Genomic DNA, 115,343 nt, shown 5'->3' with positions numbered 1-115,343 from the left:
ATCCGCCGCACCCCGCGCTGGGCCGGTCTGCCCATCGTCGCCCTCACCGCCAAGGCGATGCCCGGCGACCGCGAGAAGTCCATCGTCCGCGGCGCCAACGACTACGTACCGAAGCCCGTGGACGTCGACCAACTGCTCACGGTCGTCTGCGCGGTCCTGGACCCGGAGGGCACGAAGAGCCCGGCGGACGGGGCGGACCCGGCGGATTCGGCACCCGAGAAACGCTCCGACGAGAACGAGGCACCTTCACCATGACCACTCAGGACCGGACCGAGGGACGCGCGGGCATCCTCCTCGTCGACGACATGGAGGACAACCTGATCGCCCTGGAGGCCGTCCTGGCATCCCTCAACGAGCCGCTGGTACGCGCCCGTTCGGGCGAGGAGGCCATGAAGGCCCTCCTCCGGCAACGCTTCGCCGTCGTCCTCCTCGACATCCGCATGCCCGGCATGGACGGCTTCGAGACCGCCGCCAACATCAAGCGCCTCGACCAGACCAAGGACGTCCCGATCATCTTCCTCACCGGCACCGACGCGGACGCGGGCTACACCTTCCGCGGCTACGCCACAGGCGCGGCGGACTACCTGACCAAGCCCTTCGACCCCTGGGTGCTACGAGCGAAGGTGCGCGTCTTCCTGGACCTGCACCGCAAGACACAGCAGTTGGAGAGCGTGCTGGCGGGTCAACGGGAGCTCGCGGAACAGGTCGACTCGAAACTGGCCGCCCTGCAGAAACAACTGTCCGAATCCACTCCGGACCTGCCGGAGGTCCGAATACAGCTACAGGACCTCCGAGCCCTGGTGACAAAGGACCACGGCAGCTGCCCCTGAGGGGCGCGGGGCTGCATCGACACGCGGCTCCGACGCTTGCGCGCGACAAGCCACGACAAGCCACGACGATCCCGCAGCCGCCAAGCAGTCCCCGCCCCTCACAGAAGGCGCTACGCCTCCCGGGCACCCGCGTACATGTCATCGATGAGGTGCTGGTACTCCTTCTCCACCACCGGCCGCTTCAGCTTCAGGCTCGGCGTCAGCTCACCGTGCTCGACGTCGAGATCCCGCGGCAGCAACCGGAACTTCTTGATCGTCTGCCACTTCTGCAGGCCCTCGTTGAGCTGCCTGATGTACCCCTCGACCATCTCGACCGTCGCCGGCGCCGCGATGATCTCCTCGTACGACTTGCCCTCCAGCCCGTTCTCCGCGGCCCAGCCCCGGAGGGACAGCTCGTCGAGGGCGATGAGGGTGGTGCAGAAGTTGCGGTCGGCGCCGATCACCATGACGTTGGACGTGAACGGGCACAGCGACTTGAGCTGCCCCTCGATCTCGGTCGGCGCGATGTACTTGCCACCGGACGTCTTGAACAGGTCCTTCTTGCGGTCGGTGATCCGCAGGTACCCGTCGGGCGACAGCTCCCCGATGTCACCGGTGTGGAACCACCCGTCGGCCTCCAGGACCTCCGCGGTCTTCTCCGGCAGGTTGTGGTAGCCCTCCATGATGCCGGGGCCGCGCAGCAGGATCTCGCCGTCGTCCGCGATGCGCACCTCCGTGCCGGGCAGCGGCTTGCCCACCGTGCCCGTGCGGTAGGCCTCGCCCGGGTTGAGGAAGGAGGCGGCGGAGGACTCGGTGAGGCCGTAGCCCTCCAGGATGGGGATGCCCGCGCCGGCGAAGAAGAAGCCGATCTCGGGCGCCAGCGCGACCGAGCCGGAGACACAGGCGCGCAGCCGGCCACCGAACGCCTCGCGCAGCTTCTTGTAGACCAGCGCGTCGGCGACCTTGTGCTTGGCCTCCAGCCCGAACGGGACGGACGCGGTACCGGTGCGCCGGAAGTTGTCCTGGCTGACCTTGGCGTACTCGCGGGCGACCCCCGCCGCCCACTGGAAGATCTTGTACTTGGCCGGACCGCCCGCGCGCGCCTTGCCGACGACGCCGTTGTAGACCTTCTCGAAGATGCGCGGCACGGCGGCCATGTACGTCGGCTGCACGACCGGCAGATTCTCGATGATCTTGTCGACCCGGCCGTCGACGGCCGTGATGTGCCCGACCTCGATGTGTCCCGCGAGGAGCACCTTGCCCATGACGTGCGCGAGCGGCAGCCACAGGTACTGCACGTCCTCCGGTACGAGCAGACCGGTCGCGCCGATGGCCTTCGCCATGTACGCCCAGTTGTCGTGCGGCAGGCGGACACCCTTGGGGCGGCCCGTGGTACCCGAGGTGTAGATGAGGGTCGCGAGCTGGTCCTTGGTGATCGCGCCGACCTTCTCCTTGATCAGGTCGGGCTTCTTCTCCAGGTACGCGGCGCCACGCTTCTCCAGCTCGGCGAGGGAGAGCACCCAGTCCTCCGAGAGGTCCGCGCCCTCGGGGTCGATGACGATGACATGCGTCAGCTCGGGCAGCTCGGCCTTCTTCTCACGGGCCTTGGCGAGCTGCGCGGCGTCCTCGGCGATGAGGATCCGGCTGCCGGAGTCGGACAGGATGTACGCGGACTCCTCGGCGTTCGTCTGCGGGTAGACCGTGGTGTTGGCCGCGCCCGCGCACATGATGCCGAGGTCGCAGAGGATCCACTCGATCCTGGTGGCGGAGGACAGGGCGATGCGCTGCTCCGGCTGTACACCCAGTTCGACGAGTCCGGCCGCGATGGCGTTGACCCGTTCGGCCGCCTGCGTCCAGTTCAGCGACTTCCAGGCCGAGGGGCCCTGACCGGAGGCGGGCGGCACGGGGTAGCGGAATGCCTCGGCGTCCGGGGTGGCCGCCACGCGCTCCAGGAAGAGGGCCGCCATGGACGGCGGACGGTTCTCGATCAGGGTCTGTGTGTCGCTCACGACATCCTCCGGGGCACGCGACAGTGCGGCTGGCTCATGGACTGTGCGGCTGGCTCAAAGCGGCTGTTGTTTAACTCGCGAGTAACCAACGAGTGGTGATCAGAGTAGAGCGCGGGTGGCTGGTTCGTAAGGGGCGGCGGGCGGTCACTTTCCACCGGGAACGACCGTACGAGCACGCACCGGTATCTCCCGGAAGACCTGCGGGCCCGCCGCGCCGAAACGCGACGGGCCCGCATCATGCCCGAGTTTCCGGAGGTAACAGCGGCTGCCCCCAGGGTCGGCGACGATCGCCGCCGGTGGCTACTTCTTGCCCTTGCCGCCACCGGCGCTGTCGTCGCTGGACAGAACGGCGATGAAGGCCTCCTGCGGAACCTCCACGGAGCCCACCATCTTCATCCGCTTCTTGCCTTCCTTCTGCTTCTCCAGCAGCTTCCGCTTACGGGAGATGTCACCGCCGTAGCACTTGGCGAGGACGTCCTTGCGGATGGCGCGGATGGTCTCGCGGGCGATGACACGCGACCCGATGGCGGCCTGGATGGGCACCTCGAAGGCCTGCCGCGGGATCAGCTCGCGCAGCTTGGCGACGAGCCGCACCCCGTACGCGTACGCGGCGTCCTTGTGGGTGACCGCCGAGAAGGCGTCCACCTTGTCGCCGTGCAGCAGGATGTCGACCTTGACCAGGCTGGAGCTCTGCTCACCGGTGGGCTCGTAGTCCAGGGAGGCGTAGCCGCGCGTCTTCGACTTCAGCTGGTCGAAGAAGTCGAAGACGATCTCCGCGAGCGGGAGGGTGTAACGGATCTCGATCCGGTCCTCGGAGAGGTAGTCCATGCCGAGCAGGGTGCCGCGCCGGGTCTGGCACAGCTCCATGATCGACCCGATGAACTCGGAGGGCGCGAGGATCGTGGCGCGTACGACAGGCTCGTACACGGCGTCGATCTTCCCCTCGGGGAACTCGCTCGGGTTGGTGACCGTGTGCTCGGCGCCGTCCTCCATGACCACGCGGTAGACCACGTTGGGCGCGGTGGCGATCAGATCGAGCCCGAACTCGCGCTCCAGCCGCTCGCGGATCACGTCGAGGTGCAGCAGGCCCAGGAAGCCGACGCGGAAACCGAAGCCGAGGGCGGCGGAGGTCTCCGGCTCGTACACCAGCGCGGCGTCGTTGAGCTGAAGCTTGTCGAGGGCGTCACGCAGCTCGGGGTAGTCGGAGCCGTCCAGCGGATACAGACCCGAGAAGACCATCGGCTTCGGGTCCTTGTAACCGCCGAGCGCCTCGGTGGCCCCCTTGTGCAGGGTGGTGATCGTGTCACCGACCTTGGACTGGCGGACGTCCTTCACACCGGTGATCAGATAGCCGACCTCACCGACACCGAGGCCGTCGGCCGCCTTCATCTCGGGAGCCGAGACGCCGATCTCCAGCAGCTCGTGGGTCGCGCCGGTGGACATCATGCGGATCCGCTCGCGCTTGTTGAGCTGACCGTCGATGACACGCACATACGTCACGACACCGCGGTAGGAGTCGTACACCGAGTCGAAGATCATGGCGCGCGCGGGAGCGTCCTGGACACCGACCGGGGCGGGGACCTCGGCGACGACCCGGTCCAGCAGCGCCTCGACGCCCAGACCGGTCTTGGCGGAGACCCTGAGCACGTCGGCGGGGTCGCAGCCGATGAGGTTGGCGAGCTCCTCGCCGAACTTCTCCGGCTGGGCGGCCGGCAGGTCGATCTTGTTCAGTACGGGGATGATCTTGAGGTCGTTCTCCATCGCCAGGTAGAGGTTGGCGAGGGTCTGGGCCTCGATGCCCTGGGCCGCGTCGACGAGGAGGACGGTCCCCTCACAGGCCGCCAGCGACCGGGACACCTCGTACGTGAAGTCCACGTGCCCAGGGGTGTCGATCATGTTGAGGATGTGGGTTTTGCCCGGTTCCTCGGTCGGGGCCCAGGGCAGTCGGACCGCCTGGGACTTGATCGTGATGCCGCGCTCGCGCTCGATGTCCATGCGGTCGAGGTACTGAGCACGCATCTGCCGCTGATCGACCACTCCGGTCAGCTGGAGCATGCGATCGGCGAGCGTGGACTTGCCGTGGTCGATGTGCGCGATGATGCAGAAGTTGCGGATCAGAGCCGGGTCGGTTCGGCTCGGCTCGGGCACATGGCTTGGGATCGCGGGCACGCAGGGTCCTGATTCTTGAGGTGTCCGCAGCCGTCTGCGGTCTCGGGTCGGATCTAGCGGGTCTTGAAGGTAGGCACCATGGTCCCACGGGCGGAGAACTGCGACCGGTTTGGGCCGACCCGTGGGCTGCTGGTAGCGTGGGCGGCTGTGTCTCATGCCCTCTCAGCAGGAGGCACATCCAAGAAAATCAAACGGTGTCCGAGCCATGCGCGGCGTGTCCTGCATGACCTCCATGTCCTTGTACACCTGTAGCTGAAAAGGCTCATTCGTGGCGAACATCAAGTCCCAGATCAAGCGGAACAAGACCAACGAGAAGGCGCGCCTTCGCAACAAGGCCGTCAAGTCGTCGCTCAAGACCGCGATCCGCAAGGCCCGCGAGGCCGCTGCCGCGGGTGACACCGAGAAGGCCACCGAGTACCAGCGCGCTGCCGCGCGTCAGCTCGACAAGGCCGTCTCGAAGGGCGTCATCCACAAGAACCAGGCCGCCAACAAGAAGTCGGCGCTTGCTTCCAAGGTCTCTTCCCTCAAGGGCTGAGCTTCACCTTTGATCTGACAGCCGGCTGGACCCGAGCGGGCCCTCTCTCTCCGCTCCCACCCGGCACCCCGGACCCGTACGCGGCCTGCGTTCGCCACGCGGGTACAGGTCCACTCTCTTGAACCGAGGCCCCGTCCTCCGTCCCTTCCCCAGGGACGGAAGGGCGGGGCCTTCGGCGTCCGCCCTGTCCTGGGGGCAAGGAGAACCGCGGGGTTCTTGCGAGCGGGGTTCTTGGGAGGGGGTTCTTGGGAGGGGGGTTCTCCGGAGCGAGGTTCTTGGGAGCGGGGGCTTCTTCGCAGCGCGGGGAGCCGCAGCGCTTCTAGGGGCGCGGGGAACGGCGCGACAAGCCCCAACACTCCCGCACGTGCCCACGCACCACCGCCCCCTCCCCTCCCCCACCGGGACTCCTCCGGGGTCGAAGGGGCAGCGCCCCTGGGGATGGGACGGGTAGGGGCGGCGGGGGCGAAGAACTCAGCCCCGACGAGACCGAGCCGCCCGCGCGATCACCACAACCGCCTTCTCCAACGCGTACTCGGGATCATCCCCCCCGCCCTTCACTCCCGCATCCGCCTCAGCCACCGCCCGCAACGCGACGGCCACCCCGTCCGGCGTCCACCCCCGCATCTGCTGCCGCACCCGATCGATCTTCCACGGCGGCATCCCCAGCTCCCGCGCAAGATCTCCCGGCCGCCCACCCCGCGCCGACGACAGCTTCCCGATCGCCCGCACCCCCTGAGCCAACGCACTGGTGATCAACACCGGCGCCACCCCCGTCGCCAACGACCACCTCAGCGCCTCCAACGCCTCCGCCGCCCGCCCCTCGACGGCCCGATCGGCCACCTCGAAGCTCGACGCCTCGGCCCGCCCGGTGTAGTACCGCCCGACCACGGCCTCGTCGATCGTCCCCTCGGCATCCGCGGTCAGCTGCGACGCCGCCGCCGCCAGCTCCCGCAGATCACTCCCGATCGCGTCGACCAGCGCCTGACACGCCTCCGGCGTGGCGGCCCGCCCGAGCGTCCGGAACTCCCCCCGCACGAACGCCAGCCGATCCCCCGGCTTCGTCATCTTGGGGCACGCCACCTCCCGCGCCCCCACCTTGCGCGCCGCGTCCAGCAGCGCCTTCCCCTTGGCGCCGCCCGCGTGCAGCAGCACCAGGGTGATCTCCTCGGCGGGAGCCCCCAGATACGCCTTCACGTCCTTGACCGTGTCGGCCGACAGATCCTGCGCGTTGCGCACGACCACGACCTTCCGCTCCGCGAACAGCGACGGACTCGTCAGCTCGGCGAGCGTGCCGGGCTGCAACTGGTCCGAGGCCAGATCCCGCACGTCCGTGTCGGCATCGGAGGCCCGCGCCGCGGCCACCACCACCTGCACGGCACGGTCGAGCAGCAACTCCTCCTGCCCCACGGCGAGCGTCACGGGGGCGAGAGGATCATCATTCGCAGTCTTCTTGGCCATCCCGGACAGCATCCCACGACCCACTGACAACCCGTCCCGCGCTGCAGCCGTGCCCGCAAAGAGTCGCGGGGAACTGCGCGAGCACCCCTCGTCGCCCCTCATCACCTCTCAGCCGACGGACGAACCGGCGCCGCCGCCTCGTGGCCGACGCACGAACCGGCACCGCCCCGCAGTCACCCGGCGCTCACCAGCGGAGCGTCACGGCTCCTCCCGCCACCCCTCCCACTCCCCCGCGAACTCGTCCAACGCCACCGGATCGAGCCGCCCCCGCTCGTCCCGCAACACCAACAACCACTGCGCGTCCTCGGCGTCGTCCTCCCCGGCCAGCGCGTCCCTCACCAGCTGAGGCTCCTCGTCCAGCCCGAACCGCTCCCCCAGCGCCTCCGCCGCCTGCTCGGCAGCGTCACGGTCGGGCAGCACCAGCACATGTCTCACATCACTCACGCCCCCATTTTCCGCCACGCACACCCCACCGCCGTCCCACTTGATCCATCCCCCTCGCTCTCTTCTTCACCTCCCTTGCGGGGGCCCCTCCCCTCCCCCGCCCCACCCCGCCCCGCCCCTCCTAACGCCCCCCGCTCCCCTCCCCCATCTCCGGCACCCGCCCCAACTCCATCCCGAACCTCTCCCGATACACCGCCAGCACCTCCCCGTCCGTCGCCAGTTCCGTCACCTCCCGGTCGCCGTCCGCCGAGGTGACCGTGAGCGTGCGGCCGCTGAGGGTGATGCGGCCGCCGCCCTCGGCGACCCGGGAGCAGACCAGGGACTGGGTGAAGTGGGAGGCCGGTGACGTGCTGTGCCACCAGGAGCCGGCCACGAAGTCCCCGAGCGCTCTCGGCCGCACCTCCATCCGGTACTGCGGCTTGCCGTCCCGGAACACGTCCAGGTCCCCGAACTCCCGGCCGCCGCTCTCCCGGCCCACCTCGGCCACCCGGAACGTGCCACCCGGATCCGTCTGCTCCCCCCGCTCCCCGAACTCCAACGGATAGTGACTGTTCGCCCCGAACCCGACATCGGCCAGCCAGTCGCCCCCGTCCACCGTCCGCACCCGCAGCGCGAGATGGTCGTACGGGATGCCGAGACTCTCCTCGTCGCCGTACACCCGCGCCGCGAGCAGCGTCACATCGAACCCGAGTGCCACGAGCAACGCTCCGAACAACCCGTTCAGTTCGAAGCAGAAGCCGCCTCTGCACTCCCCGACCACCTTGGCCAGCAGCCGCTTCTCCTCCAGGACGATCTCCTCTCCGAGGTGGATCGACAGGTTCTCGAACGGCACCGTCCGCAGATGGCGCAGGTGCAGTTCACGCAGCACGTCGGCGGTGGGCCGGGCCGGCTGCTCGGCTCCGAGACGGCGAAGGTAGGCGTCAAGCTCTGCGGTGTCCATGACGTCAGTCTCTCGCCACGAGCAACTCCTTCGCCGTACCCGCGACGGCGATCGCGCCGTCCTCGTCCGTACGCAGCACCGTCGCACCCCCGGCCCGCAGCGCCGCGACCGTACTGGGGGCCGGGTGACCGTACGGGTTGTCCGCGCCCACCGAGATGAGGGCCAGCCGTGGGGCCATCGCCCGTATCAGGCCCGGATCCTGGTATGCCGAACCATGGTGGGCGACCTTCACCACGTCCACGGCTCCCAGTGCCGCGGCCTCCGGGGACCTCGCCAGTTCCCGCTGGCCGGGTGGTTCCAGGTCGCCCAGGAGCAGCAGGGTCAGTCCGGCCGAGCGGACGAGCATGGTCACGCTGGCGTCGTTCGGCCCCTCCGGTGCGGCGGCGTCGCCCGGCGGCCACAGCACCCGCCAGGTGAGGCTTCCCGTGCGCCGTTCCTCCCCGGCCACGGCCCGCGTCAGCGGGATCCGCCGGGCCGCCGCCTCCCTGCGCACGAACGCGGCCTGGTCCGCGGGCTCCTCGAACCCCGTCGCCGCGATCGCCCCCACCGAACGTCCCCGCAGCACTCCCGGTAGCCCCACCACATGGTCGGCGTGGAAGTGGGTGAGCACGACCAGCGGGATCCTGGTGATGCCGAGTGCCGTCAGACAGCGGTCGACCAGCACCGGATCGGGACCGGCGTCCACGACCACCCCGGCAGCGTCGCCCGCCGCGAGGACGGTCGCATCCCCTTGTCCCACATCGCACATCACCAGGCGCCAGCCCGGCGGCGGCCAGCCCGTGATCACCCTGGTCAGCGGCGGCGGCTGCACCACGACCAGCAGAAACGCCACCAGGCAGGCCCCCACCAGCCATGGATGGCTGACGAGCCGCCGCACGACGAGGACGACGACCACGGTGACCAGGACGAGCAGCAGCGCGCCGGTCCAGCTGCCCGGCCAGTCCACCCCCGCGCCGGGCAGCGCCGCCCCGGTGCGGGCGATGTCCGCGATCCAGCCGGCGGGCCAGCTCGCGCACCAGGCAAGGCACTCGGCCACGGGCATCGCCACCGGGGCCGTCGCCAGCGTGGCGAACCCCAGCACCGTGGCCGGGGCCACCGCGAACTCCGCCAGCAGGTTGCACGGCACCGCCACCAGGCTCACCTTGGCCGACAGCACGGCGACGACCGGCGCGCACACCGCCTGTGCGGCTCCCGCGGCCGCCAGCGCCTCGGCCGGACGCGGTGGCACCCGGCGCCGCTGGAGCGCGGCGCTCCAGCGCGGGGCGAGGGTGAGCAGGGCGCCGGTCGCCAGAACGGACAGCAGGAAGCCGTAACTGCGGGCCAGCCACGGGTCGTACAGCACCAGCAGCAGGACCGCCGTCGCCAGTGCGGGGATGAGGGACCGGCGACGGCCCGTCGCGATGGCCAGCAGCGCGATCGAACCGCAGGCCGCGGCCCGCACCACACTCGGGTCCGGCCGACACACGATCACGAAGCCGAGCGTCAGCACACCGCCGGCCAGTGCGGTCGCCCGCAGCGGAATACCGAGCCGGGGCGCGATCCCCCGTCGTTCGGCCCGCTGCGCCAGCCCCGGCGGCCCGATGAACAGGGCCAACAGGATCGTGAAGTTGGCACCACTGACGGCGAGCAGGTGAGTGAGGTCGGTCGCCTTGAACGCCTCGTCCAACTCGGCCGGGACCCGCGAGGTGTCCCCGACGACGAACCCCGGCAGCAACGCCCGCGCGTCCGCGTCCAGCCCGTCGGTCGCCTCCCGCAGCCCCGCACGCAAGCGCCCCGCGAACCGCTGCACCGCGCTCGCCTCCGCCACCACCACCGGTGTCCCACCGCCTCGTACCCGCAGCACGGCCGCCACCCGGTCTCCCCCGACCATGGCCGGCACGGCCTGCGCCACCACCCGCACCCGCGTGGACGGCAGAAGCGAAACCCAGGACGCCCGACCGGACCGCTCGTCCGCGTCGACCATGACCAACACCGGTGTCCGCGTGTCCACGACCGTTCCGTCCGGGCTCTGCACGCGCCGTACCTCGGCCTGCAGGAGCACGGCGGTCGGAGCCGCGTGGTTGCCGTTGATCCGGGGGCGGGTGAGCCGTGGGTCGGACGTCAGCTCGACATCCGCGGTCACACGGGCGTACTCCTCGGCCAGGGCGGGGACGGGCCCCCGCCTCAGATCTGCCCCGTGCAGCCCGGCGGAAGCGGCAGCCGCTCCGGCACACAGCAACACAGCGGCGACGGACACCTTCGTCCAAGCCCCGACCCCAAGCCGCACCCGCCGATCCCCAACCCCAGCCCGAACCCCAGCCCCACCCCTAGGCCTCTGCCAGGGGACCAGCAGGGCCAAGCCCACCGTCAGACAGGCCACGACGACCACCGTGACCCACCCGGGCGAGGCGTGCACCATCAGCGCTGCCGTCCCCCAGGCGGCCAGCGCCGGTGGCACGAGCCGCAGATCCGTCGGCCCCTCCTGCCTGGGGTGGGCGTCGCCGAGCCGGGTACCGGAGGCCGCGTGCACGGCGGGCCGCTGCTGAGCGGCTTGCGCACCGGCCGCCGCCGACACCTCCTCTTCCGTCGCCCTCATGGCCGTACGAGGTTCCGCAGGTCGGCGAAGCGGCGGTCGCCGATTCCGTTCACCTCGCGCAGTTCGTCGACCGAGCGGAAGCCGCCGTGCCGGGTGCGGTAGTCGATGATGTGCTGGGCGAGGACGGGGCCGACGCCAGGCAGTGTGTCCAGTTGGTCGGCGGTGGCCGTGTTGAGGGAGACGGGGGTTGCGGGCGCAGCCCCGGTCACGGTTCCCCCGGTCGAGGCCGCGCCACCTCCGCTCGTCCCTGCCCCGGGCACCGAGCCCGGCCCGGAGACCGGCGCCGGACTTCCGACCAGGACCTGTTCGCCGTCCACGAGGAGTCGGGCGCGGTTGAGCCCGTCGGTGTTCGCACCGCGCCGGACACCGCCCGCCGCCCGCAGCGCGTCGGCGACCCGGGAACCCGTCGGCAACCGTTGGATCCCTGGTCTGCGCACCTTCCCGCTGACGTCCACCACGATGGAGGGCCCGGCCGTCGAAGCGACCGCCCCGGCCGAGTCGCCCGACACCGCCGGCGCCCGGCCGTGCCCGGGCCCACCGAACGGGGCGGCAGGTCCCCCGGAAGCCCCCGAAGCCCCTGGGGCGCCCGCCCGCACCATCTCGGGCGCGCTCACCGGCTGGGTCCGGCCCGCCCAGAAGTGCTGTGCCGCGAACACCGCCGCGACGACCAGCACCACGCTCAGCGCGACCACGCTCTTCCGCTCGATGCCGCACCGCATCTGCAACCACAACGGCAACCGCTCCCGCACAGCCGGCCCCACCCGCTCGCGCACAGTCGGCCCTACTCGCTCGCGCGACGAACCGCTCGCCTCACGGCCGGCAGAGCTGTCGTCGGCACCGCCCCCGCCGAGATCTCGCGCACCCGCGACGCCCCCGCCCGGGACAGCACCGTCGGCGCGCCCCCCGAGCTCGTCCACCTCACCGTCCACGGCTGAAGCACGGGAGCCCACAGCCCTCTCCGCAGCGAGCGCCCGGGAACCACGGGAACCAACGGCGCCCTCCTGAACAAAGGCCCCCGGCCCCGCGGCCCCCTCCGCGCGGGCCACGCCGTCCCCGCCCTCCGGCCTCCCCCTGGGTACCCCCGGCGGCCCGTGCCCCAACTCCCTGGGTTCCCTGGCCTTTTCGGGGAACAGTGCCTCCGCGCGCAGGCGAAGTGTCTCCGCCGATGCCCGGCGGCGGCCGGCCCTGCCCCTCGGCTGTCGAGGGCGGTGTCGGGCGCGCCCGTCGGAGGACGGGCCCCGGCCCGGACCGCTGGTGACCGTCGCCGTACGTGAACGTGATCGAAGTGCCATGCGACGAGGATCGGGCAACCTCACCCACTCGCGATGATCATGCTCGATTCCCGTGGATTACTACCCAGTTGTGGATAACTCCGTCACCCGCGCGAGCGACAGAACTCGCATGAACCGGCTCACCGAGGCGAGACGACAACCCCCAACAACCCAGGCCCGGTGTGGGCCCCGATCACCGCCCCGACCTCGCTCACATGCAGATCTGCCAGCCCGGGCACCCGGTCCCGCAACCGGTCCGCGAGCGCCGAGGCCCGCTCGGGCGCGGCGAGGTGATGGACGGCGATGTCGACCGGCGCGGCGCCCGCCCGCTCGGCGACGATCTCCTCCAGGCGGGCGATCGCCCTGGACGCCGTACGGACCTTCTCCAGCATCTCGATACGGCCGCCGTCCAGTTGCAGCAGCGGCTTGACGGCCAGCGCGGAACCGAACAGCGCCTGTGCCGCCCCGATCCGTCCGCCCCGGCGGAGATAGTCCAGGGTGTCGACGTAGAAGAAGGCGGACGTGCCGGCGGCCCGCTTCTCGGCGGCCGTGACGGCCTCGTCCACGGTGCCGCCCGCCTCCGCGGACTCGGCGGCTGCCAGGGCGCAGAACCCGAGGGCCATCGCGACCATCCCGGTGTCCACCACGCGCACCGGCACGGGTGCCTCGCGCGCCGCGAGCACGGCCGCGTCGTACGTGCCCGAGAACTCGGCGGAGAGGTGGAGGGAGACGATGCCCGTGGCGCCCGACTCCGCGACCCTGCGGTAGGTCTCCGCGAACAGTTCGGGGCTGGGGCGGGAGGTGGTGACGGACCGTCGCTTCTGCAGCGCCTGGGCCAGGGACCGCGCCGAGATCTCGGTGCCCTCGTCGAGCGCCTGGTCGCCGAGGACCACGGTCAGGGGCACCGCGATGATGCTGTGCCGCTCCATCGTCGGCGGCGGCAGGTAGGCCGTTGAATCGGTGACGATCGCGACATGGCGGGACATGAGCTGGAGATTACCCGCCAAGCCCTGCAGACGGCAGCCCGGCCCCTGTCACCTGCGACCGTACAGAGCGAGCCGACCGACCCGACCGCATCAAGTGGTGCTCTCCGGGCGGGGCTTCTTCTGCCACGGGTACGTCGGCCGCGCGCTCGGCGGGGCGATCGCGGGCTTGGGCGGCTCCTCACCACCACGGGACTCGCCACCACGGGACTCAGCGGTGTGCGACTCGGCGGGGCGGGACTCGGGAGTCTCCTGCCAGGTCTGCCCCGTGGAGGCGGTGGCCTCGGGCTTCGGCGCTTCGGGCCACACCGAGGCGGGTTCCGTCGTCCAGTGCCGCAGCGCGCCCGCCTCGACGTCTATCTGCGCGCTGAGCGTGTCCAGGTCGTCCTCCGCGAACTTGCGGGCCCGGTCGTGCGCGGCCCAGCGCAGTGAGTCGGCGGACTTGATGACCCGCTCCGCACGCTCGCGCAGCGCGGGCAGCCGCTGGGCCAGCTTGCCGCGGTCCGGCTCGGGCTCCAGGCGCCGCAGCTCGTCGTCCAGCTCCCGGCCGTGCTTGCTGAGCTGCTCGAAGAGGGCCAGGGACTCCTTCAGGGACTCGTCCTCGCCCACCCCCGCCTGCAGCGCTTCCTGGGTGGCCCGCATGGACGTGCGCAACTTCAGCCGCAGATCGGCCAGTTGCCCAGCCGGGCCCGGCTGGGCCAGGCTTCTGGCGCGCAGGGTGGTGTCCTCGACGGTCCGCTTGGCCTGCGTGATCGTACGGTCCACGCCGCGCTTGGCCGCGCCGACCGCCTTCACCGTGGCGTACGCGCCCAGCACCACGAACAGCACGAAGAACAAGGCGACGACTGCGATGACGGCATCCACGACGCGCTCCTCCTCCGACCGCCACGGCATGTGCGGCGGCGCTCTTCAACGGTAAACGCAACAGGCAGGTCCCGAGTTCCATCCGAACCCGGAACCTGCCCGTAGGGGATGCCCCCGAACCGCTGACCACCGACCGACTACCGCCGACCGCCGACCGCCGATCGCCCGACCGACTACCGCCGGTTACCACAAGCCACCACACGGCGAAGCGCCTGGCACCACGCGGCGAACCGCCCGGGAGCACCCGGCCCCGCTCCCCTCACGTGACGATGTTCACCAGCTTCGGCGCCCGCACGATCACCTTCCGGATCGGTGCCCCGGCCAGCGCCGCGACCACCTTCTCGTCGCCCAGGGCCACCTTCTCCAGCTCCTCCTCGGAGATGGCCGGTGACACCTCCAGGCGGGCCTTGACCTTGCCCTTGATCTGGACGACGCAGGTGACGGCCTCGTCGACGACGTACGCGGGGTCGGCGACGGGGAAGTCTTGGTGCACCACCGAATCCGCGTGCCCCAGCTTGCGCCACAGCTCCTCGGCGATGTGCGGGGCCAGCGGCGCGATCAGCAGGACCAGGGCCTCTGCGACGGAGCGGGACACCGGGCCTCCCACCTTGGTCAGGTGGTTGTTCAGCTCGGTGACCTTGGCGATCGCGGTGTTGAACCGCAGGCCGCCCAGGTCCTGCCGGACACCGTCGATGGCCTTGTGCAGCGCGCGCAGGCTGTCCTCGCCGGGCTCGGTGTCCACCACGGTCACCTCGCCGGTGGCCTCGTCGACGACGTTGCGCCACAGCCGCTGCAGCAGCCGGAACTGGCCCACCACCGCGCGCGTGTCCCACGGCCGGGAGACGTCCAGCGGGCCCATCGCCATCTCGTACAGTCGCAGCGTGTCCGCGCCGTACTCCACGCAGATCGACTCCGGGGTGACGGCGTTCTTCAGGGACTTGCCCATCTTGCCCAGCACGCGGCTGACCTTCTCGCCCTCGTGGAAGAAGGCGCCGTCGCGCTCCTCCACCTCGGCGGCCGGCACCGCGAAGCCACGGCTGTCGCGGTAGACGAAGGCCTGGATCATGCCCTGGTTGAACAGCCTGTGGAACGGCTCGGCCGAGGAGACGTGGCCCAGGTCGAACAGGACCTTGGACCAGAAGCGCGCGTACAGCAGGTGCAGCACCGCGTGCTCGGCGCCGCCGACGTACAGGTCGACACCACCGTGCGGCTGCCCCTCGCGCGGGCCCATCCAGTAGCGCTCGATCTCCGGGTCGACCAGCTTCTCGGAGTTGTGCGGGTCCAGGTAGCGCAGCTCGTACCAGCAGGAACCGGCCCAGTTGGGCATGGTGTTGGTCTCGCGGCGGTACGGGCGCGGGCCGCGGCCGTCGCCCAGGTCCAGCGTGACGTCGACCCAGTCCGCGTTGCGCGACAGCGGAGTCTCGGGCCGGGTGTCGGCGTCGTCGGGCTCGAAGGTGCGCGGCGAGTAGTCCTCGACCTCGGGCAGTTCCAGCGGCAGCATCGACTCGGGCAGCGGGTGGGCGACGCCGTCCTCGTCGTAGACGATCGGGAAGGGCTCGCCCCAGTAGCGCTGGCGGCTGAACAGCCAGTCGCGCAGACGGAAGTTGACGGTGCCCCGACCGATACCGGACCGCGCCAGCCACTCGGTGATGCGCGCCTTGGCCTCGACGACACCCAGGCCGTCCAGGGACACACCGTCACCGGAGGAATTGATGATCTTCGCGTCGTACGACCCGAAGGCGTCCTCCCAGGTGGAGGTGTCCGTGCCGCGGCCGTCGGTCGGCTCGACGATGCAGGTGATCGGCAGCTCGAAGGCGCGCGCGAACTCGAAGTCGCGCTGGTCGCCCGCCGGGACGGCCATGATCGCGCCGGTGCCGTAGCCCATCAGGACGTAGTCGGCGACGAACACCGGGATCTTCTCGCCGTTGACCGGGTTGGTCGCGTACGAGCCGATGAAGACGCCGGTCTTGTCCTTGGCCTCGGCCTGCCGTTCGACGTCGGACTTCGAGGCGGCCTGCGCGCGGTAGGCGGTGACGGCGTCGGCCGGGGTCGCGTGGCCGCCGGTCCACACGTCGCGGGTGCCCTCGGGCCAGGCGTCCGGGGTGAACTTGTCGACCAGCGGGTGCTCGGGGGCCAGGACCATGTAGGTCGCGCCGAACAGGGTGTCGGGGCGGGTGGTGAAGACCGTGATGTTCTCGCCGTCGATGGGGAAGTCGACGCGGGCGCCCTCGGAACGGCCGATCCAGTTGCGCTGCTGCAGCTTGATGGCCTCGGGCCAGTCCAGCTCGTTCAGGTCGTCCAGCAGGCGGTCGGCGTACGCGGTGATCCGCATGTTCCACTGGCGCAGCTTGGCCTTGAAGACGGGGAAGTTGCCGCGCTCGGAGCGGCCGTCGGCGGTGACCTCCTCGTTGGCCAGCACGGTGCCCAGGCCGGGACACCAGTTGACCGGCGCGTCGGAGGCGTACGCCAGGCGGTACTCGCCCAGGACGTCGGCGCGTTCGGCGGCGCTCAGCGCGCTCCAGGAGCCGCCGCCGGACAGCGCGCGCTCACCGGACTCGAACTGCGCGACCAGTTCCGCGATCGGGCGGGCCTTGTTCGCCTCGTCGTCGTACCAGGAGTTGAAGATCTGCAGGAAGATCCACTGGGTCCACTTGTAGTAGTCGGGGTCGATCGTGGCGAACGACCGGCGCCTGTCGTGGCCCAGGCCCAGTCGGCGCAGCTGGGACTTCATGTTGTTGATGGCCGCTTCGGTGGTGATCCGGGGGTGCTCACCGGTCTGTACGGCGTGCTGCTCGGCGGGCAGGCCGAAGGCGTCGAAGCCCAGGGTGTGCAGGACGTTGTGGCCGGTCATCCGCTGGAAGCGGGCGGAGACGTCGGTGGCGATGTAGCCCAGGGGGTGACCGACGTGCAGGCCCGCACCGGAGGGGTACGGGAACATGTCCATGATGAACTTCTTGGGCTTGGCGGCCGACTCGGGGTCGCCCGCCAGATCGCCCTTCGGGTTCGGGGCCGCGTAGGTGCCCTCGACGTCCCAGAAGTCCTGCCAGCGTGCCTCGATCTCGGCCGCGACGACGGCCGTGTAGCGGTGCGGCGCTGCCACCTCGGCGGCAGCGGGGTTCGTCTCGCTCATGATCCTCAAAGCTCCATCGATCGTCTCTGCCAGCGGCTGTGTCGTCAGGAAACGAAAAATCCCCTCGCACAGGAGGGGACGCCGCGCCGATTCCGACCACGCCGTTCATCGGCGGTCGGGACTGATCAGCGCGGCTCACTAAGCAGAAGGCGTACGGCACGCATGGGCTCAGGGTACCGCAGCCCCCGCGGCCGCCGCGACGAGGTTCAGGACGGCCGGCAGACCCCCGACGAGCTTCCGACAGGCCCCCGCCGGGGCAGTCGATGGACAGGAACCAGCGGTGTGTCAGCCACGCGATCCGGCCAAATAAGTTGAACTTTATTCAAAACTTACTCCGCGTAACGACCTCTAACGGGCATCACAGATGTGAGATTGGTCCTTGATAACAGCGCAATAACTGAAACCTCGTACCGCTCGGTTTGGCACCACTTACAGTTCGATGACGGGACCGCTTTCCCGAACTGTTCGGAGTTGCCCCCATGAACCCTCGTCGCAGTAACAGCTCGCTGCCCCAGACCGGTCGGTCGGCCTACGGGATAGCCACGGCTGCCGCTCTGCTGCTGATACCCGTAAGTGTGCTGGTCGGAGGTGACGCGTACCGGGAGTTCCTCGACTTCGGAGCGGGCGTTCTCTCGCTCGTCTCACTGACCTGCTCGGTGCTCTGGGGGCTCGTCGCCCAGGATCGGACCCTGCTCACCGTGCGTCAGCGGATCATCGGCCAGGCCGTCCACCGGACGACCGCCATCGCCTCGGTCGCGTTCCTGGTGCTGCATGTCACGGTCAAGCTGGCGCTGAACCACGTCTCCGCGATCGCCCTGTTCCCCTTCGCCCTCGGCGTGACGGGCACGGGCGCGCTCATCGGTTTCGGCGCGACGGCCGGGGCCATGATGGTCTTCGTCGCCATCACCGGCGCGCTGCGAAGCAACTTCGCCTCCCCGGCGCCGGTCGCGGCACGCTGGCGCGCGATGCACATGATGGCCTACCCGGCCTGGTGCTTCGCGCTCGTGCACGGACTCTACGCGGGTCGCGAAGCGAAGCCGGTCTTCGTGATCCTCTACTCCGCCGGCCTGGTCGCCGTCGCCGTCGCCCTGCTGCTGCGCGCCGCCCCACGCTCGGTCAAGCTCCAGGTGGTCGACCAGATCACCTCGATCCTGGGAACCGACGGCCAGCGACCCCCCGAGGTCGACGAACTCGTGAAGTCCCGTTCGGCCCTGCAGGGCTTCGAGGAGTCCGGCGGTCGGCGCGACGGCGGCCGGCGCGAAGGCGGACAGCGCGAAGGCGGACAGCGCGACCAGATGCGCGACACCGGACAGTTCCCGCTGCCCGGCTTCGGCGGCGGGCAGGGCGCGAACCCCGCGCTCGGCGACCCGCTGGTGCCCCCGCAGCGCGCGGCGGCCGCCTCCGCCGACAACGGCCCCGGCTTCGCGGCCGCGTACCGCGCGGTGTCGATGACCCCGCGCGCCGCGGAGCCCACGGCGCCCTATCTGACCCAGCAGCAGCCGCCGTTGGACATGCAGCCCACGCAGGCCATGCCCCGCATGGACGACGGCGGCGGCACGGGTACGCGCTGGCCGGCCCCGTCCCCGCCGCCGGTCGGCGAGGCGCCCCCGTCGTCGTACGACCCGATGCAGGACACCTTCGCCGGACAGCCGTTGGGCGGGCAGTCGTACCAGGGCCAGGCGTACCCGAGCCAGACCTACCAGGGCGAGACGTACAACACGGGCGCTTCCGAAACTTCCTACGGAACGGCTGAGACGAACGCCCCCTACGGCACGTACATGCCGAACGACACGTACAACAGCGGTCCCGCCTCTGAAACGCTGCCCGGCTATGACGACTACAACCAGCCGGGCTCAGGCGAACCCTGGAACGCGCCTTCCGGAGGATATAAGTGAACGAGGCCCTTCCCGACGTCCCCGAAGTCCGTGTGGTGGGGCTCCCCCAGCTCACTTCGGGCTTCGACCTCGTCGAGAGACTCGACCTCCCCATGCACCTGAAGGTGCACGGCCCTCTCGAACCGATGGGTGGCGAACAGCTCGCCCAGTTGTCCGAGCGGATCAACCTCAAGGGCAGGGGCGGCGCGGGCTTCCCGTTCCACAAGAAACTGCGGTCGGTCGCCGAGTCGGCGATCAAGCGCGGCGTCCGGCCTGTCGTGGTCGTCAACGGCAGTGAGGACGAACCCGCCTGCCGCAAGGACACGGTGCTGATCAACCGTGCCCCGCACCTCATCCTGGACGGCGCCCTGTTGGTCGCCGAAGCCCTGGGCGCCCGTCAGCTCGTCATCGGGGTGACACGTGAATCCACCGAGCGCTCGATGGAGGCGGCCCTCGCCGAGCGCGGGCTGAGCAACCGCCGCGGCGCCGCCATCCGCGCGAGCGTGCAGCGCAACCCGATCCGCATGGTCACCGGCGCCGCCGGCTCGCTGATCCGCTCGATCGACGGCGGTCCGCCCATCCCGCCGGGCCGCAAGACCAGCGCGTCCAAGAGCGGTGTCGGCGGCGCGCCGACCCTGCTCTCCAACGCCGAGACCTTCGCCCAGCTCGCCATCGGCGCCCGCATCGGCTCCGAGCGGTACGGCAACACCGGCCTGTACGACGAGCCGGGCACCGTCATGCTCACCGTGTCCGGCGCGGTCGCCCGCCCCATGGTGATCGAGGCGCCCACCGGCGTGCCGCTGCGCTACATCCTGCAGCTGGCCGGCGCGCCGCCGGTCCCGCAGGGCGTGCTGACCGGCGGCTACCACGGCAAGTGGATCGACGCGGCGACGGTCAACGAGGCGGTCGTCTCACGCAACTCGCTGGACGCGGTGGGCGGTGCGCTCGGCGCGGGCGCGATCCTGCCGATCAGCCAGGACACCTGCCCGCTCGGCGAGTCCCTCCAGGTCGCCAAGTGGCTCGCCGAGGAGAGCGCGGGCCAGTGCGGTCCCTGCTACCTCGGTCTGCCGGCCGCCGCGCGCGGCATGGAGGACATCCTCAACGGTGGCGGCCCGGCCGCTCTGGAGGCCCTCAAGCAGGTCGCGAAGAACGTCAAGCGGCGCGGCGCGTGCTCGCACCCGGACGGCTCCGCGATGTTCCTGGAGTCGACCGTCAAGGCGTTCACGGACGACCTCGCCGCGCATGTCCTCGGCAACGGCTGCGGGCGCCCCGTGCAAGGTGTGCTGCCACTCTTCGAGGGCGGCAGGATGCCGACCGGCATCCCTGGCGGCCCGGCCGAGGAGGAGACCGGCAGCCGTCAGAAGATCTTCGTCGACTGGACCCTGTGCCGGGGCCACGGCCTGTGCGCCGACATCCTCCCCGAGGTCTTCCAGCTCGGCGCCGACGGCTTCCCCACCGTCGCCCAGGCCAAGGTCCCCCAGTACGCCGAGGCCAAGGCCCTGCGCGCGGTGCGCCGCTGCCCCGCGCTCGCCCTGCGCCTGGAGGAGGACAACCGCGCCTCCGCCCCGTCCCGCAACCTCCCGGTCCTCTCCCAGGGCCGCGGCCGCCGGGCCCTGGGCAGCGGCCGCTGAAGCACGCCGAAGGGCGGGTCCCCCACCTGGGGTGACCCGCCCTTCGTACGTCGTCCTCAACAACGCGAAGACCCCGTCCACTTGGACGGGGTCTTTTCTGTGGAGCTAAGGAGAATTGAACTCCTGACCTCCTGCATGCCATGCAGGCGCTCTACCAACTGAGCTATAGCCCCTTGTCGTGCTGTCCGCCCGGCCTCCCTGGCGACGACGCCAACATTACCGTTCCCCCGCGCGCACCACCAAATCGATTCGGTCGGGTGCGAATTCGGGGTTCATTCGGGGTTCATTCAGGGTTGCTTTGATGTGATTTGGGGTTGAATGTCGGTTGTCGAAGCGCACGCCACGCAACCACCACCGCGCCCCCGCACACAACGGCCGCCACGAGGGCACTGTGACGGCCGTGGCGGCCCCGCGGCAGGCAGCGGCTGGGCAGGGGCACCGAGTTGGCGCTCAGGCCGTCACGAACGAGTAGAAGCGTTTGAGTGTGCAGTGCTCTTCCAGGAGCCGGCCGTAGATCGGCTCACCCTCCAGCTCGCGGTACGTCTCGATCGGGTCGCCTTTTATGATCAGCGCCCGTGCGCATTCCTCGCACCAGTACTGGTAGTCGGCGTTGACGGGCTCCATGTCGCGGACGATGGGCGTACCACTGCCGCACCAGTCGCACTTTCTCCTGTGTGCACCCATCGTTCAGCTCCAGCTGTGGCCGCAGGCCGTGCACACGTAGGAGATACCTCCGTTGTCACCGAGGACTTGGGCCACGTGGAGCGAGCCGCAGAAAGGGCAGAGGAGGGTGGTCTTGCTCCGCATCACCACCTCTGCGGGAAGGTCGTGGACCCTCCCGCGGATGCTCGCAGGCATCGCTACTCCCTCCCGTCGGGCCGCGCCCCCTTCCGGCCGTTTGATTCTGCCACGGCCGGACCAATACGGTCAGCGACGCCTTCGTACCAGTCCGGGCAAGCGGCGGGAAAGAAGGCCGTCCGCAGAGGTATACGCCTCCGGGGCGGTGCGTGCTCAAGGAGGGACGCAGGTCACACACGAAAAATCCCGCTCCCTCGCGGGAACGGGATCTTCTGTACCGATCTGTGGAGCTAAGGAGAATTGAACTCCTGACCTCCTGCATGCCATGCAGGCGCTCTACCAACTGAGCTATAGCCCCTTGTGCCACGCGGTGGAACCGCGTGTTGTCCGGTCCCGCTCGGCGGGGCGAACAAGAAGAACTTTAGCCTGCGACCAGCCGGAAAGTGAAATCCGGGCCGCGGCCCCGGTACGAGGCCGCGTACGGGATCAGTCGTCGTCGCCGAGCACCGGCTCGGGCAGCGTGCCGGCGTTGTGCTCCAGGAGCCGCCAGCCGCGGGCGCCTTCCCCGAGAACGGACCAGCAGCAGTTGGAGAGGCCGCCGAGGCTTTCCCAGTGCTGGGGCTCCAGGCCGAGGAGGTGCCCGATGGTGGTGCGGATGGTGCCGCCGTGGCTGACCACCACGAGGGTGCCGTTCTCCGGGACCTTGTCGGCGTGCCGGAGCACCACGGGGGCGGCGCGGTCGGCGACCTCGGTCTCCAGCTCGCCACCGCCACGGCGGATCGGTTCACCGCGCTTCCACGCGGCGTACTCCTCGCCGTGCCGGGTGATGATCTCGTCGTGCGTGAGCCCCTGCCAGACGCCCGCGTAGGTCTCGCGCAGGCCGTCGTCGTGGCTGACCTCCAGGCCGGTGAGCGCGGCCAGCTCGGCGGCCGTGTCGGCGGCACGCCGCAGGTCGGAGGCGACGATCGCGTCGGGTTCGAGAGAGGCGAGCAGCCGGGCGGCGCGGCGGGCCTGACCGAGACCGGTCTCGGTCAGCTCGACGTCCGTGGTGCCCTGGAAGCGGCGCTCCACGTTCCACGAGGTCTGGCCGTGCCGCCAGAGGATGAGGCGGCGGCCCCTCCCCTTGCGGCCGGCCGCGTCGCTGCCCGCGGTCACCGCAGCTCCCCGTCCAGCTCGGCCTCCTCCTCGGCGGCGCGCAGCTTGGCGTGCTCGGCGCCCTTGCCCCGGGTGGCCTTGGCGTCGGCGGGCAGCTCAAGCTCGGGGCAGTCCTTCCACAGCCGCTCCAGGGCGTAGAACACCCGCTCCTCGCTGTGCTGGACGTGGACGACGATGTCGACGTAGTCCAGCAGTACCCAGCGGGCCTCGCGGTCGCCCTCACGGCGGACCGGCTTGGCGCCGAGCTCCTTGTTCAGCCGCTCCTCGATCTCGTCGACGATCGACTTGACCTGGCGGTCGTTGGGCGCGGAGGCGAGCAGGAAGGCGTCCGTGATGGACAGCACATCGCTGACGTCGTACGCGATGACGTCATGCGCGAGCTTGTCGGCGGCCGCTTGCGCGGCGGTGGTGATGAGCTCGAGAGAGCGGTCGGTGGCGGTCACTTCACGGCTTTCGGTCGTCGGTCAGGAACCCTCACGGGCTACCCCAAGGGTCTCACGGCCCACCGACGCCGCCCCACGTGTTATCGATCAGGGCCCCGGAGCGGCGCCGATGCGGCGGCTCCGGGGCCTGCTGTCGATCATTCCGGTGGGATCCTCCCGGTTCGGCCGGCCCGCGATCCCCGGCCGGCCCGTGGTTTCCGGTCAGCCCGTGGTCCCTGTCGTGCCTGTCGTGCCTGTCGTGCCTGTCGTACCGGACGTCCCGGACGTCCCGGACGTCCCGGACGTGCCTGTCGTCCCGGACGTACCCGTCGTCTCGTAGTTCTGGCCGAGGACGACCGAGACGTCGGCGTTCGACGTGGTCTCGCCCTTCTTCACGGCGCCGATCGGGAGGCCGAGGGTCTTGGCGACCTCGACGGCGTCCTGTTTGCGGGCCGCGTCGGAGTAGGTGACCTGGGAGGTCGCCCGGGCGGTGGCGGTGGTGCCGGCGTCGAGGAAGGTGTAGCCGCCGTTGAGGACGACCACGCGGGCCTGTTCGGTGGCGTCCTTCTCGCCGGTGGCGTTGCGGATGCCGACCCGGACGGCGTCCCCGGCGTCGGGGCTCTTCGCGGCGCCGCCGAGCAGGTCCTTGACCACGCTGTCGGAGTCCTCCGCGCTGAGCGTGCCGTCCTGCTGCACGGGCAGCGACTCGGTCGTGTAGTCGCCGCCCTTGGCGTGGTCGGCGAGCTTGGCGAGGAAGGCGCCGAGGTCCCCGTCGCTGAGCGAGGGGTCGAGGATCTGGGCCAGCGTCTGCACGGTGACCGTGGCGGCCTGCGCGTCGGAGGACAGCTTGCGCAGCACGCCCTGCATGACCTGCCCGAACCGCTTCAGCTGGGCGTCCTGCGACTCGCCGGACGCCCGGTAGGTGGCGTAGGCGACGGCCATCTTGCCGCTGAGGGTCTGCGCCTTGCCCTTGGTGACGAGTGGGGCGGCGCCCTTCTTCTTCGCCTCGGGGTCGGGCACGTTCGCGTTGGTGTCGATATCGATGTTGCCGACGAGTCCGACGAGGTTGTTCAGATACGGGGTGTCCAGCCGCCAGGTGCCCTCGATGTCGGTGCCGAGGACGGTGTCGAGTGCGTCGCGGGTGCCGGAGGAGCCGTCGTCCTCGACGGACTTGGCGAGGGTCGTCGTGGTGCCGTCGTCGCCGGTCAGGGCGAGGGCGTTGGGGATCAGGACGGTGGCGCCCCGCTCGGTGGTGGCGTTGTCGACGAGCAGCGCCGTGGAGGTGCCGCCGTTCTTGGTGTCGTGCAGATGGACGACGACCACGTCCCGCTTCTGCGCGGCCGCGGAGGTCGTGGTGCCGGTCTGCCCGTCCGAGGATGCACCGGGCAGCGTGCCCGCCCACCACATGTAGCCGACGCCGCCGACCGCGACCAGGGCGAGGACCACGACCAGGGCGACCAGCCGGCTCTTGGCCCGCCGCTTGGCCTCCTCACGGCGCTCGGTGCGGTTCTCGGTGAAGTTCAGCCAGTCGATGACGTCCTCGGAGTCGCCGTCGGGGTCCTCGACGAAGGCGAACTGCTCGGCGCGGTGGTCCTGTTCGGGTTCGGCGGAGTCCCGCTCCGGGCGCGCGTCACCGGCCCGGGGCGCGCTCTCCTCGGCGGTCCCCGGCGGTGCCGACTGCTGTGGAATGTAGGCGGTCTGCTCGGCGACGGGGGCCTGCGGGCCGGCGGCCGCGGTCTGCCCGTAGGGGTCGTACGGGTCGTAGGCGGGCGCGGGTGCCTGCCGGCCCGTGTCGTAGCCGGTGTCGTAGCCCGTGCCGTACCCCTGCGGGTGCTGCTGCTGAACCTGGCCGGCCGCGTACGGGTCGTAGCCGTAGTCCTGGCCGTACCCCTGGGGCTGCTGTGTCCCGTAGGGGTCGTACGCCTGTTGCTGAGGCACCTGCTGGGCGGGCGCCTGGCGGTACACCGGCTGGCCGTACTCGTCGTAGCCGACGAGTACGTAGCTCTGGTCGCCTCCGTAGCCGGCGTCGTATCGGTCGTTCACCGGTGCCCCTCTCGGCTCACTCGCCGCGGTACAGCTGCCGTTTGTCGATGTAGCGCACCACGCCGTCCGGCACCAGGTACCAGACGGGGTCGCCCTTGGCGACTCTCGCACGGCAGTCTGTGGAGGAGATGGCCAGCGCCGGGACCTCGACCAGCGAGACCCCGCCCGCGGGCAGGCCCGGGTCCGCCAGGGTGTGACCCGGACGGGTGACCCCGATGAAGTGCGAGAGGGAGAAGAGTTCCTCGGCGTCGCGCCAGGTGAGGATCTGGCTGAGCGCGTCGGCACCGGTGATGAAGAAGAGGTCCGAGTCGGGGTTGAGCTCGTGCAGTTCGCGCAGGGTGTCGATGGTGTAGGTGAGGCCCTTGCGGTCGATGTCGATGCGGCTCACGGAGAAGTGCGGGTTCTCGGCCGTGGCGATGACCGTCATCAGATAGCGGTCCTCGGCCGCCGAGACCGAGCGGTGGGACTTCTGCCACGGCTGGCCGGTCGGCACGAACACGACCTCGTCGAGTCCGAACTGCGCGGCGACCTCCTGGGCCGCCACGAGGTGCCCGTGGTGGATCGGGTCGAACGTTCCGCCCATGACTCCGAGACGGCGCCGACCGGGCTCCGACGGGCGGTTCACCAGTACGCCGGGAGCGCTGTCGGCCCGGCCGTCGGTCGTGTCGTACGCCTGGTCCGCCGCCTTGTCGTGCTCCGGGCCGGTAGGCATTTCCTGCTCTCCCATGCGTGGAGAGCCTACCGGCCCGGCCGACGCGCTCCGTTCGAACGTCCTTTTGCGCGGATTAGCGATCGCGGTTGAAGCGGGTGGTGATCCACAGCAGCAGCAGCAGGGCGAAGAAGGCTCCGCCGCCGGTCAGGTAGGGGCTCAGGCTCTCGTGGTTGCCGGCGTGCTCCCCGCCGCCCTCGGCGGCGAAAGTGACCAAGTCGGCAGCGGTGCTGTGGAGGCTCATCGTCGGCGTGACCTATCCGGTGGTGGGATCGGGATGGAGACCCGCCCATCGTAAGCGGGAGCCTCGGCCGCGATCACGTCGACTCCGTCCAGGAGTGAACACGGGCGCCGCCGGGCGCGTACTTCGCGTACGAGCAACCGTTCGCGTGCGCCGTACGTCCTTCCCGTCGGCGGGCGTCATCGATCCCGCTTGTAACCCCGCAGAAGGAACCACGCCATCAGGACGGAGCCCAGGACCATCACGATCAGCACCACACGCAGCAGGTTGCCGGCTCCCTGTTCCTTCGCGGCGGCGTCCGCGGCCTCGGTGAGCCAGGCGGATGCCGGCAGGTGCGGGAGATGCCCCATGAGATCGCTCCTTACGGTTGATGCCCTGCCACGGTAACTCCGCCTAGGCTGGACCCCGCTTCGGGGGCAACTTGGGCAAACAGACGCATGGGGGAAACATGCCGGACGACAGCCACGAGCAGAACGCGCACGAGAACGTGCCGAGCAGGCAGCGCAGGCGCTTCGAGGGGATCTCCTCCCGGGCGTACGAACACCCCGCGGACCGCTCGGCGCTGGTCGCGCTGCGCAAGCTCAGCGGCTTCGACACGGTGTTCAAGGCACTCAGCGGTCTGCTGCCGGAACGCAGCCTCAGGCTGCTGTTCCTGTCCGACTCCGTACGGGTCTCGGACCAGCAGTTCACCCACCTCAACGACATGCTGCGGGACGCGTGTTACATCCTGGACCTGGAGAAGGTCCCGCCGATGTATGTGAACCAGGACCCGCAGCCGAACGCGATGTGCATCGGTCTGGACGAGCCGATCATCGTCGTCACCACCGGGCTCGTCGAACTGCTCGACGAGGAGGAGATGCGGGCCGTCATCGGGCACGAGGTGGGCCACGCGCTCTCCGGCCACTCGGTGTACCGGACGATACTGCTCTTCCTGACGAGCCTCGCCCTGAAGATCGCCTGGATCCCGCTGGGGAACATCGCGATCATGGCGATCGTGACCGCGCTGCGCGAGTGGTTCCGCAAGTCGGAGCTGTCCGCCGACCGTGCGGGCCTGCTGGTCGGCCAGGACGTCCAGGCGTCGATGCGCGGTCTGATGAAGATCGCGGGCGGCAACCACCTGCACGAGATGAACGTGGACGCGTTCCTCGCGCAGGCCGAGGAGTACGAGGCCGGGGGCGACCTGCGCGACTCCGTCCTCAAGATCCTCAACGTGCTGCCCCGCTCGCACCCCTTCACCACCGTGCGCGCGGCCGAGCTGAAGAAGTGGGCCGAGTCCCGCGACTTCCAGCGGGTCATGGACGGGCACTACCCGCGGCGCGACGAGGACAAGGACACCTCGGTGACCGACTCCTTCCGCGAGTCGGCCACGCACTACACGAGCAGTGTGAAGAACTCCAAGGACCCGCTGATGAAGCTGGTCACCGACATCGCGGGCGGCGCGGGCGACCTCGGCGGCCGGGTCCGGCGCGGCTTCGGCAACGCCGCCAGGAAGGGCGCCGGCGGCGACCCGGCCACCGACGCCGACGCCGGTCGGGGCGGCGGTACGGACACCGCCCAGGAGGACAGGCCCCGGGACGACGAGTGACGCACGGCGACCGCCACTGACGCGACGAGCGCCCGGCGCGAGGATCTGTCCCCTCGCGCCGGGCGCTCGTCGCGTCGGTATGCGGGCCGTGAGTGCCCGGCCGAACGCACCCGCGGCAGGGGCGGCGAGCCGATGCGGATGACGCTCGGCAGCGGAGTTCACACAGGGGACGGGCACGCCGGGACCGAGCGCCCGCACACACTCTCCGCACGATCCTCCCGGCCGGGCCCCGTCACACCTTCGGCTGGGCGCTCTGCGCGAGGGTGCCGCACAGGGCCGTGGCGGCGCCCGTGCCGTACGGGTCGGTCCCGGCGGACGGGCCGCCCTCCTTGGCCGTCTGGCCGGCGAGGAGCGGGCGCAGATGGTTCGTGGCGTCGTCGGCGCAGGCCAGCGGACCGGCCTGGACGTAGGAGACGACGACTTCGACCTGGTGGGTGCGCAGGTCGTCCTGGTCGAAGCGGAAGTGCAGCTCGCGCCGGACCGTGAACAGCGAGGCCTCCGCCCCGGCTGTGTCGCCCGCCGGCCGCAGCGCGTACACGAGGGTGTGGGCGGCGACGACCTCCAGGGTGCCGGAGTCGAACTCGGCGGCCTGGAGGGTGCCCTGGACGCGGATCTTGCGGTCGGCGAGTTCCGCGCGGGACGGGTCGAAGCGGACCAGCCAGCCGGTGGGGGCGTGCCGCCCGTCGGCCGACGGATGGTCGAAACTCTGCTCGAACTGGTCGAGCTGCTCCGAGTCGAGCAGTCGGCGTACGGGCTGGACGGTGGTGCCGCCGAGCACCTCCGGGTCGAGCGCGGAGGCGACGAGGTACTCCTTGGCGATGATCAGCGCGGAGACGATCTGACTGTCGGTGAAGTGCTCGGTACGCCGGGTGGCCGGCATCGTGATGCCCTCGGCTCCGATCCGGAACTGGGCGGCCGGGCTGTGCGCGTACAGCGTCTCGACATCCTCGGCGCCGGGCACCGCGGACTGCGGGGACAGCGGGATCACCGTCATCCGGAGCGGCTCGGTGGGCTTCGCGGCCGGGGTGTCGTACGGGTGGCGCACGCCCATGTAGATCGCGGTGCCGAAGGCGAGGGCGACCAGGAGGACGAGGATCAGGGCCTGCCGGGAGAGGCCGCGGCGCATGGGCGGGCGGCGGCGGACGGCGGGAGCGTGGTCGGAGAGGCGCTCCTGGGCGGAGAATTCCTGAAGGCGGGCAGCGCGGACGAACGATTCGTCGAAGACGACGGATCGGTATTCGTCCTCCCCACCGCCGGGGGCGCCCTCGGGAGCCCCCTCAGGTGGATTTCCAGGCCCGCCCATACATGGAGAGTAGGTCTTCTGGGGCCTCGGTAAACGCACCGGTACACGACAAGTTCTGACAGGTCCTCACCAGGTTCGCGCACAAGCGGCGAACCGTCCTCCAAAGGCCCGCCAGGCCCATGTCAGGGGGTGCGGGGGTCCGCCGACACCGCCGGCTGGGAGTAGTCCGCGGAGGCGGAGGGCCTGGTCGGGGTGCCCGGTTCGACGCCGGTGGTGGCGGGGGGCCGGATCTGGTCGCCGCGGCTGGAGGAGGCGCCCCGGTAGACCGCGGTGAAGGCCAGCGCGACCATGCCGATGCCCATCACGAGGGCGAGGATCCAGGCGACGGGCCGGCGCCAGCGGGTCTGCTTGCCGTACGGCCTGCCGTAGGCCCCGTCGGCGCCGAACCGGGCCTCCAGGATCTCGGGGTCGTCGAGGTCTTCGAGGTCGTCGTCGCGGCCGTGGCCTAAATCCGTACCGAAGCCGTCGTCGTACCGGTCGTCGTCGCCGCGTGCGTTTCTGGAGTGCGCCCGGCGGGCCTCGGCCTCCTGGGCCGCGGCGCGGGCCTCCGCCGCCGCGAGCAGACGTTCGACCGCGGTCGGCTCGTGGACCACGGCCGCCCGTACGAAGTCCTCGTCGAAGACCACGGAGGCGAACTCTTCGTCCATACCCCCGCGGTCGCGGTCGTCGTCGGGCTCCCAGCCGTCCGGGAACGGCATGCCCCCCACGTCCTCCGGCACGGATCCAGCGTAGACCGGAGTGGTCAATTTGGGCAGACGGTAAGGAAATTCATCCGTTCTGCCGACTGGGCGCCAGGCTGTTCACAGGAACGGACCGGCGCCCCACAGGACCCGCGTCCGGCTAGCGACGGACGTGTCCGTCGCCCGTGACGATGTACTTCGTGCTGGTCAGCTCGGGCAGGCCCATCGGGCCCCGGGCGTGCAGCTTCTGGGTGGAGATGCCGATCTCGGCGCCGAAGCCGAACTGACCGCCGTCGGTGAACCGCGTCGAGGCGTTGACGGCGACCGTCGTGGAGTCGACCAGCTGGGTGAAGCGGCGGGCGGCCTGCTGGGAGGTCGTCACGATCGCCTCGGTGTGGCCGGAGCTCCACAGCCGGATGTGCTCCACGGCCCGGTCGAGCGAGTCGACGACGGCGGCAGCGATGTCGTACGACAGGTACTCGGTCTCCCAGTCCTCCGTGGTGGCCTCCACGACCGTGGCCCGGCTCTCCTTGGCGTAGGCGAGGACCCGCTCGTCGGCGTGGACCGTGACCCCGGCGTCGGCGAGCGCGTCGAGGGCGCGGGGCAGGAACTCGGGGGCGATGTCCTGGTGGACGAGGAGGGTCTCGGCGGCGTTGCAGACGCTGACGCGGTGGGCCTTGGAGTTGATCAGGATCTCGATCGCGGTGTCGAGGTCGGCGCCCGCGTCGACGTAGACGTGGCAGTTGCCCGTGCCGGTCTCGATCACCGGGACGGTGGACTCCTCGACGACCGTGCGGATCAGGGAGGCGCCGCCTCGCGGGATGAGGACGTCGACCAGGCCGCGGGCGCGCATCAGCTCACGGACGGACTCGCGGTTCTCGCCGGGGACGAGCTGGATGGAGTCGGCGGGCAGGCCCGCGCCGCCGACGGCGTCCCGCAGGACCCGTACGAGGGCGGCGTTGGACTCGTAGGCGGAGGACGAGCCGCGCAGCAGGACCGCGTTGCCGGACTTCAGGCAGAGCGCGGCGGCGTCCACGGTCACGTTCGGGCGGGCCTCGTAGATGATGCCGACGACGCCGAGCGGGACACGGACCTGGCGCAGGTCGATGCCGTTGGGGAGGGTGGAGCCGCGGACGACCTCGCCGACCGGGTCGGGCAGGGCGGCCACGTCACGGACGTCGGCGGCGATGGCGCGGATCCGCTCCGGGGTCAGCGTCAGCCGGTCGACGATCGCCTCGCTGGTGCCGGCCTCGCGGGCCCGCTCGATGTCCTTGGCGTTGGCCTCGACGATCTCGCTCGTACGGACCTCCAGCGCGTCGGCGATGGCGAGCAGCGCGTCGTCCTTGTCGGCGCGCGGGAGCGGCGCGAGGTCGGCGGCGGCGGCCTTGGCACGGTAGGCGGCCCGGGCGACCGGCGTCATGGAGTCGTACGGCGAGAGCGAGGTCATACAGGAAGGGTAGTGGGCCCGGCGGAGGGGTCTCTCGCGTGTTCCAAAGCGCGAGACACCCCCGTGGGACACCCGACCTGGGGCTCCCGACGGCACGGTCGGGCTCCCCGGGGCGGGACGGTCAAAAGGGATGGACCCCTACGGGTGTGGCCGGGGCCGGCCCGAACCCCTCGGCGATCCGCTGGTGGTAGGTCTGGCGGTCGATGACCTCCAGGCCGACGATCTCCCAGGGCGGCAGCCCGGCGGTCCGGCGGTGCTCGCCCCACAGGCGCAGGGCGACGGCGGCCGCGTCGTGGAGGTCGCGGGCCTCCTCCCAGTAGCGGATCTCGGCGTGGTCGTGGGCATAGCGGCTGGTCAGCAGGAAGGGGTGGTCGTGGGCGAGCTGTTCCAGGCCGCGCCGCACCTCCTTGAGGGGGGCCTCGGCTCCGGAGACGCTCAGCGTGACGTGCCACAGCCGGGGCAGGTCCTGCGGCTTCTCGGCGATGTCGCCCTCGTACGTGTCCGAGGCGGCGACGCTGGTGAGTGTCCGCTCCTCGCCGGTCGCACGGGAGGTGCCACCACCACGGGACACCGCGGCCCCGGGGCGCACTCGTCTCACGACGGCCTCCTTCGCAACGATTCGTGCTTCGCAATAGGTCGTGCGGAATCTCCCCGAGTCAAAGTTGAGCAGGCTCGGGGGCTTCGCGTGGCGGTTTTACGGAACGCGCACTGCCGGGGCCCGCGCTCTGCCCCCTCCATGGGGCCGCTGGTCAGGGGCGCAGGAGGACGAGGTCGTCCCTGTGTACGACCTCTCGTTCGTACGCGGGACCCAGCTCGCGCGCCAGTTCCCGGGTCGAGCGGCCGATCAGCTGGGGGATCTCCTTGGCGTCGAAGTTCACGAGCCCGCGTGCGACCGCCCGGCCCGTGCCGTCGCGCAGCTCCACGGGGTCGCCGGCGATGAAATCGCCCTCGACGGCCGCGATACCGGCCGGCAGCAGTGAGGTGCGGCGCTCGACGACCGCGCGTACGGCCCCGTCGTCGAGGATGAGCGCGCCCTGCGGGGTGGAGGCGTGCTGGAGCCACAGCAGCCGGTCGGCGGAACGCTTGCCGGTCGGGTGGAAGTACGTCCCCGTGTCCCGGCCGCCGAGCGCGTCGGCCGCGTGGACGGCGCTCGTCAGGACCACGGGGATGCCCGCCCCGGTGGCGATCGCGGCCGCCTCGACCTTGGTGACCATGCCACCGGTGCCGACGCCCGCCTTTCCGGCGCTGCCGATCTCCACGTGCGCGAGGTCCTCGGGCCCTCGTACGTCCGCTATCCGCGACGTGCCGGGCCTGCTGGGGTCTCCGTCGTACACACCGTCCACGTCCGACAGCAGGACCAGCAGATCCGCCCGTACGAGGTGGGCGACGAGGGCGGCGAGGCGGTCGTTGTCGCCGAAGCGGATCTCGTCCGTGGCGACGGTGTCGTTCTCGTTGACGACCGGCAGCGCGCCCATCGCGAGGAGCTTGTCGAGGGTGCGGGAGGCGTTGCGGTGGTGGGCGCGGCGGCTCATGTCGTCGGAGGTGAGGAGCACCTGGCCGACGCGGATGCCGTGACGGGCGCAGGAGGCCGTGTAGCGGGCCACCAGCAGGCCCTGGCCGACGCTGGCGGCGGCCTGCTGCCGGGCGAGGTCCTTGGGGCGGCGGCGCAGGCCCAGCGGGGCGAGTCCGGCGGCGATGGCGCCGGACGAGACCAGTACGACCTCCCGCTCTCCCCCGCTGCGGGCCTTGGCGAGGACGTCCACCAGGGCGTCCACCCGGTCCGCGTCGAGGCCGCCGGACGCCGTCGTCAGCGACGAGGAGCCCACCTTGACGACGATCCGGTGCGCTTCCGCCACGCCCGCCCGTCTCCCACCACCGCCCTCAACCGAGGCCCTTCGGGCCACCCCTCCTGCCCTTGTTGCCGCTGACACGCCTATCCCCAATGCTCCGAACAGCCCGGTGTGTGCACTCCGCAATCTACGGGAGCGTGCGGAGCGGAGGCGTTGTCATTTCGAGGGGCGGACGGCGCCGGATCCCGGCGGGGGCGGCGGGTCTCCGTCTCTGAGCCCTTTGGGAGAAGATGCTGAGACGCCCCTCAAGGTTCCAGGCGTTATGTCCGACCTCTGGCGATTGTTCCCACAGAAGATTGCTCCCCGGCCTCCCTAGGTCATACGGTCAGGGATCGGCCTTCCTCAGGCCACCCCCAGACTCTCACTCCCCCTCCGTCCGACGCATTCTCCGCAGGAGCCCAGCCCGTGCCCTCCGCAGGCCTCGCACCCCGCCGCATCGCGCAGCTGTCAGCGCTGTTCGCGATGTTCGCGCTCTTCACGGCCCAGATCGTTTCCGCGCTGCTGCCGAACATTCCCGTGTTCGTCGCCGCGAGCGCGGCGGGCCTCCTACTGGACACCTTCCTGCAGTACCGGGATCCCGGACTGCTCGCACCTCTGGGCAAGGTCCGCTTCGACGCGCTGGTGCGTCAGCTGCTGCGCGACATGCTGGTCCTGGTGGGGTTGCTGCGCATCGACGGCATCGACCCGCTGCGCGAGCAGGCCCCGCTCCTGGTCGGCATCATCGGCTTCTACGCGGTGCACTTCACCTGCCAGGCCGTCTCGGTACTGGTCCGCCGCACCCGGACGCTGCCGATCGTGACCCGCAACATCGACGCCTCCGAGCTGCGTCTGACCGCCTCCCCGCCGCGCATCCTGGCCCGCCGCCAGGCCCACCGGCTGCTCACCTTCTCCCTGCCGATCACGGCCGGCCTGTTGCTCACCGCGGCCACGCAGGACGCCGTCTGGGGCTTCGCCGGGGTCGGCGCCGGGGTTGTTCTGCTCTTCCTGGGCACCGCGCACCTGGCGACCTGGCTGCTGCCGAGGAAGCGCGCGAAGAGCGAGCAGCAGGTCATGGAGTGGCTGGACCAGTGGCTCGCCGAGTACCGGCCGACCACCGCGATGTACTTCTCCGGCGGTACGACGTCGGCGTACCAGGCGAACATGTGGCTCTCCACGCTCTCCCAGCTGGAGAAGCCCCTGATCGTGCTGCGTGAGCGCTTCATGGTCCAGAAGATCGACGCGACGGACGTGCCGGTCATCTGCTTCCCGAAGGTCTCGACGATGTTCTCCCTGGAGACCTCGACGCTGAAGATGATGCTGCACCCGGCCAACGCCGCGAAGACCTCCCAGGTGCTGCGCATCCCCACCGTCAAGCACGCCTTCATCAACCACGGCGAGAGCGACAAGCTGTCCTCCTGCAACCCGTATGCGAAGGCGTACGACGAGGTGTGGGTCGCCGGTCCCGCGGCGCGCGAGCGGTACGCGCTCGCCGACGTCGGCGTCGAGGACAAGGACATCGTCGAGGTCGGCCGCCCGCAGCTGGCGCCGATCCGCCCGTACGCGGGCCCGCCGACCGGCACGTACACGACCGTCCTCTACGCCCCCACCTGGGAGGGCTGGGACGGCAACCCCGGCAACACGTCCGTGGTCCTGGCCGGCGAGAACATCGTCCGGGAGCTCCTCGCCGACGACGGGGTCCGGCTGCTCTACAAGCCGCACCCGATGACCGGCTCGGTCGACCCGCGCGCGGGAGTCGCGAACGAGCGCATCAAGGCGATGATCCGCGAGGCCAACACGAAGCGCTCGGGCGCGCGGCCGGGTGCGGAAGCGGTGGCCGAACTCGCCCGTCGTACGGCCGAGTTGGACAAGCTGACCTCCACGTCGTTCCGTACCAGCGCGGACGAGATGGAGCGGATGCTGTTGCAGGGCACGCCCAGTGGGGACCGTGCGGCGGCGATCTCCGAGGCGACGCTGGCCTGGGAGAGGGCGTACTGGGCGTCGTTCCCGGAGTGGGAGCACAGGATCATCACCGAGGCGCGGCCCGCGATCTTCGCCTGCTTCAACGCGTCGGACCTGCTGATCAGCGATGTCTCGTCGGTGGTCTCCGACTGGCTGTCCAGCGAGAAGCCGTACTCGGTCGCCAACACGTCCGGACTGCCGGAGGCGGCGTTCCGCGCGGCCTTCCCGACGGTCTCCGCGGGTGTCGTCCTGACGCCGGGGGCTGACGGCGTCCCGGCCCTCCTCGACTCGGTCCGCGACCCCGAGAAGGACCTCTTCACCAAGGCCCGCGCCGACCTCAAGGAACAGCTGCTCGGCCCCTCCGACCCGCCGTCGCTGGTCCGCTTCGACTCCGCGGTGAAGGCGCTCTGCGCCAAGGCCGACGACCGCCGGGTGCGGATGGAGTCCCGCCTCGTCGACGATCTGCCGTCTCCCCGGGAGGCGAGCGACGAACTCACGGAAGGCGAACCGAGCGAGGCGCTCGCCTAGGAACAGCCGAAGGGCCCCGGAGATGTCTCCGGGGCCCTTCGTCGTGTGCGGGTCGTCGAATGCCGCTCCCTGCCCCCGCTGTGGGCAAGCGTGCCGCCGGGGCGGCACGGGTGGGCGCGGGCGGCGCCTCGTAGGCACCGAGTCGCGCGCCGCGCACCCCGCCCGGCCCCGGGCGCCGGGGGAACCCCTGGGCGCCCGGGAATCCGGCAGATCTAGAACGGCTCGAAGTCGTCGTACTCCTTCTGGACCTCGTCCAGCTCCGCCTGGCGGTCACGGCGGCGCTGGACGGCCGGGCGGGGCTCCTCGAAGCGGTGGTCCTCACCCCGGCGGCCGAGCATCTCCGCACCGGCCATGACGGTCGGCTCCCAGTCGAAGACGACCGCGTTGTCCTCGGGCCCGATGGCGACGCCGTCGCCGGAGCGGGCGCCCGCCTTCATCAGCGCTTCCTCGACGCCCAGGCGGTTCAGCCGGTCGGCGAGGTAGCCCACCGCCTCGTCGTTGGCGAAGTCGGTCTGGCGGACCCAGCGCTCGGGCTTCTCGCCCCGGACGCGGAAGAGCCCGTCCTCCTCCTGCGCGACCGTGAAGCCCGCGTCGTCGACGGCCTTGGGCCGGATGACGATGCGCGTCGCCTCCTCCTTCGGCTTGGCGGCACGCGCCCCGCCGACGATGTCGGCGAGCGCGAACGACAGCTCCTTCAGCCCCATGTGGGCGACGGCGGACACCTCGAAGACCCGGTAGCCACGGGCCTCCAGGTCCGGCCGCACCATCTCGGCGAGATCCTTGCCGTCGGGCACGTCGATCTTGTTGAGGACGACGATCCGGGGTCGCTTGTCGAGCCCGCCGTACTGCGTCAGCTCCTCCTCGATGATGTCGAGGTCGGAGACGGGGTCGCGGTCCGATTCCAGCGTCGCCGTGTCGAGGACGTGGACGAGGACGCTGCAGCGCTCGACGTGGCGCAGGAACTCCAGGCCGAGGCCCTTGCCCTGGCTGGCGCCGGGGATGAGCCCGGGGACGTCGGCGATCGTGTAGACCGTGTCGCCGGCCGTCACGACTCCCAGGTTCGGGACGAGCGTCGTGAACGGGTAGTCCGCGATCTTCGGCTTGGCGGCGCTCAGCACCGAGATCAGCGAGGACTTGCCCGCGCTCGGGTAGCCGACCAGCGCCACATCGGCGACGGTCTTGAGCTCCAGGACGATGTCGCCCGTGTCCCCCGGCACGCCGAGCAGCGCGAAGCCGGGCGCCTTGCGGCGGGCGGAGGCGAGGGCCGCGTTGCCGAGGCCGCCCCGGCCGCCCTGCGCGGCGACGAAGGAGGTGCCGTGGCCGACGAGGTCGGCGAGGACGTTGCCCTGCCTGTCCAGCACCACCGTGCCGTCCGGCACGGGAAGGACCAGGTCCTGCCCGTCCTTCCCCGACCGGTTGCCGCCCTCGCCGGGCTTGCCCGCGGTGGCCTTGCGGTGCGGGGAGTGGTGGTAGTCGAGGAGAGTCGTCACCGACTGGTCGACGATCAGGATGACGTCGCCGCCCCGGCCGCCGTTGCCGCCGTCGGGGCCGCCGAGCGGCTTGAACTTCTCCCGGTGGACGGAGGCACAGCCGTGGCCTCCGTTACCCGCGGCGACATGCAGCTCGACGCGGTCCACGAAGGTGGTCATGGTGGGTGCCTCCAGATACGCGCTATGCGTGGTGTGCGGAATGTCTTACCTGTAACACGTCAAAGGCGGACCCGCTTCCCGTACGGAATCCCGTACGAGAAGTGAGGTCCGCCTCGACGAATCGCTCTACGGAAGCCTTGGTCGTCAGACCGGGCGAGTCAGAAGACTCAGGCGGCCGGAACGATGTTGACGACCTTGCGACCACGCCTGGTGCCGAACTCGACCGCACCGGCGTTCAGCGCGAACAGCGTGTCGTCCTTGCCGCGGCCGACACCCGAACCCGGGTGGAAGTGCGTGCCGCGCTGGCGGACCAGGATCTCACCGGCGTTGACGACCTGACCGCCGAAGCGCTTCACGCCGAGCCGCTGAGCGTTGGAGTCGCGACCGTTCCGGGTGGACGATGCGCCCTTCTTGTGTGCCATGTCTCCTCAGTCCCTTACTTCGCAGCCGCGGGGATCTCAGTGACCTTGATCGCCGTGTACTGCTGGCGGTGGCCCTGACGACGGCGGTAGCCGGTCTTGTTCTTGTAGCGAAGGATGTCGATCTTGACGCCCTTGTGGTGGTCCACGATCTCGGCCTGGACCTTGATGCCGGCCAGCACCCACGGGTCGCTGGTCACAGCGTCGCCGTCGACAACGAGCAGCGTAGAGAGCTCTACGGTGTCGCCAACCTTGGCAGTGGGAATCTTGTCAACCTCAACGGTGTCGCCGACAGCAACCTTGTGCTGGCGACCACCGCTGCGCACGATGGCGTACACGCGGATCTCACTCTCTCGCTCGGGAACGGCACCCCCGCAGTCCAGCCGCCCGACATGCGAGCAGCCTCTCCCACGGCGCCCGGCGCGCGGAAGGAATGAGGTTTACGGGGATGTGACGCGTCTCTACCTACGGACACGCCGACGGTCAAGGTTACGGGGCGACGCCCGAAGGGGTCAAACCGAGCCCTTCCTCGCCCTGTGGCCGACATCTCACCGTCCGCGGGCGGCGGCCATCCCGCCCCGGCGCAGGTCCGCCCCGCGCGGGAGGCGCCCCGTGCCACGCGATCCCCGTCCGTCTCCGCCCGACCCCGAATCTCCGCACCTTGTGTGAAGTTGCTCTCCCCGAACACACCGGTGCCCCGCCACACACCGGTGCCCACACACACCGATGCCCCCACCAGGCAGTGAAACCACCCGGCAGGGGCACCAGTCGGAGCGGACCGCACGTCCGCCCCGGGGGCTCAGCTCTCGTCGGTCGAAGCCGTCACCGCGGCCGACGACTGCTCGGCGGCCACCGTGGTCTTCTTCGTGGCCGTCTTCTTCGTCGCCGCCTTCTTGGCCGTGGCCTTCTTCGCGACCGTCTTCTTGACCGCCGCCGTCTTCTTGGCGACGGTGGCGGTGGCGGTGGCGGCCTTCTTCGCCGTGGCCTTCTTGGCCGTCCTGCGCGCCGCCGCCTTCTTCGCGGGCGCCTCGGTCTCGGTCTCCTCGGCGGCCGGAGCGGCCTCCTCGACCGGAGCCTCGGCCGTGTCCTCGGCGGAAACGGACGGGACCACGACCACGGCTGCCGCCTCCGCGGACGCGGTGGGCGCCGTCGCCTTGCGCACGGCACGCCGACGCGGGCGGGCCGGAGCCGCGCTCTCGACGGCGGCAGCCGCCTCGGGCTGCGCGACCGGCTCGGCAACCGGCTCGGCGGCCTTCTCGACCACCGGCTCGGCCACGGGCTGCGCGACCGGCTCGGCCACCGTCACCACGGCGTCCTCCGCCGCCGCCCCGGTCGGCGCGCCCGCCGGAGCGGACACCTTCCGGGTCGCCCGGCGACGCGTGCGGCCCTTGGGCGCGGCCTCCTCGGTGCTCACGGCGGCCGGCGCCTCGACGACCGGGTCCTCCACAGCCACGGGCTCCGCCTCGGCGGCCTCCCGCGACTTCGGGGCAGGCTCCTCGGAGACGGTGGTGGCCACGGCCTCGCGGGACTTCGGCGCACCCGAGGGCGCGGACGCCCTCCGGGTCGCGCGACGCCGCGAACGGCCACGCCCGACCGCCGCCTCGGCCTCGGCGACGCTGCTGTACAGCTCCTCGTCGGGCTCGTACTCGGGGGCGGGGAGCGCCACGGGCTCGGCGACCTCGGCGGCCACCTCGGCCTCGACCAACTCGGCCGACTCCATCGGCTCGAGGGCCTCGGAAGCGGACATGGGCTCGTGGTCGTGCTCGGCGCCACGCCCGCGCTTGCGGCGCTTGCCGCCACCGCCGACGGCCGTCGGCTGGTCCATGTGCACGATCACACCGCGCCCGTTGCAGTGGACACAGGTCTCGGAGAAGGACTCCAGGAGGCCCTGCCCGACCCGCTTCCGGGTCATCTGGACCAGGCCCAGCGAGGTGACCTCGGCGACCTGGTGCTTCGTACGGTCGCGTCCCAGGCACTCCAGCAGGCGCCGCAGCACCAGGTCCCGGTTGGACTCCAGGACCATGTCGATGAAGTCGATGACGACGATGCCGCCGAGGTCACGCAGCCGCAGCTGACGCACGATCTCCTCGGCCGCCTCCAGGTTGTTCCTGGTGACCGTCTCCTCCAGGTTGCCGCCCTGGCCGGTGAACTTGCCGGTGTTGACGTCGACCACGATCATGGCCTCGGTCTTGTCGATCACCAGCGAACCACCGCTGGGCAGCCACACCTTGCGGTCCAGCGCCTTCATCAGCTGCTCGTCGATGCGGTACGTCGCGAAGACATCGACCTCGGAGGTCCACTTCTGCAGGCGGCCCGCCAGGTCGGGCGCGACGTGCGCGACGTATCCGTGGATGGTCTCCCACGCGTCCTCGCCGCTGACGATGACCTTGGAGAAGTCCTCGTTGAAGATGTCGCGGACGACGCGGACGGTCATGTCCGGCTCGCCGTACAGCAACGTCGGCGCATTCGAGCTGCCGCCGTTCTTGGCCTTCTTCTGGATGTCCCCCCACTGCGCGTGCAGCCGTTCGACGTCACGGCGCAGCTCGTCCTCGCTCGCGCCCTCGGCGGCGGTACGCACGATGACGCCCGCGTCCTCGGGGACGATCTTCTTGAGGATGGTCTTCAGCCGGGCCCGCTCGGTGTCGGGCAGCTTGCGGCTGATACCGGTCATCGACCCCTCGGGGACGTAAACCAGGTAGCGGCCGGGCAGCGAGACCTGGCTGGTCAGGCGGGCGCCCTTGTGCCCGATCGGGTCCTTCGTCACCTGGACGAGGACCGACTGGCCGGACTTCAGGGCGGACTCGATGCGCCGCGGCCCGTTGGCCATGCCCAGCGCCTCGAAGTTGACCTCACCGGCGTACAGGACGGCGTTGCGCCCCTTGCCGATGTCGATGAAGGCGGCCTCCATCGACGGCAGCACGTTCTGCACCTTGCCGAGGTAGACGTTGCCGACGTACGAGGTCGACTGCTCCTTGTTGACGTAGTGCTCGACGAGCACGTTGTCTTCCAGGACGCCGATCTGGGTGCGCTCGCCGCTCTGGCGGACGACCATGACGCGCTCGACGGCCTCACGGCGGGCGAGGAACTCGGCCTCGGTGATGATCGGGACGCGCCGGCGTCCCTGCTCCCGGCCTTCGCGGCGCCGCTGCTTCTTGGCCTCCAGACGCGTCGAGCCCTTGATGGACTGCACCTCGTCGGAGAACTCGGTCTCCTTGGCGCGCCGCTCGCGCGGCTCACGGACCTTGACGACCGTGCGCTCCGGGTCGTCGACGGCGACCTCGGTCTCGGTGCCTGAGTCTCCGGCGCGGCGACGGCGGCGACGGCGGCGACGGCTGCTGCTGGAGCCGGAACCGGGCTCGTCGCGCTCGTCGGCCTCGTCCTCGGCGTCCTCGTCCGCCTGCTCGGCGGTGTCCTCGGTGTCCTGCGTGGCCTGCTCGGCGGCGAGTTCGTCACCCTCGGCGTCGTCGGCGTCGGCCGACTCGCCCCGACGACGACGACGGCCACCACGGCGACGGCGACGACGCGACCCGGTGGACTCCTCCTCGCCGTACTCGTCACCCTCGGCGTCCTCGTTGCCCTCTTCGGGCTCCTCGGGCTCCTCCGGCTCGGCGGCCACGACGGCGGCGGCCACGGGCTGCTCCGCCTCGGCGGGCTCGCCCCGACGGCGACGGCGACGACGGGATCCGCCGGTGTTCTCCTCCTCGGTGAACCCGCCGAAGTCGGTGGTCTCGGCGGGCTCCTCGACCTCCACGGTCTCGGTCTCCGCCTCGGCGGCGGCCTGCGCGGCGGCCCGCTCCGGCGTCTGGAACATCGGCTCGGTGAACACCGGCGCCTGGAACACGGCCACGGAGGGCCGCGACGGGCGTGCCGGCGCCTCCTCCGCGACCGGCGGGGGCGGCGGCGCCGAGAACCCACCGGCGGCCTTGCGCGCGGACCGACGACGGGCCCGACGCGGCTCGGCGTCCTCACCCTCGGCGGCCGGCGTGTCGGAGTCCTGGGCGACCTGGGCCGACTCCGGCTCGGCGGCGGGCGCCTCGGCGACGGCCGCCTGCACGGTCTGCGGCGCGGCGGTCCGGGCGGCGACGGACTCGGCCGCATCGGCGGCCTCACCCTCGGGCGCCCCGGCGGGCGTGGTCACCCGCCGAGTGGCACGACGACGCGTACGGCGCGGGGTGGCCTCCTCGGCCTCCTCCTCCACGGGCTCCTGAACGGCGGCGGGGGCAGCTTCCACGGCCTCCGTCGGCGCCTCCACGACTTCTGCGGCCACCGGCTCACCGGCGGGCGCGGACACCCGCCGTGTGGCGCGACGGCGCGTACGACCGGCGGGCGCGGCCTCCTCGACAGCGGCAGGCGCCTCAGCGGCGGGAGCCTCGGCCGGAGCTGCGGTCTCGGGCGCGGCGGCACTCTCCTCGGCCGCCGCGGGCGCACCGGTAGGGGCCGAAGCCCGGCGGGTCGCACGACGGCGCGTACGACCGGCGGGCGCGGCCTCCTCGACAGCGGCTGGCGCCTCGGAGGCGACAGCGGTGGTCTCGGCACTCTCGGCCACAGCGGCGGCGGTGGCCGGCACCACGGTCTCGACGACCTCGACGGCCTCGGCGTCCTTGGGCGCGCCGGCTGGCGCGGAGGCACGGCGGGTCGCACGACGACGCGTACGACCGGCGGGTGCGGCCTCCTCGACGACAGCGGGTGCCTCGGCAGCGGCGGTCTCGGCCTCGTCGGCCTCCTCGTCCACCTCGGCATCCGTGACGGCCTCAGCGGTCACTGCGGCCTCGTCCACCACGGTCGGCTCAGTCACCTCGGCCGTCTCGTCAGCGGACGCGAGGTCCTCGGACTCGGCGACCGGTATGGCCGGCGCGGTGGTCTCCGCGGCCGCTTCGGAGGCGGCGGACGGCGGTCCCGCGGGGCGGGACGCGGCACGGCGACGGCGGCGCGGGGGCAGCGTGTCGCTCGGCGTGTTGTGCTCGGAGCCCTGCGCGGGCTCTGTGGAATCGATCGATTCGGGCATGCGGGCGTTTCTCCCGTCAGGCTCCCGGGCGCCGCACCCGGTCCGGCATTGCCGGTGACGTCCGCGGCTCGCGTCATGCGCGACTGCCGCCGTCCGGGGCGCGGGCGCCGCACGGGAGCTCTCTGTGTCCTGTCTCGCCGGTTCCGTACGCATGTTGCGCACGGCCTGGCGAAAGTCTTGTGGTCTGTGCGCTGCCCGACCCAGGAGGCTCCCGGATCAGAGGGCGACGCTACGACGTCCGTCCCTACGCGGGGCCCACCGGCGCCGGCACCTCCGCGGCGGCAGCGGGTTCGGCCGTTGAGAGAGCCTGCGCTGCCTCGCGGTCGGGCGCGAGCGGGTCGGTCACCGTGCCGGACTCTGCATCGAAAAGCCCCTGCGCCAGCCTGGTCACCGCTGCGGGGACCGGCGGCGCCAGGTCGGCCACGGCGCGGAGACCGGACAGGACGTCGTCGGGTCGTACGGCAGGCGTCACGTGCCGAACAACCAGCCGCAGTATCGCACAGGGCTGGTCCGTCGGCCCAGCAAGGGGCGCGGTGGCGGCCGCTCCAGTGGAGCCGCCGCTTGCGGCGAGCTGTGGACGGGGCGTCGCAGAACCGTCAGGTCCGTCGCTTCCGTCCCGTCCGTCACGGCTGTCGAGGTCGACGACGGCGGCCCTGGCGTCGAAGGTCCGTACGCCGTTCTTGGCCCTGCGCTGGACCTCGACGAGGTCCGCCGCCTTGAAGGCCTCTACCGCTCGCTCGGCGTCCGCCGGGTCCACGCCGTCGAGGCGCAGCTCCCACACGGAGGCCGTGAGCCGGTCGGCGAGCCCGGAGGTCCGGGCCTCGACCGCGTCGATGATGTCGAGCCCGGCGGGCAACGACTCGTCGAGCAGGATCCTGAGCTTCTCCGGATCGCGCGCGTCGGTGAGCGCGATCTCCAGGTACTCCGCCTCACTGCCCGTGCCGGTGGGTGCGGCATTGGCGTACGACACCTTCGGATGCGGCGTGAACCCCGCCGAGTACGCCATCGGCACCTCGGCACGGCGCAGCGCACGCTCGAAGGCGCGCTGGAAATCACGGTGGCTGGTGAACCGGAGGCGGCCGCGCTTGGTGTAGCGCAGTCGGATGCGCTGCACCGCGGGTGCGGGCGGCGGGCCTTCGGGCTGTCGCTTGCCCAGTGTCGTTCAGTCCTTCGTGAGAGCGGTCTTACTCCTACCAAGAGTACGTGTCCCGGCGTCTCCCGGTTCCCGCCTGTGGACGGGCTCCGGCTCGGCCGGCTGTCCGAAGAGCGCCGACCGCACACCGGCGCGGGCCTGACGGACGGACTCGCGGGCGGTGGCCAGGGCCTGCCGGGTGGTACGGCCCACACTGCGCCCGACCGCCGCGAGGGGCTTCCACACGACGTCCCGTACGAAGTGGCCGGCGGGCGTGAGGACGGTCCGGTACACCCACCGCGTCGGCTCGACGAAGATCCACCGGAAGAGGTTCGCCAGGAACCGTCCGACGGCGAGCGAGATCCACCCGGCCACGCGCCACGCGTGCCCGAGGGCCTCCCGGATCTCCCGTCCCGCGACGGCGAGCATCCGCCCGACCGGTGTGAGGACCCACCGCCACACGGCGAGCGCGGGCAGTACGAGCAGCACGCGCGACGTCCAGTAGATCCCGAGCCACACCCCGGTGAAGATCATCCGTACGCACCACGCGACACCCCGGGCCACCCACGCGATCGCGTGTCCCACGGGCGTCAGCACATAGCGGTACAGCCACACGGCCGGTACGACGAGGAGGTACCGCACCAGCCAGGCCAAGGCCGTGAACAGCGCGACCGCGACGGCGGCGATCCCGACCCCGACACCCCTGGCCAGCCAGGCGATACCCCGCCCGAGCGGCGCCAACGTCCACCGGTACAGCCACCCGAGCCCCGCCCGAACGCCCCGGGCGGCCCCGACGATCCGGGCCCAGACGCCGGCGGCCACCCAGACGACTCCGCTCCACAGCCCGGCGGCCACCCAGGCGATCGCATGCCCCACGGGGGTCAGCGCGTACCGGTACAGCCACACCAGCGGCACGACCAGGAGCCAGTACCCGAGCCGGCCGAGCCCCTTGGCGACCGGCACGACGACGTACCGCCACAGCGCCACCCACGGCCACACGAGGACAGCCCTGGCGACCCACAGCGACGCCCGCCCCAGCGGCCGCAGCACGGCGTCCGTCAGGAACCGCCCGCCCACCACGAGCACGTCCCACACCATCCGCACCGGCACGACCAGCACGAGCACGACGATCCGCACGGGAACCCGGATCACGACGGCGAGGCACCCCTCGGGCGTCTGCCGCCCCACGGCCATCTGCCCCGCCGACGGCTCGGCGGACAGTTCGGCAGACGGTTCGACGGGCGGCTCGACGGGCTGTCGGGCGGGCCTCTTCTCCAGGTCCATGACGACGTAGACGCCTCAGCACCCTGTCTGGATCCAGCCACGTCCACACATTCGCGCCCCGTTCGTTCTTGGGTCCCGGCCCGTCCCGTCGACTCGGCCTGGGCACCTACCGCTTGCGCCCGGAGGCCTTCGCGGACTTGGCCGACTTGGCGGACTTGGCCGACTTGCCGGCCCGGGCGGCCTTGGGGCGGCGCACCATGGTGGACAGGTCCGGTCGGGCGGCGTGCGGCGCGGAGAACTCCCGGTTGATCTCGACCTGGCGGCGGATCCGCTCGGGCAGGTCCCGCATGGCCAGCAGACGGTCGCACGCCCGCAGGGCCCCGGCGTGGTCACCCACCCAGTGGGCGCTGATGGAGAACTCGAACAGCAGGCCCCACCGGTAGACCCAGGGCCTGGTGAAAAGCAGGTCGTCCGGTGCGGGCCTGTCGACCACGTCGACGAGGAGGGCGTACGCCGTGTGGTGGCGGCGCCGGACACGGAGGCGGGAGGCCAACTCTTGACTTGCACCTCGCCCTGAAGGGCGAGGATTCTGGCCTTCTCGATCGTTGCTGTGTCGCTACGCGGCACAGGGTGCGGTCGGGAATCCGTGGCTTCCTGTTTCTTCGCGCTGTGCCGGGATTGCTCCTGGTCCTACCGGCGCTCCGCAGGCCGATACCGCCAGTCCGGCGGCCGTCTTCACATTGATCGCGGCGTTGATGTCCCGGTCGTGGACGGTGCCGCAGGCGGCGCAGGTCCATTCCCTCGCGTCGAGGGGTTTGGGCCCGTCTCTGACGCCGCAGGTGGAGCAGGTCTGGCTGGTCGGCTCGAACCGGCCGATCTTGATCAGGGTCCGTCCGTACCGCTCCGCCTTGTACCGGAGCATGTTGATGAATGAGGCCCAGCCGGCGTCGTGGACGGACTTGGCCAGCCTGGTGCGGGCCAGTCCCGTCACCGACAGGTCCTCCACGGCGATCCCTTGGTTCTCGGAGATCAGCTTCGTGGAGAGCTGGTGGTGGAACTCATGGCGGGCATCGGTGACCTTGGCGTGGGCGCGAGCGACCTTGAGCCGGGCCTTGGCGCGGTTCTTCGAACCTTTCTGTTTGCGGGACAGTTCCCGCTGGGTCTTCTTCAGCTTCTTCTCCGCGCGGCGCAGAAAACGCGGGGAGCCGATCTTCGTGCCGTCGGACAGAACGGCGAAGTGGGTGAGGCCGAGGTCGATGCCGACGGTGCGGTCGGTGGCGGGCATCCGCTCGGCATCCGCCTGTGGGTCGGTGTCGATGACAAAGGAGGCGAAGTACCTGCCGGCGGAATCCTTGACCACGGTGACCGAGGTGGGGGTGGCGGGCAGCGTGCGGGACCACTTCACCTTCACCGCCCCGATCTTGGGCAGGTTCAGCCGGCCGCTCCCGGTGAGGGACCAGCGGGCGTTGGCGGTGAACCGGATCGACTGCCGGGCGTCCTTGCGGGACTTGAACCGCGGCGCACCGGTCCTGGGCCCCTTGCGGGTGCCCTTGAGGGAGGCGAAGAAGTTCTTGTAGGCGGCCTCGGCGTCCCGCAGGGACTGCTGCAGGACGACCGCGGAGACCTCACCCAGCCAGGAGCGTGAGGTGGTCTGCTTCGCCTGGGTGATCAGGCGGGTGGACAGCTCGCCGATCTTCGGGAACGGCTGCTGGGCCTTGCGGGCGTCCTCACGGGCACGCACCACGTCGTTGAACACGACGCGGGCGCACCCGAACGCTTTGGCCAGCGCGGTGCGCTGGCCGGGGTCCGGGTACAACCTGAAGGCGTACCTGAGCTGCATGACGGCCACGCTACATACTTGGGTTATGAGTGATATGCAGGAGATCAGAACTGGTCGGCACTGTGCTTTCGTGATGCATGTGCACTTGGTCTCCGTGACCAAGTTCCGGCACAAAGTGTTCACCGATGTTCATCTGACGCGCATGGAGGAGATCATGCGGTCGGTGTGCGCGGACTTCGAGTGCACGCTGGTGGAGTTCAATGGCGAGACCAACCACGTCCACCTGCTGGTGAACTTCCCGCCCAAGGTCGCCGTCACCAAGTTGGTCAACTCCCTCAAGGGCGTCTCCTCACGCCGTCTGCGCCAGGAATTCCCCGACCTGGTACGCCACTACTGGCGGGCCAACAAGCTCTGGTCCGGGTCCTACTTCGCCGGAACCGTCGGCGGCGCCCCGCTCACCGTGGTCAAGCAGTACATCGAACAGCAGAACCGGCCGGTGTGAGCACAGCCCGGCTCCACCGGGACCAGCAATCTTCTCGTGCGGGATGGCTCGCTCCCACACCGCTTCGAACGCCGACGCGCACAGCTCAACTGCGGCAGGGTCTTCCGTCTGGTCAGTGTGGACCCACCGGCCGACGCCGTCGAAGACGTTGAACTGGACAAGACGGCCGTCGAACAACCAGAAGTCGTTGCCTGGCAGGGCGAGGTCCGAGGCGCTGCGACGGGGCAGCCAACGGATCTGCTCCCCGGCAGCCACGTTCGTGAAGGTGCCCGAGTGCTCGAAGGCGATGTAATCACTGACGGGCTCCGAGACGATGCGGGCACGTCGGATGACCACACCCTTGGCCGTGACCTCCTGAACGAGGTCGAGCCAGGGACGCCACCACGAACCCCGGTCCTCCGGGTCGAGCCGGCGCCCTTGCTTCCACGCGGCGAAGCCTTCGATCTCGTTCTCAACGCCGTACGTGTCGCGCATCTCAAGATGCACGGCTGACTCCTGCTCGGAACCTGCGGGTCAAGAGGGCGTGTTCCCCCCGATCCGACCCGATGCTGTTCACCGGCGCCACGCAGAAGGCGCCCGGACCCTTACGGCCCGGACGCCTCTCGTCAGCTACACCCACTCGACCGTCGAGACGATGCCCGGATCTTGCCGAGGAGCAGGGAGCGGCGTGCGCCGCACAGAGCGGGAAGCCTGCTCGCGCTCCTTCGTCCCGAGTCCTCGAAGGATTTCGGTACGCTCCGCCTCGCTCATGCCAGCGAGCGTCTCAGCCATCCTCTGGACGGCATCGCCGCTGGTCACGGCTACTTCTTGACCTCAAGCGGCAGCAGCTTCTTGCCCGTCGGGCCGATCTGGATGTCAAGGCCGAGCTGGGGGCACACCCCGCAGTCGAAGCACGGGGTCCAGCGGCAGTCCTCGACCTCGGTCTCGTCGAGGGCGTCCTGCCAGTCCTCCCAGAGCCAGTCCTTGTCGAGGCCGGAGTCCAGGTGGTCCCAGGGGAGGACCTCCTCGTAGGTGCGCTCGCGGGTGGTGTACCAGTCGACGTCGACGCCGAAGGCGGGGAGCGTCTTGTCGGCGCAGGCCATCCAGCGGTCGTACGAGAAGTGCTCGCGCCAGCCGTCGAAGCGACCGCCGTCCTCGTAGACCGCGCGGATCACGGCGCCGATGCGGCGGTCGCCGCGTGACAGCAGGCCCTCGACGATGCCCGGCTTGCCGTCGTGGTAGCGGAAGCCGATGGAGCGGCCGTACTTCTTGTCGCCGCGGATTTTGTCGCGGAGCTTCCCGAGCCGCGCGTCCGTCTCCTCGGCGGAGAGCTGCGGGGCCCACTGGAAGGGGGTGTGGGGCTTGGGGACGAAGCCGCCGATCGAGACCGTGCAGCGGATGTCGTTCTGGCCGGAGACCTTGCGGCCCTCGGCGATCACCTTCATCGCCATGTCGGCGATCTGGAGGACGTCCTCGTCGGTCTCCGTCGGCAGGCCGCACATGAAGTACAGCTTCACCTGGCGCCAGCCGTTGCCGTACGCGGTGGAGACGGTCCGGATCAGGTCGTCCTCCGAGACCATCTTGTTGATGACCTTGCGCATGCGCTCGGAGCCGCCCTCGGGCGCGAAGGTCAGACCCGAGCGTCGGCCGTTCCTCGTCAGCTCGTTCGCGAGGTCGACGTTGAAGGCGTCCACCCGGGTCGAGGGGAGGGACAGGCCGATCTTGTCCTCCTCGTACCGGTCCGCCAGTCCCTTGGCGACCTCGCCGATCTCACTGTGGTCGGCGGAGGAGAGGGAGAGAAGGCCGACCTCCTCGAAGCCGGTCGCCTTGAGGCCCTTCTCGACCATCTCGCCGATGCCCGTGATGGAACGCTCGCGGACCGGGCGGGTGATCATGCCCGCCTGGCAGAAGCGGCAGCCGCGGGTACAGCCGCGGAAGATCTCCACCGACATGCGCTCGTGGACCGTCTCCGCGAGCGGGACCAGGGGCTGCTTGGGGTACGGCCACTCGTCCAGGTCCATGACGGTGTGCTTGGACACCCGCCACGGGACACCCGACTTGTTCGGTACGACGCGGCCGATGCGGCCGTCCGCGAGGTACTCGACGTCGTAGAACGCCGGGACGTAGACGGAGCCGGTCCTCGCGAGGCGGAACAGGACCTCCTCCCGGCCACCCGGCCGGCCCTCCGCCTTCCACGCGCGGATGATCGCGGTCATGTCGAGCACGGCCTGCTCGCCGTCGCCGATGATCGCCGCGTCGATGAAGTCGGCGACCGGCTCGGGGTTGAAGGCCGCGTGGCCGCCGGCCAGCACGATCGGGTCGTCGAGGGTGCGGTCCTTGGCCTCCAGGGGGATCCCGGCCAGGTCCAGCGCGGTCAGCATGTTCGTGTAGCCCAGCTCCGTGGAGAAGGACAGACCGAACACGTCGAAGGCCTTCACCGGGCGGTGGCTGTCGACGGTGAACTGCGGGACGTTGTGCTCCCGCATCAGCGCCTCCAGGTCCGGCCACACGCTGTACGTGCGCTCGGCCAGCACGCCCTCGCGCTCGTTGAGCACCTCGTAGAGGATCATGACGCCCTGGTTGGGCAGACCGACCTCGTACGCGTCCGGGTACATGAGCGCCCAGCGGACGTCGCTGGACTCCCAGGGCTTGACAGTGGAGTTGAGCTCACCGCCCACGTACTGGATCGGCTTCTGCACATGCGGCAGCAGGGCCTCGAGCTGTGGGAAGACCGACTCGACAGACATCGCGGGGGTTACCTTCGTGAGCTGACAGGGGTGACCATCTAGCGTAACGCCCCCGGAGTCACCCCTCGCACGTCCGGTCACCGCCAGAGCACACGACGCCTGGCCGTCGCTGCCGTACGCGCGGCCGTCGGCGCCACATCCCCCGCCTTCAGCACACCCCCCATCCCACCTTCGGAGCCACACGCCCCGCCCTCAGCACAGCCCGTCTCACCGCCGGCGCCGCACGCCCCACGGTCAGCGCCGCACGCCCCACGGTCAGCGCCGCACGCCGCACGCCGCACGGTCGGCGGGGTGCCGTCGGCGCCGCGCGCCCGGCCGTCAGAAGGGCATGTCGTGGCTGATCTTCGCCCACGTCTCCGGCAGCGCGCCCTCCGCCAGCTCCGCGCGCCTTTCCTCCCTGCCGTACAACAGCCCGTACGTGAAGGCGCTCTCCCCCGCCTCATGGGCCTGGAAGGCGAGGTCGCGCAGGGCCTCCCTGGCCATCACGCTGTCCTGGTGGTCGCCGAGGAGGGTCTGCAGGGACTTCATGTCCTTGACGAGCGCCTTGGCCGGCTTGCCGAGCAGGGGCTTCGCCGCCTCGGCCGCGTACCGGGTGCGCTTGGTCTTCTTGCGGGCCTCGTGCATGGCGAGGTCGCGGTCGGCCCCGCGCGGCTGCGCCAACGCTTCCTCGACCAGGGCCGCCACCTTGCCGAAGTCCTTCCTGACCGCCTTGGTGATCACCTTCTCGGGGTCGCCCCCGGCGGCCTCGAGCAGCGGCGGGTCCTTGATCACGGCGTCGAGGGACTTGAGCAGATCCAGATACCGCTGTCCGTCCAGCGCGTCGATCAGCTCGCTCCGGGGGCCGGTGCCGCCGTCCTCCTGCGTCCAGCCGCCCAGCCGCGTCCGGACCGGGCCCGTCACCAGGCTCTCGGGGAGGTCGTCCAGCGCCTCGCTGAGCCGTTCCGTGAGGACCTCCTGGTCACGGTCGACGCCCAGCTCCCCCGCCAGCCACTTCAGTTCCTCGCCGATCGGGTCCGTGACGGTCCGGTCCAGCACCTTCCCGAACGACTTGAAGGTGCTGCGCAGTCGGCGCGTGGCGACCCGCATGCTGTGGACGGAGTCGAAGACCTCCCGGCGGACGGCGGGATCGAGTTCGATGATCGCGTCGCGCTGGACGCGGGCGTAGGCGAGGACATGATCACCGGGGGTGACGGGTTCGCCCGGCGCCTCCGCCCCGTCCCGCTTCGTGTCGTTCTTCTGAGTCTTCTTCTGATCCTTCTTCTTGCTCTTCCTGGGGGCGGTCTCCTGCAGTGCCCTGGCCATCTTCGAGGGCGAATCCGACGGCCGTACGCCCGCCTTGCGCAGCTTCTTGTCGACCTTCTCCAGGAAGGCCGGGTCGCCGTCGTCGGCGAGTTCCACCTCGATCTCGGACCACTGGGCGGTCCGGCCGTCCTCGGTGAGCCGCTCGGCGACCACGGCGTCCACACTGACCTCGGCAAGGAGCGTGCCGCCCGCGTCGAACAGTTCGCTGACATCGCGAGTGGAGAGAAGTCGGACCAGCGGGACCAGCTCGGCCCCCCGGACCCGGGAACGCACGAGCCCCACGAGCTCGTCGGGCAGCGTGTCGGACAGCGGGGCCCGGATCTCGTCGCGAACACCCGAGGAGACGGGCAGCTTCAGATGCCAGCCCGCGTCACTGCCCCCCGTGCGGCGGCGCAGGGTGATGGAGGCGGCGGCGAGGCGTTCGTCGATGGTGTCGTAGTAGACGGCGTCCAGCTCCGCCACGCCCTTGTCCAGGACGGTCGCGACCCCGGCCACACCGGTGAGGTCCGGCAGGCCGCTCTCGTCGGATTCGTACTTCCGCTCGATCTCGCGCTTGGTGTCCGCCATGAAATGAATCTAGTCCTACTCCGAGCAAAGGGGCAGACCACCGCGCCCCCGGAGGAGCGTGGAAGCCTGCCCCGGAGCAGCGCGGAGCCCTACGCCGACATCGGGCGCTCCACTCGGATGGACTGCAGCAGTCCCACGGCCACCCACACCGCGAACATCGACGATCCGCCGTACGACACGAACGGCAGTGGCAGTCCCGCCACCGGCATGATGCCGAGGGTCATTCCGATGTTCTCGAAGGCCTGGAACGCGAACCAGGCGATGATGCCGCCGGCGACGATCGTGCCGTACAGCTCGGTGGTCTCGCGGGCGATCCGGCACGCCCGCCACAGGACGACACCGAGCAGCAGGATGATCAGCCCGGCGCCCAAGAACCCCAGTTCCTCCCCCGCCACCGTGAAGACGAAGTCGGTCTGCTGCTCGGGCACGAACTGTCCGGTGGTCTGCGAACCCTTGAACAGCCCGGTGCCGAGGAGTCCGCCGGACCCGATGGCGATGCGGGCCTGGTTGGTGTTGTAGCCGACGCCTGCCGGGTCGAGCTCGGGGTTGGCGAAGGCCGCGAAGCGGTTGATCTGGTACTCGTCGAGCACCCCGAGCTGCCAGACCGCGATCGCGCCCATCGCACCCGTGCCGATGAGGCCGAGGACCCATCGGTTGGAGGCTCCGGAGGTGAGCAGGACACCCAGCACGATGACCACCATGACCATGACCGAGCCGAGGTCGGGCATGAGTAGGACGATCAGTATCGGGACGGTGGCGAGGCCGAGGGCCTGGACGACCGTGCGGTGGTCGGGGTGGGCCTTGTCGCCCGCGTCCACCCGGGCCGCCAGCAGCATCGCCATGCCCAGGATGATCGTGATCTTCACGAACTCGGAGGGCTGGAGCGAGAAGCCGCCGCCGACGACGATCCACGCGTGGGCGCCGTTGATCGTCGCGCCCAGCGGGGTCAGCACCAGCAGGATCAGCAGGACCGAGATGCCGTACAGGATCGGTACGGCCGTGCGCAGGGTGCGGTGGCCGAGCCAGACCGTGCCGATCATCAGGGCGAAGCCGATGCCGGTGTTGAGCAGGTGCCGGAAGAGGAAGTAGTACGGGTCGCCCTGGTTGAGTTCCGTGCGGTTGCGGGTCGCCGAGTAGACACAGGCCGCGCCGATCAGGGAGAGCGCGATGGCCGAGAACAGTATCGGCCAGTCGAGCCGGCGGGCGAGCGAGTCACGGGCGAACAGCCGGGTCCAGCCGGAGCGTTGGGGCCCGTACCCGGAGACGGAGAAGCTGTTGCCGGTCATACGGACGCCCTCCGCCCCTTGCCGTTCCTGCGGTGGTCTGTGCCGCCGCCCGTACTCCGTCGGCCGCGGTCGTTACGCCGTCGGCCGCGGTCCGTGCTTCGGCGTGCGGCGCGGTTGCCGCTGCCGCCGCGCGTGCTGACGATCGCCGCCGGGCCGTCGAAGGGCACCGGCTGGGCGCCCGGCCCCGCGGCGACGGTCCGGGTGCCGTCCTCCGCGGCCTCCTTCTTGGTCTTCTTCGGCGGGTAGGAGTCCAGCTTCGGGCTGTCGATCGAGCCGTCGGACTCGATCTTCGGCAGGTCCTTCTGCGGGGTGGGCAGCAGCGCCTTCCTCTTGTCGATCTTGCCGTCCTCGGAGACGCCGTACAGCGCGTTGTACAACTTGCGCACGGCGGGGGCCGAGGCGCCGGATCCCGTACCACCCTGGGAGATCGTCATGACGATCGAGTAGTCCTTGGTGTACGTGGCGAACCAGGAGGTCGTCTGCTTGCCGTAGACCTCGGCCGTACCCGTCTTGGCGTGCATCGCGATCTTGTCCTGCGGCCAGCCCTGGAAGCGCCAGGCGGCCGTACCACGGGTCGCGACTCCCTCAAGGGCTTCGTCTATCTCGTCGCGGGTCTTCTTCGTCATCGGCAGCTTGCCGTGCGACTTGGGCGCGATCTCCTGCACGTTCTTGCCGTCGGCGCTGATGACGGCCTTGCCGACGGTGGGGTCGTAGAGGGTGCCGCCGTTGGAGATGGCCGCGTAGATGGTGGCCATCTGGATGGGGGTGACGAGGGTGTCGCCCTGGCCGATGGAGTAGTTGACGGAGTCACCGGCGCGCATGCGGTTGCCTTCGAGGCAGTTCTCGTACGCGATCTGCTCGGCGTAGGTGCCGCCCTTCTCGCCGTACTTGCACCAGGCGTCCTTGTTGGCCTTCCAGTAGTCCTGCTTCCACTGGCGGTCGGGGATACGGCCGGTGACCTCGTTCGGCAGGTCGATGCCGGTCTCGGCGCCGAGGCCGAACTGGTGGGCGGTCTTGTAGAACCAGTCGTTGGCGCCCTTGTTGGGCTTGATGCCGCCGTCGCGCTTCCACTCCTCGTGGGCGAGGCGGTAGAAGACGGTGTCGCAGGAGACCTCCAGCGCCTTGCCGAGGCTGATCCCGCCGTGGCTCTGGGACTCGAAGTTCTTGAAGACCTGGCCACCGATCGAGTACGAGCTGGAGCATTCGTAGGGGCCGTTGAAGGAGTAGCCGGCGTTCACCGCGGCGGCGGTCGGGACCACCTTGAAGATGGAGCCGGGTGCCGACTGGCCCTGGATCGCGCGGTTCAGCAGAGGGTAGTTGGACTTCTTGCCGGTGAGCTTTGTGTAGTCCTTGGCGGAGATGCCGCCGACCCAGGCGTTCGGGTCGTAGTCCGGGTTGGAGGCCATGGCGACGATGCGGCCGGTCTTGGCCTCCATCACGACGACGGCACCGGAGTCGGCCTTGTAGTTCGTCCCCGTGTTGCGGTCCATCTGCTTGCGTGCTTCCTTCATCGCCTCGTTGAGTTCGTACTCGGCGATGCGCTGCACGCGGGCGTCGACGCTGGTGACCAGGTTGGCGCCGGGCTGGGCGGGGTCGGCCTCGGCCTCACCGATGACGCGGCCCAGGTTGTCGACCTCGTAGCGGGTGACGCCGGCCTTGCCGCGCAGCTCCTTGTCGTACTGGCGCTCCAGGCCGGAACGGCCGACCTGGTCGGAGCGCAGATACGGCGAGTCGGTGTCCTGGGCCTTGGTGATCTCCTCGTCGGTGACCGGCGAGAGATAGCCGAGCACCTGCGCGGTCTGGGAGCCGCCGGGGCTGGCGTACCGGCGGACGGCCTGGGGCTCGGCGGTGATGCCGGGGAAGTCCTCGGAGCGTTCGCGGATCTGCAGGGCCTGCTTGGCGGTGGCCTCGTCGGTGATGGGGATCGGCTGGTAGGGGGAGCCGTTCCAGCAGGGCTGGGGCGTCTCGGAGTCGCAGAGGCGGACCTTGTCCATGACGTCCTGGGACTTCATGTCCAGGACGCCGGCGAGCTTGGTGAGGACGGCCTTGCCGTCGTCGTCCATCTTCAGCAGGTCGGTGCGGGAGGCGGAGACGACCAGCCTGGTCTCGTTGTCGGCGATCGGCACTCCGCGGCCGTCCAGGATCGAGCCGCGCACGGCGGGCTGCACGACCTGCTGGACGTGGTTGCCGGAGGCCTCTTTGGCGTAGGCGTCGCCCTCACGGATCTGGAGGTACCAGAGGCGGCCACCGAGGGTGCCGAGGAGGGAGAAGACGAGGATTTGGATGATGATGAGCCGGATCTGGACACGTGGGGTCCGCCCGGTCTCCGGGATGTTGGTCACTGTCTCCCCCTCTCAGTGCGTGTACGGGTGGTGCGCGTGGTGCCGGTACATGGAGTACACCGCTCGGCGGTGATCGGTTCCCACGCCTTGGCGAACCGTCGGCCGGGACGCCGGCCGCAGAACCGGCCGAGCTCTCCGACCGGCCCTCTGACGTGCCGTCACAGCCGCTTCACCCCCTTGATGCGTCCCGCCTTGGCCATCCGTGACCGCGCCACCTTGATACGGAGTCCGCCGCGCTGGTTGCCGATGCGCAGGCCGGTGCCGGAGGAGAGCCAGCCGGAGGAGACGTCGGACGCCTTGCCGGCGCTGTTGGTCTCGGCGAGCGGGTCGTTCTCGGCGCGCCGGGCGAGCGCCATGACGCCGGGGACGACGAAGGGCGCGAGCAGCAGGTCGTAGAGCGCGGCGGTGAACAGCAGGCTGGACAGGCCGACATGGCGGGCCGCGTCGTCGCCGACGAGAGCGCCTACCCCGGCGTAGAGGAGCGTCGCGCCGAGCGCGGCGACGACGACCACGGCCATCGGTCCGGTCGCCGACTTGAGCCGGCCTGTCTCGGGCTTGGCGAGCCCCGCGAGGTAGCCGATGACGCAGAGGACCAGGGCGTACCGCCCGGCCGCGTGGTCGGCGGGGGGCGCGAGGTCGGACAGCAGCCCGGCGCCGAAGCCGATGAGGGCGCCGCCGACATGGCCGTAGACCAGGGCGAGGCCGAGCACGGTGAGGAGCACCAGGTCCGGGACGGCGCCCGGTAGATGGAGTCTGGCGAGAACGCTCACCTGGATCACCAGGGCGACGATCACCAGGGTGGTGGAGAGCAGCATCCGGTTGAAGCGCATCAGGGGTTCAGCTCCTACTGTCCTACGTCCTACTGCTCTTGCGGCTGTCCGTCGGCGCCTTCGCCGGGTTCGTCCGCGCCCGGGGTGACCGTCACCGTCACGGTCGGGGTGGGCGTGGCCTTCGGTTTGTTCGGCAGGACGGTGTCGCGCGGGTCCTTGCGGGGCGGCTGGACGACGACGCCGACGATGTCGAGCTGGGTGAAGGCCACGAACGGCCTGACGTAGATCGTGCGGGTGAGGTCGCCGCCGGAGGGGTCGACGCGGGAGACGAGGCCGACCGGGACGCCGGGTACGAACGGCTTGTCGGCCTGCGAGCCGAAGGTGACGAGGCGGTCGCCCGCCTTCACCTTGGCCTTGCCGTTGAGGAGTTCGACGCGCAGCGGACGGTCGCCCTGGCCGGAGGCGAAGCCGAGTTCGTCGGTGGCCTCCATGCGGGTGCCGACGGTGAAGTCGGGGTCGTTGGCGAGGAGCACGGTCGCGGTCTTCGGTCCGACGGTGGTGACGCGGCCGACGAGCCCGTCGCCGTTGAGGACGGTCATGTCGCGGGTGATGCCGTCGTCGGTGCCGATGTCGATGGTGACGGTCCAGGAGAAGCCCTGGGCGGCTCCTATGGCGATGACCTCGGCGCCCTTGATGCCGTACTGGCCGTTCGCGGCGGTCTTCAGCATCTTGTCGAGTTGTCCGACTCTGCTGCGGTTGCGGTCGTCGCTGCCGAGGGACGCCTTCAGTTCGGCGTTCTCCTTCTCCAGCGCGGCGAGGCGGTCGTGGCGGGAGCCGGAGTCACGGACGGCGCTTATGGCGTTGCCGATCGGGTCGACGGCGGTCGACACGCCGTCCTCGATAGGGCCGAAGACGGTGGCCGCGCCATGTCGGGCACCGTCGACCGGTGAGTCCTCCCCGCCGCGGATGTCCACCGTGATCAGCGCGAACGCGACGGCGACCAGCAGCACCAGGAGCAGCCGGCTCTCTCGTGTGTCCCTCACGTGCGGCGGCCGTGCCTTCCTCATAGGAATTCGACAGGAATGGGGAATTCGGGTAGCCCCTGGGAATCCCGAGACGGGAACGACAGGGGCGCTTTGTGGGAGCGTATGCCTCGATATCAACGATCCGCCGCACGAGAAGAGAGTGTCCCGTACGGCGGAATCGAAGTGTTACGTCATCTGCGGGGCTGGGCGTCGAGCACCTGCTGCAACGCCTCGAACTCCTCGACACACTTGCCGGCGCCGAGCGCCACGCTGTCCAGCGGGTCCTCGGCGATGTGGATCGGCATTCCGGTCTCCCGGCGCAGCCGCTCGTCGAGACCGCGGAGCAGAGCACCGCCGCCGGTCAGGACGATGCCGCGGTCCATGATGTCGCCGGAGAGTTCCGGCGGGCACTTGTCGAGGGTCGTCTTGACGGCATCGACGATGGCGTTGACGGGTTCCTCGATCGCCTTCCGCACTTCCGCGGCGGAGATGACGACGGTCTTGGGCAGCCCGGACACCAGGTCCCGGCCGCGGATTTCGGTGTGCTCGTCAGCGTCGAGGTCGTACGCCGAACCGATCGTGATCTTGATCTGTTCGGCCGTCCGCTCACCGAGAAGGAGCGAGTACTCCTTCTTGATGTGCTGGATGATCGCATTGTCCAACTCGTCGCCCGCGACGCGGATGGACTGGGCGGTGACGATGCCGCCGAGGGAGATGACCGCGACCTCCGTGGTGCCGCCGCCGATGTCCACCACCATGTTGCCCGTGGCCTCGTGGACCGGCAGGCCGGAGCCGATGGCCGCGGCCATCGGCTCCTCGATGATGTGCACCTGGCGGGCGCCGGCCTGCGAGGAGGCCTCGATGACGGCGCGACGCTCGACACCGGTGATGCCGGACGGCACGCAGACGACGACCCGAGGACGGGCGAGATACCGCCGCTTGTGAATCTTCAGAATGAAGTAGCGGAGCATCCGCTCGGTGATCTCGAAGTCGGCGATGACACCGTCCTTCAGCGGACGTACGGCAACGATGTTGCCCGGCGTCCGCCCGATCATCTTCTTCGCCTCCGCGCCGACCGCGAGAATTCCACCGGTGTTGGTGTTGATCGCGACGACGGACGGCTCGTTCAGTACGATCCCGCGACCCCTGACGTACACCAGCGTGTTGGCGGTCCCGAGGTCGACAGCCATGTCACGGCCGATGAACGACATTGAGTTCCCCATCAGGATTCGTCTGGCCTTCCCAAGTGGAGCGCTGACGGCTTTTGAGAGCGTTTCAGGGCTTTTCGGGTCGGCGAAGTGGGTGCTGTGACGTGAAGGCTTACATCGTAGTCTCGCCCGCACGAACACTGCGCGAGGGTCTTCGCCATTGTGGGCATGCGTTGCACCGCCTCGCCTCTGGAGACGATCCATCAGGGGGGCGCGTTCCCCCGATCGCCGCGCATATGCCGTTGTACGGCCGGATTTTGGGCGGGTCGGCAGGTCAGCCGGGGGTAGGCCGTGTGGGTGGTGGCCGAGTGTTGCCAGAAGAGTAAGGGCGGCGGGGGCGGGACGGATCACCGGCCCCCGCCGTCGCGGACCTCGCTACGCGCGCCCGGGGAAGAAGATTTTCACCTCGCGCTCGGCGGACTCCTCGGAGTCCGACGCGTGGATCAGGTTCTCCCGCACGATCACCCCGTAGTCACCACGGATGGAACCGGGCTGCGCGGCGATCGGATCGGTCGGGCCGGCCAGCGCCCGCACACCCTCGATGACGCGCTCGCCCTCGACGATCAGCGCGACGACCGGTCCGGAGGCCATGAACTCGACGAGCGGCTCGTAGAACGGCTTGCCCTTGTGCTCGCCGTAGTGTTGCTCCAGCGTGTCCTGGTCCAGGGTCCGCAACTCCAGCGCGGTGATCTGCCAGCCGGCCTTCCGCTCGATACGGCTGATGATCTCGCCGGTCAGGCCACGCCGGACGGCGTCGGGCTTGAGCAGGACGAGGGTGCGCTGGCTCACAGTGGTGACTCCTTCTTCATGAGAATGCGGAACTCAGAGGCTCAGCAGTCGAATTAGCGAAACGTAATGATCCTATGGCAGGGTGTCACGCACACGCCCGGCGCCCAGGCGACGTCGGGCACCCTCCTCGGTGAGGCCGTGAGGCCTCACCGACCAGCGTCCGGAGGGGCGTGCCACGAGGGCTGGCAGCTAGCGCCGCGCAGTACCAGGGCACGAAGGCGACTGGCTCACATCTGTTGAGCGATGTTTGGCTCACCACACCAGTCAGAGACGCTACAGGGCGAGTCCGACGAAGCGTCAGGAAGCCCCGGCCCCGGTGGATACCTCCCCCGGGGCCTCCTGCGCCGCGAACCGGGCCTTCGCCTCGTCGATCTTCCGTCCGAAGTGGACCGATGCCCACCACAGGGCGGTGAAGACCGCGCCCATGAAGAACATGGTCGGGACGAAGAAGCCGGAGAGGATCAGCCCGATCTGGAGGGCCCAGCCGAGCTGGATGCCGCCGGGCCGGGTGACGAGGCCGCACAGCAGGACGCACAGGAACATCGCGATGCCGCTGACCGTCCAGACCGTCGACATGGTCAGGTCCGGGTCCTTCATGGCGACCAGCCCGGCGAGGCCGATGACGAAGAACTCGCCGATCAGGGTCGAAGCACAGAGGATTCGCATGTCGTGGAACTCAGCCCTTCCCCAGCAGCAGCCGGGCTTCGCCGACGGTGATGACGGAACCGGTGACGAGGACGCCACCGCCCGCGAACTCGCCCTCCTCCTCGGCGAGTGTGACCGCCGCCTCCAGGGCGTCGGGCAGCCGCGGTTCGACCTGTACCCGCTCCTCGCCGAACACCTCGACCGCGATCCCGGCCAGCTCGTCCGCGTCCATCGCCCGATGGCTCGCGTTCTGAGTGATCACGACCTCGGCGAAGATCGGCTCGAAGGCCTCCAGGAGACCCCGTACGTTCTTGTCGCCGCTGGCCCCGACCACGCCGATCAGCCGGCTGAAGTCGAATGCCTCACCGACCGCCTCGGCCGTGGCCCGCGCGCCGGCCGGGTTGTGGGCGGCGTCGAGCACGACGGTCGGGGACCGCCGTACGACTTCGAGCCGGCCCGGTGACGAGACCGCCGCGAAGGCCTTGCGGATCGTGTCCAGGTCGAGCGGTTCCGGGCGCTGCGAGCCGACGCCGAAGAACGCCTCGACCGCGGCGAGGGCGACGGCCGCGTTGTGCGCCTGGTACGGGCCGTGCAGCGGGAGGTAGACCTCGGGATACTCGCCGCCGAGGCCGCGCAGGGTGAGCATCTGTCCGCCGACGGCGACCTGCCGGGAGACGATGCCGAACTCCAGGCCCTCGCGGGCCACCGTCGCGTCGACCTCCACGGCCTTCTTCAGCATCACCTGTGCCGCGTCCACCGGCTGCTGCGCCAGGATCACGGTCGCGTCCTGCTTGACGATCCCGGCCTTCTCGACGGCGATCTCGGCGGGCGTCTCCCCGAGCCGGTCGGTGTGGTCGAGGTCGATGGGGGTGACGACGGCCACGTCACCGTCGATGACGTTGGTGGCGTCCCAGGTGCCGCCCATGCCGACCTCGACGACGGCCACGTCCACGGGCGCGTCCGCGAAGGCGGCGTACGCCATGCCGGTCAGCACCTCGAAGAAGGAGAGTCGGTACTCCTGCTGGGAGTCGACCATCTCGATGTACGGCTTGACGTCCTCGTACGTCTCGATGAACCGCTCGGCGGAGATCGGGGCGCCGTCGAGGCTGATGCGCTCGGTGATCGACTGGACGTGCGGGGAGGTGTACCGGCCGGTGCGCAGTTCGAAGGCGCTGAGCAGGGCCTCGATCATGCGGGCGGTGGAGGTCTTGCCGTTGGTGCCGGTGATGTGGATGGAGGGGTACGACCGCTGCGGATCGCCCAGGACGTCCATCAGCGCGGCGATCCGCTTGACGGAAGGCTCCAGCTTGGTCTCGCCCCAGCGGCCGGCCAGTTCCGTCTCGACCTCGCGCAGTGCCTTGTCGACGGCCGGGTCGGCGGGGCGCGTCGGTACGTCGCCCTCCGGCACGCCGCTCTGGGTGCGCAGGGTGCGGCTGCCGGCCTCGATCACCGCGAGATCCGGGTCACGGTCCGTCTCGGCGGCGATGATCTCCTCGAACGGGTCCATCGGCTCTGGCTGCTGCTCACTGCGTTCGCTCACGGGGTCAGTCTACGGGTGGGGCTCCGCCGAACTGGGGCGCCTCAGGGCTCGGGAGCACCCGTTGCAGGGCGGCTGCGGGTGATGTGTGGCTGGTCGCGCAGTTCCCCGCGCCCCTGGCGAGGCCGCCTCCTCCTCGACTGCGGGCAGTCGTGCCGCTGGGGCGGCACGGGTGGGCGCGGCGGCACCTCGTAGGCACCGAGTTGCGCGAAGTTTCCCGGCAAGCGGAAACCCCCGGTGCCCGAGAAGCACCGGGGGCCTTCAGCCACGTACATGCCAGGAGGGTTACGCCTTCGGGAGGCGGTCCAGCTGCGCGGCGATGCGTGCGATGTCCTCGTCCGCCTTGGTGAGACGGTCTCGGATCTTGTCGACGACCTGGTCCGGGGCCTTCGCGAGGAACGCCTCGTTGCCGAGCTTGGCCGTGGCCTGGGCCTTCTCCTTCTCGGCCGCCGCGAGGTCCTTCGCCAGACGCTTGCGCTCGGCGGCGACGTCGATGACGCCGGAGAGGTCGAGGGCGACCTCGGCGCCCGCCACCGGCAGGGTCGCGGTGGCCGAGAAGCCCTCACCCTCGGGCTGGAGGCGCAGGAGCTGACGGATCGCGGCCTCGTGCGGGGCCAGGACCGTGCCGTCGAGGGTGAGGCGGGCCGGGACGCGCTGGCCGGGCTGGAGGCCCTGGTCGGCGCGGAACCGGCGGACCTCGGTGACGACCCGCTGGACCAGCTCGATCTCGCGCTCGGCGGCGTCGTCGCGGAAGCCGCCCGGCGTGTCGGCACCGGGAACGAACACCGCCTTGGGCCAGTCGGCGATGACGAGGGACTCGCCTCCGGTCAGCGTCGTCCACAGGGTGTCCGTGACGAACGGGATGACCGGGTGCAGCAGCCGCAGCGTGACGTCCAGGACCTCGCCCAGGACGCGCTGGCTGACCTCGGCCGGCTCGCCGCCCGCCTGGAACGTCGTCTTGGACAGCTCGACGTACCAGTCGAAGACCTCGTCCCACGCGAAGTGGAACAGGGTGTCGCTCAGCTTGGCGAACTGGAAGTCCTCGTAGTACGCGTCGACCTGCTCGACCGTCTCGTCGAGGCGGGCGAGGATCCAGCGGTCGGTCGCCGAGAGCTTCGACGCGTCCGGCAGTGGGCCCTCGACGGTCGCGCCGTTCATGAGCGCGAAGCGCGTCGCGTTCCAGACCTTGTTGGCGAAGTTGCGGGAGGCCTGGACCCAGTCCTCGCCGATCGGGACGTCGGTGCCCGGGTTGGCACCGCGCGCGAGGGTGAAACGGAGCGCGTCGGAGCCGTACTTGTCCATCCAGTCGAGCGGGTCGACGACATTGCCGAAGGACTTCGACATCTTCTTGCCGCGCTCGTCGCGGACCAGGCCGGTCAGCGCGATGGTCTTGAAGGGGACCTCGCCGTCCATCGCGTACAGGCCGAACATCATCATCCGGGCGACCCAGAAGAAGATGATGTCGTGGCCGGTGAGCAGGACGTCGGTCGAGTAGAACTTCCGCAGGTCCTCGGTCTGTTCGGGCCAGCCGAGCGTGGAGAACGGCCACAGGCCGGAGGAGAACCAGGTGTCCAGGACGTCGGTGTCCTGGGTCCAGCCCTCGGCCTCCGTGCCGGGCGGCTGCTCGTCGGGGCCGACGCAGACCGTCTCACCGTCGGGGCCGTACCAGACCGGGATGCGGTGGCCCCACCAGAGCTGGCGCGAGATGCACCAGTCGTACATGTTGTCGACCCAGTCGAAGTAGCGCTTCGACATGTCCTCGGGGTGGATCTTGACCCGGCCGTCACGGACCGCGTCACCGGCCGCCTTGGCCAGGGGCGCGACCTTGACCCACCACTGCATGGACAGACGCGGTTCGACCGTGGTCTTGCACCGGGAGCAGTGGCCGACGGAGTGGGTGTACGGGCGCTTCTCGGCGACGATCCGGCCCTGCGAGCGCAGCGCGCCGACGACGGCGGAGCGGGCCTCGAAGCGGTCCTGGCCGAGGAAGGGGCCGTGGACGGTGATGATGCCGTGCTCGTCCATGATCGTCATGGCCGGCAGGTCGTGGCGCTGGCCGATCGCGAAGTCGTTCGGGTCGTGCGCCGGGGTCACCTTGACCGCGCCCGTGCCGAACTCCGGGTCGACGTGGGTGTCCGCGACGACCGGGATGGTGCGGTCGGTCAGCGGGAGCTTGATCTGCTTGCCGATGAGGTGCTGGTACCGCTCGTCGTCCGGGTGGACGGCGACGGCGGTGTCGCCGAGCATCGTCTCGGCGCGGGTGGTGGCGACGACGAGGGAGTCGTCCCCCTCTCCGTACCGGATGGAGACCAGCTCACCGGCGTCCTCCTGGTGCTCGACCTCGATGTCGGAGATCGCGGTGAGACAGCGGGGACACCAGTTGATGATGCGCTCGGCGCGGTAGATCAGCTCGTCGTCGTAGAGCCGCTTGAAGATGGTCTGGACGGCCTTGGACAGGCCCTCGTCCATGGTGAAGCGCTCACGGTCCCAGTCGACACCGTCCCCGAGCCGGCGCATCTGGCCGAGGATCTTGCCGCCGTACTCCTCCTTCCACTGCCAGACGCGCTCGACGAACTCCTCGCGCCCCAAGTCATGGCGGGACTTGCCCTCTTCGGCGAGCTGCTGCTCGACCTTGTTCTGGGTGGCGATGCCGGCGTGGTCCATGCCGGGGAGCCAGAGGGACTCGTAACCCTGCATGCGCTTGCGGCGCGTGAGGGCGTCCATGAGGGTGTGCTGGAAGGCGTGCCCGAGGTGCAGGCTGCCGGTGACGTTCGGCGGCGGGATGACGATGGTGTACGCGGGCTTGTCGCTCTTGGCGTCGGCCGCGAAGTAACCGCGCTCCACCCAGCGCTCGTACAGCGGCCCCTCTACATCGGCCGGCGCGTACTGGGTCGGCAGATCGGTGGCGGGCGCTGGAGGCTGCTGCTGAGCGTTCTCGGTCACCCGCTCAGTTTAGGGGTGTCACGGGGTGGTCCCGAAACTCGATTCTTCCGTAACGGTGTGACCCCCGGTGCGTGGGACCCCACGTGTTTGCGCCAGGATGTCAGGAACACATAAGCATCTGGAGGGGAACCCAGAACATGAGCCACAACCAGCCGGGCCCGTACGGCGGGCAGCCCCAGCAGCCCGGACCGTACGGTCAGCCGGGCCCCTACGGCCAGCAGCCGCCGCAGGCCGCCCCTCAGCCCGGCTACGGCTACCCCCAGCAGGCGCCTCCGCAGCAGCCGGGCTACGGGTATCCCCAGCAGGCGCCCCAGGGAGTTCCGCCCCAGACCCCGCCCTACGGTCAGCCGCAGGCCCCGTACGGCCAGCAGCCCTACCCGACCGCGCCCCAGCCCGTCGTCTCCGGCGGTGGCGGCGGCAAGAAGGTCGGCATCATCCTCGGCGCGGTCGCCGTCGTGGCCGCGGTCGCGGTGGGCGCGTACTTCGTGATCGGCGGGGGCGGGGGCGCGGACATCGCGGACGACGGACCGCACAAGCTGACTACGCCGGCGACGGTGCTCGGTGACTACAAGAAGAACGACAGCGGCGGCGGCGCCTTGTCCGACGACGATGTGAAGGACGCCGAGAAGTGGGGCGTGACCGACCCCAAGGACGTCAGCGCCTCGTACGTGTCCGGCAACGAGAACAACCCGATGGCGCAGAAGCAGCTTCACTTCAGCGGCGTCTATGGCAAGATCGACGACCCCGAGAAGGTCGTCGACGCCATGCTGGACCACATGCAGTCCGAGTCCGGCAAGGACGATGACGACGTGAAGGTCACCATGGTCGGTGAGCCGAAGTCGTACGACTCCGCCGAGGGTGCCGTTCTCAAGTGCCAGGACGCCAAGATGGAGCCCACCGACAGCGGTACGAGTGACGGCCCGAGCGTGATGAACCTGTCCTTCTGCGTGTGGGGCGACTACAGCACGGTGGGCATGGTGATGCCGATGGACCTCGCGAGCATCATGGCCGAGAAGCCGACGGACCAGTCCACCGCCGCCGACACCGCGGCGAAGCTCCGCGAAGCGGTCCGCGTCAAGGCCTGATCACCACCGACTCCCGGACTGCACCGGTGAGCATGACGGCTCGGCACCTCGATGTGAGGGGCCGAGCCGTCTTTTCACAGTAGCCGCGCCCAGGCGCAACCAGACGTCGAGCCGACCTGACTGACGACCACCCGAGACGTCACCCCATCAGGCACGACTGCAAGCCGTCTGCGCGTGCGCATTGCTGACCCGTATCTCTATGAGCCTGAGCAAGCAGTTGGGATTGGGCGTCGTTGCGGGCGGCGAGAAGATCGCGCCGTAACTACAAGCCGTCCTGACCCTGGGGCCGATCACATAGCCCTGGTTGCCGAGGTAGTTCACGCAGCGCGCTTGCGACGCGTGCGCCGGTGCGGCCGTCACCAGCGGGACGATGCCCGCCGCCGCCACCACACTTATCGCGGCCAGGGCTCTCTTGATCTTTGTCGCCTTCATCGAGCAGCCTCCCGTTTCACGTACGCCATCGCTCGAACAATCGATCGATGCGGTCAGCCCCGACTAGATCATGAGGCGGGCGGGCAGCCAACAGTTCGACGTGAGCCTGGCGTGTTTCCTACGGTGGGCAGCCACTTGAGCGACAAAAAAAGGTGCCTGGCGCATCACTGCGCCAGGCATCTTCACGCCAAGTGCGTGGAGACGGCGGGACTTACGCCGTCTTCTGCTCCCCCGGGCCCCGGCCGCGGGCGTCCCGCGGGATCAGGGTCGGGTTCACGTTCGAGCGGACGACGTCCGAGGTGATGACGACTCGGGCCACGTCCTTGCGGGACGGGACCTCGTACATGACCGACATCAGGACTTCTTCCATGATGGCGCGCAGACCGCGGGCGCCGGTCTGGCGGAGGATGGCCTGGTCGGCGATGGCCTCCAACGCCTCGCGCTCGAAGTCCAGCTCCACGCCGTCGAGTTCGAAGAGGCGCTGGTACTGCTTGACCAGCGCGTTGCGGGGCTCGATGAGGATCTGGAGCAACGCCTCGCGGTCCAGGTTGTGGACCGAGGTGATGACGGGCAGACGGCCGATGAACTCCGGGATCATGCCGAACTTGACCAGGTCCTCCGGCATGACGGCCTCGAACTGGTCCTTGGACTCCAGCTCGCGCTTCGAGCGGATCGTCGCGCCGAAGCCGATGCCCTTGGCGCCGGCCCGGGACTCGATGATCTTCTCCAGACCGGAGAAGGCGCCGCCCACGATGAACAGGACGTTCGTCGTGTCGATCTGGATGAACTCCTGGTGGGGGTGCTTGCGGCCGCCCTGGGGCGGGACCGACGCCGTGGTGCCTTCCAGGATCTTCAGCAGGGCCTGCTGTACGCCCTCACCCGACACGTCGCGGGTGATGGAGGGGTTTTCACTCTTCCTCGCGACCTTGTCGATCTCATCGATGTAGATGATGCCGGTCTCGGCCTTCTTGACGTCGTAGTCGGCCGCCTGGATGAGCTTCAGCAGGATGTTCTCGACGTCCTCGCCGACATAACCCGCCTCCGTCAGCGCCGTCGCGTCCGCGATCGCGAAGGGGACGTTCAGCATGCGCGCGAGGGTCTGGGCGAGGAGGGTCTTGCCCGAGCCCGTGGGGCCCAGCAGGAGGATGTTGGACTTCGCCAACTCGATGGCGTCCTCGCGGCTTTGACCGCCGCTGTTCTCGCCGGCCTGGACCCGCTTGTAGTGGTTGTACACCGCGACGGAAAGCGCCTTCTTGGCCGCCTCCTGGCCCACCACATAGCCCTCGAGGAACTCGTAGATCTCGCGGGGCTTGGGGAGTTCCTCCCAGCGGACCTCGCTGGTCTCAGCGAGTTCCTCCTCGATGATCTCGTTGCAGAGGTCGATGCACTCGTCGCAGATGTACACACCGGGCCCTGCGATGAGCTTCTTGACCTGCTTCTGGCTCTTGCCGCAGAACGAGCACTTGAGCAGATCGCCGCCGTCACCGATGCGTGCCACGGTGTGCTTCCCCTTCGCCTGGGAGACGCCTGGACAATTGAAATCCAGCGACTCCTGGTGCTGCCTTATGTCGACGGTACCTTGCCGGGCCCCCCGTTCGGGCCCCCCTTGGCACGGTTCGCTTTGACGTGCACCTTGTCGTGCACTGGGTCAAACGGTGCCAATCATGCCAAGGGGCGGCAGACAATACATCCTTTCCGCGGTCAGCGGACGCTGTTGTTGTTCATCTTCCGCGTGGAGATGATCTGGTCGATCAGGCCGTACGCCAGCGCGTCCTCGGCCGTGAGGATCTTGTCGCGCTCGATGTCCTCGCGGATCTTCTCGATCGGCGTGGTCGAGTGCCTGGCCAGCATGTCCTCCAGCTGCGCACGCATCCGGAGGATCTCGTTGGCGGCGATCTCCAGGTCGGAGACCTGACCGCGGCCCGTCTCGCTGTACGGCTGGTGGATCAGGACGCGGGCGTTCGGCAGCGCCATGCGCTTGCCCGGCGTACCGGCGGCCAGCAGGATCGCGGCGGCCGAGGCCGCCTGGCCCATGCAGACCGTCTGGATGTCCGGCTTCACGAACTGCATCGTGTCGTAGATCGCGGTGAGCGCCGTGAAGGAGCCGCCGGGGCTGTTGATGTAGACGGAGATGTCCCGGTCGGGGTCCATCGACTCCAGGCACAGCAGCTGCGCCATGACGTCGTTGGCGGAGGCGTCGTCGATCTGCACCCCGAGGAAGATCACCCGCTCCTCGAAGAGCTTCGCGTACGGGTCGTACTCACGGACGCCCTGCGAGGTGCGCTCGACGAAACGTGGGATCACATAACGGGACTCGGCGCGAGGGCCGGTGTACTCGGCCTCGGTGCGGGCGTAGATGCCGCTGCCGGGGAAGTCGTTCACGGTGTCTCCTGGAAAGAGGGCTGGAGCGGTGGACTGGAGAGGGACTGGGAGGGGCGCTGACGGCCCCGAGGAGGCTCAGGAGCTCCCCCGGGGGGCTTCAGGGCTACGGGGAGCTCTGCGGCCCTGCTGCCGTCATCGGCTCTCAGGCCGCCCCGGTACCGCCGCCGCCCGGCATACCGGCGGCCGTGGGGATCACGTCGTCGATGAGGCCGTACTCCTTGGCCTCGAAGGCGTCGAACCAGCGGTCGCGGTCCGAGTCGCGGGTCACCTGCTCGACGCTCTGCCCCGTGTGCTGAGAGGTGAGCTCCGCCATGCGCTTCTTGGTGTGGAGCAGCCGCTCGGCGTGGATCTTGATGTCCGAGGCCGAACCGGCCAGGCCGGCCGACGGCTGGTGGATCAGGATCTCGGCGTTCGGCAGCGCGAAGCGCTTGCCGGGGGTGCCCGCGCTGAGCAGGAACTGGCCCATCGAGGCCGCCAGGCCCATGGCGATGGTCACCACGTCGTTCTTGATGAACTGCATCGTGTCGTAGATCGCCATGCCGGCCGTGATCGAGCCGCCGGGACTGTTGATGTAGAGGTAAATGTCCTTGTCGGGGTCTGCGGCAAGGAGCAGCAGCTGTGCGGTGATCTTGTTGGCAATGTCGTCGTCGACCTGCTGGCCGAGGAAGATGATCCGCTCGCCAAGCAGCCGGTTGTAGACCTGGTCGCCGAGGCCACCACCGATGGAAGGCTCGCCGGCGGCATAGGGCATCAGATTCGTCACGTATCCACCTGCTCGTCTTACGACGGCGCCGGGCCGTCTTCACGTTTCCCTTCCGGGGGCCGAGCCGTTCACCGACAGCCCAGCCCTCGTCTTCATGGACCCTAACGCGGTGGCTCCGCCGGTGAATCCCGCAAAGGGAACTGTTCGCTGTCAGCGCATGCGTGTGCGCTCCGCCGGTTGGGCGGTGCCTTGTGGCCGCCGGCCCTGAAAGGAGCGCGGGGAACCGCGCGGCCGGCCACGGACGGGCCGCAGACGCGTCTGCCACGCCGGGTGTATCGGCGGGTACGGCTCGCAGAGGGCCGGCCGCGCCCACGCGGCGGAGCCGCATATCGGCACAGCCCCGCGCCCCTGGGCAGACCGACGGGCCCCTGGGTCACAAGTGATCCAGGGGCCCGTCGGTAGGCGATCGGCGAGCGATCAGGCCTCGGGGGCCTTCTCCTCGGCCTCGGTAGCGGCCGGGGCCTCCTCGGTGGCCTCGGCCTCGGCCGGGGTCTCCTCGGTCTCGTCCTCGTCGTCCAGGTCGACGACCTCGCCGTTGGTGTCCTTCACCGTGGAGGACTCCACGACGAGGGCCAGGGCCTTGCCGCGGGCCACCTCGCCGACGAGGAGCTGGACCTGGTTGTTCTGGACGACTGCCTGGGCGAACTGGTCCGGGGACATGCCGGAGGAGGCCGCGCGGCGCATGAGGTGCTCGGTGAGCTCCTCCTGGTTGACGTTCAGCTTCTCCTTGGCGACCAGCTCGTCGAGGACGAACTGGGTCTTGATGCCCTTGACGGCCGCTTCCTTGGTCTCGGCGTCGAACTCCTCGACCGTCTTGCCCTGGATCTCGAGGTACTTCTCCAGTTCGAGACCCATCTGGCCGAGCTGGTGGTGCTCCAGGTTGTGCTTGCGGGTGTTGATCTCGTCCTCGAGCAGCTTCTCGGGGACGGGCACCTCGACGAGCTCCAGCAGCTTCTCCAGGACACGCTCCTGGGCCTGCGTGGCCTGGTCGTACTGCTTCATGTTCTCCAGGCGCTTACGGCTGTCCGCCTGCAGCTCCTCGAGGGTGTCGAACTCCGAGGCGAGCTGGGCGAACTCGTCGTCCAGCGCCGGGAGTTCGCGGGCGGCGACCTGGCTGACCTTGACGGTGACCTCGGCCTCCTTGCCGGCCGCCGAGCCGCCCTTGAGCTCGGAGGCGAAGGTGGCCTCGCCACCGGCCTCCAGGCCCTTCACGGCGTCGTCGATGCCGTCCAGCAGCTCGCCGGAGCCGATGGTGTAGGAGACGCCCTCGGCGACGCCGTCCTCCAGGATCTCGCCGTCGACCTTGGCCTCCAGGTCGATCGTCACGACGTCGCCGTCCTCGGCGGCGCGCTCGACCGGGGAGGTGGAGGCGAAGCGCTCGCGCAGCTGCTCGACCGCCTTCTCGATGTCCTCCTCGCTGACCTCGACGGCGTCGACCTCGACCTCGATGCCGGAGTAGTCCGGGATCTCGATGGTCGGGCGGATGTCGACCTCGGCGGTGAAGTTCAGCGTCTCGCCGTCCTTCAGCTCGGTGATGTCGACCTCGGGCTGGCCCAGGACGTTGAGCTCGGCCTCGTTGACCGCGTCGGTGTAGAACTTCGGGAGCGCGTCGTTGACGGCCTCCTCCAGCACCGCACCGCGGCCGAACCGCTGGTCGATGACGCGGGCCGGGACCTTGCCCTTGCGGAAGCCCTTCACCGTGACCTGCTGGTTGATCTTCTTGTACGCCGCGTCGAGGCTGTCCTTGAGCTCCTCGAAGGGCACCTCGATGCTGAGCCGAACCCGGGTCGGGTTCAGGGTCTCCACGGCGCTCTTCACGGTTCGGTCTCCTTGGGGGCTGACTTCTGGGGGTTGCTGACGCACCCCGCCGGGTGTGGCGGAGCTTCAGCGGATTCGCGGCCCTTGAGGGACATGAGAATGCAGACACACGGGCGCGCAGCTTGCATAGTAACCGCAGGCGGTACACGCCCCAAAAGGTGATCTCGCCGGTGGTGGGTGCGCCGTACCGGCGCGGTGGTCGGGGTGGCGGGATTTGAACCCACGGCCTTCCGCTCCCAAAGCGGACGCGCTACCAAGCTGCGCCACACCCCGTCTGGTGCGACACGTAGGGTACATGCCCGCAGACCATGCGGTTGCCGTATTACCGACTGCGCAGGCGCGCGCGACGGCGGGTGACGGGCACGGCCGGTAAGGGGTGTGCGGCGGCGGCGCCCGACCCGCTACGATGCCTACTGTGCCGCGGTCGTCCGACCTGCGGCGCGAGCTGTGCGGGCGTAGCTCAATGGTAGAGCACTAGTCTTCCAAACTAGCTACGCGGGTTCGATTCCCGTCGCCCGCTCTGTACGACTCAGGGCCAGGCCAGAGGTTCGATTCTCTGCCTGGCCCTGGATCATTTCCGGGGCGATGTTCAGTCCGCCGTGTCCCCCGCGCGCCCCTTGGGCTTTCGATCTTGCGCCGTACGAGCGGGGGCGAGATCTCGGCGATGCCGACAGCGCCGAAGGTGGGTTCGAGGTGGTGACGCGGGAGCGAGCCGTACAACTGCCGTGTGTTGGTGGTCGGTTCGCGGGGTGCCATGGCCCGGATTCGAACCGGGGTTTCCGCATCGGGGCGAACCCGAGTGCGACGTCCTGGGCCGCTGAACGACTCATGGCCGGGCGGATCGTACCGACTCGGAGACCGGCGAGCCCACCTCCTTCCGGGGAGTTTCGAGGAGTGACGCCTCAGGGCGCACGCTCGGCCACCCGGGCCCATCGCCGCGTCCGGGTGGCCGCCTGCGCGCCTGATCGTCGGATCGGATTCGGACGAGGCCAAATCGCGACCTACTGGGATCTGGTCGGATTCGCTCACACTCAGAGGCATGGGGGCGATTCAGGATCGTGACCAGTTCGTATGCGATCGCTGCGAGGAGACCGACCTCACCGTGCGCGAACGGGGACGGTTCCGCCTCATGGCACGGCTCTGCGAGAGGTGTTGGAACACCTTCGCCAACGAGATGGCCGCAGCCGACGGGGCCACGTCAGCGCCGAGACCTGACCCCGATCCCGACGACGTGACATGGATCGAGCCTCCGGTTTGCCCGGATTGTGGCGCCTTGGTTCGCGTGTACCCCACCAACTACGACCGGTGGGTCAGCCTCGCCATGGTGGAGTTGCCCGCCAAGGACGTCCCAGAGGCCTTCCGGTGGCGTTTGACGAGGCTTCCGGACCGGTCCCCCGTCCCCACGGACATCGTGGCCGTACGGGTCCGTGGAATCGATCCGCCGCCGAGCGAACCCGTCGTGCCGGCCCACCGCATGATGTGCGTCCCCGAGTGGGGAGAGCCGTAGAGCGCGGCGGAGAGCACGGAGTGCGGTCCGTGTCTCTCGCATGCCCGATCGAGGTGGTGACCGGCGGTACGTAGCGGGAAGCACCGGGGAGCGAAGCGAGAACCCGCACCTCAGCGACTCGCCAGGTCAGGCCCGGTCCGCCTACGCGATCTTCCGGACTGGCTACGCGGGTTCGATTCCCGTCGGCGCCCCAATGGCCTCCGGCCCGGTTTCGAGAGATTCCTCGGACCGGGCCGGAGGTTCTTGTCGTCTCACGGTGCGCCGACTGACAGTTCGCCGCCTCACGTCGCCCGTCCGGGCGGACACTAGAACTGGATCGAGTTGAGCGTGTCCGCTATCGAGTCGAGGAAGCGTTGGATGTCGTCGGCCATGCCCGTCGAGGCGAGGAAGAAGCCGAACAGGATGGCGACGACCGCCGGTCCGGCCTTGATCGTCCCTCCTCGCATCAGGACTACCAGAATGATCCCCAACAAGAGCACCACTGACAGCGAAATGGCCACACAGATCACACCCTCGGTCGGTCCGCACTCCCGGCCCGGGGCGCCGACCCCACGCGCACCCCGCCAGAACCATCGTGCCACCAACCAGGCCGTCCTATGCAGCCGGTGAGCAACGTCGGCCACGGCACCGCACGCGCGCCACCCCCGCCCCCCGGCCAACGGCAGGGTGTCGGGAACGAATTCAGGGTGATCGTTTCCGTGCACACACAACCCGTCCGCAGGTAATTCGAATTGTTGCCACAGACACACCAAGGTGCGCCGCCAGGACGGTAATCAATCGGACATTCCTCCGGAGTCGCCTGCGCATGTTATGCACCATTTAGTCGGGATGAATGCGGACAGATTGGTGCATGCCATGTGCCTTGCGGTGTACGCACAGTGACGCTCTGCCCGATGACAACTTCACCGAATCCTGGGTACCCGTGAGTGACACGTACTCCTCAATACAGGATTCACATCGGTGGTTTTACGAAATCGCACAGACAACGCTAGGGTGCCTCAGATGTTCACCGCTGCCTCGTCCCCCACTTGCGCAGCGAGTGCTCGGACCGCCCCCCGGAGTGCCCGGCGGGAGGGTCTGTGACGAACTCGCTGCGACCGCACGGCCGGCCCGGGGCGCCGCTCCCGCCGGCTCAGTCACCACAGTCGTCGGCCGACGGAGTGCCGAGTCCGCGCTCGCTGAAGTCCTCGTCCCCCCACCCGACACCAAGTGGCGCCTCCCCGGAGGCCAGACCGGCCAAACAACGTGACGCGTTCTTCGACAACGCCAAGTACCTCGCCATCGTGCTCGTCGCGATGGGGCACGCGTGGGAGCCGCTGACCGACCACAGCCGCGCCGCCGAGGCGCTGTACATGGTCGTGTACACGTTCCACATGCCGGCGTTCATCATCATCTCCGGCTACTTCTCCCGCAGTTTCGACATGCGTCCCGACCGGCTCCGAAGGCTGGTCACCGGCATAGCCGTGCCGTACGTCCTCTTCGAGATCGCGTACTCCGTCTTCAAGCGGTACGGCGACAACGATCCCTCGCACCCCATCAGCCTGCTCGACCCCTGGTACCTCACCTGGTTCCTGATCGCGCTGTTCGTGTGGCGGCTGACGACGCCGCTGTGGAAGGTCGTGCGCTGGCCGGTCCCGGTGGCGCTCGGCATCGCGGCGCTCGCGTCCGTCTCTCCCGACATCGGTGACGACCTGGACCTGCAACGCGTCCTGCAGTTCCTGCCGTTCTTCGTCGTCGGTCTCTTCATGAAGCCCGCGCACTTCCAGTTCATGCGGCGCCGTGAGGTGCGGCTCCTGTCCGTGCCGGTGGCGGCGGGCGCGCTGGCGCTGGCGTACTGGCTGGGCCCGGACATGAACTCGGCCTGGTTCTACCACCGCGACAGCGCTCAGGAGCTGGGTGCGCCGTGGTGGGCCGGCATCGTCATGACCCTCGCCCTGTTCGGCTGCTCCATGGTGCTCACCACGTGCTTCTTCGCCTGGGTGCCCCGGCGGAAGATGTGGTTCACCGTCCTGGGCGCGGGCACGCTGTACGGCTACCTGCTGCACGGGTTCCTGGCGAAGGGCTCGCGTTTCTGGGAGTGGTACGACGCCAACGCGTGGGTGTACCAGCCGCTCGGCGAGCTTTTCGCCACCTTCTTCGCGGCGGCCGTCATCACTGTGCTGTGCACCCCGCCGGTGCAGCGGATGTTCCGGTTCGCCATGGAACCGAAGATGGAGTGGGCGTTCAAGCGGGACGCCACCGAGCTGGCCCGCGAGCGCGGGAAGGCCGGGGTCAAGGCGTAGGCCCGAGTCCCTCGTCCCTCGTCTCTCAGCGGTTGTCCGTCACCTCCTCGGCCGCCGGTTCGTCCGGCAGGCCGAGGAGGTTTCGCATGTGGGCGTACTTCCGGGTCAGCCGGAGGCGTGTGTGTTCGTCCAGAACGGCGAGGCGGGCGGGGTTCGCGTTGTGCGCGAGGTCCGACCGCTTGACCAGGAGGGCGCCCGGAGTGGCGATGATGCGGGCGGCGTACGCCTCCGGGGGTTCGCCGGGCCGCTTGGTGAGGGCCAGCACAATGGCCTTCGTACGGGCGGTCAGCGGGGCCTCGGCGAGCCACTCCTCGGTGAGGGCGTCGTCCTCCACGGCGTCGTGCAGCCAGGCCGCGGCGATCTGCTCCTCGTCGCCGCCCCTCGCCTTGACGCCGTGGGCCACCGCCTGGAGGTGCTCGGCGTAGGGGCGGCCGGCCTTGTCGGTCTGGGTGGCGTGGGCGGCCCTTGCGAGGGTCTCTACTTCGGTGAGCGGAAGGGGCGTAGGGGGCATCGGGTCGGGGCTCCTGTCGTGTGGTGGCTTTCGGGCCTGGGTTGTGGCTTTCGGGCCTGGATTGTCGCCCCCGCCGCCCCTACCCGTCCCGTCCCCAGGGGCTGCGCCCCTGGAACCGCCTGCGAGCTCGGGGGATGGGGCTCGTCGGCGAGTGCGGGTTCGTCGTGGTTGATCGCGCAGTTCCCTCGCGCCCCTCGACGGGGCCCGGCTACCTGGTGGCCGTGGGGCCCTCTCGGCAGATCAGCAGGAGGGCTCGGTCGTCGTTGACGTCCTTGGCGACGGCTTCGATGAGGTGCCAGGCGGCGCCGTGGAAGCCGCCGGCCACGTAGCGGTCGGCCTCGCCGGTGAGGCGGTCGATGCCTTCGACTATGTCCCGCTCGGAGGTCTCGACGAGGCCGTCGGTGAAGAGCATCAGCACGTCGCCGGGGCGCAGGGAGCCCTTGACCGGGTCGAACTGGGCACCGTCGTAGACGCCCAGGAGGGGGCCCTCGGCGGCCTTCTCCTCCCAGCGGCCCGTGCCCGCGCTGAGCTGGAGACCCGGCGGGTGGCCCGCGGAGAAGAGTTCGTAGTCGCCGGAGTCGAGGTCGAGGACGAGGTGGATGGAGGTCGCGAAGCCCTCGTCCCAGTCCTGGCGCAGGAGATAGCCGTTGGCCGCCGGGAGGAACGCGTGTGGTGGGAGCGATCCCAGCAGACCGCCGAAGGCGCCGGAGAGGAGCAGGGCGCGGGAGCCCGCGTCCATGCCCTTGCCGGAGACGTCGGTGAGGACGACTTCGAGGGTCCGACCGCCGTTCGTACGGGCGGCCACGACGAAGTCGCCGGAGAAGGACTGGCCGCCCGCCGGGCGCAGGGCCATCTCGCGGTGCCAACCGGCAGGCAGCTGCGGCAACTTGCTCTGCACCCGGATGCGTTCACGCAGGTCGAAGAGCATGGTGCCGCCGCGCCGCCAGGGAACGCCGACGCGGCTGCGGAACTGGGCGATGAGAAGGCCGAAGAAACCGCAGGCGGCGACCACGAGCACTATGCCGGGTGTCACCCGGGCCGGGCCCTCGGTGTAGGGCCCGAGCTTCACGGACTCCACGATCAGCGCGGTCGCGGCGGCCGCGTACAGACCGAGGAGGCTGGCGGGGCGGAGCAGCAGGCCGCCCGCGACGATGGGAAGGACGAGGGCGGCGGGTGAGAACCACACCTCGTCGATCATCGTGAAGCAGGCGATCAGCGGGATCATCAGCAGCAGGCCGACCAGGGCGATCCAGTCGGAGCCGTCCCCGCGGAAGTAGTCGACGGCGGATTTGCGCACGCCGGTGCGGGCCCGGTGAACCAGCTTCTTCATCCGGGCCGTGAACGTATCGGCCGCCGCGCGCCGCTCTCGTCCTGCTGCCATTGTTCGGGACCTTATCCATCCGACCAGCCCCTGTGCACAGGAGGTCCTACTTGTCCCCCTTCCGAGGGCCGGTTCACGACGAATCTCACACAGATCTCACACCGGAACGCGCCCTTCGGCCCCCGTGCGCCCTCCGTGCGGCACCTGGGAAGGATCCCACGTCGAACGGCGACGCGCGGGAACAATTCGCTCGCTCGTGCCGGATCGCCCTGCTAGGCATGGCGTATGACGACTGAGCTGCGGGCGCTGCGCAAGGAAGACTGGAACGTCTGGTACGACAACCTCATCCGTGCCTTCGGCGGCGCCCCCGAACCGGCGGAGGAGCGCGAGCTGTGGCAGGCGCTCACTCCGTACGACCGCTCCATCGGTGTGTGGGACGGCGACCAATGCGTGGGTACGGCGGGGGCGTTCGACTTCCGCCTCACGGTGCCCGGCGGCGCCGTCGTCCCCGCGGCGGGCGTCACGATGGTCGGTGTCGCGGCCACGCACCGGCGGCGCGGGGTGCTGACGTCCATGATGCGGCGGCAGTTGGACGACGTCCGCTCCTGGGGCGAGCCGCTGGCGGTGCTGACCGCGTCGGAGCCGGTGATCTACGGCCGGTTCGGATACGGCCTCGCCACGCACCGGCTCGCCGCCGACATCGACACCGCCCGGGTACGGCTGTCCGTTCCGCCCGGCACCGACGACGTACGGCTGCGGTACGCGGACCCCGCCGAGGTGCTCGACGCGTGCGAGGCGGTGTACGCCCGCCGGGTGCCGGAGCGGCCGGGAATGCTGGCTCGGCGGCCCGGCTGGGAGCGGGCGGACCTGCTCGACACGGACCGCCACCGGGACGGGGCGTCGCCCCTGCAGTGTGTGGTGGCCGAGCGGGTCGACGGCGACGGGTCCCTGGTCGGGTACGCGCGGTTCCGGATCAAGTCCGACTGGGGGCCGAGCGGGCCGGAGGGTGTCGTCCAGCTGAGCGCGCTGGAGGCCGTGGACCCCGCCGCGCACGCCGCGCTGTGGCGGTTCCTGTTCGACATCGACCTGACGGCGCGCGTCGTCGCCCACCGGCTTCCCGTGGACGAGCCGGCGCTGCACCTGGTGTCGGACATCCGCCGCTGCGGGCTGCGGGTCAAGGACGACCTGCATCTGAGGCTCGTGGACGTCGGCGCGGCCCTGCGTATCCGGACCTATCAGGCGCCGCTGGATGTGGTGTTCGAGGTCGAGGACGCCTTCTGCCCCTGGAACGAGGGGCGTTGGCGGCTCACCGGCGACCCGAAGGGCGCGACCTGCGAGCGCACCGCCGACGCCGCCGAGCTCTCCCTCTCCGTACGGGAGTTGGGGGCGGCCTATCTGGGTGGTGTGAGCCTGTCCTCCCTGGCCGCGGCCGGGCGGGTGCGCGAGCTGCGGCAGGGGGCGCTGGCGGAGGCGTCCGTGGCGTTCCTCGCGTCGGGGCTGGCGCCCTGGCTGCCGCACGGGTTCTAGGGCGCGCAGCCCGAACTCGTCTCTGGTCCGGGGTTCACCGCTGTTGGCAGACCGGGCACCAGAAGAGGTTGCGGGCGGCGAGATCGGCGGTGCGGATCTCGCCGCCACAGATGTGGCAGGGCATGTTCGCCCTGCGGTACACGTACACCTCGCCGCCGTGGTCGTCGACGCGGGGCGGGCGGCCCATGGCCTCCGGGGTGTGTTCCGGGCGGACGGTGTCGATGCGGTTGTGGAGTACGCCCTCGCGCATGAGGCCGACGAGGTCGGCCCAGATCGCGTCCCACTCCGCCGGGGTGACGTCCTTGCCCGCGCGGTACGGGTCGATGCCGTGCCGGAAGAGGACCTCCGCGCGGTAGACGTTGCCGACGCCCGCGATCACCTTCTGGTCCATGAGGAGCGCGGCGATCGTCGTACGGCTGCGGGAGACCCGGGCGTAGGCGCGCGCCGGGTCGGCGTCGGGGCGGAGCGGGTCCGGGCCGAGGCGGGCGTGTATCGCCTGCTTCTCGGCGTCCGTGATCAGGGCGCATGTCGTCGGGCCGCGGAGATCCATGTACGACGTGTCGTCGCGCAGTCGCAGGCGGACGGTGTCCGTGGGCGGGGGCGCGGGGGCCGGGCCGAAGGTGACCTTGCCGAAGAGGCCCAGGTGGATGTGCACCCATTCCTCGGCGTCCGGGTCGCCGAAGTGCAGGAAGAGGTGTTTGCCATGGGCCTCGGCGGTGCCGAGCGGGGTGCCCGTGAGGAGGGCCGCCGCGTCGGCGAACTTGCCCTGGGGGCTCGTGACGTGGGCGTTCCCGCCACCGCCGAAGTGGGTCAGGCAGTCCTGGGCGAGGCGGTGGATGGTGTGCCCCTCCGGCACGGGGGCCTCCGGCGGTTCGGCAGGGTGGGTGGGGGGGGTGGTTCGGGGTGCGTTTTCGGCTGCGGGTCCGGTGGGGGCTGGTCGCGCAGTTCCCCGCGCCCCTTGACAGCGTGGGGGGCGCCCGGCGTTTTTGGGGGCGCGGGGAACTGCGCGAGCAACCAAATACAACCCGCGGCCGCCCTCCGAGCTCAGGCTCCCGAGTTCGTGGGCGGCCGAGAAATCTACGCCTGGGGGTGGTGCGCCGGGATCGGCGGCAGGTCGCCGGTGGTCTCGTACGTCGCCAGCATGTCGATGCGGCGGATGTGGCGCTTGTCGCCGGAGAACGGGGTGTTGAGGAAGGTCTCGACGAACTTGGTCGCGTCTTCCTGGGAGTGCATGCGGGCGCCGACGGCGACGACGTTCGCGTTGTTGTGCTCGCGGCCCAGCGCGGCGGTCTCGGCGCTCCACGCGAGGGAGGCACGGACGCCGGCCACCTTGTTCGCGGCGATCTGCTCCCCGTTGCCGGAGCCGCCGATGACGATGCCGAGGGACCCGGGGTCCGCGGCCGTGCGCTCCGCCGCGCGGAGGCAGAACGGCGGGTAGTCGTCCTGGGCGTCGTAGATGTGGGGCCCGCAGTCGACGGGCTCGTGGCCTGCGGCCCGCAGCCACTCCACGAGGTGGTTCTTGAGTTCGTATCCGGCGTGATCCGAGCCGAGGTAGACGCGCATGGTCCGAGTGTGACACGCGTGTTTCGGCGCGGCACGACGGGGTGCGGCCAGGCGAAACCGTGAGCTGCACCACGGAACCTCAAGTAAAGCTCAAGTAACAATCTGGATTCAAAGGTTCAGGAATGCTTTCACCTCCGATTCACTGGACCGATCCTTTCGGCGGCACACCCGGCCCCCGGCTGTCGGCTCTCGTTTCCCCCACTTACGAGAGTCGATCGGAGGGTCGCTGGGCAGACGCACGGAAGTCCCCACAACGGCGCAAAGGAAACCTCCCCCCATGACCTCGCAGCCGACTCTGCCGTCCCAGGCAGACAACCAAGACTCTTCCTCACCCCCCTCCCCCGGTCTGCACGCCGGCCTCAAGAACCGTCATCTGTCGATGATCGCGATCGGTGGTGTGATCGGGGCCGGTCTGTTCGTCGGGTCGAGCTCCGGCATCAGGACCGCAGGACCCGGCATCCTCCTGTCGTACGCGCTCGTCGGCACGATGGTGGTGCTGGTGATGCGGATGCTCGGTGAGATGTCCGCCGCCAATCCGACGTCGGGTTCCTTCTCGGCCCACGCCGACCGCGCGCTCGGGCGCTGGGCCGGGTTCTCGATCGGCTGGCTGTACTGGTTCTTCTGGGTCGTCGTGCTCGCGGTCGAGGCGACCGCGGGTGCGGTGATCCTGGAGGGCTGGATCCCGGCGGTGCCGCAGTGGGGCTGGGCGCTGATCGTGATGGTCGTGCTGACCGCCACGAACCTGGTGTCGGTCGGCTCCTACGGCGAGTTCGAGTTCTGGTTCGCCGGGATCAAGGTCGTCGCGATCGCCGCGTTCATCGTGGTGGGCGGTCTCGCGGTGTTCGGGGTGCTGCCCGGGGCCGACACCGACAAGGCCGGGCTGTCGAACCTGACCGACCACGGCGGGTTCCTGCCCAACGGCGCGGGCGCGATCCTCATCGGTGTGCTGCTGGTCGTCTTCTCCTTCATGGGCAGCGAGATCGCCACGCTGGCCGCCGGGGAGACGGAGAACCCGCAGAAGGCGATCACCAAGTCCACCAACAGCATCATCTGGCGGATCGGCGTCTTCTACCTCGGCTCGATCTTCGTCGTGGTCACGCTGCTGCCGTGGAACGACCCGTCGATCAAGGAGAAGGGCTCCTACGTCGCCGCCCTGGACTCCCTCGGGATCGCGCACGCCGGGCAGATCATGAACTTCATCGTGCTGACGTCGGTGCTGTCCTGTCTGAACTCCGGTCTGTACACCGCGTCGCGGATGGCGTTCTCGCTGGGTGAGCGCGGGGACGCGCCGCGCGCGTTCGGCCGTACGAACGTCCGGGGTGTACCGATGACCGCGATCCTCGCCTCGGTCGTCTTCGGCTTCGTCGCCGTCGTCTTCAACTACTTCTTCCCCGAGGGCGTCTTCCTCTTCCTCGTCAACTCCTCCGGCGCGGTCGCCCTGTTCGTGTGGCTCGTCATCTGCTTCTCGCAGCTGCGCATGCGCAGGATCATCGAGCGGGAGACGCCGGAGAAGCTCGTCGTGAAGATGTGGCTGTACCCGTATCTGACGTGGGCCACGATCGGGCTGATCCTCTTCGTCCTCGGCTACATGCTCACCGACACCGAGCACGGCAACCGCGAGATCCTGCTGCTGTCGCTGCTGGTCGCGGCGGTCGTCGTCGGCATCGCGGTCGTCAAGGAGAAGATCGGTGGCCGGAAGGCCACCACCGCCGAGGTGTCCGACAAGGTGCACTGAGCACGGGCGGCCGAGCCGCCCGTTACAGCGGTCCGAGGCCCGGGGTCCGGTGGCGGTTCGTACGCCGCCGGGCCCCGTCTCGCCGTCCAGGGGGCTCACAGGGGTGTGAAGCTCTCCTCGACCTTCTCGTAGACCGGGAGGGCGCGGTCCTCGATGTCGGGGTGGTACCAGGTCGTGAGCTGGTAGGACTTTCCGCCGCTGTCGAAGCCCAGGGAGCGGACGTGCCAGGGCAGTTCCTGGGCCGTGACGGTGTACTCCCACACGACCGCGGGCCTGCCCCTGAACTCGGTCTCCTCCAGACGGATCCGGCTGTAGCCCGGCCCCTGACCGGTGGTCTTCTCCTTCTTCCTCCACTGCTCCAGGAGGTCGCCGCGCGCGAGGGAGGCCTTGCCGACGATCTCCTGCCGGGCGTCGGGCGAGGTGTAGTGCACCTCGGCGCCCGCGTGCACCTCCCGCGAGAAGCCCTCCGGCGGCACCCAGGCGAACACGCCGGCCTCCGTGCGGGCGCCCGGCGGCAACTCGGGCGGGCGGGAGGTGCCGGCGACGGTGGGGGTGGGGGTGGGGGACGCGGTGGAGGAGGACGGGGTGGAAGGGGAGGCCGAGGACGCCGCCCTGTCGTTCTTGTCGTTCCTGCCGTCGGGCGAGCCGTTCATTGCCGGTACGACGACTGCGGCTACGGCGGCGGTCGCGGCCACGGCGACGGCCGCGATGAGGCCGGTGCGGCGATTGTTCCGCCGGGGTCCGGTGGGTCCCGTGGGTCCCGTGGGTTCCGTAGGGGTGGACCCGGGCCGGGTCGGCAGTTCGCTTCCGCCGGGGGGTGTGGGTGCGCCCCTCGAAGGGAGTTCGGGGGTGCTTGTGGGCGGGGCTTCGGAGGAGGCGTTGGCGGTCCCGGGGGGAGGGCTCAGGTAGGGGTTGCCGGGGACCGCCGGGCGCTGTGAGGCGAAGGGGGGCGGGGGTGGGAGGGGAGTGCGGTTGAGGACGGGGGTGGTGGCTCGGTCGGGGTGGGGGGTGGAGGGCTCGGTGCCGGGTGAGGGGTGCGGGGTGGATACGAGGTTGGGGGCGGGCGCGGGGGATACGGGGCTGTTCCGGTCCGGTGCAGGAGTGGAGAGCGGGTCGGGGTCGGGGTGGGGCCGATTCCGTACCGTCGGCGTCGGCGTCGGCGTCGGGTGTACCGGGGTGGGGCGGGGCGCGGGTCGGGGGGCGGGTCCGGGTTCCGGGGGCGCTGCCTCGGGAACGCTGGCAGTGCCGGGCGATGGATCCGCGGCGGCGCTCAGTGGCCTCGTCCTCTCCGCGGCCGGTGCCGAACGTCCTGCGACCGGCCCACCGCGCCCGGCCTCGGACCCCGCGATGCCGGACCCCGGCTCCTCGGCCCCGGCCGCCGTCCTCCCGGCCACGGCTCCCGCGTCCTTGGCGCCGGCCCCCGGCTGCACGGGCCGCCCCGGTCCGGCAACCGGCCCTCCGGCACCGGCCGACTCCCTCTCCCCCGGCTCCTCCGTGCCCGAAGGCCATGGCCCCGCCGTCCCCGTCGTCACAGGGGTGGCGGCTGCCGGGCCCGTGGCGAAACCGCGGAGCGTCTCGGTGAGTTCGTGCACGCCGGGGCGGGACTCCGGTCGTTTCGTCAGGAGGGCGGCGAGGATGTCGTGGAGGGGGCCGGCGGCTGCGGGGAGTTCCGGCTCCTCGTAGAGGACGGCGTGGAGAGTGGCGAGGGTGGTGGGGCGGGAGAAGGGGGACCGGCCGCCGAGGGCGGCGCAGAGGGTGGCGCCGAGGGACCAGAGGTCGGAGGGCGGGCCCTGGGGACGGCCGGTGACGCGCTCGGGGGCCATGTAGTCGGGGGAGCCGACGAGCATGCCGGCCATGGTGAGCGCCTCGGCGTTCTGGATGGCGGCGATACCGAAGTCGGTGAGGACGGCCTGATGGGCGCCCATGCGCCTGACGAGGACGTTGGCCGGTTTGATGTCGCGGTGCAGGACGCCCTGGGCGTGCACCTGCCCCAGCGCGTCAACGAGTTCGAGGCCGATCCGGGCCGTGTCGCGTACGTCGAGAGGGCCGTCCTCCGCCACGAGCCGTTCCAGGGAGCGGCCGTCGACCAGTTCCATGACGATCCAGAGCCGCTCGCCCGCGTCGACCACGTCGTAGACGCGTACGACGTTGGGGTGGTCGATACGGGCCGTGGCCCTGGCCTCCCGCAGGGTTCGCTCGCGTCGGGTGCGGCCGTCCTCCGGGTCGAGGCCGTCGATACGCATTTCCTTGACGGCGACCTGTCGGTCGAGCATGTCGTCGGTGGCTCGCCAGACCCGGCCCATTCCGCCCTGGCCGATGCTTTCGACCAGCCGATAACGGCCGGCCACCATAAGACCCGGAACACCGCCCCGCGTTATTTCCGGCACCCCCATGCCCCCCCTTCAACAACTGACCGCACGTGCCACAGAAGAACCAAAAAGTCGCGCATTGGTCACACTTGGTGCCGCACCAGCATAGTGCTGGGAAATCTTGTGGTACCTCTTCATAGGCCGTGAATTCAGGCACGGCCAGGGGGACGCAAGGGGGATGGAACATGAGTTCTCATCGTAGGGCCGCCATCGCCGGATCGCTGCTCACCGCGTCGTTCACGTCGGTGATGATCCTCGGCTTCACCGCGTCGGCGGACGACGAGGGGGGATTGAGCAGTCATGGCGGAAAAACCGTGGACGCGGCACCGGCGGGAGTGAAGCTCTCGACGCTGCTGTCCAAGGAGATCAAAGTCGACAACAAGTCCAAGGAAACGGATATCACCGGTGTCGTGAAGAACGAGGGCAGCAAGGCGAGCGGGGAAATCCGATTGCTTGTGGTCGGTTTTGACGGCATGCAGGTCAAGAACGTCGAAGGGTGTTCGGCAATACCGGAGGGGGATCTTCCTGACGGCGCGAACAGTGGTTTCGCGTGCGCGATCGACGATCTGGCGCCCGGAAAGTCGAAGACCTATGCGATCGACGCCACGTACGACCTGAGCAAGCAGGGCAAGATCTGCCTTCCGGTCCAGAACTCCGACGGTTCGAAGACGTTCTGGCAGCAGGGCCCGGTCCCGTTCGGCGCGACCAACCAGTCACCCAACGAGCCCGCGACCCCGCTGCTCCTCGGCACCGACAACAGCCCGGTCACCCCCGGCGGCGGTGACGGCGGCGGCAGTGACGGCGGCGGCGGGAAGGACGACAAGCCGGACGAGCTGCCCCAGACCGGTCCGGCCGACCGTGTCCTGCCGCTCGGTATGGCCGGCGCCGCGCTCATCTCGGCCGGCGCGGCGGGCCTGTGGTGGAACCACCGGCGGGCCCGTCAGGAGTCCTGACCCATCGAACACGACGGGGTCCACGGTCACGCACTTCCTACGGCGTCCCCGTGGTCTCACCCCTACGGTGCCTCCGTGGTCTCACCGCCCGGAGGCACCGGCGTGCCCGCTCGTCACGGCGGGCGGCGGTACGTACAGGGTGACCCTTGAGCGCGCGCCTGGTCGGCGGGGCTGAGCCGCCGCGTCAGTTCTTGAGCAGCTTCCAGGCCGTCGGCAGCAGACCCATGGCCAGGACGACCTTGATGGCGTCGCCGATCAGGAACGGGGTGAGGCCGACCGCGACGGCGGTGGAGAGGCTGATGTCGGCGGTCGCGGCGAGGTACGGGACGCCGACGGCGTAGATGATCGCTTCGCCGACGAGCATCGTGCCGGCCATGCGCGGAGTGGAGCGGTCGCCACCGCGGCGGGCCAGGGCACCCACGGCGGCGGCGGCGAGGATCATGCCGAGGATGTAGCCGAAGGAGACGCCGACGCCGGAGGTTCCGTTCGCGAACCACGGCACGCCGGCCAGGCCGACCAGCGCGTACAGGGCGAGGGAGGCGACGCCGCGGCTCGCGCCGAGGGTGGTGCCGACGAGCAGGGCGGCGAAGGTCTGGCCGGTGACCGGGACCGGGGAGCCCGGCACGGGCACGGCGATCTGGGCGGCGAGCCCGGTGAGCGCGGCGCCGCCGACCACGAGCGCGATGTCCCGGGCGCGGACGCCGGCGACGGGCAGAAGGTCGGCGAGGACCTCGCCGGGGCGGGCTGACGTGGCGGCGGTGGTGCTCATGATCGGGCTCACTCCGGCGGGTGAAGTCGGCGGGGACACGGTGACGCTATCCCGAGCCCCTCGCACCCCACACCGTCAGTGATCGACAAAGGGGGGAACGACAGCTTGGTGGGCTTCACACAAAGGATGCGGGTTACACCCGGTAGGGCGTGACACCGGTCACTGAGGTGGCGCGTGCTTCCGTCTTGAGGGGGCGCCGCATCAGATCTGTAGGGTTTCACCAATCGGGTCGGCGGCGTGGACAGGTGCCGTCTCGCCCGTCGGTCGCCGTCTGGGCAGCGGTGGGCCGTTTTGCTAGCTTCGGGCGCATGGTTGCTCAAGCCCGGTACTTCTCGTCGCGTCGCTACGTCGATCTGCGACGCGTGGGCACGGCCACCTGTCGCCGTCCCGGGTGAGGCGGCTCCGGCACGCCCCGCCCTATCGCGACGGCGCAGTGTCGGACCCGTTCCCGAGGATGATCACCATGCCCCATGCCGCGGCGGCACCCACCCTTTACGCTCCCGCCTCTCCTTCCTCTCCCAGCCCTGCCCTTTCTCCCGTACCGCGTGTCGCCGACAGCGACCGGCGGCGGACCAGCGCCAGCGTGGTGCTGCGGTCCGTGCTGGAGCACGGGCCCGTGGCGCGCAGCATCATCGCCCGGGTGACCGGGCTGTCGCCGGCCTCGGTGACCGACTACTGCGCCCGGTTCGCGGGGCTCGGTCTCATCCGTGAGGCCGAGCCGCCCCGGCGGGCCAAGGGGGCGGGGCGCCCGCACGTGCCCCTCGACCTGGACGACTCGCGGTTCGTCGTGGGCGGCGTGCATGTGGCCGTCCCGTACACGACGGTCGCGCTGCTCGATCTGCGGGGACGGGTCGTCGTGGAGCGGCGGTTGAAGCACGGCTCCACCGGCCCCGCCCCGGTCCTGGCGCGGGCCGCCGACGAACTCCGGGCCCTGCTGGACGCGGCGCCGGGCTGCCGGGCCCTGGCCGTCGGCTTCGCGGCCGGCGGCTGGGTGGACCGGGAGACCGGGACCGTCGTCGAGCATCCGCTGCTGGGCTGGCGCGAGGTGCCGGTGCGGGAGATGCTCGGTGCCGGGACCGGGCTGCCGGTCCATGTGGACGGGCACGCGCGGGCCTTGGTGGGCGCCGAGCAGCTGTTCGGGCGGGCCCGTGGCAGCAGGAGTGTGCTGCATCTGTTCGTCGGCAATATGGTCGACGCGGCGTTCGCGACCAACGACGAGGTGCATCACGGACCCCGCTCGCAGGCGGGATCGATCGCCCATCTGCCGCTGCCCGGCGGTACGGAGCCCTGCGACTGCGGTCGGGTCGGCTGCCTCCAGGCCGAGTTGAGCGAGCGGACACTGTGCCGGCGGGCTCGGGCGGCCGGGGTCGTCGACGGGGTGAACCCGATGCGGGTGGTGGACGCGGCGGCGGGCGGCGACGCGGTGGCCGTGCGGCTGCTGGTGGAGCGGGCGCGGATGGTGGGGCGGGCGGCGGAGCTGCTGCTCGACGTGCTGAACCCGGAGACCGTGGTCGTCACCGAGATCGGGATCATGGGCCGGGCGGACTGCCTCGCCGCGCTGCACGAGACCGTAGGGCCGGACCGGGCGGCGGCCGTGGGGCCGACGAGCTTCCCTGACTCCGTGCTGGCCACGGCGGGCGGAGCGGTGGCTCTGGACGTGCTCTACCGGGACCCGCTGGGGGCCGTGGCACGTCTCGACCGCGCCTGCGCCGAGGTCGGTTAATTCAGAAACTCCGAATGTTGACAGGCGATACCGAAGACCGGGAACATCGTATTCATGCTGCTCACGAGCTGTCGCACCCTCTGTTGCTGACACGTTGACGTACCGGAGTGCCCCTCGCACTCCGGCCGACGCGGCACTTCCTCCTGCGTGAATCCTCCTTCCGCAGCTTCCTTTCCGTCCGCTTCCGCGGATTCCTTCCGTTCGCGATGTCGTGCGTTTTTCCGTGTGTGTTTCCGTGCGTCTTTCCGTGCGTGAGGCCGTTCGCGATTCCGTTCGCCTTCCCACCGTCCCCCTGGGGGTCCTCCCATGTCTTCTTCCGCCGCGCCCGGTTTCGACCGGCGGCTCTTCCTCACCTCCCTCCTCGGCGTCACGGCCGCGGCGGCCGGGCTCAGCGGCTGCGCCGACAGCAGCGCGGCGGTCGCCCGGACAGCCGCGGACGCGCCGCTGCCCACCAAGGTTCCCGCGGGTACGAGCCTGAAGATCGCCTCCTTCCAGAACCAGCAGGAGTTGCAGCTCAAGCTCGCGAAACTCGACGATCTGCCTTTCAGGGTGAGCAGTTGGGCGAACATCGGCGCGGGCCCCGATGTCATCAACGCCTTCCGCGCGGGTTCGCTGGATGTCGCCAACAACGCGGGAATTCCGCCGATCCAGGCGCATTACCAGGGGTACGACGCGAAGATCGTCGCGATCGACGTCACCCGGAAGCCGAACTATCTCTTCGCCACCAAGCCCGGCAGCGACCTCACCTCGGTCAAGGATTTCCGGGGCAAGAAGCTCGCCTTCTCGCAGGGGCAGGCGCAGGGCGTCGTACTGCTGCGGGCGTTGAAGGAGGCGGGGCTCGCCTACGACGACGCGGAGCTGGTCCCGCTGACCAGCAACCAGTTCCTGACGGCCCTGCAGTCGGGCCAGGTGGACGTCGCTCCGCTCGCCAACCAGCAGGCGCCCGCCTATCTGCAGCAGTACAGGGCCAAGGGCGCCCGCACGATCCCCACCGACGTGGTGGACCTGCTCAACCTGCTGTGGGCGCCGGCCTCCGTGCTGGGCGACTCCGAGAAGGTGGCCGCCGTCGCCGCGTACATCCCGTACTGGGCGAAGGGCGCGGTCTGGCAGTACGAGAACCCGGACATCTGGAACGAGGAGTTCTACGTGAAGACCCAGAACCTGAACCTCGCCCAGGCGGAGTCGATCAGCGAACTCGCCAACAAGCCGCTCTTCCCGCCGAGCTGGGACGAGTCGATCAAGTGGGAGCAGGAGACCGCGGATCTGCTGGCGGAGGGCGGCTTCGTGAAGAAGTTCGACGTCGACTCGCTCTTCGACCGGCGGTTCGAGGGGATCGCGGCGAAGGCCGTGCCCGCGGAGTACCGGAAGTGAGCGCCGCGACCACGAGTGCCGCCCCGGTCGGCACGACCGTCGTCGGCACGGCCGCCCTCGGTACGGTCGAGGCCGTCGAGGAGACCTCCCAGGTCCGCAGGCGCCGGCGCCTCTCCCCCGGTAAGCGGCTGCCCGCCTCCCGGCTCGTCGGACCGCTGCTGTTCCTCGCCCTCTGGGCCGCCGCCTCCGCCGCCGGGCAGCTCGATCCGGCGGCGATCCCGGCGCCCTGGACGGTGCTGGAGACAGGCGTCCGTCTGTGGACCGACGGGACGCTGACGACGGACATCACGACCTCGTTGCAGCGGGCCGGATCCGGATTCGTGATCGGGCTGACGGCCGGTGTCGCGCTCGCCCTGGCCGCCGGGCTCAGCCGGGTCGGCGAGGCACTGATCGACGGGACCGTGCAGCTCAACCGGGCGATCCCGACGCTGGGTCTGATCCCGCTGTTCATCCTCTGGCTGGGCATCGGCGAGACCTTCAAGATCGCGATCATCGCCATCGTCGTCTACATCCCGATCTACCTCAACACACATGCCGCGCTGGCCGGGATCGACAGCCGCTTCGTCGAACTCGCCGAGGTCCAGGGCCTGTCGAGGCTCCAGTTCGTCCGGCAGATCGTCATCCCCGGCGCGCTGCCCGGCTTCTTCGTGGGCCTGCGGCTCGGGGTCACCGGCTCCTGGCTGGGCCTGGTCGTGCTGGAGCAGATCAACGCCACCAACGGACTCGGCTACATGATGTTCCAGGCCCAGAACTACGGCCAGAGCGACGTCATCCTCGTCGGCCTGGTCGTCTACGGGATCTTCGGCCTGATCTCCGACAGCGCGGTCCGTCTCATCGAACGGAGGGTGCTGTCATGGCGACGCACGCTGAGCAGCTGACGAACACCGGGCGGCCGACCGCCACCGAGCCCGGGACAGCCACGGCCACGGGCACCCGGCCCACCGTGCAACTCCGGGAACTCACACGGTCGTTCGACGGGCGCAAGGTCCTCGACGGCATCGACCTCGACATCCCCGCCGGGCAGTTCGTGGCCCTGCTCGGGCACAGCGGCTCCGGCAAGAGCACGCTGCTGCGGGCGGTCGCCGGGCTCGACCACGAGGTGGTGGGCAGCGGCCGGCTCACCGCGCCGGCCCGGGTGTCCGTGGTCTTCCAAGACTCCCGGCTGCTGCCCTGGCGCCGCGTCCTCGACAACGTGCTGCTCGGCGCGGAGGGCAAGGAGGCCGCCGACCGGGGCCGCGAGGCGCTCGCCGAGGTGGGTCTGAAGGGCCGCGAGCGCGCCTGGCCGAACGAGCTGTCCGGCGGCGAGGCCCAGCGCGCGGCACTGGCCCGCTCCCTCGTCCGCGATCCCGAACTGCTGCTGGCCGACGAGCCGTTCGGCGCCCTGGACGCGCTCACCCGGATCAGGATGCACACCCTGCTCAGGCAGCTGTGGGAGCACCACAAGCCCTCCGTCCTGCTCGTCACCCACGACGTCGACGAGGCGATCGTGCTCGCCGACCGGGTCCTGGTGCTCGAACAGGGCCGCATCGGCCTCGACCTGACCATCGACCGTCCGCACCCGCGCTCGTACCGGGACCCCCTGCTGGGCGAGTACCGCGAGCGACTGCTGGCCGCACTCGGCGTGACGGAGGACCACCGGTGACCTCCGGTGAACCACCGACGAGCGCCGCGGAGTCCGCCATGGCCCCCGGCGAACCAGCGACAAGCCCCACGGAACCGGCCCATGCCCCCCGGCGAACCAGCGACAAACCCAACAGAGCCGGCCCATGACCCCCGACACACCACCCACAAGCCCCACCGAACCGGCCCATGACCCCCGACACACCGCCCACAAGCCCCACCGAACCGGCCCATGACCCCCGACACACCGCCGATGCATCCCGCAGGACCGTGCACCGCCTCCGGCAAGCCGCCGGGGAGCCCCGCCGGCATGCCCGGACGACCGCCGCAGAACCGCCCCTGAGCCCCGAGGACCACCAGTGACATCGAGACAGCTCCATCTCAACGCCTTCCTGATGAACACCGGCCACCACGAGGCGTCGTGGCGGCTGCCGGAGTCCGACCCGTACGCGCACGTCGAGCTGGACCACTATGTGCGGCTGGCCCGGATCGCGGAGCGCGGCACGTTCGACTCGCTCTTCCTGGCCGACGGGCCGCAGCTGTGGGGCAGCGTGGGCCAGCGTCCGGCGGGCGCCCTGGAACCGCTCACCCTGCTGACCGCGCTGGCGACGGCCACCGAGCACATCGGTCTGATCGCCACCGCCTCCACGTCCTACAACTCCCCCTACAACCTGGCCCGCAAGTTCGCCTCGCTCGACATCCTCAGCGGCGGCCGGGCCGGCTGGAACATCGTCACCACCGCCGGCGCGGAGGCCGCCCGGAACTTCGGTCTCGACGCCGAGCCCGCGCACGCCCAGCGGTACGCGCGGGCCTCCGAGTTCCTCGACGTGGCCCTGAAGCTCTGGGACAGCTGGGAGGACGACGCGATCGTCGCCGACAAGGCGTCCGGTGTCTGGGGCGACGACACGAAGATCCATCCGCCCCGGCACAAGGGGACGTACTTCAGTGTCGAGGGTCCGCTCAACGTCCCCCGCTCGCCCCAGGGTTACCCGCTGCTCGTGCAGGCGGGGTCGAGCGAGGACGGCAAGACGTTCGCGGCCCGGTACGCGGAGGCCGTGTTCACCGCGCAGCAGACCATCGAGGACGCGCAGGCCTTCTACGCCGACCTCAAGTCTCGTACGGCGGCGGTCGGCCGGGACCCCGAGCACATCAAGGTGCTGCCCGGGATCGTCCCCGTACTGGGGTCGACGGAGGCCGAGGCGCGGGCGGCCGAGCGGGTCCTGGAGGACCACATCGTGTACACGCACGGGGTGGGCGGTCTGGAGCGGCTGCTGCAACTGGAGCCGGGCACCCTGGAGTTGGACGCCCCACTGCCCGACGGTCTGCCGCCGGAGAGCACGATCGAGGGCGCCAAGAGCCGCTACACGCTCGTCGTCGAGCTGGCCCGGCGCGACCGGCTCACCGTGCGGGAGCTGATCGGTCGGCTGGGCGGCGGGCGCGGGCACCTCACCTTCGCCGGGACGCCCGAGCAGGTCGCCGACAAGATCGAGACCTGGTTCACGCGGGGTGCCGCCGACGGCTTCAACATCATGCCCGCGGTCCTGCCGTCCGGCCTCGACGCCTTCGTCGACCACGTCGTCCCGATACTGCGCACCCGCGGTCTGCTCCGCACCGAGTACGGGCCGCGCCGGACCCTGCGGGACCGCTACGGCCTGCCGCGCCCCGCCAACCAGCACGTCAGTGCGTCCGCACCCGCCCTCGTCTGATCACCGAAGCCCGGGGTCCAGAGGCCCGGGCCCCGAAGTCCGGCCCCGAAAGTCCGGCCCCCGAAAGGAAGCACGCCATGTCCCTCGACATCCAGAAGGTCACCGCCAACATCGGTGCCCGTGTCTCCGGCGTCGACATCTCCAAGCCCCTCGACGAGGAGACGGTCGCGGCCCTGCGCGAGGCCCTCAACGTCCACAAGGCGCTCGTCTTCGACGACGTGGACCTCGACGACGAGACCCACCAGGCCTTCGTCCGCCACTTCGGCGACATCACCACCGCCCACCCGACGGTGGCCGCCGTGGACGGTGCCGCGAACGTCCTGCCCGTGGACAGCGAGCGGGGGCGCGCCAACCACTGGCACACCGATGTCACGTTCGTCCTCAACCCGCCGCAGGCCACCACCCTGCGCAGCATCACGATCCCGCCCTACGGCGGCGAGACCCTGATCGCGAACTCGGCGGCGGCCTACCGGGACCTGCCCGAGCCGCTGCGGCGGCTGGCCGACGGCCTGTGGGCCGAGCACACCAACGACTACGACTACGCGGTACCCGACGAGGAGATCGACGCGGAGCGGGCCGAGCAGCGCGCCCGGTTCACCTCGATCAAGTACCGCACGGCCCACCCGGTCGTCCGCGTCCACCCGTTGACCGGTGAACGCGGCCTGTTCATCGGCGGGTTCGCGCAGCGGATCGTGGGCCTGTCCCTCGGCGAGTCCCGCAAGCTCCTCGACCTGCTCCAGTCGTACGTGACCCGGCCGGAGAACGTGTTGCGCCACCGCTGGTCGGAGAACCAGCTCGTCGTCTTCGACAACCGCGTCACCCAGCACTACGCCATCGACAACTACGACGGCCTGCCGCGCCGACTGCACCGGGTGACCGTCGCCGGGGACGTGCCGGCGGGCATCGAGGGCAGGGAGAGCCACTCGATCGAGGGGGACGCCTCGCACTACACGTCCGTGGCCGCACGGCAGGAGGCCGTCTCCGTGGCCGCCTAGGCGCGACCGGCGCAGGCACGTCCGGACGGCGGACGGCCGCCGACACGCCTCGAAGACTTCAGGGCCCTCGCGCGGAGGACGGACGGTCGGTTCGCGCGAGGGCCCTTTCGCGTGTCCGGGCACGCCCCTCCATCCTCTTGCTGCTAGCGTGCACTTGCAAGTACTTTGCAATAAGAGGTCGGAGGGGACCCCCATGCCCGTCTACACGCTCCCGGAACTGCCGTACGACTACTCGGCGCTCGCGCCCGTGATCAGCCCCGAGATCATCGAGCTGCACCACGACAAGCACCACGCGGCGTACGTCAAGGGAGCCAACGACACGCTCGACCAGCTCGCGGAAGCGCGCGACAAGGAGTCGTGGGGCGCGATCAACGGCCTGGAGAAGAGCCTGGCCTTCCATCTCTCCGGCCACATCCTGCACTCCATCTACTGGCAGAACATGACCGGTGACGGCGGCGGAGAACCACTGGCCGCGGACGGCGTGGGCGACCTGGCGGAGGCCGTCGCCGAGTCCTTCGGTTCGTTCGCGGGCTTCAAGGGACAGCTGACCAAGGCCGCCGCCACCACCCAGGGCTCCGGCTGGGGCGTACTGGCGTACGAGCCGCTCAGCGGGCGCCTCATCGTCGAGCAGGTCTACGACCACCAGGGCAACGTCGGCCAGGGCGCCACCCCGATCCTCGTCTTCGACGCCTGGGAGCACGCCTTCTACCTGCAGTACAAGAACCAGAAGGTCGACTTCATCGACGCCATGTGGGCCGTCGTCGACTGGCAGGACGTGGCCAAGCGCCACGCCGCCGCCAAGTCCCGCGCGGATGCGCTGCTGCTCGCCCCCTGAGCCGGGCCCGCACCGAGATGTCCTGCTCGTGATCGTCTTCTCAACCTTCGCCGGGCAGGCAGAAAGAGGGAGAACCCCCGCGAGGACGTGACTCGCGGGGGTTCTCGCCGTCCGGGGTAACTGAAATCGCCACCGGCGGGACGCGTTCCGGTCTGACGGTTTCCTGAACTTTCGCCCTATGATCCCGTTTTCCGGCCGGATTTCCGATCCGGCCGACCGGACCGGGAGGTCGCATGTCGACGAGCTACAAGCACTGCCCGCCGTGTGGAGGAAGCAAGCCCCTGCCGTTCCACGCGGCCGACAAGGAAGTGCGGCAGCACCTCGAGTCCCTGGGGAAGAACCCGGCCGGCTGGTGGCGCTGCGGCAACCACGGTGAGAAGGGTCGCTGCCTGTTCGTCCAGCCGTGGGGCAACCAGAGCGAGGGTCTGACCCTCCCCGAGTCGTTCAGGTGACCCGGCCGGTCAGACCAGGTTGCTGAAGTCCGGGCCCTTGCTGCGGGTGCGCTTGAGTTCGTAGAAGCCGGGGACCGAGGCCACGAGGAGGGTGCCGTCCCAGAGCTTGGCGGCTTCCTCGCCCTTGGGGGCGGGGGTGACGACCGGGCCGAAGAAGGCGATCTGCTCGCCGTCGGCGCCGGGGACGGCGATGACGGGGGTGCCGACGTCCTGGCCGACCTTGTCGATGCCCTCCTTGTGGGAGGCGCGCAGCTCGGCGTCGTACGGGGTGGAGTCCCAGTGGTCCATGAGGGACTCGGGCAGCCCGACCTCGGCCACCGCGGCGGCGACGACGTCCTTCTCTATGCCCTGGCCCAGGTTGTGCGCGCGCGTGCCGATCGCGGTGTAGAGGTCACCGAGGACCTCGGCGCCGTGCTCCTGCTGGGCGGCTATGACGATCCGTACCGGCCCCCAAGCCTTGGTCTGCAGCAGCTCGCGGTACTCCTCGGGCAGCTCGTCGATCTTGGGCTCGTTCAGCACCGCGAGGCTCATCACATGCCAGCGGACCTCGATGTCCCGGACCTTCTCGACCTCCAGGACCCACCGCGAGGTCATCCAGGCCCACGGGCACAGCGGGTCGAACCAGAAGTCGACGGGGGTCTTGCCGGAGATCTGCTCGGACATGGTTCTCCTCGTAAGAGAGCTGGGAAGGCAGTTCGGAAGAAAGTCGCTTCAGCTCACAACACCGACGGCCGCACGTCGCATTCCCACCTGCCCGTCGTCAGGTGCGCATGACAGGATCGGTCTGTCCGCATACTGAACACCGCCTGAACACCACCCCTAGGGAGTGCCGCCCGTGCCCGGTGAGAATCTGTCCCGCGACGAGGCCCAGGAGCGGGCCGCACTGCTGTCCGTCGACGGTTACGAGGTCTCCCTCGACCTGCGGTCGGCCGTCGGCGACTCGGGTGGCCCCGGCGGCGAGCCGCGCACCTTCCGCTCGGTGACCACGATCCGCTTCCGCTGCGCCGACCCGGGCGCCGGCAGCTTCGCCGATCTGATCGCGCCGAGTGTGACGGCCGTCTCCCTCAACGGCAAGGATCTCGACCCGAGCGAGGTCTTCGACGGCACCCGGATCGCCCTGGACGACCTGGCCGCCGAGAACGAGCTGGTGGTCGACGCCCAGTGCGCCTACTCCCGCACCGGCGAGGGCCTGCACCGCTTCGTCGACCCCGAGGACGGCGAGATCTACCTCTACACCCAGTACGAGCCGGCCGACTCCCGCCGGGTCTTCGCCAACTTCGAGCAGCCGGACCTCAAGGCCCCCTTCCGCTTCGAGGTGCGCGCGCCTCAGGGGTGGGTCGTGTGGAGCAACGGGGTCGGCGAGCAGACGGACGGGGTGTGGCGGTTCGCGGAGACGAAGCCGATCTCGACGTACATCACGGCGGTCGTCGCGGGCCCGTACCACTACGTGACGGACTCCTACGAGCGGGTCTTCGAGGACGGTACGCGGCTGGAGATCCCCCTCGGCGCGATGTGCCGCAAGGGGCTCGCCCCCTACTTCGACTCCGACGACGTCTTCCTGATCACCAAGCAGGGCCTGGACTTCTTCCACGACCACTTCGACTACCCGTACCCGTTCGGGAAGTACGACCAGGCGTTCGTGCCCGAGTACAACCTCGGCGCGATGGAGAACCCGGGACTCGTCACGTTCCGCGAGGAGTTCATCTTCCGGGGCAAGGTCACGCGGGCGTCGTACGAGCGGCGGGCGAACGTCGTCCTGCACGAGATGGCGCACATGTGGTTCGGCGACCTCGTGACCATGGTGTGGTGGGACGACCTGTGGCTGAAGGAGTCCTTCGCCGACTTCATGGGCTCCTTCTCGATGGTCGAGGCGACCCGCTTCACCAACGGCTGGGTCACCTTCGCCAACAACCGCAAGTCCTGGGCGTACCGCGCCGACCAGCTGCCCTCCACCCACCCCGTCACGGCCGACATCCGTGACCTGGAGGACGCGAAGCTCAACTTCGACGGCATCACGTACGCCAAGGGCGCGTCCGTGCTCAAGCAGTTGGTGGCGTACGTGGGGCGGGAGGCCTTCCTGGAGGGCGCCCGGCGCTACTTCAAGCGGAACGCGTACGGCAACACGAAGCTGGGTGACCTGCTGTCGGTCCTGGAGGACACCAGCGGGCGGGACATGGTGTCCTGGTCGCGGGCCTGGCTCCAGACGGCGGGGGTCAACTCCCTCACTCCGCAGGTGCTGCTCGACCCCGAGGGCCGGATCGACGAGCTGGCCGTGGTGCAGGAGGCGGCCGAGTCGCACCCCGAGCTGCGGCCGCACCGGGTGGCGATCGGCCTGTACCGGCGCAATGGCGAAGGGGGCCCGCTGGAGCGGTACGCGCGGGCCGAGGTGGACGTCGACGGGCCGCGTACGGTCGTGGGTGAGCTGGCCGGGGCCGGGGCGCCCGAGCTGGTGCTGGTCAACGACGACGACCTGACGTACTGCAAGATCCGTTTCGACGCGGGGTCGCTGGACACGCTGCGGGCCGGGCTCGGGGACCTCTCCGACCCGCTGGCCCGGGCGCTGTGCTGGTCGGCGCTGTGGAACCTGACCCGGGACGCGCTGCTGCCGGCGCGGGACTTCGTCGACCTCGTGCTGCGGTTCGCGGGACGGGAGTCCGACATCGGGGTGCTCCAGATGCTGCACGCGTGGGCCGGCTCGGCGCTCACGCACTACGCGGCGCCGGAGTGGCGGGAGGCCGGGGGCCGGCTGCTGGCGGAGGGCGCGTCGCGTGAGCTGCGGGCGGCCGAAGCGGGCAGTCAGCACCAGCTGACGTGGGCCCGTTTCTACGCCTCGGTGGCGTCGGGCGAGGGCGATCTGGCGGTGCTGCAGGAGCTGTTGGCGGGGACCGCGACGGTCGACGGGCTGGACATCGACCAGGAGCTGCGGTGGGCCTTCCTGGAGCCGCTGGCCACGCACGGGGTCGCCGACGAGAGGGTGCTGGCGGCGGAGCTGGCGCGCGACGACACGGCTTCCGGGAAGCGGCATCAGGTGCGCTGCCTGGCGGCGCGGCCGTCCGCGGCGGTCAAGGCGCAGGCGTGGGCGTCGGTCGTGGAGTCGGACACCCTGTCCAACGCGTTGGTCGAGGCGACGATCACGGGGTTCACCCGGCCGTCCCAGCGGGAGTTGGTGGCGCCGTACGCCGCCAGGTACTTCGAGGTGATCGAGCGGGTGTGGGCCGAGCGGTCCATCCAGATCGGGATGGATGTGGTGCGGGGGCTGTTCCCGTCGCTGCAGGACTCCCAGGGGACGTTGGACGCGACGGACGCGTGGCTGGCCGCGCACGAGGAGGCGGCACCGGCGTTGCGGAGGCTGGTGGTCGAGGCTCGGGACGACCTGGCCCGGGGCCTGCGGGGGCAGGCGTGCGACGCGGCGGCCGGGTCGGAAGCGACGACTGTGGGGTAACTGCCGCCGCTTCTGCGCGTGTTGCGCACCTTGCTGGCTGCCACTGGGGCAGGGGGCGGGTGCGCTCACCGGCGGTTGCCGGGTGCCGCCGCGCCCACCCTTGCCGCCCCTGGGCGGTTGCGTTCGCATCAGGGGGACGTCGGTCCAGGTGGGTTGTTGACTGAAGTGCGGGAGTCGGCGAGGCGTCCATGACCGGCCGCGGATGTGGGCCGTCCACGGCGCCTGGGAGCGGGTGTTCACCGCGTCGCTGACGGCCCAGGGCCGATGGCCGACGAGGGCCTGAGCCGGGCTGTCTCGGTGGACTCCACGATCGTGCGCGCTCATCAGCACGCCGCCGGGGCCCGCAGCTCGGACAGCGAGCCGGGTGGGCCACCGGTGCAGGCATACCGGATGCGGGGCTGCCGGGTTCGGGGTTGCCGGGTGCAGGGCTGCCGGGTTCGGGGTTACCGAATTCGGGTAATTGGAGCCGTAACCTTTTTTGATCGCCGTCCGGACCAGCGGGTATCGGCAGTCGAACGCACGTACTTTAGTGTGGTCTTGTCCGGATTTGTCGACGAGCGTGTAACAGCGGTTCATGGGCGGCCCCGGAGCGGGAACCTCCGGGTCATGACCCACAACACCCCGCTCTCCCCCCGCCCCCTCCGTCGCCTCTCGGACGTCACGCGCCGGGTGCTGACGGCCGCGCAGCTGCGCGCGCAGGGTGTCACCGCGGCCGAGACGAACGAGCAGTGCCGGCCCGGTGGCTCCTGGCAGCAGATCCTGCCGGGCGTGTTCCTGCTGCACCCGGGCCCGCCCACCTCGGAGGAGCGACTGCACGCGGTGCTGTCCTACGCGGCCCGCTCGCCCTTCCGCGAAACGGCCACCGGGGCCGCGGAAGTCGCCGGCGTACCCGCGCAGCCGAACGCCGACGAGCCCCGCCCGGCGCCCCGTTACTCGAACGCGGTGATCACGGGCCTGGCCGCCCTGACACTGCACGGGTTCTCGTCCGCTCCCCCGCTCCCCTCCCTCGACGCGATCGACGTCCTGGTCCCGCGCATGCGCCGGCTGCGGACCGCGGGCTGCGCCCGGATCGTCCGCACCCCGGCCATGCCGACCCCGTCCTACGTGACCGGCCTGCCCGTCGCCCCGGTGCCGCGCGCACTCGCCGACGCGGTCGCGGAACTCTCCGAGGCGGGCACGGTACGCCGGCTGCTGACGGAGGCGGTGCGCGGCGGCCACACCGAACCGACCGCGGTCGTGAGGGAGTTGACCGAGGCGCGGCTGCTGAACCGTCCGTATGTCGCCGACGCGGTGGACTCGCTGCTCGCCGAGGGGCGGGCGATCGCGGAGGACCACCTGTACCGGATGGTCCGTGAGTACGCCCTGCCCGACCCGGTCTGGAACGTCGACCTCCGCCTGCCCGGCGGCCCCCACCTCGGCGGTCTCGACGCGTACTGGCCGGAGCAGGCCGTCGCGGTCGAGCTCGACACCCGCGCGCCGCGTCAGGAGGACGACGCACTGTGGTCCGAATACGCCCGTAAGCGCGAGATGTTGGAGCGGCTCGGTATCACCGTCGTCCACATCACCCCCAGGAAGCTGCGCGACTCCCTGGAGCAGCAGGCGACTGTCGTCCGCACCGCCCTGATGGCGTCGTGCGACCGCGATCCGGCCGCGTATGTCGTGGTGCTTCCCCGGTAATTCGGGTAACCCGGGGCATCAGGAGGGGAGAGGAAGGGCCGCCGCCCGCCTCGGCGGGCGGCGGCCCTTCCTCACGCCGGGGCGACTACTTGTCGCAGAACTCCGCCTCCACGATCGCCTCGGTGTCGCCCGTCCAGTCGCTGTTGAAGTTGAAGGCGAGGGAATGGCGGCCGTCGGAGGTGGTGACGGCTTCCGAGGTGGAGCCGTGGATGCCGCCGCCGTGGCCCCAGACGGTGATGCCGCAGCTGAGTTCGCGTTCCATGAGGCCCAGTCCGTAGCCGGCGTTCGGGATGCCGTCCACCTTGATCGTGGTCTTCATCTCGGCGAGCTGCTTCGGCGGCAGGAGCTTGCCCTTGAGCAGTGCCGTATAGAAGCGGTTGAGGTCGCCGGAGTCGGAGATCATCTCGCCGGCCGAGTAGGCCAGGGACGGGTTCAGCTCCGTGACGTCGTAGGTCGGGCCCGTCGCCGTCCGGGCCAGCTTGCCGTACGCGCGGCTGCTCGGCCTGGGGACCTTCGGATAAGTGCCCGGGACAAGGGTGGAGCGCAGGCCGAGGGGCTCGATGACGCGGGCGCGGACCTCGTCGCCGTACGGGTTGCCCGTGGCCTTCTCGATCACCATGCCGGCCAGGACGTAGTTGGTGTTCGAGTAGTTCCAGTCGGTGCCGGGGGCGAAGTCCGGCTCGTGCTTCATGGCGACCGCCACCAGTCGTTCCGGGGGAGCCGTGTCGTAGCGGTGCTGGAAGAAGCCGTCCTTCAGGAAGTACGTACGGCCGAACTCCTCGTCGTTCGTGTAGTTGGAGATTCCGCTGGTGTGGTTGAGGAGTTGACGGAGAGTCACCTCGCGGCCGTCGTGGCCGTTGCCGCGCACCAGGCCCGGCAGCCACTTGTCGACCTTGTCGTCCAGCGACAGCCTGCCCTCGGCCTCCAGCTGGAGCAGGACCGTCGACACGAAGGTCTTCGTGATACTGCCGACGCGGTAGCGGTCGTGGGCGGAGCGCGGCTTGTCCGTCCTGATGTCGCCGACGCCGGAGGTGGCCTTCCAGACGCCGTGCTTGTCCTTGGCCTGGAGGGCCACGCCGGGAACGCCGTCCTTCACCGCCGCGTCCATGGCCTCCCTGGTCGCGGTGTGGTCGGTTCTGGCGGGTGCCGGTGCCGCCACGGCGGGTGCGGCCAGCGCCACCGCCGCAGCCACCGCGGTCGCCGCCACCAGAACCGTACGTGCCTTACGTGCCGTGCCAGCTGCGCGAGCCTGCATGCGGTCTCTCCCTTCGCACCGACGTTCTCGGCGGTTCCGACAACGTCCGGTCGCGAGGGGGGACACGGGGACGGGCGGGCAGGTTGATCAGGTGCGCGCCGGTTGAGTGGTTTTCAGCCCTTTCGGAGCACCAGCTCCGTGTTGCGGTCGCCGGGCGTGCCGGTGAGCGTGTCGCGGCGGCCGGGGGCGTTGTAGGACAGCTCACGGTAGAGGGCGGCGAGACCGGTCTGCGAGAGGTCCGTGAAGTCGGTTGCCTGCGGGGCGGCCGATTCGATCAGGGTGGTGAAGACGGAGATCGTGCCGTCCTTGTTGTCCACCAGTTCGATGACGCGGGCGAGTTGGGGGAAGTCGATGTGGGAGGCCGTCGAGATCTCCCAGAAGGAACCGCCGCTCGCCGACCCGTGGGGGGTGACGCGGTTGCGGTGGCTGTGTCCGTTCACCCAGGCCAGAACGTTGCGGTGGCTGCCGAGCAGGGACAGCACCTCGTCACCGCCGTGGCGTGCCTCGCCGGGGCGGGAGGGGTCCTTTCGGAGGTTGCGCATCGACGCGCTGGTGTGGTGACTGAAGACGACGGCGTACGAACCGCCCTTCGCCGCCTCCTTCAACGTACGGTCCAGCCACTTGAGTTGGGCCGTGCCGATCGAGCCCTCGTAGTGGCCGCCGGGGTCGGTGGAGTCGAGGCTGATGCCGATGACGTCGTCGGCGACGCGGAAGGCGTAGTACTGGGTGCGGGCGTCCAGGTTGGCCTGCGAGTAGCCGTGGCCGACCGGGCCGGGGCCCGTGTGGGCCGGGTCCAGGTGGGCCTTCAGGTAGTCCAGCGGGGTGAAGGGGGCGCGGCCCTCGTCCGGGGTGACCGACCGCATCTTCTTCGCCTGGGCCTTGAGGATGGCCTTCCACTCGGTGCCCCGGGGGTCGCCGCCGCTCTTGACGTTGTCCCAGAGGGCCTTGCCGACCTGCTCGTCCAGGGTCATCAGCTTCTTGCCGCCGACGGCGAAGTCGGCGAAGAAGGAGTCGCCGGGGGCGTAGCAGCCGCCGGGGAGGGAGTCGTGGTTGCCGACCGTGGAGTACCAGGGGACGTTCAGGCCGGGGCTGTTGACCTGGCGGATCGCGGCGGCGAGGAAGCCGTTCAGGCGCGGGAAGCCGAGCTGCTTGTCGGCGTCGCGGAGGGCCGCGTCCGGCTGCCAGTACAGCTTGAGGCCGCTGTTCTGGACGCCCTCGTAGCGGCGCGGGTCACCGGAGTTGGGGGTGACACGGCCGCCGCTCATCACCTTCAGGAACCAGTCCAGTTCCGTCTTCGAGTTGTTGTCGGTGTTGTCGCCGGTCGTCATGACGAAGTGCAGGGGCGAGCCGGTCACCGGGGCTCCGCGCAGCGCGTTCACCCGCTCGACGAGCGAGACCGCGCCGGCCACGGACAGTGCCTCCTGCGGGCGCCAGGCGCTGGCGGTCCGGGCGCGCAGGTACTCGTAGCGCAGTGGGTGCTGGACGTCCACCACATGCAGGTCGGTGAACTGCACGAAGGACGCCAGCGCCGTACGGCGTTTCTCGCGGCCGGACTTGGGGGTCGCCAGGTCGCCGCGTACGACCCGGGCCCAGGCGGGGCCGGCGCCGAGGCGGCGGTAGCCGGAGGAGTTGCGCGGGGCGGCGACCGAGGCGAGGGTCGTGCCTCTTGTGTACGGGGCGAGGGGCGCGGCCGGGGCCTCTCTGTTCGAGAGGATCGCCAGGGGGACCTCGGTGGCCGCGGCCCGGTCGGCGACGGTGGCGGCGTGGGCGTCGGTCTCCGGCCGCAGGGCGAAGCCGACCCCCGCGGCGAGGCCGACCGCGCCGGTGGCGGCGAGGAAGGCCCTGCGGTCAGGGTTGGTGGCGGCGGCAGCGACTGAGCGTATGCGCGACATGGCGCGGTCTCCCCGAGTGCGAACGCGTCGGAAGTGGTCGCGGGGGCCTCCGGCCGGGGTGCGGCCGATGATGTTTCCCGCTCGTACTTGATGCTTGGCAGCCGGGATGGCCTGGACGTTAACGAGGCGGCAACGGGTGGCGCCGATCACCGTACGTGGATCTACGGGTACGGTGCGCGCCCACCGGGCGTTTCCGAATGTGAGCGGAAGTGAAGGGAAGCGGTCACTCCTTGTTCACCTGGTGGGGTAGGGCACCGATTCGCCGTGGGGCTTGCGGTGATGGTGGGGTGCGGGTGCGGGTTGGCCGTGTGTGCCCGCGCCCTAAGAGGTGACCGGCCGTTCCAGGTGGCCGTTCTGCGGGCGTTCCCTCCACAGGCGCAGGCCTACGTCCACCAGGCCCACCCTCTCCAGCTCCGGGACCTCCTCCAGCGGGTGCCAGGCGGCCATGTCCGTGGAGCCGTTCGTCTCGTGGCGGAGGTCGCCGCCGGTGACGCGGGCTTCGTAGACGATGCGGAGGGCCTGGAAGTCGACGCGGGTGCCGAGGCGGCGGGGGTTCTCGCCTCTGTTGGTGTCGATGCCGAGGAGGGTGGTGGGTTCGACGGAGTAGCCGGTCTCCTCGGCCGCTTCCCGGACGACCGTGTCGTACGGGTTCTCGCCGTGCTCCATACCGCCGCCGGGCAGGGTCCACTTCTTCAGCCCGTCCCGGGAGACCCAGCGGGCCAGCAACAGGTGTCCGTCGCGTACGCACACGGCGTAGGCCGCCACCCTCAACTCTTCGCGCATGCACAGACGTTACCCACAATGTCCGCTCATTCGCGGCCATTGCGTCCATGACGGGTTGAGGGTTTACCCCATGAAATGGTTCCCGTCTCGGTCAACTCTCCCCAAACATCTATCACTTTGGTAAGACTGGGCGATCATCCGGGACCGCATATCGGACCGGACCGATCCGAACCCGCCGCTCGGATCATCCATGCTCGTGCTCTGGATTCCTTACCTACAAGGGATGTCGATGACCCTCACCCCCCAGCCCGGCCCCCGACCGGGTACGAGACGCGTGGCCCGCATAGCCGTGGCCGCGGGTCTGGTCGCCGCGCTCTCCGCGGCCGGGCCGATACCCATGGCCTTCTCCGCGGACGACCCGTCCACCGCCGTCCCGGCGGACGGCGGCGTCAAGTCCGCGCACGACAAGCTCGGCTCGGCCGACGCCGACCTGCTCGCCGAGGCCAAGGCCGACGGCGACAAGAACGTCACGATGATGATCGCCACCAAGCCCGGCAAGACCGAACAGGTCGCCGAGCAGCTGGACGCGGTCAAGGGCGGCTCCGTGGGCCGCACCTACGACAAGCTCGGCTACGTCCGCGCCACGGTCCCGACCAAGAGCGCCGACTCGGCCATCTCGGCCGCCGCGAAGCTCTCCTCCGTGCAGGGCATCGACCTGCGCCAGGAGATCGTCCTCGACGACCCGTCGCCGCTCGCGGACACCGCGAAGGACGCGAAGCCGCAGGCCACGGTCGCCGAGACGTACCCGGGGCCGGACAAGAACACCCCCGCCGAGAACCCGTACAACCCGTCCTTCGAGACGGGCGCCGTCGACTTCGTGCGGAAGAACCCGACGGCGGACGGCCGGGGCATCACCATCGGCATCCTGGACTCCGGTGTCGACCTCGCGCACCCGGCGCTGCAGAAGACGACCACCGGCGAGCGCAAGATCGTCGACTGGGTGACGTCGACCGACCCGATCGTCGACGGCGACGGCAGCTGGCGCCCGATGACGAACTCGGTCTCCGGGCCGACCTTCACCTTCGGCGGCCGGACCTGGACCGCGCCCGCGGGCTCGTACTCCGTCAACACCTTCCGCGAGTCCGCCACGGCGGCCGGAGACGCGGCGGGCGACGTGAACCGCGACGGCGACACCACCGACGCGTGGGGTGTGCTCTACAACGCGGCGGCCGGCACGGTCACCGTCGACGTGAACCAGAACTTCAACTTCACCGACGACAAGCCGATGAAGCCGTACAAGGACGGCTACCAGATCGGCTACTTCGGCACCGACAACCCGGCGACCGACGTCGCCGAGCGTCAGCCGTTCGTCGTGGAGTACCGCAAGGACGTCCCGATGGACCCCTTCGGGGGCGACTGGGTCGGCAAGAAGGCCGACTTCGTCAACATCGGTCTGATCTCCAGCGAGCACGGCACCCACGTCGCCGGCATCACCGCCGCCAACGGCCTGTTCGGCGGCAAGATGAACGGCGCCGCCCCCGGCGCGAAGATCGTCTCCTCCCGCGCCTGCGAGTTCGGCCCCGGCTGCACCAACGTGGCGCTCACCGAGGGCATGATCGACCTCGTCGTCAACCGCGGCGTCGACATCATCAACATGTCCATCGGCGGCCTCCCGGCGCTGAACGACGGCAACAACGCCCGCGCCGAGCTGTACACGCGTCTCATCGACACCTACGGCGTCCAGCTGGTCATCTCGGCCGGCAACTCCGGCCCCGGCGCCAACACCATCGGCGACCCCGGTCTTGCCGACAAGGTGATCTCGGTCGGCGCGTCCGTCTCCAAGGCGACCTGGGCCTCGAACTACGGCTCGGAGGTCACCAAGGGGTACCAGCTGTTCAACTTCTCCTCGCGCGGACCGCGTGAGGACGGCGGCTTCACCCCGACCCTGGTGGCGCCCGGCGCCTCCATCAACACCACGCAGACCTGGCTGCCGGGCGTCATCGCCCCCGAGGCCGGCTACCAACTGCCGGCCGGCTACCAGATGCTGAACGGCACGTCGATGGCCTCCCCGCAGGCGGCCGGCGCCTCCGCGCTGCTGCTCAGCGCCGCGAAGCAGAAGGGCATCGAACTGACGCCCGCGAAGCTGCGCACCGCGCTGACCTCGACCGCCGACCACATCCGGCGCGTGCAGGCGTACGCCGAGGGCGCGGGCCTGATGGACATCGTCGCCGCGTGGAAGTCGATCAAGGCGGGCGCCACGGCGCACGACTACGCGGTCAAGGCTCCCGTCGACACGGCTATCGACTTCGCGCTGAAGACCCCGGGCTTCGGCACCGGCGTCTACGACCGCGAGGGCGGCCTGAAGGCCGGGCAGACGAAGACGTACGACGTCACCGTCACCCGCACCTCCGGAGCCGACAAGGCGATCCGCCACGACCTGCGCCTGGAGAACGACGAGAACGACACGTTCTCGATCGTCGGCGACGACGAGGTCTCCCTGCCGCTGAACAAGCCGGTCACCGTGAAGATCGCCGCCAAGCCGGAGAACGCCGGCATCAGCAGCGTGATCCTGGAGGTCGACGACCCGAAGACCGTGGGCGTCGACAAGCAGATTCTCAACACGGTGGTCGTCTCCACGCCGCTGAAGTACACCCACTCGGTGTCCAGCACGGTCCAGCGCAACGCCTTCAAGTCGTACTTCGTCACCGTCCCCGAGGGTGCGAAGAGCCTTGAGGTCGCGATCAGCGGGCTGAAGGACAAGAGCCAGACCCGCTTCATCGCCAACCACCCGTACGGCGTCGCGGTCGAGAGCACCAGCTCCCTGACCTGCTACAACAACTACCTGGACGGCAACGGCTGCAAGCCGGACGTGCGGTCGTACGCCAACCCGCAGCCCGGTGTCTGGGAGTTCGAGGTCGAGTCGCGCCGGACGTCACCGGTGCTCGACAACACCTTCAAGCTGAACTTCGCGGTGTACGGGGCGAACTTCGACCCCGAGGTCGTCACCGTGCCCGAGGCCAAGGTCGGCACGCCGACCGCCGCCTCCTGGAAGGTGACCAACAAGCTTGCCCCCATCGACGGCAAGCTGACGGGCGGCCCGCTCGGCTCGGCCAAGTCCGACCGGCCGACCATCGCGACCGGTGTCACCCAGACCTCCACGGTCGAGGTGCCCGCGGGCGCCGAGTCCCTGGACGTCACCATCGGCAACACGGCGGACACGGGCGCCGACCTGGACCTGTACGTCTACAACGCCGCAGGCGTCGAGGTCGGGAGCTCTGCGGACGGCGACTCCGAGGAGTCCGTCTCCATCCCCTCGCCGGCCGCCGGTACGTACACCGTCGAGGTCGTCGGCTACGCGGTTCCCGCCGGGTCCACCGCGTACGACTACCGCGACGTGTTCTTCTCCTCCGCCCTGGGCGAGGTGAAGGTCGCCGACACCGCCGTCAAGCTCGCCACGGGTGGCTCGACGACCGTCTCCGGTGACGTCGTCGCGGCCGCCGCGGCCCCGGCCGGCCGGGAGTTCTTCGGCCAGGTCCAGCTGGTGAACGCGCGCGGCACCGCCGCGGGCATCGGCAGCGTACGGATCGAGAAGGTCACGCCGTAGTGCGCCGGTAGTACGTGAGTGAAGGAGGGGCGGGTGTCCGGAAGGACACCCGCCCCTTCGGCGTTCAGCGGATCACTCGCACGGCAGCTCCTCCGAGTCCGGCAGCGCCGCCTCGATCCAGGCCCGGTCGCGGGCGATCTCCGCCTCCTTCGTGGTCCAGATGTCCGGCTGGGCGCTGTCGCCCGGGATGCCGACCAGGACGTGGTCGCCCTGCCGCAGCCGGGGGTCGACATCGTGGTCCATGGGGAAGGTGATGTGGTCCTCGCCCTTGCCGGGCTTGATCCAGCGGTCCACCTCGACCGTGATCCGGTCCTGCGCGGCACCGGTCACGGGTTCGACCTCCGTGACGGTGCCCTCGACGATGACGCGGGCACAGGCGACGTATCCCTCAGGGTTGCGCGAGGCCGAGTCGTCCCCCCCGTCGCTGTCCTCCAGGCTGTTGTCACTCTTGCCTGCCGACTCTTCGGAGACACCCGAGTCGGCCGACGACTTCGAGCTGTTCGCCCCGCCGCCGGCCTGTACGGCGACCCAGCCCACGCCGAGGACCACGGACGCGGCCGCCGCGGCGGCGAGGGTGCCGAAGGTGATCTTCAGGGCGTGCCGGGCGCGGGACGGCCGCGGCAGCAGGGGCGTCACCGACGCGGTGGGGGCCTGCGCGGGCCGGGGCACCCGCCCGGGGTCCGTCTCGGCACCGGCCGCGTCCCCCGGCCGCGCGGCCACGGGTCGCCCCGGCGGGACCCCGGCCACGGCGTCCTCACCCGTCACCGCCAGCGCCTCACCGATCAGCCCCAGCTGCTCCCTCAGCAGCGCCACGTCGGTGGCGGCCGCGTCACGCGACGCCACGAACTCGGCGTCCCTCAGGGCTTCTTCGGGCAGCGGCTCGTCGAGAAGGGCGGCCATCAGCGCGTCCATGCCGGCGTAGGCGGGGCCGTCGTGAACGATGTCGCCGTAATCCCGAGCGCCGTCCTCGCCCTGCCGAACGCCGTCGTGATCGTCCTGCCGAGCGCCGTCGTGTTCGGGCTGCCCGGCTCGCTCGGCGCCGTCACCCAAGGCGAGGTCGTCGTGCTCGCCGTGCCCGTGCGCGATGTCGTCGTACTCGGCGTCGCGCCTGCTGTCGTCCCGGGCGGCCACGTCACACCACCTCGTCCTCGTGCAGGCGGGAGCGCAGTGCGCGGACCGCCGAGTGGAGCCTGCTCTTGACCGTGCCCTCGGGGATGCCGAGTTCATCGGCGATCCCACGCACCGGCAGGTCGGCGTAGAAGCGCAGGACGAGGACCTGGCGCAAGGCGTCGGGCAACTCGTCCAGGCCTCGGGCGACGGCGAGCGAGAGCACGCTGGAGTCCTCGCCGGAGGGGTGCGCCGCCGGCTGCCGCAGCGAGGCCAGGCGCTCTCCCAGGCGCTCCTGGCGCCGCTTGGCGCGGTGCCAGTCCATCGCCAGGTTGGACGCGACCACCGCCGCCCACGCGGACACGTCCCGCGGTGCCTCACGGCCGCTCGCGGCCCGCTCCAGCAGCCGCAGCCGTACCTGCTGTACCCCGTCCAGCAGGTCCGACTGCGGCACACCGCCGAGCGCGAGCACCGCCCGCACCCGCCGCTCCTGGGCCTCGTCCAGTGGATCGTCCGCCTCCTGGACGCTCTCGACGTGGCGCGCCTTTCTGCGCAGCACAGTCCCCCCTTCCCCTCCCGCGTTTCCCCTACGACGCCGATGCGGACCGAAACGTTCGAAGGGTTCGGCCCGACTTTCCCGGCGGAGCGCAGAGGCGTACGTCACACCTTCGCGTGCACCCGGGTGCCGTGGGCAGGGTCGGGGCAGTACAGATTGCGGTACAGGGCCGCCGTAGGGCGAATTTCTCCAGCTCAGCCGGGGTGGCGGCCACAGAAGCGGCTTCGGCGCCGGGGCCGCTCGCGGCCTGCCCGTCGCACGGCCTGGTCAAACGATTGGACAGGCGGGCCCGGCCTGACCGCATGATGGAAACGCCTCGGCCATGCCGCAGACACACACAAGCCACGTAAAAGGAGTCGCCGTGAGGGTCGGAATCGTCGGAGCCACCGGTCAGGTCGGCACGGTCATGCGCAGGATCCTCAAGGAGCGCGACTTCCCGACGCGCGAGCTGCGCCTGTTCGCGTCCGCCCGCTCGGCCGGTTCGGTCGTCGACGGTGTGACGGTCGAGGACGCGTCGACCGCCGACTACTCCGGCCTCGACATCGTCCTGTTCTCCGCGGGCGGCGCGACCTCCCGGGCGCTGGCCGAGAAGGTGGCGTCGCAGGGCGCGGTCGTGATCGACAACTCCTCCGCGTGGCGCCGCGACCCCGAGGTACCGCTGGTCGTCTCCGAGGTGAACCCGCACGCGATCGCCGACCGCCCCAAGGGCATCATCGCCAACCCGAACTGCACGACCATGGCCGCGATGCCGGTCCTGCGTCCGCTGCACGACGAGGCGGGTCTCGAAGCGCTGGTCGTCGCCACGTACCAGGCGGTGTCCGGCTCCGGCGTCGCGGGCGTCGCGGAGCTGCACGGCCAGGTGCAGAAGGTCGTGGGCGACGCGGACAAGCTGACGCACGACGGCTCGGCGGTCGACTTCCCCGAGCCGGGCGTCTACAAGCGGCCCATCGCCTTCAACGTCATCCCGCTCGCCGGTTCGATCGTCGACGACGGTCTCCACGAGACGGACGAGGAGCAGAAGCTCCGCCACGAGTCCCGCAAGATCCTGGAGATCCCCGGACTCAAGGTCTCCGGCACCTGCGTCCGCGTCCCGGTCTTCTCCGGCCACTCCCTCCAGGTCAACGCCCGCTTCGCGCGCCCGATCTCCGTGGAGCGCGCGACGGAGCTGCTGGCCGGCGCCCCCGGCGTCACCCTCTCCGACATCCCGACCCCCCTCCAGGCCGCGGGCCAGGACGCCTCGTTCGTGGGCCGCCTCCGCGCCGACGAGACCGTCGACAACGGCCTCGCCCTCTTCGTCTCCAACGACAACCTCCGCAAGGGTGCGGCGCTCAACGCGGTGCAGATCGCGGAGCTGGTGGCGGCGGAGCTGAGCGAGTAGGCAGGCAGTACGCACAGAGGGGGCCTACCAGGTGCCGGTGGGCCCCCTCAGCGTGTTCGGAGCGCCGGGTGATGACGCGTCCGGTCCCGGAGGGCAGCGTCTTCGCTCCTCTCCGACTCGGCGAAAGCCGCCGTGTATTCCTGCTCCAGCTGTGCTCGCCGCAGGAGTTCGATAGCTGCGTGTATCACGGCTGAACGGGACTCGGCCTCTGTTCGCTCGGCGTACTTGGCCGCACACCACGCCCCCATGGAAGGATGGCGCAACCACACATACCGAGGAGATGACCGCGTGCCTGGCACAAACCTGACCCGCGACGAGGCTCAGCAGCGGGCGGCGCTGCTCAGCGTCGACTCGTACGAGATCGATCTCGACCTCTCCGGCGCGGAGGAGGGTGGCACCTACCGGTCCGTGACCACGGTGCGCTTCGACGTCGTCGAGAACGGCGCGGCGTCCTTCATCGACCTGGTGGCCCCGACCGTCCACGAGGTGACCCTCAACGGCGACGCGCTGGACCCGGCGGAGGTCTTCGCGGACTCCCGGATCGCGCTGCCGGACCTGCTGGAGGGCCGCAACATCCTGCGGGTCGTGGCCGACGCCGCGTACACCAACACCGGTGAAGGCCTGCACCGGTTCGTCGACCCGGTCGACAACCAGACGTACTTGTACACCCAGTTCGAGGTCCCCGACGCCCGCCGCGTCTTCGCGAGCTTCGAGCAGCCGGATCTGAAGGCCACCTTCCAGTTCACCGTGAAGGCCCCGACGGGCTGGACCGTCATCTCCAACTCGCCGACGCCGGAGCCCAAGGACGACATCTGGGTCTTCGAGCCGACGCCCCGTATCTCGACGTACATCACGGCACTCATCGTCGGCCCGTACCACTCCGTGCACAGCGTGTACGAGAAGGACGGGCAGTCGGTGCCGCTCGGCATCTACTGCCGCCCGTCCCTCGCCGAACACCTGGACTCCGACGCGATCTTCGCGGTCACCCGGCAGGGCTTCGACTGGTTCCAGGAGAAGTTCGACTACGCGTACCCGTTCAAGAAGTACGACCAGCTGTTCGTGCCGGAGTTCAACGCGGGCGCGATGGAGAACGCGGGCGCGGTGACCATCCGTGACCAGTACGTCTTCCGCTCGAAGGTGACGGACGCCGCGTACGAGGTCCGCGCCGAGACCATCCTGCACGAGCTGGCCCACATGTGGTTCGGCGACCTGGTCACCATGGAGTGGTGGAACGACCTGTGGCTGAACGAGTCGTTCGCCACGTACACGTCGATCGCCTGCCAGGCCGACGCGCCCGGTTCCCGGTGGCCGCACTCCTGGACCACGTTCGCCAACTCCATGAAGACCTGGGCGTACCGGCAGGACCAGCTGCCGTCCACGCACCCGATCATGGCGGAGATCCGCGACCTGGACGACGTGCTCGTCAACTTCGACGGCATCACGTACGCGAAGGGCGCCTCCGTCCTGAAGCAGCTCGTCGCGTACGTCGGCCAGGACGAGTTCTTCCGGGGCGTGCAGGCGTACTTCAAGGCGCACGCCTACGGCAACACGCGCCTGTCCGATCTGCTGGGCGCCCTGGAGGAGACCTCCGGCCGTGATCTGAAGTCCTGGTCGAAGTCGTGGCTGGAGACGGCGGGCATCAACGTCCTGCGCCCCGAGATCGCGACGGACGAGCACGGTGTCGTCACCTCCTTCGCGATCCGCCAGGAGGCCCCGGCGCTGCCCGCGGGCGCGAAGGGCGAGCCGACGCTCCGCCCGCACCGCATCGCGGTCGGCCTGTACGAACTGGACGACACCAGCGGCAAACTGGTCCGCGACGAGCGCATCGAGCTGGACGTCGACGGCGAACTGACCGCCGTACCGCAGCTGGTGGGCAGGCGCCGCCCGGCCGTGGTCCTCCTCAACGACGACGACCTGTCGTACGCGAAGGTCCGCCTGGACGAGCAGTCGCTCGCCTTCGTCACCGAGCACCTCGGCGACTTCGAGGCCTCCCTCCCCCGCGCGCTGTGCTGGGCCTCGGCCTGGGACATGACACGTGACGCGGAGCTGGCGACCCGCGACTACCTCTCCCTCGTCCTGTCGGGCATCGGCAAGGAGTCCGACATCGGTGTCGTCCAGTCCCTGCACCGGCAGGTGAAGCTGGCGATCGAGCTGTATGCCGACCCGACGGCCCGCGAGGCGCTGCTGACCCGTTGGACGGACGCCACGCTCGCGCATCTGCGCGCCTCGGTGGCCGCCTCCGACCACCAGCTGGCCTGGGCCCGCGCGTTCGCGGCGACCGCCCGCACCCCCGAGCAACTGGACCTCCTGGAGGGCCTGTTGGAGGGCACGCAGACGATCGAGGGCCTGGCCGTCGACACCGAGCTGCGCTGGTCCTTCGTCCAGCGGCTCGCGGCGGTGGGCCGCTACGACGAGGCGGAGATCGCCGGCGAGTACGAGCGCGACAGGACGGCCGCCGGCGAACGCCACGCCGCCACCGCCCGCGCCTCCCGCCCGACCTCCGAGGCCAAGGCCGAGGCCTGGTCGCAGGTGGTCGAGTCGGACAAGCTCCCCAACGCGCTCCAGGAAGCGGTCATCGGCGGCTTCGTCCAGACCGACCAGCGTGACCTCCTCGCCGAGTACACCGACAGGTACTTCGAGGTGGTGAAGGAGATCTGGGACTCCCGCTCCCACGAGATCGCCCAGCAGATCGCGATCGGCCTCTACCCGACCGTCCAGGTCTCGGCCGACACCCTGCACAGGACGGACACCTGGCTGACCACCGCCGAGCCCAACGCGGCCCTCCGCCGACTGGTCTCGGAGTCCCGCTCGGGCGTGGAGCGGGCCCTCAAGGCCCAGGCCGCGGACGCGGCGGCGACCACGGAATAGCGAAGGCCGTTCGTACGACCCCGGGGCGGCCCGGACAGACGTACGACGAGGGGCGCCCGGTGATCTCACCGGGCGCCCCTTTTCTGTGCCGGACTTCCCGTGCCGGACTTCGTCTCGGGCCCGTGCCGGACCGGTGTCCCTAGACGGTGGTTGACGCCCGGCGTCGCGCTCCACCGCGTGGCGCTCTTCGCGGGCGGCCGGTCGGCATCGGGGAACGCGGCTGGAGCTGGCCCAGGATCGTCGCGCCGAAGGCGATGGTCATGCCGAGGAGTTGGAGGGGGGTGAGGGACTGGCCGAGGGCCGCCCAGCCGACGACGGCCGCGGTGAGGGGGGAGAGGGGGCCGAGGAAGGTGACCTGGGTGGCGGAGAGCCGGCCGATGCCCCGGAACCAGAGCCAGTAGGAGACGGCGGTGTTGGCGAGGGCCAGATAGAGGTAGCCGCCGACCGCCCGGGTGTCCAGGGCCGGGGGCGCGCCCTCGACGAGGAAGGCCACCGGCGCGATCAGGAGGCCGCCCGCGGTCAGTTGCCACCCGCTGAGGGCGAGCGGGCCTACGCCGGCCGGGCGCCCCCACCGTTTGGTGAGGACCGTGCCGGTGGACATGGAGGCGGTGGAGGCGAGCGCCGCGAGCAACCCGACCGGGTCCAGCGCGCCCGCCGCCTTCAGCACGATCAGGCTCACGCCGAGGGCCGCGGCGATCCCGGTGAGCAGCGTGCGTACGGTCGGCCGCTCCCCCAGCAGCACGGTCGCCAGGCCCGCGACGAACAGCGGACCGACCGAGCCGACGACCGCCGCCATACCGCCCGGCAGCCGGTACGCGGAGAGGAAGAGCAGCGGGAAGAAGGCGCCGATGTTCAGCGCGCCCAGCACCGAGGCCTTCCACCACCAGACCCCGCTCGGCAGCCTACGTGAGATCGCCAGGAGCAGCAGCCCCGCCGGGAGCGCCCGCACCAGGCCCGTGAACAGGGGGCGGTCGGCCGGCAGGAACTCCGTGGTCACGGCGTAGGTGGTGCCCCAGGAGAGGGGGGCGAGTGCGGTCAGGGCGATGAGGGGGAGACGACTCGCGGTCTGCGCGGTGTGCGCGGTCATGGGGCGCGTCCTTCTCGGCGGGAGGGTCTGCTCGATCGACGTGTTCGATTTAGCTTGCTCGCTATTAGCTTAGCGTTAAGCCACTTTCCGTCAAGCTACTTTCTTGCGGCCGACCCATAGGCATCCGATACTCACCCCATGAACGCGCGCCCTGAGCCCGACCAGCCCCTCCGCGACCCCGTCGACGCGATCGTCGACCAGTGGGCGGTCGCGCGGCCCGACCTCGACACCACCGCGATGGCGGTGTTCGGCCGCGTCTACCGGCTCTCGCGAGCCCTCGGCGACCGAACGGAGAAGGCGTACACGCGGTTCGGGATCTCACGCGGTGAGTTCGACGTGCTAGCGACCCTGCGGCGGTCCGGCGAGCCGTACACGCTCTCGCCCCGCGAACTCTCCGCCACCCTCATGCTCACCACCGGCGGCATGACCGGACGCCTCGACAAACTCGAACGCGCCGGCCTTCTCCGCCGCTCCCCCGACCCGCACGACCGCCGCGCCCTCCAGGTCACCCTCACCGACGAAGGGCTGCGCCTGATCGACGAGGCCCTCGTCGCGGGCCTCGCCGTCCAGACCGAGGCGCTCTCCCACCTGAGCGACGAACAGGCCGGCCAACTGGCCGACCTGTTGAGGACGCTGGTGGTGGGGATGGGGGCGTAACCGCGGCCGAGGAGCCGTACCCCCAGGAACACGACGAGGGCACCCACGGCGCACAGGTGTGCGGAGGGTGCCCTCGATGCAAAGCGTCGGGAAAGGCGGAGCGGAGGCGGGTCAGGCCTTCGCCCTGGCCTTCGGCCGACGGTCCGTCGACCCGTCCAGGACCATCACCAGACCGGCGATCACCGCGAACAGCGCGAGCGGCGCCACGACGTAGAGGCCGAGCGTCTCGAACACGCTGAGGCCCAGACCCGGGTCGTCGCCGTCGTCGGGCGTCACCGCGAGCGCGGGGGACGACATGAGCAGCATCATCAGCGTCGTACCGGCAGCCAGGGCGCCGGCGCGCAGGGCGTTCTTCTTGTCCACCTTCTTGTCCACGCGCTAAAGGTAACGAACGTGGGTGAGCTTCGCTCGGCCGGGGGTGCGATAGCGAAGGGGCCACTCTCACGCGCCCCTCAGCACATCCACCAGGGCGTACAGCCGAGGTGACGCCGCCAGGTCCTCCAGGGTCACCGGGCGGCCGGACGCGTCGGCGATCGGCAGGCGCCAGTTCGGGTACTGGTCCCACGTGCCGGGGAGGTTCTGGGGGCGGCGGTCGCCGAGAGTGTCGGGGAGCCAGAGACCGATCATGCGGGCGGGGGTCCGGAGGAGGAAGCGGTGGAGGGCCTGGATCCGGTCCTCCTCGGAGGTGGTGGAGATGCCGCCGCCTGCGCCGTCCAGCAGACCCAGCCGGGCGAGGAGGGCCAGCCATTCGCCCGCGTCGGCGGCGGCCTCCGCCCGCTCCTCGTCCAGGGAACGGGTGAGCAGGCCCAGGCCGTGGCGGAGGTCGACGTGGTCGCAGGTCAGCCGGGAGGCGGTGGGCGGGAGGTCGTGGGTGGTGGCGGTGGCGAGACAGTTCGCGCGCCAGCGTTCGGGCGGGAGCGGGCGGCCGGTCCCCTCCCAGTCGCGTTCGAACCAGAGGACGGACGTGCCCAGGACGCCGCGGGCGTCGAGGGCCTCACGGACGCCCGGCTCGACCGTGCCGAGGTCCTCGCCGATCACCAGGGCGCCGGCCCGTGACGCCTCCAGGACCAGGATCGCGAGCATGGCGTCGGCGTCGTAGCGGACGTACGTGCCCTCGGTCGGTGCCTGGCCCTGCG

91 protein-coding genes, 5 tRNA genes and 1 pseudogene (2 of these 97 cut by a window edge) are annotated in these 115,343 nt (G+C 70.2%); 29 read left to right on the top strand and 68 right to left on the bottom strand.

The genetic code is table 11. The annotated features are described in order from the left end of the window. On the top strand, positions 1-255 hold the 3' portion of the coding sequence (locus tag OG622_RS33200) for a HAMP domain-containing protein (RefSeq protein WP_371580307.1). It extends 3,915 nt beyond the left edge of the window; the window shows 255 of its 4,170 coding nt (coding positions 3,916-4,170); its start codon lies off the left edge, out of view; it ends in the stop codon at positions 253-255. Further along, a complete protein-coding gene (locus OG622_RS33195) occupies positions 252-830 on the top strand; it encodes a two-component system response regulator (RefSeq protein WP_371580306.1) in 579 nt (192 codons plus the stop codon). Before OG622_RS33200 ends, OG622_RS33195 begins: the two co-directional genes overlap by 4 nt. A gap of 110 nt (positions 831-940) precedes the next feature. Here the strand turns inward: OG622_RS33195 and OG622_RS33190 are convergent, their stop codons facing one another. Together OG622_RS33190 and lepA are read right to left on the bottom strand one after the other, a co-directional pair. Beyond that, positions 941-2,818 carry a long-chain fatty acid--CoA ligase gene (locus OG622_RS33190; protein WP_371580305.1) on the bottom strand — a complete coding sequence of 626 codons (1,878 nt, stop codon included), beginning with the start codon at positions 2,816-2,818 and terminating at the stop codon, positions 941-943. A gap of 300 nt (positions 2,819-3,118) precedes the next feature. After that, positions 3,119-4,987: a translation elongation factor 4 gene (lepA, locus tag OG622_RS33185; RefSeq protein WP_371580304.1), complete on the bottom strand. Its 1,869-nt coding sequence runs from the start codon at positions 4,985-4,987 to the stop codon at positions 3,119-3,121. Between the two features lie 268 nt (positions 4,988-5,255). Here lepA and rpsT point away from each other — a divergent pair, with 268 nt between their 5' ends. Beyond that, a complete protein-coding gene (gene rpsT, locus OG622_RS33180; protein ID WP_371580303.1) occupies positions 5,256-5,522 on the top strand; it encodes a 30S ribosomal protein S20 in 267 nt (88 codons plus the stop codon). Positions 5,523-5,993: 471 nt separating this feature from the next. Here rpsT and holA read toward each other — a convergent pair whose 3' ends face one another. From holA to leuS, 8 genes are all read right to left on the bottom strand, one after another. Beyond that, on the bottom strand, positions 5,994-6,980 hold the full coding sequence (gene holA, locus OG622_RS33175; RefSeq protein ID WP_371580302.1) for a DNA polymerase III subunit delta: 987 nt from the start codon (positions 6,978-6,980) through the stop codon (positions 5,994-5,996). Between the two features lie 198 nt (positions 6,981-7,178). After that, complete coding sequence (locus tag OG622_RS33170; protein ID WP_371580301.1) at positions 7,179-7,424, bottom strand: hypothetical protein; 246 nt, start codon at positions 7,422-7,424, stop codon at positions 7,179-7,181. 121 nt (positions 7,425-7,545) lie between these two features. Continuing rightward, positions 7,546-8,364, bottom strand: coding sequence for an arylamine N-acetyltransferase (locus OG622_RS33165; protein ID WP_371580300.1), 819 nt, complete (start codon positions 8,362-8,364; stop codon positions 7,546-7,548). Between the two features lie 4 nt (positions 8,365-8,368). Then, positions 8,369-10,873, bottom strand: coding sequence for a ComEC/Rec2 family competence protein (locus OG622_RS33160; RefSeq protein WP_371584298.1), 2,505 nt, complete (start codon positions 10,871-10,873; stop codon positions 8,369-8,371). Positions 10,874-10,935: 62 nt separating this feature from the next. Further along, complete coding sequence (locus tag OG622_RS33155; protein ID WP_371580298.1) at positions 10,936-12,231, bottom strand: helix-hairpin-helix domain-containing protein; 1,296 nt, start codon at positions 12,229-12,231, stop codon at positions 10,936-10,938. 119 nt (positions 12,232-12,350) lie between these two features. Continuing rightward, on the bottom strand, positions 12,351-13,196 hold the full coding sequence (locus OG622_RS33150) for a DegV family protein (protein ID WP_371580297.1): 846 nt from the start codon (positions 13,194-13,196) through the stop codon (positions 12,351-12,353). Between the two features lie 90 nt (positions 13,197-13,286). Next, positions 13,287-14,087: a hypothetical protein gene (locus OG622_RS33145; RefSeq protein ID WP_371580296.1), complete on the bottom strand. Its 801-nt coding sequence runs from the start codon at positions 14,085-14,087 to the stop codon at positions 13,287-13,289. Positions 14,088-14,316: 229 nt separating this feature from the next. Continuing rightward, positions 14,317-17,187, bottom strand: coding sequence for a leucine--tRNA ligase (gene leuS / locus OG622_RS33140; RefSeq protein ID WP_371580295.1), 2,871 nt, complete (start codon positions 17,185-17,187; stop codon positions 14,317-14,319). A gap of 479 nt (positions 17,188-17,666) precedes the next feature. On the opposite strand from leuS, the gene OG622_RS33135 reads away from it, so the two are divergent. Both OG622_RS33135 and OG622_RS33130 read left to right on the top strand, forming a co-directional pair. Beyond that, entirely contained in the window at positions 17,667-19,082 is a 1,416-nt protein-coding gene (locus OG622_RS33135; RefSeq protein ID WP_371580294.1) for a cytochrome b/b6 domain-containing protein, read from the top strand. Then, positions 19,079-20,692, top strand: a complete 1,614-nt coding sequence (locus OG622_RS33130) for an NADH-ubiquinone oxidoreductase-F iron-sulfur binding region domain-containing protein (RefSeq protein WP_371580293.1) — start codon at positions 19,079-19,081, stop codon at positions 20,690-20,692. Before OG622_RS33135 ends, OG622_RS33130 begins: the two co-directional genes overlap by 4 nt. A gap of 100 nt (positions 20,693-20,792) precedes the next feature. Here OG622_RS33130 and OG622_RS33125 read toward each other — a convergent pair. The 10 genes from OG622_RS33125 to OG622_RS33080 form a co-directional block, all read right to left on the bottom strand. Beyond that, positions 20,793-20,865 (bottom strand) — tRNA-Ala (locus tag OG622_RS33125). Between the two features lie 277 nt (positions 20,866-21,142). Beyond that, positions 21,143-21,376 carry a hypothetical protein gene (locus OG622_RS33120; RefSeq protein ID WP_005479297.1) on the bottom strand — a complete coding sequence of 78 codons (234 nt, stop codon included), beginning with the start codon at positions 21,374-21,376 and terminating at the stop codon, positions 21,143-21,145. Positions 21,377-21,379: 3 nt separating this feature from the next. After that, positions 21,380-21,550, bottom strand: coding sequence for a hypothetical protein (locus OG622_RS33115; protein ID WP_371580292.1), 171 nt, complete (start codon positions 21,548-21,550; stop codon positions 21,380-21,382). 225 nt (positions 21,551-21,775) lie between these two features. After that, positions 21,776-21,848: transfer RNA gene (locus OG622_RS33110), tRNA-Ala, on the bottom strand. Between the two features lie 128 nt (positions 21,849-21,976). Next, complete coding sequence (locus tag OG622_RS33105; protein ID WP_371580291.1) at positions 21,977-22,645, bottom strand: histidine phosphatase family protein; 669 nt, start codon at positions 22,643-22,645, stop codon at positions 21,977-21,979. Then, entirely contained in the window at positions 22,642-23,088 is a 447-nt protein-coding gene (gene rsfS / locus OG622_RS33100; protein ID WP_005479303.1) for a ribosome silencing factor, read from the bottom strand. Before rsfS ends, OG622_RS33105 begins: the two co-directional genes overlap by 4 nt. Positions 23,089-23,289: 201 nt before the next feature. Continuing rightward, positions 23,290-25,110 (bottom strand): LCP family protein, encoded by a 1,821-nt coding sequence (locus tag OG622_RS33095; protein ID WP_371580290.1) that lies wholly within the window; start codon positions 25,108-25,110, stop codon positions 23,290-23,292. Between the two features lie 16 nt (positions 25,111-25,126). Continuing rightward, positions 25,127-25,837: a nicotinate-nucleotide adenylyltransferase gene (nadD, locus tag OG622_RS33090; RefSeq protein WP_371580289.1), complete on the bottom strand. Its 711-nt coding sequence runs from the start codon at positions 25,835-25,837 to the stop codon at positions 25,127-25,129. Positions 25,838-25,895: 58 nt separating this feature from the next. Beyond that, positions 25,896-26,063, bottom strand: coding sequence for a hypothetical protein (locus OG622_RS33085; protein WP_328839257.1), 168 nt, complete (start codon positions 26,061-26,063; stop codon positions 25,896-25,898). A gap of 176 nt (positions 26,064-26,239) precedes the next feature. Continuing rightward, positions 26,240-26,410 carry a hypothetical protein gene (locus tag OG622_RS33080; RefSeq protein ID WP_371580288.1) on the bottom strand — a complete coding sequence of 57 codons (171 nt, stop codon included), beginning with the start codon at positions 26,408-26,410 and terminating at the stop codon, positions 26,240-26,242. A gap of 98 nt (positions 26,411-26,508) precedes the next feature. Here OG622_RS33080 and OG622_RS33075 point away from each other — a divergent pair, with 98 nt between their 5' ends. Continuing rightward, positions 26,509-27,645: a M48 family metallopeptidase gene (locus OG622_RS33075; protein WP_371580287.1), complete on the top strand. Its 1,137-nt coding sequence runs from the start codon at positions 26,509-26,511 to the stop codon at positions 27,643-27,645. Positions 27,646-27,877: 232 nt separating this feature from the next. Here OG622_RS33075 and OG622_RS33070 read toward each other — a convergent pair whose 3' ends face one another. From OG622_RS33070 to proB, 5 genes are all read right to left on the bottom strand, one after another. After that, positions 27,878-28,948, bottom strand: a complete 1,071-nt coding sequence (locus OG622_RS33070; protein ID WP_371580286.1) for a hypothetical protein — start codon at positions 28,946-28,948, stop codon at positions 27,878-27,880. Between the two features lie 122 nt (positions 28,949-29,070). Further along, positions 29,071-29,667 (bottom strand): hypothetical protein, encoded by a 597-nt coding sequence (locus OG622_RS33065; protein ID WP_371580285.1) that lies wholly within the window; start codon positions 29,665-29,667, stop codon positions 29,071-29,073. Between the two features lie 121 nt (positions 29,668-29,788). Then, entirely contained in the window at positions 29,789-31,075 is a 1,287-nt protein-coding gene (locus OG622_RS33060; RefSeq protein WP_371580284.1) for a glutamate-5-semialdehyde dehydrogenase, read from the bottom strand. Positions 31,076-31,196: 121 nt separating this feature from the next. Continuing rightward, positions 31,197-31,664: a hypothetical protein gene (locus OG622_RS33055; protein ID WP_371584297.1), complete on the bottom strand. Its 468-nt coding sequence runs from the start codon at positions 31,662-31,664 to the stop codon at positions 31,197-31,199. A gap of 160 nt (positions 31,665-31,824) precedes the next feature. Further along, entirely contained in the window at positions 31,825-32,931 is a 1,107-nt protein-coding gene (proB, locus tag OG622_RS33050; RefSeq protein WP_371580283.1) for a glutamate 5-kinase, read from the bottom strand. Positions 32,932-33,330: 399 nt separating this feature from the next. Here proB and OG622_RS33045 point away from each other — a divergent pair, with 399 nt between their 5' ends. Next, on the top strand, positions 33,331-35,391 hold the full coding sequence (locus tag OG622_RS33045) for a hypothetical protein (RefSeq protein WP_371580282.1): 2,061 nt from the start codon (positions 33,331-33,333) through the stop codon (positions 35,389-35,391). A 212-nt stretch (positions 35,392-35,603) separates the two neighbouring features. On the opposite strand, the gene obgE is transcribed toward OG622_RS33045, so the two are convergent. The 8 genes from obgE to OG622_RS33005 all read right to left on the bottom strand — a co-directional run bounded on the left by obgE (position 35,604) and on the right by OG622_RS33005 (position 46,660). Beyond that, a complete protein-coding gene (gene obgE, locus OG622_RS33040; protein WP_371580281.1) occupies positions 35,604-37,040 on the bottom strand; it encodes a GTPase ObgE in 1,437 nt (478 codons plus the stop codon). Between the two features lie 167 nt (positions 37,041-37,207). Further along, entirely contained in the window at positions 37,208-37,462 is a 255-nt protein-coding gene (rpmA, locus tag OG622_RS33035; RefSeq protein ID WP_371580280.1) for a 50S ribosomal protein L27, read from the bottom strand. A 14-nt stretch (positions 37,463-37,476) separates the two neighbouring features. Continuing rightward, entirely contained in the window at positions 37,477-37,797 is a 321-nt protein-coding gene (rplU, locus tag OG622_RS33030) for a 50S ribosomal protein L21 (protein WP_329223829.1), read from the bottom strand. A gap of 461 nt (positions 37,798-38,258) precedes the next feature. Then, complete coding sequence (locus OG622_RS33025; RefSeq protein WP_371580279.1) at positions 38,259-42,464, bottom strand: Rne/Rng family ribonuclease; 4,206 nt, start codon at positions 42,462-42,464, stop codon at positions 38,259-38,261. A 244-nt stretch (positions 42,465-42,708) separates the two neighbouring features. Further along, positions 42,709-43,578 carry a TIGR03936 family radical SAM-associated protein gene (locus OG622_RS33020; protein WP_371580278.1) on the bottom strand — a complete coding sequence of 290 codons (870 nt, stop codon included), beginning with the start codon at positions 43,576-43,578 and terminating at the stop codon, positions 42,709-42,711. Between the two features lie 48 nt (positions 43,579-43,626). Further along, complete coding sequence (locus OG622_RS33015) at positions 43,627-44,880, bottom strand: hypothetical protein (protein ID WP_371580277.1); 1,254 nt, start codon at positions 44,878-44,880, stop codon at positions 43,627-43,629. A gap of 106 nt (positions 44,881-44,986) precedes the next feature. Next, positions 44,987-45,373, bottom strand: a complete 387-nt coding sequence (locus OG622_RS33010; protein ID WP_371580276.1) for a hypothetical protein — start codon at positions 45,371-45,373, stop codon at positions 44,987-44,989. Between the two features lie 63 nt (positions 45,374-45,436). Beyond that, a complete protein-coding gene (locus OG622_RS33005; protein WP_371580275.1) occupies positions 45,437-46,660 on the bottom strand; it encodes an RNA-guided endonuclease InsQ/TnpB family protein in 1,224 nt (407 codons plus the stop codon). A gap of 25 nt (positions 46,661-46,685) precedes the next feature. Between OG622_RS33005 and tnpA the strand changes: the two genes are divergently transcribed. Next, a complete protein-coding gene (tnpA, locus tag OG622_RS33000) occupies positions 46,686-47,102 on the top strand; it encodes an IS200/IS605 family transposase (RefSeq protein WP_371580274.1) in 417 nt (138 codons plus the stop codon). Positions 47,103-47,132: 30 nt separating this feature from the next. On the opposite strand, the pseudogene OG622_RS32995 reads toward tnpA, so the two are convergent. The 12 genes and pseudogenes from OG622_RS32995 to OG622_RS32940 all read right to left on the bottom strand — a co-directional run. After that, a pseudogene (locus OG622_RS32995) lies at positions 47,133-47,576 on the bottom strand (DUF6879 family protein); the annotation flags it as partial. A 326-nt stretch (positions 47,577-47,902) separates the two neighbouring features. Then, on the bottom strand, positions 47,903-49,828 hold the full coding sequence (locus OG622_RS32990) for a TIGR03960 family B12-binding radical SAM protein (RefSeq protein ID WP_371580273.1): 1,926 nt from the start codon (positions 49,826-49,828) through the stop codon (positions 47,903-47,905). A gap of 318 nt (positions 49,829-50,146) precedes the next feature. After that, a complete protein-coding gene (locus tag OG622_RS32985; RefSeq protein ID WP_371580271.1) occupies positions 50,147-51,697 on the bottom strand; it encodes a CHAD domain-containing protein in 1,551 nt (516 codons plus the stop codon). A gap of 89 nt (positions 51,698-51,786) precedes the next feature. Next, positions 51,787-52,983 (bottom strand): rod shape-determining protein RodA, encoded by a 1,197-nt coding sequence (gene rodA, locus OG622_RS32980; protein WP_371580270.1) that lies wholly within the window; start codon positions 52,981-52,983, stop codon positions 51,787-51,789. After that, positions 52,980-55,325: a penicillin-binding protein 2 gene (gene mrdA / locus OG622_RS32975; protein ID WP_371580269.1), complete on the bottom strand. Its 2,346-nt coding sequence runs from the start codon at positions 55,323-55,325 to the stop codon at positions 52,980-52,982. Before mrdA ends, rodA begins: the two co-directional genes overlap by 4 nt. Positions 55,326-55,483: 158 nt before the next feature. Then, positions 55,484-56,155, bottom strand: a complete 672-nt coding sequence (gene mreD / locus OG622_RS32970) for a rod shape-determining protein MreD (protein WP_371580268.1) — start codon at positions 56,153-56,155, stop codon at positions 55,484-55,486. Between the two features lie 29 nt (positions 56,156-56,184). Beyond that, positions 56,185-57,138, bottom strand: a complete 954-nt coding sequence (gene mreC, locus OG622_RS32965) for a rod shape-determining protein MreC (protein ID WP_371580267.1) — start codon at positions 57,136-57,138, stop codon at positions 56,185-56,187. Positions 57,139-57,311: 173 nt separating this feature from the next. Further along, entirely contained in the window at positions 57,312-58,331 is a 1,020-nt protein-coding gene (locus OG622_RS32960) for a rod shape-determining protein (protein WP_371584296.1), read from the bottom strand. A gap of 372 nt (positions 58,332-58,703) precedes the next feature. Beyond that, on the bottom strand, positions 58,704-59,117 hold the full coding sequence (gene ndk, locus OG622_RS32955; RefSeq protein WP_319064820.1) for a nucleoside-diphosphate kinase: 414 nt from the start codon (positions 59,115-59,117) through the stop codon (positions 58,704-58,706). A 297-nt stretch (positions 59,118-59,414) separates the two neighbouring features. Next, positions 59,415-59,783, bottom strand: a complete 369-nt coding sequence (locus OG622_RS32950) for a DUF4233 domain-containing protein (RefSeq protein WP_371580266.1) — start codon at positions 59,781-59,783, stop codon at positions 59,415-59,417. Positions 59,784-59,793: 10 nt separating this feature from the next. Then, positions 59,794-61,269 (bottom strand): folylpolyglutamate synthase/dihydrofolate synthase family protein, encoded by a 1,476-nt coding sequence (locus OG622_RS32945; protein WP_371584295.1) that lies wholly within the window; start codon positions 61,267-61,269, stop codon positions 59,794-59,796. 315 nt (positions 61,270-61,584) lie between these two features. Further along, the gene (locus OG622_RS32940; protein ID WP_371580265.1) at positions 61,585-64,242 is read right to left on the bottom strand and encodes a valine--tRNA ligase; all 2,658 of its coding nucleotides are present in this window, start codon (positions 64,240-64,242) and stop codon (positions 61,585-61,587) included. A gap of 137 nt (positions 64,243-64,379) precedes the next feature. On the opposite strand from OG622_RS32940, the gene OG622_RS32935 reads away from it, so the two are divergent. Next, positions 64,380-65,327, top strand: coding sequence for a hypothetical protein (locus tag OG622_RS32935; RefSeq protein ID WP_371580264.1), 948 nt, complete (start codon positions 64,380-64,382; stop codon positions 65,325-65,327). Between the two features lie 147 nt (positions 65,328-65,474). On the opposite strand, the gene OG622_RS32930 is transcribed toward OG622_RS32935, so the two are convergent. The 6 genes from OG622_RS32930 to OG622_RS32905 form a co-directional block, all read right to left on the bottom strand. Further along, positions 65,475-65,759 (bottom strand): hypothetical protein, encoded by a 285-nt coding sequence (locus tag OG622_RS32930; protein ID WP_371580263.1) that lies wholly within the window; start codon positions 65,757-65,759, stop codon positions 65,475-65,477. Positions 65,760-65,970: 211 nt separating this feature from the next. Further along, positions 65,971-67,257: an ATP-dependent Clp protease ATP-binding subunit ClpX gene (gene clpX / locus OG622_RS32925; protein WP_371580262.1), complete on the bottom strand. Its 1,287-nt coding sequence runs from the start codon at positions 67,255-67,257 to the stop codon at positions 65,971-65,973. Between the two features lie 203 nt (positions 67,258-67,460). Continuing rightward, entirely contained in the window at positions 67,461-68,141 is a 681-nt protein-coding gene (locus OG622_RS32920; protein WP_037703089.1) for an ATP-dependent Clp protease proteolytic subunit, read from the bottom strand. 142 nt (positions 68,142-68,283) lie between these two features. Further along, entirely contained in the window at positions 68,284-68,892 is a 609-nt protein-coding gene (locus OG622_RS32915) for an ATP-dependent Clp protease proteolytic subunit (RefSeq protein ID WP_046703654.1), read from the bottom strand. Between the two features lie 429 nt (positions 68,893-69,321). After that, positions 69,322-70,722 carry a trigger factor gene (gene tig, locus OG622_RS32910; RefSeq protein WP_371580261.1) on the bottom strand — a complete coding sequence of 467 codons (1,401 nt, stop codon included), beginning with the start codon at positions 70,720-70,722 and terminating at the stop codon, positions 69,322-69,324. 196 nt (positions 70,723-70,918) lie between these two features. Further along, positions 70,919-70,995 (bottom strand) — tRNA-Pro (locus OG622_RS32905). Positions 70,996-71,171: 176 nt separating this feature from the next. On the opposite strand from OG622_RS32905, the gene OG622_RS32900 reads away from it, so the two are divergent. Further along, positions 71,172-71,242 (top strand) — tRNA-Gly (locus tag OG622_RS32900). 230 nt (positions 71,243-71,472) lie between these two features. On the opposite strand, the gene OG622_RS32895 is transcribed toward OG622_RS32900, so the two are convergent. Further along, a tRNA-OTHER gene (locus tag OG622_RS32895) sits at positions 71,473-71,555 on the bottom strand. Between the two features lie 206 nt (positions 71,556-71,761). Here OG622_RS32895 and OG622_RS32890 point away from each other — a divergent pair. Further along, entirely contained in the window at positions 71,762-72,229 is a 468-nt protein-coding gene (locus tag OG622_RS32890; protein WP_371580260.1) for a DUF6083 domain-containing protein, read from the top strand. 305 nt (positions 72,230-72,534) lie between these two features. On the opposite strand, the gene OG622_RS32885 is transcribed toward OG622_RS32890, so the two are convergent. Further along, positions 72,535-72,729, bottom strand: coding sequence for a hypothetical protein (locus OG622_RS32885; protein ID WP_371580259.1), 195 nt, complete (start codon positions 72,727-72,729; stop codon positions 72,535-72,537). A gap of 579 nt (positions 72,730-73,308) precedes the next feature. Between OG622_RS32885 and OG622_RS32880 the strand changes: the two genes are divergently transcribed. Next, positions 73,309-74,511 (top strand): acyltransferase family protein, encoded by a 1,203-nt coding sequence (locus OG622_RS32880; protein WP_371580258.1) that lies wholly within the window; start codon positions 73,309-73,311, stop codon positions 74,509-74,511. 25 nt (positions 74,512-74,536) lie between these two features. Here OG622_RS32880 and OG622_RS32875 read toward each other — a convergent pair whose 3' ends face one another. Continuing rightward, positions 74,537-75,022, bottom strand: a complete 486-nt coding sequence (locus OG622_RS32875) for an HD domain-containing protein (protein ID WP_371580257.1) — start codon at positions 75,020-75,022, stop codon at positions 74,537-74,539. Between the two features lie 208 nt (positions 75,023-75,230). Next, a complete protein-coding gene (locus OG622_RS32870) occupies positions 75,231-76,403 on the bottom strand; it encodes a PP2C family protein-serine/threonine phosphatase (protein WP_371580256.1) in 1,173 nt (390 codons plus the stop codon). 225 nt (positions 76,404-76,628) lie between these two features. Here OG622_RS32870 and OG622_RS32865 point away from each other — a divergent pair, with 225 nt between their 5' ends. Beyond that, entirely contained in the window at positions 76,629-77,870 is a 1,242-nt protein-coding gene (locus tag OG622_RS32865; RefSeq protein ID WP_371580255.1) for a GNAT family N-acetyltransferase, read from the top strand. A 34-nt stretch (positions 77,871-77,904) separates the two neighbouring features. On the opposite strand, the gene OG622_RS32860 is transcribed toward OG622_RS32865, so the two are convergent. After that, positions 77,905-78,726, bottom strand: coding sequence for an Fpg/Nei family DNA glycosylase (locus OG622_RS32860; protein ID WP_371580253.1), 822 nt, complete (start codon positions 78,724-78,726; stop codon positions 77,905-77,907). 221 nt (positions 78,727-78,947) lie between these two features. Then, the gene (locus OG622_RS32855; RefSeq protein WP_371580251.1) at positions 78,948-79,433 is read right to left on the bottom strand and encodes a ribose-5-phosphate isomerase; all 486 of its coding nucleotides are present in this window, start codon (positions 79,431-79,433) and stop codon (positions 78,948-78,950) included. Positions 79,434-79,710: 277 nt separating this feature from the next. Here OG622_RS32855 and OG622_RS32850 point away from each other — a divergent pair, with 277 nt between their 5' ends. Beyond that, positions 79,711-81,168 (top strand): amino acid permease, encoded by a 1,458-nt coding sequence (locus OG622_RS32850; protein WP_371580250.1) that lies wholly within the window; start codon positions 79,711-79,713, stop codon positions 81,166-81,168. Between the two features lie 95 nt (positions 81,169-81,263). On the opposite strand, the gene OG622_RS32845 is transcribed toward OG622_RS32850, so the two are convergent. Further along, complete coding sequence (locus OG622_RS32845) at positions 81,264-83,519, bottom strand: protein kinase (RefSeq protein WP_371580249.1); 2,256 nt, start codon at positions 83,517-83,519, stop codon at positions 81,264-81,266. A 203-nt stretch (positions 83,520-83,722) separates the two neighbouring features. Between OG622_RS32845 and OG622_RS32840 the strand changes: the two genes are divergently transcribed. Then, complete coding sequence (locus OG622_RS32840) at positions 83,723-84,490, top strand: cell wall protein (RefSeq protein ID WP_371580248.1); 768 nt, start codon at positions 83,723-83,725, stop codon at positions 84,488-84,490. Positions 84,491-84,674: 184 nt separating this feature from the next. Here OG622_RS32840 and OG622_RS32835 read toward each other — a convergent pair whose 3' ends face one another. Then, entirely contained in the window at positions 84,675-85,259 is a 585-nt protein-coding gene (locus OG622_RS32835; protein WP_371580247.1) for a biotin transporter BioY, read from the bottom strand. A gap of 463 nt (positions 85,260-85,722) precedes the next feature. Between OG622_RS32835 and OG622_RS32830 the strand changes: the two genes are divergently transcribed. The 8 genes from OG622_RS32830 (at position 85,723) to OG622_RS32795 (ending at position 93,961) form a co-directional block, all read left to right on the top strand. After that, positions 85,723-86,982, top strand: coding sequence for an ROK family protein (locus tag OG622_RS32830; protein ID WP_371580246.1), 1,260 nt, complete (start codon positions 85,723-85,725; stop codon positions 86,980-86,982). Between the two features lie 306 nt (positions 86,983-87,288). Continuing rightward, positions 87,289-88,353, top strand: coding sequence for an ABC transporter substrate-binding protein (locus tag OG622_RS32825; RefSeq protein ID WP_371580245.1), 1,065 nt, complete (start codon positions 87,289-87,291; stop codon positions 88,351-88,353). Next, entirely contained in the window at positions 88,350-89,231 is an 882-nt protein-coding gene (locus OG622_RS32820; RefSeq protein ID WP_371580244.1) for an ABC transporter permease, read from the top strand. Before OG622_RS32825 ends, OG622_RS32820 begins: the two co-directional genes overlap by 4 nt. Continuing rightward, the gene (locus tag OG622_RS32815) at positions 89,207-89,995 is read left to right on the top strand and encodes an ABC transporter ATP-binding protein (protein WP_371580243.1); all 789 of its coding nucleotides are present in this window, start codon (positions 89,207-89,209) and stop codon (positions 89,993-89,995) included. The genes OG622_RS32820 and OG622_RS32815 overlap by 25 nt, the downstream gene beginning before the upstream one ends. Positions 89,996-90,332: 337 nt before the next feature. Further along, complete coding sequence (locus OG622_RS32810; RefSeq protein WP_371580242.1) at positions 90,333-91,679, top strand: LLM class flavin-dependent oxidoreductase; 1,347 nt, start codon at positions 90,333-90,335, stop codon at positions 91,677-91,679. A 77-nt stretch (positions 91,680-91,756) separates the two neighbouring features. Further along, positions 91,757-92,674, top strand: coding sequence for a TauD/TfdA dioxygenase family protein (locus OG622_RS32805; protein WP_371580241.1), 918 nt, complete (start codon positions 91,757-91,759; stop codon positions 92,672-92,674). A 193-nt stretch (positions 92,675-92,867) separates the two neighbouring features. Further along, positions 92,868-93,509: a superoxide dismutase gene (locus tag OG622_RS32800; protein WP_371580240.1), complete on the top strand. Its 642-nt coding sequence runs from the start codon at positions 92,868-92,870 to the stop codon at positions 93,507-93,509. A gap of 233 nt (positions 93,510-93,742) precedes the next feature. Next, positions 93,743-93,961, top strand: a complete 219-nt coding sequence (locus OG622_RS32795) for a hypothetical protein (RefSeq protein WP_371580239.1) — start codon at positions 93,743-93,745, stop codon at positions 93,959-93,961. 9 nt (positions 93,962-93,970) lie between these two features. On the opposite strand, the gene OG622_RS32790 is transcribed toward OG622_RS32795, so the two are convergent. After that, on the bottom strand, positions 93,971-94,624 hold the full coding sequence (locus OG622_RS32790; RefSeq protein ID WP_371580238.1) for a DsbA family protein: 654 nt from the start codon (positions 94,622-94,624) through the stop codon (positions 93,971-93,973). 172 nt (positions 94,625-94,796) lie between these two features. Here OG622_RS32790 and pepN (OG622_RS32785) point away from each other — a divergent pair, with 172 nt between their 5' ends. After that, the gene (gene pepN, locus OG622_RS32785) at positions 94,797-97,403 is read left to right on the top strand and encodes an aminopeptidase N (RefSeq protein WP_371580237.1); all 2,607 of its coding nucleotides are present in this window, start codon (positions 94,797-94,799) and stop codon (positions 97,401-97,403) included. Between the two features lie 606 nt (positions 97,404-98,009). Continuing rightward, entirely contained in the window at positions 98,010-99,080 is a 1,071-nt protein-coding gene (locus OG622_RS32780) for a hypothetical protein (protein ID WP_371580236.1), read from the top strand. Positions 99,081-99,165: 85 nt separating this feature from the next. Here OG622_RS32780 and OG622_RS32775 read toward each other — a convergent pair whose 3' ends face one another. The 3 genes from OG622_RS32775 to OG622_RS32765 form a co-directional block, all read right to left on the bottom strand. After that, positions 99,166-100,335: a serine hydrolase domain-containing protein gene (locus OG622_RS32775; protein ID WP_371580235.1), complete on the bottom strand. Its 1,170-nt coding sequence runs from the start codon at positions 100,333-100,335 to the stop codon at positions 99,166-99,168. Positions 100,336-100,448: 113 nt separating this feature from the next. Beyond that, a complete protein-coding gene (locus tag OG622_RS32770; RefSeq protein ID WP_371580234.1) occupies positions 100,449-102,227 on the bottom strand; it encodes a TIGR03767 family metallophosphoesterase in 1,779 nt (592 codons plus the stop codon). Between the two features lie 321 nt (positions 102,228-102,548). Then, the gene (locus tag OG622_RS32765; RefSeq protein WP_371580233.1) at positions 102,549-103,010 is read right to left on the bottom strand and encodes an NUDIX hydrolase; all 462 of its coding nucleotides are present in this window, start codon (positions 103,008-103,010) and stop codon (positions 102,549-102,551) included. A 223-nt stretch (positions 103,011-103,233) separates the two neighbouring features. Between OG622_RS32765 and OG622_RS32760 the strand changes: the two genes are divergently transcribed. Then, positions 103,234-106,554: a S8 family serine peptidase gene (locus OG622_RS32760; RefSeq protein WP_371580232.1), complete on the top strand. Its 3,321-nt coding sequence runs from the start codon at positions 103,234-103,236 to the stop codon at positions 106,552-106,554. Positions 106,555-106,626: 72 nt separating this feature from the next. Here the strand turns inward: OG622_RS32760 and OG622_RS32755 are convergent, their stop codons facing one another. Together OG622_RS32755 and OG622_RS32750 are read right to left on the bottom strand one after the other, a co-directional pair. Next, positions 106,627-107,685, bottom strand: a complete 1,059-nt coding sequence (locus OG622_RS32755) for a hypothetical protein (protein WP_371580231.1) — start codon at positions 107,683-107,685, stop codon at positions 106,627-106,629. 1 nt (position 107,686) lies between these two features. Beyond that, positions 107,687-108,220: a sigma-70 family RNA polymerase sigma factor gene (locus OG622_RS32750; protein WP_371580230.1), complete on the bottom strand. Its 534-nt coding sequence runs from the start codon at positions 108,218-108,220 to the stop codon at positions 107,687-107,689. Positions 108,221-108,578: 358 nt separating this feature from the next. On the opposite strand from OG622_RS32750, the gene OG622_RS32745 reads away from it, so the two are divergent. Together OG622_RS32745 and pepN (OG622_RS32740) are read left to right on the top strand one after the other, a co-directional pair. Next, positions 108,579-109,595, top strand: a complete 1,017-nt coding sequence (locus OG622_RS32745; protein ID WP_371580229.1) for an aspartate-semialdehyde dehydrogenase — start codon at positions 108,579-108,581, stop codon at positions 109,593-109,595. Between the two features lie 288 nt (positions 109,596-109,883). Further along, positions 109,884-112,463 carry an aminopeptidase N gene (gene pepN, locus OG622_RS32740; protein WP_371580228.1) on the top strand — a complete coding sequence of 860 codons (2,580 nt, stop codon included), beginning with the start codon at positions 109,884-109,886 and terminating at the stop codon, positions 112,461-112,463. Positions 112,464-112,602: 139 nt separating this feature from the next. Here the strand turns inward: pepN (OG622_RS32740) and OG622_RS32735 are convergent, their stop codons facing one another. Next, a complete protein-coding gene (locus OG622_RS32735; RefSeq protein ID WP_371580226.1) occupies positions 112,603-113,550 on the bottom strand; it encodes an EamA family transporter in 948 nt (315 codons plus the stop codon). Between the two features lie 138 nt (positions 113,551-113,688). Here OG622_RS32735 and OG622_RS32730 point away from each other — a divergent pair, with 138 nt between their 5' ends. Next, positions 113,689-114,207, top strand: coding sequence for a MarR family winged helix-turn-helix transcriptional regulator (locus OG622_RS32730; RefSeq protein ID WP_371580225.1), 519 nt, complete (start codon positions 113,689-113,691; stop codon positions 114,205-114,207). Between the two features lie 111 nt (positions 114,208-114,318). Here OG622_RS32730 and OG622_RS32725 read toward each other — a convergent pair whose 3' ends face one another. Both OG622_RS32725 and malQ read right to left on the bottom strand, forming a co-directional pair. Continuing rightward, a complete protein-coding gene (locus OG622_RS32725) occupies positions 114,319-114,570 on the bottom strand; it encodes a hypothetical protein (RefSeq protein ID WP_371584294.1) in 252 nt (83 codons plus the stop codon). A 78-nt stretch (positions 114,571-114,648) separates the two neighbouring features. Beyond that, a protein-coding gene (gene malQ / locus OG622_RS32720) for a 4-alpha-glucanotransferase (RefSeq protein ID WP_371580223.1) crosses the window boundary here: on the bottom strand, positions 114,649-115,343 show its 3' portion. Its footprint extends 1,387 nt past the window's final position; 695 of the gene's 2,082 nt are visible here — the last part of the coding sequence; its start codon lies beyond the right edge, outside the window; its stop codon occupies positions 114,649-114,651.

Origin of the sequence: Streptomyces sp. NBC_01314, assembly GCF_041435215.1 — a bacterium.
In the GTDB taxonomy this organism is placed as follows: domain Bacteria; phylum Actinomycetota; class Actinomycetes; order Streptomycetales; family Streptomycetaceae; genus Streptomyces.
Note: the sequence above shows the minus strand (reverse complement) of the source record. Positions and strands in the feature narration are given on the sequence as shown.

Coding starts and splice junctions, on each gene's coding strand:
- OG622_RS33075 (WP_371580287.1), top strand. CDS start 26,509: ATGCCGGACGACAGCCACGAGCAGAACGCGCACGAGAACGTGCCGAGC.
- OG622_RS32870 (WP_371580256.1), bottom strand. CDS start 76,403: ATGGCAGCAGGACGAGAGCGGCGCGCGGCGGCCGATACGTTCACGGCC.
- OG622_RS32990 (WP_371580273.1), bottom strand. CDS start 49,828: ATGTCTGTCGAGTCGGTCTTCCCACAGCTCGAGGCCCTGCTGCCGCAT.
- OG622_RS32855 (WP_371580251.1), bottom strand. CDS start 79,433: ATGCGCGTCTACCTCGGCTCGGATCACGCCGGATACGAACTCAAGAAC.
- OG622_RS32780 (WP_371580236.1), top strand. CDS start 98,010: ATGACCCACAACACCCCGCTCTCCCCCCGCCCCCTCCGTCGCCTCTCG.
- OG622_RS33145 (WP_371580296.1), bottom strand. CDS start 14,087: ATGCCGTGGCGGTCGGAGGAGGAGCGCGTCGTGGATGCCGTCATCGCA.
- OG622_RS32815 (WP_371580243.1), top strand. CDS start 89,207: ATGGCGACGCACGCTGAGCAGCTGACGAACACCGGGCGGCCGACCGCC.
- mreD (WP_371580268.1), bottom strand. CDS start 56,155: ATGCGCTTCAACCGGATGCTGCTCTCCACCACCCTGGTGATCGTCGCC.
- OG622_RS32800 (WP_371580240.1), top strand. CDS start 92,868: ATGCCCGTCTACACGCTCCCGGAACTGCCGTACGACTACTCGGCGCTC.
- OG622_RS32765 (WP_371580233.1), bottom strand. CDS start 103,010: ATGCGCGAAGAGTTGAGGGTGGCGGCCTACGCCGTGTGCGTACGCGAC.
- rpmA (WP_371580280.1), bottom strand. CDS start 37,462: ATGGCACACAAGAAGGGCGCATCGTCCACCCGGAACGGTCGCGACTCC.
- OG622_RS32835 (WP_371580247.1), bottom strand. CDS start 85,259: ATGAGCACCACCGCCGCCACGTCAGCCCGCCCCGGCGAGGTCCTCGCC.
- leuS (WP_371580295.1), bottom strand. CDS start 17,187: ATGAGCGAGACGAACCCCGCTGCCGCCGAGGTGGCAGCGCCGCACCGC.
- OG622_RS32730 (WP_371580225.1), top strand. CDS start 113,689: ATGAACGCGCGCCCTGAGCCCGACCAGCCCCTCCGCGACCCCGTCGAC.
- OG622_RS32890 (WP_371580260.1), top strand. CDS start 71,762: ATGGGGGCGATTCAGGATCGTGACCAGTTCGTATGCGATCGCTGCGAG.
- OG622_RS33155 (WP_371580298.1), bottom strand. CDS start 12,231: ATGGCACTTCGATCACGTTCACGTACGGCGACGGTCACCAGCGGTCCG.
- OG622_RS32850 (WP_371580250.1), top strand. CDS start 79,711: ATGACCTCGCAGCCGACTCTGCCGTCCCAGGCAGACAACCAAGACTCT.
- OG622_RS33080 (WP_371580288.1), bottom strand. CDS start 26,410: ATGGGGCATCTCCCGCACCTGCCGGCATCCGCCTGGCTCACCGAGGCC.
- OG622_RS33165 (WP_371580300.1), bottom strand. CDS start 8,364: ATGGACACCGCAGAGCTTGACGCCTACCTTCGCCGTCTCGGAGCCGAG.
- OG622_RS32935 (WP_371580264.1), top strand. CDS start 64,380: ATGAGCCACAACCAGCCGGGCCCGTACGGCGGGCAGCCCCAGCAGCCC.
- holA (WP_371580302.1), bottom strand. CDS start 6,980: ATGGCCAAGAAGACTGCGAATGATGATCCTCTCGCCCCCGTGACGCTC.
- OG622_RS32875 (WP_371580257.1), bottom strand. CDS start 75,022: ATGCCCCCTACGCCCCTTCCGCTCACCGAAGTAGAGACCCTCGCAAGG.
- OG622_RS32805 (WP_371580241.1), top strand. CDS start 91,757: ATGTCCCTCGACATCCAGAAGGTCACCGCCAACATCGGTGCCCGTGTC.
- OG622_RS33135 (WP_371580294.1), top strand. CDS start 17,667: ATGAACCCTCGTCGCAGTAACAGCTCGCTGCCCCAGACCGGTCGGTCG.
- OG622_RS32830 (WP_371580246.1), top strand. CDS start 85,723: ATGCCCCATGCCGCGGCGGCACCCACCCTTTACGCTCCCGCCTCTCCT.
- OG622_RS32775 (WP_371580235.1), bottom strand. CDS start 100,335: ATGCAGGCTCGCGCAGCTGGCACGGCACGTAAGGCACGTACGGTTCTG.
- OG622_RS32795 (WP_371580239.1), top strand. CDS start 93,743: ATGTCGACGAGCTACAAGCACTGCCCGCCGTGTGGAGGAAGCAAGCCC.
- OG622_RS32950 (WP_371580266.1), bottom strand. CDS start 59,783: ATGCGAATCCTCTGTGCTTCGACCCTGATCGGCGAGTTCTTCGTCATC.
- OG622_RS33005 (WP_371580275.1), bottom strand. CDS start 46,660: ATGCAGCTCAGGTACGCCTTCAGGTTGTACCCGGACCCCGGCCAGCGC.
- OG622_RS32845 (WP_371580249.1), bottom strand. CDS start 83,519: ATGGTGGCCGGCCGTTATCGGCTGGTCGAAAGCATCGGCCAGGGCGGA.
- obgE (WP_371580281.1), bottom strand. CDS start 37,040: ATGACCACCTTCGTGGACCGCGTCGAGCTGCATGTCGCCGCGGGTAAC.
- OG622_RS33150 (WP_371580297.1), bottom strand. CDS start 13,196: ATGTCCCGCCATGTCGCGATCGTCACCGATTCAACGGCCTACCTGCCG.
- OG622_RS32735 (WP_371580226.1), bottom strand. CDS start 113,550: ATGACCGCGCACACCGCGCAGACCGCGAGTCGTCTCCCCCTCATCGCC.
- OG622_RS32760 (WP_371580232.1), top strand. CDS start 103,234: ATGTCGATGACCCTCACCCCCCAGCCCGGCCCCCGACCGGGTACGAGA.
- OG622_RS33085 (WP_328839257.1), bottom strand. CDS start 26,063: ATGAGCCTCCACAGCACCGCTGCCGACTTGGTCACTTTCGCCGCCGAG.
- OG622_RS33025 (WP_371580279.1), bottom strand. CDS start 42,464: ATGCCCGAATCGATCGATTCCACAGAGCCCGCGCAGGGCTCCGAGCAC.
- OG622_RS32865 (WP_371580255.1), top strand. CDS start 76,629: ATGACGACTGAGCTGCGGGCGCTGCGCAAGGAAGACTGGAACGTCTGG.
- OG622_RS33120 (WP_005479297.1), bottom strand. CDS start 21,376: ATGGGTGCACACAGGAGAAAGTGCGACTGGTGCGGCAGTGGTACGCCC.
- OG622_RS32915 (WP_046703654.1), bottom strand. CDS start 68,892: ATGCCCTATGCCGCCGGCGAGCCTTCCATCGGTGGTGGCCTCGGCGAC.
- OG622_RS32790 (WP_371580238.1), bottom strand. CDS start 94,624: ATGTCCGAGCAGATCTCCGGCAAGACCCCCGTCGACTTCTGGTTCGAC.
- OG622_RS33060 (WP_371580284.1), bottom strand. CDS start 31,075: ATGACCTCGCTCTCGCCGTACGACTCCATGACGCCGGTCGCCCGGGCC.
- OG622_RS32960 (WP_371584296.1), bottom strand. CDS start 58,331: ATGTCGTTCATCGGCCGTGACATGGCTGTCGACCTCGGGACCGCCAAC.
- rodA (WP_371580270.1), bottom strand. CDS start 52,983: ATGACCGGCAACAGCTTCTCCGTCTCCGGGTACGGGCCCCAACGCTCC.
- OG622_RS32770 (WP_371580234.1), bottom strand. CDS start 102,227: ATGTCGCGCATACGCTCAGTCGCTGCCGCCGCCACCAACCCTGACCGC.
- OG622_RS33070 (WP_371580286.1), bottom strand. CDS start 28,948: ATGGGCGGGCCTGGAAATCCACCTGAGGGGGCTCCCGAGGGCGCCCCC.
- OG622_RS32985 (WP_371580271.1), bottom strand. CDS start 51,697: ATGGCGGACACCAAGCGCGAGATCGAGCGGAAGTACGAATCCGACGAG.
- OG622_RS32825 (WP_371580245.1), top strand. CDS start 87,289: ATGTCTTCTTCCGCCGCGCCCGGTTTCGACCGGCGGCTCTTCCTCACC.
- tnpA (WP_371580274.1), top strand. CDS start 46,686: ATGAGTGATATGCAGGAGATCAGAACTGGTCGGCACTGTGCTTTCGTG.
- OG622_RS32945 (WP_371584295.1), bottom strand. CDS start 61,269: ATGGACCCGTTCGAGGAGATCATCGCCGCCGAGACGGACCGTGACCCG.
- OG622_RS33195 (WP_371580306.1), top strand. CDS start 252: ATGACCACTCAGGACCGGACCGAGGGACGCGCGGGCATCCTCCTCGTC.
- OG622_RS33115 (WP_371580292.1), bottom strand. CDS start 21,550: ATGCCTGCGAGCATCCGCGGGAGGGTCCACGACCTTCCCGCAGAGGTG.
- OG622_RS32840 (WP_371580248.1), top strand. CDS start 83,723: ATGAGTTCTCATCGTAGGGCCGCCATCGCCGGATCGCTGCTCACCGCG.
- nadD (WP_371580289.1), bottom strand. CDS start 25,837: ATGGGAGAGCAGGAAATGCCTACCGGCCCGGAGCACGACAAGGCGGCG.
- OG622_RS32930 (WP_371580263.1), bottom strand. CDS start 65,759: ATGAAGGCGACAAAGATCAAGAGAGCCCTGGCCGCGATAAGTGTGGTG.
- OG622_RS33015 (WP_371580277.1), bottom strand. CDS start 44,880: ATGGACCTGGAGAAGAGGCCCGCCCGACAGCCCGTCGAGCCGCCCGTC.